The sequence below is a fragment of the Pseudomonas sp. RIT-562 genome (genome assembly GCF_026241895.1).
Classification (GTDB): domain Bacteria; phylum Pseudomonadota; class Gammaproteobacteria; order Pseudomonadales; family Pseudomonadaceae; genus Aquipseudomonas; species Aquipseudomonas mandelii_F.
This window is the reverse complement of sequence record NZ_JAPJIV010000018.1, coordinates 1-114202: the sequence shown is the minus strand read 5'-3', so window position 1 is coordinate 114202 and position 114202 is coordinate 1. Positions and strand designations below refer to the sequence as shown.

The 114202-nt window shown below is 59.0% G+C and carries 103 protein-coding genes and 5 pseudogenes (1 of these 108 cut by a window edge); 31 read left to right on the top strand and 77 right to left on the bottom strand.

What is annotated here, in order from left to right:
• From ORL50_RS20715 to ORL50_RS20635, 17 genes are all read right to left on the bottom strand, one after another.
• On the bottom strand, positions 1-83 hold the 5' end (the start) of the coding sequence (locus ORL50_RS20715) for an MFS transporter (protein WP_057005065.1). 1120 nt of this gene lie to the left of the window's left edge; 83 of the gene's 1203 nt are visible here — the first part of the coding sequence; it begins with the start codon at positions 81-83; the stop codon falls past the left edge of the window.
• A complete protein-coding gene (locus ORL50_RS20710) occupies positions 83-823 on the bottom strand; it encodes an alpha/beta fold hydrolase (protein WP_057005064.1) in 741 nt (246 codons plus the stop codon). Before ORL50_RS20710 ends, ORL50_RS20715 begins: the two co-directional genes overlap by 1 nt.
• 42 nt (positions 824-865) lie before the next feature.
• A complete protein-coding gene (locus tag ORL50_RS20705) occupies positions 866-1723 on the bottom strand; it encodes a cache domain-containing protein (RefSeq protein ID WP_126588880.1) in 858 nt (285 codons plus the stop codon).
• Entirely contained in the window at positions 1720-2604 is an 885-nt protein-coding gene (gene panC, locus ORL50_RS20700) for a pantoate--beta-alanine ligase (protein WP_126588901.1), read from the bottom strand. The genes ORL50_RS20705 and panC overlap by 4 nt, the downstream gene beginning before the upstream one ends.
• A gap of 4 nt (positions 2605-2608) precedes the next feature.
• Positions 2609-3160 carry a glutathione peroxidase gene (locus tag ORL50_RS20695; RefSeq protein WP_057005061.1) on the bottom strand — a complete coding sequence of 184 codons (552 nt, stop codon included), beginning with the start codon at positions 3158-3160 and terminating at the stop codon, positions 2609-2611.
• 24 nt (positions 3161-3184) lie between these two features.
• Positions 3185-4309: an acyl-CoA dehydrogenase family protein gene (locus tag ORL50_RS20690; protein ID WP_057005060.1), complete on the bottom strand. Its 1125-nt coding sequence runs from the start codon at positions 4307-4309 to the stop codon at positions 3185-3187.
• 42 nt (positions 4310-4351) lie between these two features.
• A complete protein-coding gene (locus tag ORL50_RS20685; RefSeq protein WP_057005059.1) occupies positions 4352-5152 on the bottom strand; it encodes a crotonase/enoyl-CoA hydratase family protein in 801 nt (266 codons plus the stop codon).
• Complete coding sequence (locus ORL50_RS20680; RefSeq protein ID WP_057005058.1) at positions 5149-6222, bottom strand: acyl-CoA dehydrogenase family protein; 1074 nt, start codon at positions 6220-6222, stop codon at positions 5149-5151. The genes ORL50_RS20685 and ORL50_RS20680 overlap by 4 nt, the downstream gene beginning before the upstream one ends.
• Positions 6222-7370: an acyl-CoA dehydrogenase family protein gene (locus ORL50_RS20675; protein WP_057005057.1), complete on the bottom strand. Its 1149-nt coding sequence runs from the start codon at positions 7368-7370 to the stop codon at positions 6222-6224. Before ORL50_RS20675 ends, ORL50_RS20680 begins: the two co-directional genes overlap by 1 nt.
• 110 nt (positions 7371-7480) lie before the next feature.
• Positions 7481-8788, bottom strand: coding sequence for an amidohydrolase family protein (locus ORL50_RS20670; protein ID WP_057005056.1), 1308 nt, complete (start codon positions 8786-8788; stop codon positions 7481-7483).
• Positions 8789-8901: 113 nt separating this feature from the next.
• Positions 8902-10179: a cytochrome P450 gene (locus ORL50_RS20665; RefSeq protein WP_057005055.1), complete on the bottom strand. Its 1278-nt coding sequence runs from the start codon at positions 10177-10179 to the stop codon at positions 8902-8904.
• 139 nt (positions 10180-10318) lie between these two features.
• Complete coding sequence (locus tag ORL50_RS20660; protein ID WP_169850674.1) at positions 10319-10822, bottom strand: carboxymuconolactone decarboxylase family protein; 504 nt, start codon at positions 10820-10822, stop codon at positions 10319-10321.
• Between the two features lies 1 nt (position 10823).
• Positions 10824-11999, bottom strand: coding sequence for a thiolase family protein (locus ORL50_RS20655; protein ID WP_057005054.1), 1176 nt, complete (start codon positions 11997-11999; stop codon positions 10824-10826).
• The gene (locus tag ORL50_RS20650; RefSeq protein ID WP_057005053.1) at positions 11996-12898 is read right to left on the bottom strand and encodes a 3-hydroxyacyl-CoA dehydrogenase; all 903 of its coding nucleotides are present in this window, start codon (positions 12896-12898) and stop codon (positions 11996-11998) included. The genes ORL50_RS20655 and ORL50_RS20650 overlap by 4 nt, the downstream gene beginning before the upstream one ends.
• A gap of 13 nt (positions 12899-12911) precedes the next feature.
• A complete protein-coding gene (locus ORL50_RS20645; protein ID WP_057005052.1) occupies positions 12912-13763 on the bottom strand; it encodes a fumarylacetoacetate hydrolase family protein in 852 nt (283 codons plus the stop codon).
• Positions 13763-14827: an amidohydrolase family protein gene (locus ORL50_RS20640; RefSeq protein WP_020300781.1), complete on the bottom strand. Its 1065-nt coding sequence runs from the start codon at positions 14825-14827 to the stop codon at positions 13763-13765. Before ORL50_RS20640 ends, ORL50_RS20645 begins: the two co-directional genes overlap by 1 nt.
• Positions 14828-15173: 346 nt before the next feature.
• A complete protein-coding gene (locus tag ORL50_RS20635) occupies positions 15174-15905 on the bottom strand; it encodes a TetR/AcrR family transcriptional regulator (protein WP_194690346.1) in 732 nt (243 codons plus the stop codon).
• A 183-nt stretch (positions 15906-16088) separates the two neighbouring features.
• On the opposite strand from ORL50_RS20635, the gene ORL50_RS20630 reads away from it, so the two are divergent.
• Complete coding sequence (locus ORL50_RS20630; RefSeq protein WP_057005050.1) at positions 16089-17720, top strand: ATP-dependent acyl-CoA ligase; 1632 nt, start codon at positions 16089-16091, stop codon at positions 17718-17720.
• Positions 17721-17848: 128 nt separating this feature from the next.
• Here the strand turns inward: ORL50_RS20630 and ORL50_RS20625 are convergent, their stop codons facing one another.
• On the bottom strand, positions 17849-18649 hold the full coding sequence (locus tag ORL50_RS20625; RefSeq protein ID WP_126588877.1) for an SDR family NAD(P)-dependent oxidoreductase: 801 nt from the start codon (positions 18647-18649) through the stop codon (positions 17849-17851).
• 101 nt (positions 18650-18750) lie between these two features.
• On the opposite strand from ORL50_RS20625, the gene ORL50_RS20620 reads away from it, so the two are divergent.
• Entirely contained in the window at positions 18751-19491 is a 741-nt protein-coding gene (locus ORL50_RS20620) for a DUF2889 domain-containing protein (RefSeq protein WP_057005048.1), read from the top strand.
• Between the two features lie 84 nt (positions 19492-19575).
• Here the strand turns inward: ORL50_RS20620 and ORL50_RS20615 are convergent, their stop codons facing one another.
• From ORL50_RS20615 to ORL50_RS20600, 4 genes are all read right to left on the bottom strand, one after another.
• On the bottom strand, positions 19576-20151 hold the full coding sequence (locus ORL50_RS20615; protein ID WP_057005047.1) for an aromatic-ring-hydroxylating dioxygenase subunit beta: 576 nt from the start codon (positions 20149-20151) through the stop codon (positions 19576-19578).
• Positions 20152-20241: 90 nt separating this feature from the next.
• Positions 20242-21642 (bottom strand): aromatic ring-hydroxylating dioxygenase subunit alpha, encoded by a 1401-nt coding sequence (locus ORL50_RS20610; RefSeq protein WP_057005046.1) that lies wholly within the window; start codon positions 21640-21642, stop codon positions 20242-20244.
• A gap of 123 nt (positions 21643-21765) precedes the next feature.
• Positions 21766-22764 carry a fumarylacetoacetate hydrolase family protein gene (locus tag ORL50_RS20605; RefSeq protein ID WP_020300788.1) on the bottom strand — a complete coding sequence of 333 codons (999 nt, stop codon included), beginning with the start codon at positions 22762-22764 and terminating at the stop codon, positions 21766-21768.
• A complete protein-coding gene (locus ORL50_RS20600; RefSeq protein WP_020300789.1) occupies positions 22761-23462 on the bottom strand; it encodes an SDR family NAD(P)-dependent oxidoreductase in 702 nt (233 codons plus the stop codon). Before ORL50_RS20600 ends, ORL50_RS20605 begins: the two co-directional genes overlap by 4 nt.
• A 139-nt stretch (positions 23463-23601) precedes the next feature.
• Here ORL50_RS20600 and ORL50_RS20595 point away from each other — a divergent pair, with 139 nt between their 5' ends.
• Together ORL50_RS20595 and ORL50_RS20590 are read left to right on the top strand one after the other, a co-directional pair.
• Positions 23602-24000, top strand: a complete 399-nt coding sequence (locus ORL50_RS20595; RefSeq protein ID WP_266017609.1) for a Zn-ribbon domain-containing OB-fold protein — start codon at positions 23602-23604, stop codon at positions 23998-24000.
• Positions 24000-25190 carry a thiolase family protein gene (locus tag ORL50_RS20590; RefSeq protein WP_020300791.1) on the top strand — a complete coding sequence of 397 codons (1191 nt, stop codon included), beginning with the start codon at positions 24000-24002 and terminating at the stop codon, positions 25188-25190. The genes ORL50_RS20595 and ORL50_RS20590 overlap by 1 nt, the downstream gene beginning before the upstream one ends.
• Positions 25191-25199: 9 nt before the next feature.
• On the opposite strand, the gene ORL50_RS20585 is transcribed toward ORL50_RS20590, so the two are convergent.
• The 6 genes from ORL50_RS20585 to ORL50_RS20560 all read right to left on the bottom strand — a co-directional run bounded on the left by ORL50_RS20585 (position 25200) and on the right by ORL50_RS20560 (position 30649).
• On the bottom strand, positions 25200-25985 hold the full coding sequence (locus tag ORL50_RS20585; protein WP_020300792.1) for an IclR family transcriptional regulator: 786 nt from the start codon (positions 25983-25985) through the stop codon (positions 25200-25202).
• Positions 25986-26073: 88 nt separating this feature from the next.
• Positions 26074-27660 carry an MFS transporter gene (locus ORL50_RS20580; RefSeq protein WP_020300793.1) on the bottom strand — a complete coding sequence of 529 codons (1587 nt, stop codon included), beginning with the start codon at positions 27658-27660 and terminating at the stop codon, positions 26074-26076.
• Between the two features lie 38 nt (positions 27661-27698).
• Complete coding sequence (locus tag ORL50_RS20575) at positions 27699-28583, bottom strand: fumarylacetoacetate hydrolase family protein (RefSeq protein WP_020300794.1); 885 nt, start codon at positions 28581-28583, stop codon at positions 27699-27701.
• A 1-nt stretch (position 28584) separates the two neighbouring features.
• Entirely contained in the window at positions 28585-29535 is a 951-nt protein-coding gene (locus tag ORL50_RS20570; RefSeq protein ID WP_032904513.1) for a VOC family protein, read from the bottom strand.
• Positions 29536-29601: 66 nt separating this feature from the next.
• Positions 29602-30360 (bottom strand): SDR family NAD(P)-dependent oxidoreductase, encoded by a 759-nt coding sequence (locus tag ORL50_RS20565; protein WP_020300796.1) that lies wholly within the window; start codon positions 30358-30360, stop codon positions 29602-29604.
• 52 nt (positions 30361-30412) lie between these two features.
• On the bottom strand, positions 30413-30649 hold the full coding sequence (locus tag ORL50_RS20560; RefSeq protein WP_020300797.1) for a ferredoxin: 237 nt from the start codon (positions 30647-30649) through the stop codon (positions 30413-30415).
• 361 nt (positions 30650-31010) lie between these two features.
• Between ORL50_RS20560 and ORL50_RS20555 the strand changes: the two genes are divergently transcribed.
• The 4 genes from ORL50_RS20555 (at position 31011) to ORL50_RS20540 (ending at position 34796) form a co-directional block, all read left to right on the top strand.
• Positions 31011-32273, top strand: coding sequence for an MFS transporter (locus ORL50_RS20555; RefSeq protein WP_020300798.1), 1263 nt, complete (start codon positions 31011-31013; stop codon positions 32271-32273).
• Positions 32274-32300: 27 nt separating this feature from the next.
• Entirely contained in the window at positions 32301-32621 is a 321-nt protein-coding gene (locus ORL50_RS20550; protein ID WP_020300799.1) for a 2Fe-2S iron-sulfur cluster-binding protein, read from the top strand.
• A gap of 20 nt (positions 32622-32641) precedes the next feature.
• On the top strand, positions 32642-33877 hold the full coding sequence (locus ORL50_RS20545) for an NAD(P)/FAD-dependent oxidoreductase (protein ID WP_020300800.1): 1236 nt from the start codon (positions 32642-32644) through the stop codon (positions 33875-33877).
• 85 nt (positions 33878-33962) lie between these two features.
• Complete coding sequence (locus ORL50_RS20540) at positions 33963-34796, top strand: oxidoreductase (protein ID WP_020300801.1); 834 nt, start codon at positions 33963-33965, stop codon at positions 34794-34796.
• A gap of 43 nt (positions 34797-34839) precedes the next feature.
• On the opposite strand, the gene ORL50_RS20535 is transcribed toward ORL50_RS20540, so the two are convergent.
• The 5 genes from ORL50_RS20535 to ORL50_RS20515 all read right to left on the bottom strand — a co-directional run bounded on the left by ORL50_RS20535 (position 34840) and on the right by ORL50_RS20515 (position 39863).
• On the bottom strand, positions 34840-35190 hold the full coding sequence (locus ORL50_RS20535; RefSeq protein WP_020300802.1) for a nuclear transport factor 2 family protein: 351 nt from the start codon (positions 35188-35190) through the stop codon (positions 34840-34842).
• Positions 35191-35213: 23 nt separating this feature from the next.
• Positions 35214-36515 carry an MFS transporter gene (locus tag ORL50_RS20530; protein ID WP_126588876.1) on the bottom strand — a complete coding sequence of 434 codons (1302 nt, stop codon included), beginning with the start codon at positions 36513-36515 and terminating at the stop codon, positions 35214-35216.
• 32 nt (positions 36516-36547) lie between these two features.
• Complete coding sequence (locus ORL50_RS20525) at positions 36548-37336, bottom strand: SDR family NAD(P)-dependent oxidoreductase (RefSeq protein ID WP_020300804.1); 789 nt, start codon at positions 37334-37336, stop codon at positions 36548-36550.
• Between the two features lie 166 nt (positions 37337-37502).
• Positions 37503-38534, bottom strand: coding sequence for a hypothetical protein (locus ORL50_RS20520; RefSeq protein ID WP_020300805.1), 1032 nt, complete (start codon positions 38532-38534; stop codon positions 37503-37505).
• A gap of 51 nt (positions 38535-38585) precedes the next feature.
• Positions 38586-39863: a cytochrome P450 gene (locus ORL50_RS20515; RefSeq protein ID WP_194690347.1), complete on the bottom strand. Its 1278-nt coding sequence runs from the start codon at positions 39861-39863 to the stop codon at positions 38586-38588.
• A gap of 182 nt (positions 39864-40045) precedes the next feature.
• Between ORL50_RS20515 and ORL50_RS20510 the strand changes: the two genes are divergently transcribed.
• Complete coding sequence (locus ORL50_RS20510) at positions 40046-40711, top strand: TetR/AcrR family transcriptional regulator (RefSeq protein WP_020300807.1); 666 nt, start codon at positions 40046-40048, stop codon at positions 40709-40711.
• A 99-nt stretch (positions 40712-40810) separates the two neighbouring features.
• On the opposite strand, the gene ORL50_RS20505 is transcribed toward ORL50_RS20510, so the two are convergent.
• The 8 genes from ORL50_RS20505 to ORL50_RS20470 all read right to left on the bottom strand — a co-directional run bounded on the left by ORL50_RS20505 (position 40811) and on the right by ORL50_RS20470 (position 52050).
• Positions 40811-42415, bottom strand: a complete 1605-nt coding sequence (locus ORL50_RS20505; protein ID WP_020300808.1) for a phytoene desaturase family protein — start codon at positions 42413-42415, stop codon at positions 40811-40813.
• Positions 42416-42512: 97 nt separating this feature from the next.
• On the bottom strand, positions 42513-43334 hold the full coding sequence (locus tag ORL50_RS20500) for an SDR family NAD(P)-dependent oxidoreductase (RefSeq protein WP_032904481.1): 822 nt from the start codon (positions 43332-43334) through the stop codon (positions 42513-42515).
• 30 nt (positions 43335-43364) lie between these two features.
• On the bottom strand, positions 43365-44183 hold the full coding sequence (locus tag ORL50_RS20495) for an enoyl-CoA hydratase/isomerase family protein (RefSeq protein ID WP_057005042.1): 819 nt from the start codon (positions 44181-44183) through the stop codon (positions 43365-43367).
• A complete protein-coding gene (locus ORL50_RS20490; RefSeq protein ID WP_020300811.1) occupies positions 44180-45151 on the bottom strand; it encodes a VOC family protein in 972 nt (323 codons plus the stop codon). Before ORL50_RS20490 ends, ORL50_RS20495 begins: the two co-directional genes overlap by 4 nt.
• Before the next feature lie 46 nt (positions 45152-45197).
• The gene (locus ORL50_RS20485; RefSeq protein WP_020300812.1) at positions 45198-47729 is read right to left on the bottom strand and encodes an efflux RND transporter permease subunit; all 2532 of its coding nucleotides are present in this window, start codon (positions 47727-47729) and stop codon (positions 45198-45200) included.
• 35 nt (positions 47730-47764) lie between these two features.
• Positions 47765-48895 carry a WD40/YVTN/BNR-like repeat-containing protein gene (locus ORL50_RS20480; RefSeq protein WP_020300813.1) on the bottom strand — a complete coding sequence of 377 codons (1131 nt, stop codon included), beginning with the start codon at positions 48893-48895 and terminating at the stop codon, positions 47765-47767.
• A gap of 95 nt (positions 48896-48990) precedes the next feature.
• Positions 48991-50358, bottom strand: coding sequence for a DUF1329 domain-containing protein (locus ORL50_RS20475; RefSeq protein WP_020300814.1), 1368 nt, complete (start codon positions 50356-50358; stop codon positions 48991-48993).
• Positions 50359-50388: 30 nt separating this feature from the next.
• Positions 50389-52050 carry a DUF1302 domain-containing protein gene (locus ORL50_RS20470; protein ID WP_126588874.1) on the bottom strand — a complete coding sequence of 554 codons (1662 nt, stop codon included), beginning with the start codon at positions 52048-52050 and terminating at the stop codon, positions 50389-50391.
• A 419-nt stretch (positions 52051-52469) separates the two neighbouring features.
• Here ORL50_RS20470 and ORL50_RS20465 point away from each other — a divergent pair, with 419 nt between their 5' ends.
• Positions 52470-53315 carry an SDR family oxidoreductase gene (locus ORL50_RS20465; protein ID WP_020300816.1) on the top strand — a complete coding sequence of 282 codons (846 nt, stop codon included), beginning with the start codon at positions 52470-52472 and terminating at the stop codon, positions 53313-53315.
• Positions 53316-53379: 64 nt separating this feature from the next.
• Entirely contained in the window at positions 53380-54264 is an 885-nt protein-coding gene (locus tag ORL50_RS20460; RefSeq protein WP_020300817.1) for a DMT family transporter, read from the top strand.
• Here ORL50_RS20460 and ORL50_RS20455 read toward each other — a convergent pair.
• From ORL50_RS20455 to ORL50_RS20420, 8 genes are all read right to left on the bottom strand, one after another.
• Positions 54261-55046 (bottom strand): tyrosine-protein phosphatase, encoded by a 786-nt coding sequence (locus tag ORL50_RS20455; protein WP_020300818.1) that lies wholly within the window; start codon positions 55044-55046, stop codon positions 54261-54263. The two genes, ORL50_RS20460 and ORL50_RS20455, sit on opposite strands and share 4 nt — an antisense overlap.
• A 2-nt stretch (positions 55047-55048) precedes the next feature.
• Positions 55049-56236, bottom strand: coding sequence for a phosphotransferase (locus tag ORL50_RS20450; protein ID WP_082643858.1), 1188 nt, complete (start codon positions 56234-56236; stop codon positions 55049-55051).
• Positions 56233-57270 (bottom strand): amidohydrolase family protein, encoded by a 1038-nt coding sequence (locus ORL50_RS20445; RefSeq protein WP_020300820.1) that lies wholly within the window; start codon positions 57268-57270, stop codon positions 56233-56235. The genes ORL50_RS20450 and ORL50_RS20445 overlap by 4 nt, the downstream gene beginning before the upstream one ends.
• A gap of 209 nt (positions 57271-57479) precedes the next feature.
• The gene (locus ORL50_RS20440) at positions 57480-58841 is read right to left on the bottom strand and encodes a DUF1329 domain-containing protein (protein ID WP_020300821.1); all 1362 of its coding nucleotides are present in this window, start codon (positions 58839-58841) and stop codon (positions 57480-57482) included.
• Between the two features lie 27 nt (positions 58842-58868).
• On the bottom strand, positions 58869-60536 hold the full coding sequence (locus ORL50_RS20435) for a DUF1302 domain-containing protein (protein WP_020300822.1): 1668 nt from the start codon (positions 60534-60536) through the stop codon (positions 58869-58871).
• Positions 60537-60600: 64 nt separating this feature from the next.
• On the bottom strand, positions 60601-62091 hold the full coding sequence (locus tag ORL50_RS20430) for an aldehyde dehydrogenase family protein (protein ID WP_020300823.1): 1491 nt from the start codon (positions 62089-62091) through the stop codon (positions 60601-60603).
• The gene (locus ORL50_RS20425; protein ID WP_126588873.1) at positions 62088-63707 is read right to left on the bottom strand and encodes a GMC family oxidoreductase; all 1620 of its coding nucleotides are present in this window, start codon (positions 63705-63707) and stop codon (positions 62088-62090) included. Before ORL50_RS20425 ends, ORL50_RS20430 begins: the two co-directional genes overlap by 4 nt.
• 52 nt (positions 63708-63759) lie before the next feature.
• On the bottom strand, positions 63760-64011 hold the full coding sequence (locus ORL50_RS20420) for a ferredoxin (RefSeq protein ID WP_154220403.1): 252 nt from the start codon (positions 64009-64011) through the stop codon (positions 63760-63762).
• A gap of 294 nt (positions 64012-64305) precedes the next feature.
• Here ORL50_RS20420 and ORL50_RS20415 point away from each other — a divergent pair, with 294 nt between their 5' ends.
• Positions 64306-64929, top strand: coding sequence for a TetR/AcrR family transcriptional regulator (locus ORL50_RS20415; RefSeq protein WP_032904483.1), 624 nt, complete (start codon positions 64306-64308; stop codon positions 64927-64929).
• Between the two features lie 5 nt (positions 64930-64934).
• Here ORL50_RS20415 and ORL50_RS20410 read toward each other — a convergent pair whose 3' ends face one another.
• A complete protein-coding gene (locus ORL50_RS20410) occupies positions 64935-65846 on the bottom strand; it encodes a LysR family transcriptional regulator (protein ID WP_020300825.1) in 912 nt (303 codons plus the stop codon).
• A gap of 142 nt (positions 65847-65988) precedes the next feature.
• On the opposite strand from ORL50_RS20410, the gene ORL50_RS20405 reads away from it, so the two are divergent.
• A complete protein-coding gene (locus ORL50_RS20405; RefSeq protein ID WP_020300826.1) occupies positions 65989-66894 on the top strand; it encodes a helix-turn-helix domain-containing protein in 906 nt (301 codons plus the stop codon).
• Positions 66895-66933: 39 nt separating this feature from the next.
• Here the strand turns inward: ORL50_RS20405 and ORL50_RS20400 are convergent, their stop codons facing one another.
• The 8 genes from ORL50_RS20400 to ORL50_RS20365 all read right to left on the bottom strand — a co-directional run bounded on the left by ORL50_RS20400 (position 66934) and on the right by ORL50_RS20365 (position 75952).
• Positions 66934-67860 (bottom strand): quinone oxidoreductase family protein, encoded by a 927-nt coding sequence (locus tag ORL50_RS20400; protein ID WP_020300827.1) that lies wholly within the window; start codon positions 67858-67860, stop codon positions 66934-66936.
• Between the two features lie 94 nt (positions 67861-67954).
• The gene (locus ORL50_RS20395; protein ID WP_020300828.1) at positions 67955-69202 is read right to left on the bottom strand and encodes an MFS transporter; all 1248 of its coding nucleotides are present in this window, start codon (positions 69200-69202) and stop codon (positions 67955-67957) included.
• An 11-nt stretch (positions 69203-69213) separates the two neighbouring features.
• Entirely contained in the window at positions 69214-70035 is an 822-nt protein-coding gene (locus ORL50_RS20390; RefSeq protein ID WP_020300829.1) for an SDR family NAD(P)-dependent oxidoreductase, read from the bottom strand.
• Between the two features lie 59 nt (positions 70036-70094).
• Complete coding sequence (locus ORL50_RS20385) at positions 70095-71459, bottom strand: phosphotransferase family protein (RefSeq protein ID WP_194690349.1); 1365 nt, start codon at positions 71457-71459, stop codon at positions 70095-70097.
• Positions 71460-71497: 38 nt separating this feature from the next.
• Positions 71498-71947 carry a nuclear transport factor 2 family protein gene (locus ORL50_RS20380; RefSeq protein ID WP_020300831.1) on the bottom strand — a complete coding sequence of 150 codons (450 nt, stop codon included), beginning with the start codon at positions 71945-71947 and terminating at the stop codon, positions 71498-71500.
• A 32-nt stretch (positions 71948-71979) separates the two neighbouring features.
• On the bottom strand, positions 71980-72798 hold the full coding sequence (locus tag ORL50_RS20375; protein WP_020300832.1) for an SDR family NAD(P)-dependent oxidoreductase: 819 nt from the start codon (positions 72796-72798) through the stop codon (positions 71980-71982).
• A gap of 64 nt (positions 72799-72862) precedes the next feature.
• Positions 72863-74215 (bottom strand): DUF1329 domain-containing protein, encoded by a 1353-nt coding sequence (locus ORL50_RS20370; RefSeq protein WP_057005036.1) that lies wholly within the window; start codon positions 74213-74215, stop codon positions 72863-72865.
• 66 nt (positions 74216-74281) lie between these two features.
• Entirely contained in the window at positions 74282-75952 is a 1671-nt protein-coding gene (locus ORL50_RS20365; protein WP_090234955.1) for a DUF1302 domain-containing protein, read from the bottom strand.
• Between the two features lie 229 nt (positions 75953-76181).
• On the opposite strand from ORL50_RS20365, the gene ORL50_RS20360 reads away from it, so the two are divergent.
• The 3 genes from ORL50_RS20360 to folE all read left to right on the top strand — a co-directional run bounded on the left by ORL50_RS20360 (position 76182) and on the right by folE (position 81032).
• Positions 76182-76631 carry a hypothetical protein gene (locus ORL50_RS20360; RefSeq protein WP_194690350.1) on the top strand — a complete coding sequence of 150 codons (450 nt, stop codon included), beginning with the start codon at positions 76182-76184 and terminating at the stop codon, positions 76629-76631.
• 195 nt (positions 76632-76826) lie between these two features.
• Positions 76827-80390 (top strand): indolepyruvate ferredoxin oxidoreductase family protein, encoded by a 3564-nt coding sequence (locus tag ORL50_RS20355; protein ID WP_126588870.1) that lies wholly within the window; start codon positions 76827-76829, stop codon positions 80388-80390.
• 84 nt (positions 80391-80474) lie between these two features.
• A complete protein-coding gene (gene folE / locus ORL50_RS20350; protein ID WP_057005034.1) occupies positions 80475-81032 on the top strand; it encodes a GTP cyclohydrolase I FolE in 558 nt (185 codons plus the stop codon).
• Between the two features lie 28 nt (positions 81033-81060).
• On the opposite strand, the gene ORL50_RS20345 is transcribed toward folE, so the two are convergent.
• Genes ORL50_RS20345 through ORL50_RS20325 form a run of 5 tightly spaced genes read right to left on the bottom strand, consistent with a single transcriptional unit; the run spans position 81061 to position 87229 of the window.
• Complete coding sequence (locus ORL50_RS20345) at positions 81061-81816, bottom strand: SDR family NAD(P)-dependent oxidoreductase (RefSeq protein ID WP_126588869.1); 756 nt, start codon at positions 81814-81816, stop codon at positions 81061-81063.
• 18 nt (positions 81817-81834) lie between these two features.
• Complete coding sequence (locus ORL50_RS20340) at positions 81835-82887, bottom strand: phosphotransferase family protein (RefSeq protein ID WP_126588868.1); 1053 nt, start codon at positions 82885-82887, stop codon at positions 81835-81837.
• A complete protein-coding gene (locus ORL50_RS20335) occupies positions 82884-84179 on the bottom strand; it encodes an acyl-CoA dehydrogenase family protein (RefSeq protein ID WP_057005031.1) in 1296 nt (431 codons plus the stop codon). The genes ORL50_RS20340 and ORL50_RS20335 overlap by 4 nt, the downstream gene beginning before the upstream one ends.
• 24 nt (positions 84180-84203) lie before the next feature.
• Entirely contained in the window at positions 84204-84941 is a 738-nt protein-coding gene (locus ORL50_RS20330; RefSeq protein WP_126588867.1) for an SDR family NAD(P)-dependent oxidoreductase, read from the bottom strand.
• 50 nt (positions 84942-84991) lie between these two features.
• Positions 84992-87229 (bottom strand): CoA transferase, encoded by a 2238-nt coding sequence (locus ORL50_RS20325; protein ID WP_057005029.1) that lies wholly within the window; start codon positions 87227-87229, stop codon positions 84992-84994.
• Positions 87230-87421: 192 nt separating this feature from the next.
• Between ORL50_RS20325 and ORL50_RS20320 the strand changes: the two genes are divergently transcribed.
• Positions 87422-87829, top strand: a complete 408-nt coding sequence (locus tag ORL50_RS20320) for a VOC family protein (protein ID WP_057005028.1) — start codon at positions 87422-87424, stop codon at positions 87827-87829.
• Here ORL50_RS20320 and ORL50_RS20315 read toward each other — a convergent pair.
• From ORL50_RS20315 to ORL50_RS20305, 3 genes are read right to left on the bottom strand one after another with little or no spacing between them, the layout of a single operon-like run.
• On the bottom strand, positions 87826-88605 hold the full coding sequence (locus ORL50_RS20315) for an SDR family oxidoreductase (RefSeq protein WP_057005027.1): 780 nt from the start codon (positions 88603-88605) through the stop codon (positions 87826-87828). The two genes, ORL50_RS20320 and ORL50_RS20315, sit on opposite strands and share 4 nt — an antisense overlap.
• Positions 88606-88629: 24 nt before the next feature.
• Positions 88630-89658, bottom strand: coding sequence for an aromatic ring-hydroxylating oxygenase subunit alpha (locus ORL50_RS20310; RefSeq protein ID WP_194690352.1), 1029 nt, complete (start codon positions 89656-89658; stop codon positions 88630-88632).
• Positions 89659-89675: 17 nt separating this feature from the next.
• Positions 89676-90617: a Rieske 2Fe-2S domain-containing protein gene (locus ORL50_RS20305; protein WP_126588865.1), complete on the bottom strand. Its 942-nt coding sequence runs from the start codon at positions 90615-90617 to the stop codon at positions 89676-89678.
• A 376-nt stretch (positions 90618-90993) separates the two neighbouring features.
• On the opposite strand from ORL50_RS20305, the gene ORL50_RS20300 reads away from it, so the two are divergent.
• The gene (locus ORL50_RS20300) at positions 90994-92175 is read left to right on the top strand and encodes an HlyD family secretion protein (protein ID WP_057005024.1); all 1182 of its coding nucleotides are present in this window, start codon (positions 90994-90996) and stop codon (positions 92173-92175) included.
• Positions 92168-93694, top strand: coding sequence for a DHA2 family efflux MFS transporter permease subunit (locus tag ORL50_RS20295; RefSeq protein ID WP_194690353.1), 1527 nt, complete (start codon positions 92168-92170; stop codon positions 93692-93694). Before ORL50_RS20300 ends, ORL50_RS20295 begins: the two co-directional genes overlap by 8 nt.
• Here ORL50_RS20295 and ORL50_RS20290 read toward each other — a convergent pair.
• Positions 93682-95334 carry a methyl-accepting chemotaxis protein gene (locus tag ORL50_RS20290; protein ID WP_149417029.1) on the bottom strand — a complete coding sequence of 551 codons (1653 nt, stop codon included), beginning with the start codon at positions 95332-95334 and terminating at the stop codon, positions 93682-93684. The two genes, ORL50_RS20295 and ORL50_RS20290, sit on opposite strands and share 13 nt — an antisense overlap.
• A gap of 974 nt (positions 95335-96308) precedes the next feature.
• On the opposite strand from ORL50_RS20290, the gene ORL50_RS20285 reads away from it, so the two are divergent.
• Entirely contained in the window at positions 96309-97763 is a 1455-nt protein-coding gene (locus ORL50_RS20285; RefSeq protein WP_150578560.1) for a tyrosine-type recombinase/integrase, read from the top strand.
• 8 nt (positions 97764-97771) lie between these two features.
• Here ORL50_RS20285 and ORL50_RS20280 read toward each other — a convergent pair whose 3' ends face one another.
• Positions 97772-98167 (bottom strand): cupin domain-containing protein, encoded by a 396-nt coding sequence (locus tag ORL50_RS20280; RefSeq protein ID WP_050587208.1) that lies wholly within the window; start codon positions 98165-98167, stop codon positions 97772-97774.
• A 105-nt stretch (positions 98168-98272) separates the two neighbouring features.
• Between ORL50_RS20280 and ORL50_RS20275 the strand changes: the two genes are divergently transcribed.
• Positions 98273-98884, top strand: coding sequence for a TetR/AcrR family transcriptional regulator (locus ORL50_RS20275; RefSeq protein ID WP_032902047.1), 612 nt, complete (start codon positions 98273-98275; stop codon positions 98882-98884).
• Here the strand turns inward: ORL50_RS20275 and ORL50_RS20270 are convergent.
• Positions 98881-99456 carry a TetR/AcrR family transcriptional regulator gene (locus tag ORL50_RS20270; RefSeq protein WP_032902049.1) on the bottom strand — a complete coding sequence of 192 codons (576 nt, stop codon included), beginning with the start codon at positions 99454-99456 and terminating at the stop codon, positions 98881-98883. The genes ORL50_RS20275 and ORL50_RS20270 overlap by 4 nt on opposite strands.
• Before the next feature lie 168 nt (positions 99457-99624).
• Between ORL50_RS20270 and ORL50_RS20265 the strand changes: the two genes are divergently transcribed.
• Genes ORL50_RS20265 through ORL50_RS20235 form a run of 7 tightly spaced genes read left to right on the top strand, consistent with a single transcriptional unit; the run spans position 99625 to position 106893 of the window.
• The gene (locus ORL50_RS20265; protein ID WP_032902051.1) at positions 99625-100422 is read left to right on the top strand and encodes a crotonase/enoyl-CoA hydratase family protein; all 798 of its coding nucleotides are present in this window, start codon (positions 99625-99627) and stop codon (positions 100420-100422) included.
• Positions 100423-100443: 21 nt separating this feature from the next.
• Positions 100444-102219, top strand: coding sequence for an acyl-CoA dehydrogenase family protein (locus ORL50_RS20260; RefSeq protein WP_050587209.1), 1776 nt, complete (start codon positions 100444-100446; stop codon positions 102217-102219).
• Between the two features lie 12 nt (positions 102220-102231).
• Positions 102232-103923 (top strand): AMP-binding protein, encoded by a 1692-nt coding sequence (locus ORL50_RS20255; protein WP_032902052.1) that lies wholly within the window; start codon positions 102232-102234, stop codon positions 103921-103923.
• Positions 103920-104840 (top strand): alpha/beta hydrolase family protein, encoded by a 921-nt coding sequence (locus ORL50_RS20250; protein ID WP_032902053.1) that lies wholly within the window; start codon positions 103920-103922, stop codon positions 104838-104840. The genes ORL50_RS20255 and ORL50_RS20250 overlap by 4 nt, the downstream gene beginning before the upstream one ends.
• On the top strand, positions 104840-105574 hold the full coding sequence (locus ORL50_RS20245) for a nitroreductase family protein (protein ID WP_032902085.1): 735 nt from the start codon (positions 104840-104842) through the stop codon (positions 105572-105574). The genes ORL50_RS20250 and ORL50_RS20245 overlap by 1 nt, the downstream gene beginning before the upstream one ends.
• A 37-nt stretch (positions 105575-105611) precedes the next feature.
• Complete coding sequence (locus ORL50_RS20240) at positions 105612-106445, top strand: enoyl-CoA hydratase/isomerase family protein (protein ID WP_150578559.1); 834 nt, start codon at positions 105612-105614, stop codon at positions 106443-106445.
• 10 nt (positions 106446-106455) lie between these two features.
• Positions 106456-106893, top strand: a complete 438-nt coding sequence (locus tag ORL50_RS20235) for a hypothetical protein (protein WP_032902057.1) — start codon at positions 106456-106458, stop codon at positions 106891-106893.
• Positions 106894-107240: 347 nt separating this feature from the next.
• On the opposite strand, the pseudogene ORL50_RS20230 reads toward ORL50_RS20235, so the two are convergent.
• The 6 genes and pseudogenes from ORL50_RS20230 to ORL50_RS20205 all read right to left on the bottom strand — a co-directional run.
• A pseudogene (locus tag ORL50_RS20230) lies at positions 107241-107405 on the bottom strand (PfkB family carbohydrate kinase); the annotation flags it as partial.
• Positions 107406-107513: 108 nt separating this feature from the next.
• Positions 107514-108482 (bottom strand): LLM class oxidoreductase, encoded by a 969-nt coding sequence (locus ORL50_RS20225; protein ID WP_044275553.1) that lies wholly within the window; start codon positions 108480-108482, stop codon positions 107514-107516.
• 64 nt (positions 108483-108546) lie between these two features.
• Positions 108547-108852, bottom strand: coding sequence for an ArsR/SmtB family transcription factor (locus ORL50_RS20220; protein WP_017735055.1), 306 nt, complete (start codon positions 108850-108852; stop codon positions 108547-108549).
• Between the two features lie 106 nt (positions 108853-108958).
• The gene (locus ORL50_RS20215) at positions 108959-110083 is read right to left on the bottom strand and encodes an alkene reductase (protein WP_032902060.1); all 1125 of its coding nucleotides are present in this window, start codon (positions 110081-110083) and stop codon (positions 108959-108961) included.
• Positions 110084-110249: 166 nt separating this feature from the next.
• The gene (locus tag ORL50_RS20210; protein WP_150578558.1) at positions 110250-110552 is read right to left on the bottom strand and encodes a putative quinol monooxygenase; all 303 of its coding nucleotides are present in this window, start codon (positions 110550-110552) and stop codon (positions 110250-110252) included.
• A 181-nt stretch (positions 110553-110733) separates the two neighbouring features.
• Entirely contained in the window at positions 110734-111729 is a 996-nt protein-coding gene (locus tag ORL50_RS20205; RefSeq protein ID WP_032902064.1) for a zinc-dependent alcohol dehydrogenase family protein, read from the bottom strand.
• A gap of 289 nt (positions 111730-112018) precedes the next feature.
• Between ORL50_RS20205 and ORL50_RS20200 the strand changes: the two are divergent.
• The 3 pseudogenes from ORL50_RS20200 to ORL50_RS20190 form a co-directional block, all read left to right on the top strand.
• Positions 112019-112147: pseudogene (locus ORL50_RS20200) on the top strand (Na+/H+ antiporter NhaA); the annotation flags it as partial.
• A gap of 97 nt (positions 112148-112244) precedes the next feature.
• Positions 112245-112460 (top strand): annotated as a pseudogene (locus ORL50_RS20195) (chromate transporter); the annotation flags it as partial.
• Positions 112454-112672 (top strand): annotated as a pseudogene (locus ORL50_RS20190) (site-specific integrase); the annotation flags it as partial. The pseudogenes ORL50_RS20195 and ORL50_RS20190, both read left to right, overlap by 7 nt.
• Before the next feature lie 46 nt (positions 112673-112718).
• On the opposite strand, the pseudogene ORL50_RS20185 reads toward ORL50_RS20190, so the two are convergent.
• Together ORL50_RS20185 and ORL50_RS20180 are read right to left on the bottom strand one after the other, a co-directional pair.
• Positions 112719-112953 (bottom strand): annotated as a pseudogene (locus ORL50_RS20185) (transposase); the annotation flags it as partial.
• 358 nt (positions 112954-113311) lie between these two features.
• Positions 113312-114202 (bottom strand): OprD family outer membrane porin (locus tag ORL50_RS20180; RefSeq protein WP_266017552.1); only part of this gene is annotated, 891 nt, incomplete at its 5' end.

Sequence of the window (114202 nt, the reverse complement as noted above, 5' to 3'; positions counted from 1 at the left end):
TTGAAGCTGATAATGGACAGGATCAACCAATCGCTGCGGATTGCCTTGCCGTTGCTACGGATTGAAACACCGATATCGCTCATCACTCATGCCGCTCTATACCTCGTATGACATCCGCCAGTAGCTGCGGGTGTGATACGAACGGCTCGTGCGCCGTATCTATCTCGATAACCACGCCCGCGCCAGCACGTTGCGCAAAACGGCGTTGCCAGTCGACGGGCAGGATGTTGTCGCGCAGTGTGATGATGTAACTCGCCGGAATCATTCCCAGGTATCCCGCACGACTGATGGAGTCTGTCGCCACACAGAGTGGCGTCGTGTCCTGGCTCGCTTCGCTTAACAACCAACTCATGGTTTGCTCACTCAAGTCCTGACCGAACATGGCCACCGCCAGCGCTTGAGGGGTTGTGTGCGCGGGGTCCAGCGGCCAGCCGACATGTTCCGGGCTTTCGCCATGCAGCGTTGTGCCAAGTAACTCCAGAATCGATTGGCCTTCACTGGGCAATGCGCAGGCCAGGTAAACCAGCTGCGAATATAGTTGCGGAGCAGCCAACACCATCATTGGCAGCACGACCCCCGCAATGGAATGCCCAAGCAACACGGCCTGGTTCACACCGAGTGCATGCAGGTCGTCATTAAGCTCCTTGACCACATCGTCGAGCCGCAGGGACGCAACATCTCGACCGCGCTTCTTGCCGCACCCAGGCATATCCAGAGTGATCACTCGTTTGAAACATCCGGGTTGTTGGTTTAACGCCTCCACAAAAGGCTTCCAACACCACGAGCCATGGTTGCCGCCATGCAGCAATACTAAATCAGTCATGCGCACACTCCTTGCTGCGGGCGCCGGTGGTCCCTGTTTTGATCACTTGATTGCATAGCAGCCCACGGCGACGACGTATCCATTAACCCGCTGCAGAAAAGTCCTCTTGTATTCATTCTGCCCCGTCATAGGGTTACGCCATTGATAAGTGATCTCCCCTGCTTCATGCGTGTTCATCTGCTTGAGTATGTCCTCGCCAATCGGCTTGCCGTCGGTAGAGCGCAATGACTTGAAGTCGGTGCCGATCAGCCGGGGCGAAAAGCCGTGAGCGATGAACCGCCTGGTTTTCAGGTCCACCACAAAGGCATAGAGATCATCCTGGGTGAGCTGCTTATCGTGCTGATTAATGCGCCCGACAGTGGCTTTTGCGTCGCTGGCAACTTGCGCCGAAATCTGGCGCAGCAGCTGTTGTGCCTGTTCAGGGCTGGACCGTGGCATGTAGTAACCCACGGAGATCACCCGATCTTTCACACGTTGATAGAACACGCGCTTACGCTCGACCTTACCGTGTTGCCAGTTCCACCAGCGGTATTCGGCGCTACGCACGATGCCGTCGTCTGGCTGCGAAATCGCTTGCTGGAATGCAGCCTTGAGGTCGTCGTCCAGAACGTTGACCACCGGTTTTCCGACCAGTGAAACCGAAGGCCCTCCGCTGGCAAGCATCACGCCGGAGGTATCGACAACGTAGATGTACAGCTCTCCATCGACATAGGCTCCCTGGCGACTGAACTCAGCCAGGGCGGTGTCGCCCTTGGCTTTGTATTCGGCGACAGCTTTTAACAGCAAGGCGTTGGCACGCTGGGTGTCGGCACCATAGGCATCCACTGGCGCTTGTTGAGCCATGCCGACAAGAGAGACAAGGCACAGGCCAAGAACAGTGAACGCTCGATAGAGGCTCATGGGTGTTGTTCCTCTGGTGATCTTTTTGATGGCCGAAGGTCCACCGTCAGATTGTCAATGAGCCGCGTTTTGCCGATGCGCGCCGCCACAAGAATCACAAAGTGAGTATCGGAGCTGGTCAGAGGTTTTAAATCCTGAGCATTCCTGACTTCAAAGTATTCCGGCTGAAAACCGGCGTCGCTTATACGTTGATGACATTCAATCAACAGGTGCTCAGTCACCCGCCCCTCAACCTGGATACTCGCCTCCATTTGCTTCAAACAAGCGTAAAGGACGGGGGCCACCGAACGCTCATGGTCACTCAGATAGCCGTTGCGCGACGATAATGCCAAGCCGTCCGCGGCCCGGATCGTCGGTGCACCGACAACGTCAGTCACCATATTCAGATCCCTGACCATGGAGCGGACGACTGCCAGCTGCTGATAGTCCTTTTCCCCGAAAACAGCCACGTCTGGCTGAACAATGTTCAGCAGCTTGACGACGACAGTGGCCATGCCATCAAAGTGACCAGGACGTGCCGCAGCGCAAAGACCTTCAGACACGTTCGGCACACTGACGATGGCCTGATTGAGCATTCCATCTGGATAGATCTGTTCGACAGCAGGGGCAAACAGCGCATCACACCCGGCGTTGACCAGTCTTTCGCGATCGGCGTCGGGGGTCCGAGGATAGTTGGCCAGATCCTCATTCGCCCCGAACTGGAGTGGATTGACGAAGATGCTGGCGACCACAAAATCGGCTCGCTGCTTTGCGCAATGAATCAGGGCGATATGACCGTCATGCAGGTTGCCCATTGTCGGCACCAGCGCGACTTTCTTGTTTTCACCTCGTGCACGGGCCACGAGCGCACGAAGCGCGCTAACCGTATCGACTGTCAGCACCGCTTCACGCCTCTTGGACCAATTGAGCTTCGATTGCTTCAAGCAAACGAGGATCATCAGCCGCGATGTCTGGAGCGAAACGGGCAACGACCGTGCCCTGCCGATCAATCAGAAACTTTTCGAAATTCCAGAGTACGTCCGTTGTGTTGTCTGACTTGATGCCATAACCCGTCAAGCGCTCTCGGAAAGGACCTTCACCCGTGGACTCGGGCTGTGCAGCAGTCAGCTCGGCGTAGAGAGGATGCTGGTCCGCGCCGACAACCGAGATTTTCGAGAACAACGGAAAGTGAATGTCATAGTTCACTGAACAGAACTCAACGATTTCCACATCGCTACCCGGTTCTTGCTCCTTGAAGTTGTTGGCGGGGAAACCCAGTATTTCCAGGCCTTGGGATTTTTTGTCTTGGTACAGTTTTTCCAAGCCCTCGTATTGCGGGGTCAGCCCGCATTTTGAAGCGACATTGACCACCAACAGGACCTTGCCCCGATAGTCGCCAAGGGTGCGGACGCTTCCATCGATCTGCTTCAGCGAAATGTCGTAAAGGGAATTACTCATCTGTTTGCCTCATGCAAATGTGCTTCAAAGGGTACGGCCGATAATTTCTTTCATGATTTCAGAGGTGCCGCCATAGATGCGCGCGACCCGGGCGTCAACCCAGGCGCGGCTGATCTTGTATTCGCTCATGAAGCCGTAGCCGCCATGTAATTGCAGAAACTCATCAAGCAGCTTGCCTTGCATCTCCGAGCCCAGCAGCTTGGCCATTGCCGCGATTTCCGGCGTCAGTTCACCGCGCATCACTTTGGCCAGACAGTCGTCGACGAACACCCGCAGCATGGTGGCCTGGGCCTTGGCTTCAGCGAGTTTGAAGCGGGTGTTCTGGAAGTCGAGCACCGGTTTTCCGAAGACCTTGCGCTCCCGGGTGTAGCCGATGGTTTCTTCCAGCAGCGTGTCGATGGATTGCGCGGCACGGATCGCGATGATCAGGCGTTCCCAGGCCAATTGATGAGTCAGGTATTTGAATCCCATGCCCTCCTCACCCAATCGATTGCCGACGGGCACCCGGACTTCATCAAAAAACAATTCGGCAGTGTCTTGCCCTTTCAGGCCAATCTTTTCCAGCAGACGCCCCTTGGCGAAGCCGGCTCGGTCTTCCTCAACGCAGATCAGTGTGAGTTCCTTGGCCGCCGGATCAATCTTGGTGGCGGTGACCACCAGTCCGGCATTGCCGCCGTTGGTGATAAAGGTCTTCTGGCCGTTGACGATGTAGTCATCACCGTCACGCCGCGCCGAAGTGCGCATGGCACGCAGGTCGCTGCCGATACCCGGCTCGCTCATGGCGATGACGCCGATCAACTCACCACTGACCATACGTGGCAGCCATTGCTGCTTCTGCTCTTCGCTGCCATAGGCAACGATGTAAGGCGTGACGATTTCCGAGTGGGTGGTGAAACCCACGGCGGTAGCGTTGGCCCGCGCCAGCTCTTCGATCATCACCGCCGAGTGACCGAAGTCGCCTCCGGGGCCACCGTATTCTTCAGGCACCGTGGAGCATAACAAGCCGTTCTCACCGGCCTTGAGCCAGACTTCCTTGGGAACGATGCCGTTTTTTTCCCACTCATGCAGGTAGGGCACGATTTCGCGGTCGACGAAACGGCGGGCCTGATCACGGAACATGTTGTGGTCTTCTCGAAATACGCCACGCATTTTGCTTACTCCAGATCGATTCTTGTATTAGGCGATGGGTAATCAGCGGTCCTGGTAATTGGGATCGCGCTTGTCGACAAAAGCCGCCACCGCTTCATGATGGTCTTCGGTGTGATGCGCCAACGCCTGATACGCCGCCGACAATTCCAGCAGCGAATCGAGGCGCATATGTTGGCCTTCGCGCAGCAGACGCTTGCACAGGCGTAACGCATGACCCGGGTTGCTGGCGATTCGGCGCGCGAGCGCCTGCGCTTCCGATTGCAGCGTTTCGTGGGTGCAGACTTGCTCGACAAGCCCCCATTCCAGCGCCTTGGCTGCATCGATAGCGTCACCGGTAAACGCCATCAGACTGGCTTTAGGGATACCAATGATGCGCGGCAACAGCCAGGCGCCGCCGTCACCCGGAACGATGCCCAGACGCACGAAACTCTCGGCAAAGATCGCCTTGGGCGCCGCCAGCCGGATATCGCACATACAGGCAAGATCGAGGCCCGCACCGATCGCCGGGCCGTTAACCGCGGCGATCACCGGGATATCCAGCTCATAAATCGCCAGGGGAATACGCTGAATGCCGTCCCGGTAGGTATTGCGCAGTTCATACGGCGAGCCGGCGAAAATGCCGCCGCGCTCGTGCATGTCCTTGACGTTGCCACCGGCACAGAAAGCGCTGCCATTGCCGGTAAGCACCATTACCCGTACCGACATGTCACGGCGCAGTTCAGCGCAGAGATCGACAAACTCCTGGATCTGCTCGCGCGTCGTCAGGGCATTGCGCGTGTCGGGATGGTTCATGCGCACGGTGACGATGCCGCCCTCACGCTCAATCTGTAGAAACGGGCTCATACCGGATTACTCGCGAGACGGGTTAAGGGTTGTTGGCCATGGCTGGTGAGCAAGGGCCAGTATCCATCGCTGCCGCCTTGGCATATCTGAGTACCCAGGCGTTGACTCCAAAGGCTGGCCGAGCCGAATTCACTGCGCCACGCCCACAACCGACGGGTGAGCAGATGCAGCGGATATTCCTCGGTAAAGCCAATGGCGCCATGCACTGAATGGGCGATGCTTGCGCCGACGCTTGCGGCTTCTGCGGTGCTGATTTTTGCCGCGGCAATGGTCAGCGCCGCGAGCCCCGCACTGGATTCCGTGAAGGCCGCCTCGGCCGCGATGCCGGCGGCGGCAGCCTGCTCAGCGAACACTGCAAGCTGTTGTTGAATGGCCTGGAAAGAACCAATTGCCTTGCCGAACTGCTTGCGTTCACCGGCATAGTTGGCGGTCATGTCCAGTAGGGCGTGCAAAGCCCCGGCGGTCTGCGCCGCGCGCAGCATCGCGCCGCCCAGTTCCAGGACGTTGGCGTCGAGCCCGCCGGGCAACGGTGCTTGTGCCAGTACCTGGGCACTGGTGAAACCCAAATCATCGCGCGGTTCGCCTGCCACATTCAGACTCAACGTCAGTTCACTCGCCGCGATTCGCGACAGCAGCACCACATGCGCCACGCCGGTTGGGCTATTGGCGATGGCGACGACCGCTTCAACGTTGCGCCCCCAAGGGACCGAGTAGACGGTGCCGTAAACGCGCTCGCCCTCAAGTACCAGATCGGCGTTGGCGGCCACGCTGATGGCACCTGCCCTGCCCTCCAGGCCAGCCCTGCTCAGCAGCCAATTGCCGAGCAGGGCTTCACCCAAAGGTGCAGGTACTGAAAAGCGCCCAGCGGCACGGATCAGCACATACATATCGGCCCAACTGGCCTCAGCGCCGCCCAGCGCTTCGGTGACACCCGCCAGGGTGAAGCCCGACTCGTCCAGCGCAGCCCATAACTCGGCCGGCCATTCGCCGCCTTCACAGCTCATCACATAAGCCGGCGTCGCCAGATCGGCAAACAGGCGTTCAATCGTCGCTTCGAATATCTCGCGCATTATCGCAACCCCAGGCCGCGGGCAATGATGCCGCGCAGAATTTCGCGAGTGCCCCCGCGCAGTGAGAATGAGGGCGCCATCTGTGTCAGGTAGGCCAGCACGCGTGCGTGCTCGCTGCCGCCGTCCTGCCGTGGCTCGGTTTCCAGCAACAGCTGGGCTACTTCGGGAATTTCCTGCTCAAAAGCATTGCCAAGGTCTTTCACACAGGAGGCCGCCCAGGCTGGATGTTCACCCGCTGCCAACTGTGCCGTGACCGACAACGACATATTGCGCAGCGTCAGCAGCTTGGCTGACAGTCGCCCGATCTCCCGCGCTTGTAGTGCGTCAGGGGACTTGCCCACCGCGTCGATCAGTGTTTTCAACAACGCCATACAACTGAGGAAGCGTTCAGGGCCGCTGCGTTCGAAGGCCAGTTCGGCGGTCACCTGGTCCCATCCCTTCCCTTCAGTGCCGATCAAAGCGTCGGCGGGTAGCCTTACATTGTCGAAGAACACTTCGTTGAAGTGCTCGCCACCGGCCAGGTCGCGAATCGGGCGAATGGTGATGCCGGGCAGGCTCAGGTCGACGATGAATTGCGACATGCCCTCATGCCGGGCCGCTTGTTTCTCACCGGTACGCACCAGGGCAATCATGTACTGCGAATGGTGCGCGTTGGTGGTCCAGACCTTCTGGCCATTGACGAGCCAGCTATCGCCATCACGCACAGCAGTGCTTTTGATCGAAGCCAGGTCCGAGCCGGAATTGGGCTCGCTCATGCCAATGCAGAAGTAACTTTCACCCCGGCAAATGGCTGGAAGAAAGTGCTGTTTTTGTTGCTCGGTACCGAAGCGATTGATCAGCGGCCCACTTTGCCGGTCGGCGATCCAGTGAGCCGATACCGGCGCACCGGCGGCCAGCAATTCTTCAATGATCACGTAGCGTGCAAAAGGACCCGCCTCGCCACCGCCGTAGGCTTTGGGCAAGGCCATGCCCACCCAGCCCCGCGCGCCGAGCTTCTTGCTGAATTCAGCGTCGAAGCCCATCCAGGACTGTGCACTCAAGGTCGGTGGGTAATCGGCCAGTGTGTCGAGAATGAACGCCCGCACTTCGGTGCGAAGCGCTTCCGCCTCGGGAGGAATATTACTGTAGGAAAATTGACTGATGGCCATATGCGCTCTCTAACGCTGAACACAGGCGCAATCGCTTCGAACGAAGCGACCACAGATCGGCAACCGCTCCACAGTCGCCGTTGGCCGGCGACTGTAGGAACAGCGGCAACTTACAACGCGGTTTGCGCGTCAGCCTCGGCAAACATCGCATTGATGTCGCCGGAGGTGACCGGCTTGTTGTCGTGACGACCATGATCGGCACCACCCAAGCCCAGTGCTGGCTCGGTGCTGACGTGCGTGGCCTGAGCCCGCAGCGCGCCGACCGTGCAGTTTTCCCGACCGTGGATAGCGAACGGATCGAAGGAAAACTCACGCATTGCGTTCAAGTGAGTGACTTTGTCGATCATCTCTTTAGGCAGGTGCTGCAACCCTTCCCAAGCGGTTTCCGGCGAGTTCGGCCAGGTGCAGTCGGAGTGCGGGTAATCGCTTTCCCACGTAACCATCTCGGCGTTCAGATAATCGAGGTTCTTCAGGCCGAAATTATCTTCAATGAAGCAGGTGATGAAGTGCTTGTTGAAGATGTCGCTGGGCATCTTCCCGTCGAAGTTGGAATTGGTCCACGCGTTATGGTGACGGTGGGTGAAGTCAGCACGCTCCAGCAAATAAGGAATCCAGCCGATGCCGCCTTCGGAAAGCGCCATGCGCAGGTCCGGGAATTTCTTCCACATCGGCGCCCAGATCCAGTCTGCGGCGGAGTTGGCGATGGAAATCGGCATGGAGGTGATCCAAGCGTCGATAGGCGACAAATCCGAAGCGTGTTGAGCTTTCACGCCGGTACCGATATGGCAGCAGATCACCACCTTGTTATCGCTGCAGGCTTTCCACAGCGGGTCCCAGTAATCGCTATGGATCGACGGGTAGCCATGAATAGCCGGGTTGTCCGACAGCGAAAGCGCGTGCACACCTTGTCTGGCCAGACGTTCGACTTCGGCAGCCGCGGCTTTCATGTCCCACCACGGCACGATCATCAGCGGAATGAAACGGCCTGGCGCAGCGTTGCACCAATCGTGCAAATGCCAGTCGTTGTAGGCCTGGATGGCCGCCATCGCCACGTCTCGGTCAGCGTGTACCTGGAAACGCTGTCCGGCAAAACCCGGAAAGGTGGGGAAGCACAATGAACCGAGTACGCCGTTGGCGTTCATGTCGTCGACGCGGTCCTTGATGTTCCAGGTGCCACGGCGCATTTGCTCGTAGCCCAGCGGCTCCATGCCGTATTCCTCTTTTGGTCGACCGACCACGGAATTGAGGCCCATGTAGCCAGTGGCCTGTTCCTCGAAGACCCACACATCACGATCACCCTTTTTGACCACATGCGGCTCACGACCCTTGAAGCGGGCGGGCATGTGGCGAGCAAAAGCATTCGGCGGCTCGATCGCGTGGTCATCGACGCTGACAAGAATCAGATCTTCAACTTTCATTGTTTTCCCCTTCGCATTCGGGCTTGTTGTTGTGCCTGAATCATAGTGCACATCTCTATTTAATTAAACACATTTTTTGAATCTGTTCATATTAAATCGAGTGCGCATCTCCATCAGTCCCACAGCACGTGCAAATAGTGCGGACCGCGCAGCTGTGCGCCGACGATCTGCGGCCCGGGTTTGTCAGGGTCGAGACGGATGTTGGGCATCAGGTCGAGGATCGCATTCAGTGCGCAGTTGATCTCGGTTTTGGCCACGAATTGACCGATACACATGTGTGGGCCAAAGCCGAAGCCAAACGAAGGTTTGGGCTTGCGGTCGATGTCGAATTTATCGGCGTTTTCGAATGCATCTTCGTCGCGATTGGCCGAGGTCACGATGCATTGCACCATTGCCCCTTTGGGGATGGCTACACCGCGGATCTCCAGGTCCTTGGCGGCCTGACGCACCTTGAAGGTGGCCACAGGCTCGAAGCGCACCGCCTCGTCGATGGCCTTGTTTACAAGGCTACGGTCATTACGCACCCGCTCCAGCACCTCCGGATTTTGCAGCAGCAACGACATCAAGGTACCGAAGGTGCGAGTCGTGGTTTCGCTGGCAGCCGGGAGCAGTGAGCGTACAAAGGTGGCGATTTCATGATCGTCCAGCGACCGTCCTTGATACTCCGCGTTGATCAGCCGGCTGATCAGGTCATCGCCCGATGCGCCCTCGGCGCGACGCTCGGACACCACCACTTTCACCACATCGTACAGAGCCTGAGCGGCCTGCATGGCCGCGCCGCGGGCCGCGGCGGCTTTTTCCGGATCGACTTGCGGGCCCGCCAGGATGGCCAGCGCCCAGGCCGCGTACTGCTCGATCTGCTCGGGACGATCCTCGGGAAAGCCGATCAACGCGTAAATCACCCGGATCGGAAAATACAGGGCAAAGTCCATCAGATCGGCACCCTTGGCCGGGACCATCGGCTTGAGATACTCCTCGCGAATCACCCGATCGATCTTAGTTTCTTTCCAGCGATTCACCGTCTCGGGCATGAATACCGGTTGCAGCAGATTACGGATGTTCTTGTGAGCATCCCCGTCCATTGCAGTGAGGATCAAGCCATCGAAAAACGCACCCAGCCCCTCGGCGATAAAACCGCTGGTAAAGGTGCCGGCGTCACGCATGACCGCCATGACATCGTCGTATTTGAACAGTGTGAAGGTTGGCCGGCTGGCATCCAGGCCGGCAATCGACGGCACGCCCAGACTTGCCATGAAGTTGCCTTGCAGCACGGGCGAATTGGCGCGCATATCGCGGTAAGTCGCGTGCAGGTCGATATCGCTGGTACCGCGATAATTACTGGCTACGTCGGTGAAAGCCTTCGTCAGATCGTTCTGCACCGGTGTGGACATGATCGTCTCCGCTATTTTTGTCATTATTTTTTGTCAGGTAGCTGCTTAAGGCCATACCTTCTGGCTGATAATAGGCCTGACTAGATCGGTATTGGACACTTATTAATAATTCGATCAACTATTTGTGCTGCGAGACGTGTCAATAGGCCTGCTGCACCAGTGTCATGCGGCCACCCGCCAACATCAGGGCGCAGTACAGCCCCAGCTCTGCCACCTGGGCGTCAGAGAAAAACTCCCCGAGTCGCAAGAAATGCGTGTCGTCGATCTCCAGGTAATCGCTGGCAAACAACTCGGCATAACGCAACGCGGCACGTTCGGCTGGCGTGAAGGACTCGCTGTCCGTCGCCATGCACGCAATATCCTCTTCAGTAACTGAGTCGGACTTGCGCGCCAGTTGGCAGGCCTGGCAAGTGGTGATGCTGGCGATTTTCAGCCGCACCAACTCGCGTAAACGCTCATCGAGCAGGCTGTCGCTGTGCAGGCTCTCCATCAAACCCAGCCAGGCCAGGGCTACCTTGGGTCGGTGAGCCCAGACCTGCACCGGCGTCGTTGAACTGAGCATGCGACTGCGCCGGCCCCGCTCCACCGCGTCTTGCAACGCAGCCGGCATGGCATCCAGTGGGATCAGCGGTAGGCGCGCCATCTCAATCGAGCCGTTCGATAATGGTCGCCGTGCCCATGCCGCCGGCGCAGCAAATGGCTTGCAGGCCAAAACGCCCGCCGCGGCGCTCAAGCTCGTTCAACAAGGTGGTCATCAAGCGTGCACCACTGGCGCCCAATGGATGACCGAGGGCAATAGCGCCACCGTTGACGTTCAACTTGTCGTGCGACACACCGGTCTCCTGCATCCAGGCTAGCGGCACCGAGGCAAACGCTTCATTGACCTCGAACAAGTCGATGTCGTTGATGTTCAGCCCGGCCTGGCTCAACACCTTTTGGGTGGCAGCAATCGGCCCGGTGAGCATTAACGTCGGATCGGACCCGACGGTTGTGAACGCCACAATCCGCGCTCGAGCCCTGAGCCCGAGTTTTTTCGCGGTTTCGGCACTCATCAACAGCAATGCCGCTGCTCCGTCGGAGATCTGTGACGAGTTGCCAGCGGTGATTCGACCGGTGTCCGGACGAAAACTGGTTTTTAGCGTCGACAGTTTTTCCCGCGATGTATCACGGCGAATGGTTTCGTCCTCGCGCAACACAGCAACTGGCTCCGTCAGCACTTGCTCTCGTAGCTCCTCGACCGCAACCGGCACTATTTCATTATCGAAATAACCAGCATCGGACGCCGCGGCAGCACGCTGATGGCTGGCAAAAGCGAAATCATCCAGCGCATCGCGACTGAGCGCCCATTTGTCGGCGATACGTTCAGCAGCCTCGCCCTGACTGGTCAGTTCATAGCGTTGCACTGCCATCCAGCCAAACGCTTCGCCGTGAATTTCACGGTTACTGCCCATGGGCACGCGGCTCATGTTTTCCGCACCACCTGCCACCACGATATCAGCGGATCCAGCCGCGATGGCGCCAACGGCCAAATGCACGGCCACTTCGCCCGACCCACATTTACGGTCGATGGTCAGGCCCGGCACGGTGACCGGCCAACCGGCACCGAGCAAGGCTGTACGGGCGATGTTGGCGGACTGCTCGCCAATTTGCGTGACATTGCCAAATATCACATCGTCGACCAACGTCGGCGACACATCGACCCGTTCCAGCAACCGGCTGAGCACCAGCGACCCGAGGTGATCGGCGCGCACGCCGGCCAGGCTGCCGCGGAACTTGCCGATTGGCGTGCGTACCGCATCAACTATGACGATGTCTTTCATAACGCACTCGCCTTGAGCCCTGAACCTGGTACTTGTTTACCGTCTTCGTAGCGGTAAACCCCCTGCCCTGACTTTCGCCCCAGTCGCCCGGCAGCGACCATTTTGATGATCAGCGGGCACGGCCTGAATTTCTCACCCAGGGTCTGATGCAGATAACGCAGAACAGACAGCCGCGTATCCCAACCAGTCAGGTCACCCAGCTCCAATGGGCCCATCGGATGGTTAAAGCCCAGGCGCAGAGCCGTGTCGATGTCTTCAGCGGTCGCGGTGCCTTCCTGCAGCATCCACATTGCCTCGTTGCCCAACAGCGCAGACATGCGACTGGTGGTCAATCCTGGTGACTCATTGACGATGATCGAGGTTTTGCCAATCTGCTCGCACAAGGTACGCGTGCGCGCCACGACCTCATCACTGGTAGCCAGCCCCCGCACGAGCTCCACCAGTTTCATTTTGTGCACCGGATTGAAGAAGTGCATGCCGATCACGCGATCTGCACACTCCACTGACGCCGCAATTTCGGTCACGCTCAGGGCCGACGTATTGGTCGCTATAATCGCGTCCGGTGCCAGCAGTGGCGCCGCTTGCGCGAGCACCGCCTTCTTCACTGCCAACTGCTCTGAGACTGTTTCAACCAGCCAATTGGCGCCACTCGCCGCTTCAGTCAAGTCGCTGCAGGTCAGTAGATTGGCCAACGATTGCCGGGCTTTTTCTTCGCTGACTTTGCCCAGGCGCACGCCATCGGCGAGGATTTTTTCGATGCTCGCCCTGGCGTTTGTCAGGGAGGCGGCATTGGTATCGACCAACAAGGTACTGAAACCGGAGCTGGCGAACGCATGCGCAATACCGGTGCCCATCAGACCCGCACCGACGACGACTACTTTTTCTTTATTGGCGTTCATGTTTGGCTCTCGATTAGGCGCGGTTCTTTTTACTGACCACATTGCGCAACGTGCCAATGCCTTCGACGCTGGCTTCGACCACATCGCCTTCCTTGAGGAACAGACCGGTGCCCATCCCCACTCCCGCCGGCGATCCCGTGAACAACACATCGCCACAGGCAAAACTCGAGCGCTGCTGGACAAAGCGGATCAGATGATCAACACCCCAGGTCATTTCGCCGGTGGAGCCGTCCTGGCGCGTCTCACCATTTACTTTCAAGGTCAGGCGCAGCGTTGGTGACCCTTGCGCAAATTCATCCTTCGTGACGATCCAGGGACCAAGTCCAGTAGTCCGATCCTGGCTTTTGGCCGCGAACAGATCCATGCCGATGCCCGCCGGCCCACTACGCTGCAGATCGCGCGCGCTGACGTCATTGCCGACGGTGTAACCGAGCACGCAGGCAAGCGGGTTTTCCAGGTCAATCTCGTCAGTACCGATGACCGCCACCAATTCAACTTCGTGATCGAGCTCCTCAGTCAACGGTGGAAAGCGGATCGGGTCATTGGCGCCAATCAGCGCGCCATAAGCCTTGAGAAAGGCGACTGGCTGGGACGGCGCACTCAATCCAAACTCCACCAGATGCTTGGCGTAATTAGCGCCAGCCACGACCACCCGGTTGACGGGTTCTATCGGCGGCAACAGGCGCACTTTGGAAAGGGGGAGCGCTGGCCCGGCGAATCGCAACGAACTGATGCCGCGTCCGGCAGTCACGCCGGGCGCCCAATCTTTGAAATTGCCGGAAATTGGCGTCACCTGGTCCTGGGCCTCATCCACGACAGCCCAAAAAACGCCGGTAGCAAAATACTCACATCGTGCCAGCTTCATCAGGCACCTACCTTGCCCAACTTGGCAGGATCGATGTGCAGCAAGCGGCATGCGTTTTCATAGCGAATCTTGCGCAAGTCGGCGTCGGACAACTTCAGGCCATGGGTCAGGTCGTGACGCACGGCATCGCTACCGCCGAAGTTGCTGCCGTACAGCACATGGTCTGCACCGATGATATCGACCAACGCCTGGCGCATCGGTACTTCATGCAGCTCAACGTCGAAGTAGAAGTTTTTCATGTACTCGAGCAGCGGCTTTTTGTTGTATTTGACGTCGAGGTTCTCGTTGGTCTTGGCCAGACGACCGAGCTGGTACGGGACATAGCCGCCGCCATGGGTGATGTACACCTTAAGGTCAGGGAAGCGATCCAGTACGCCGCCGCAAATCAGGTTCCAGAAACAACGGCTTTCGTCGTACTGCATGCCAACGATGGCGGTGGTTTCGTAACGGTCGTCGTTGGCGTTCTTGCCCCAGGTGACCGACTGGTTGTAGCCGTGAATAAACATCGGCAGATCCAGATCACAGAGGGTTTTCCACACCACGTCGAGTTCCGGCGAATCGAACTCCAGGCCGCCGAAGTTGGCGCCGCCAGCGACCAGACCTTTAGCGCCCAGTACGGTGCAGGCGTAGCGCAATTCAGCCGCCGCCGCTTCTGGCGCATTCAAAGGCACGTGAGCCCAGAACATCAAGCGATCAGGAGCTGCGGAGCAGTATTCAGCCAATGTCTCGTTGACGGTACGGGCGAAAGGCACGGCGAATTCGGCTTCGGTCCAGTACATGTAGCAGTGGGACGGTACGGACACGACCTGCAGGTTTTGTCCCGCCGCATCCATGCCAGCCAAGCGCACTTTCGGATCAGCCCAGCGCGCAAAATACTCTTCAAGCTTGGGCCCCTTGCCGGAGCGCACGGCAGCCTTACGCTCTGGCGACCCAAGACCGAGAATCCAGTCACCGACACGCAGCTTGATATCGCCATCGGCGTGCTGCTCAAAGAACGGCCCCCAGTGAGGGTGCTGGTTGTAATAGCCAGGGTGCGGTGCGTGGGCGTGAAGATCGATAAGCATGTCTAGGTACCTCGAAGTTGGCACTTTTTGTTGGTTATTTGTGCGGTGCCTTCACGTGGCCTGGATCAAATTGCCGCGAAAAGGGGAAGCCGACGGCTCACTGCCAAGACCAGAGCTTAAGATTAAATTGAGCAGAAATCAAAATACTGTTCAATTTATTTTATTTGCGCGCGGAGAGGCCTGACCCAGAGCCCTCAACTCGCGTCGAAAAATGCTTAGAGGGGTCCAAAACTTCGAGTCAGCCTCGAAAAAGAGTGGAATGCAGGAGGGGAAAAATTAGCGTACGGAAACGCAAAGCCCCCGATAAACGGGGGCTTTTGTTTGCGCGATGGGTAGTTCTTTAAGGTCAGCGGCGGGTGCGCGAGGTAGAACCCATGATCAGCGCGCCCAGGAGTTTTTTCACCCGGACCGGGAACAATCGACGCCCCGCGGCTTCTGGCACGAGGATTTCGCTCAACACGTAACGAATGATCATTTCGCAGATCAGCTCACGGTCAAGACGCACCCCGAGGCGTTCGTCCCAGTCGTCGAAAACGATGCCCAGGCCATCCTGAAAGCGCACGATCGAATCGTGGAAAATCCGTCGGAAGAAGCCCAGCGCGTAGTCGGGTGCAACCACCAGAAGACGCCGAGCCCGACTTTGCTCCAGGTAGTTGTCGAGATAGGTAAACAGCGCATTCAAGCGCGCTTCAGGATCACTGATGTGACCGAGTTCCTGGGACAGCGAGCTGTGAAAGCTTTCGCGCTTGTGGCGTGAAAAGGTGTCCAGCAAGTCCTCTTGCGAAGCGAAATAGCGATAAAAGGTGCCACGGGAAACGCCCGCTACCTGGCACACATCCAGGATCGAAATACGATCCGCGCCAGACATCAGCACGACTTCCTCAGTGGCTTTAAGGATGTTGGCAATGGTTTCTTCCGAACGGCGATTCGGCTTGACTTTGGTTCCTGCCACTGAGTTGGCAGCAGCACGTCGCTCGACGGGTTTAGCCGGGCTCGCCCCTGCTTCAGGTGGCGCATTTTTTTTGGGTTTGCTAGCCGGCGCTGGCGCCTCTGCTTTCTTGGGTGCGGCTTTTGGCATGGCGTGACAGGCTCATGAAGAGTAAAGATTGTGCAACGTTAGCACAGGATCTGTGCATAAATAACACTATATGTTCAACTTATTGCTAAAGACATTTAAGACGTTTGTATTTAGAATCAGATTCTCTCTTCAAAATAAAATCAGGCAACCCGACCGCTTACGGATGCCTAAAGGAGAAAACTGATGGGTAGCAGTGGAAATCCAGACACCTGGGCAGTGGGAGAACGAGACACTGTCATTGACGCGTTAGATCGCGCGGTAGCAAGGCATCCAGACAAAATATTGCTGGATTTCAGCGGTGAGTTATACACATATGCTCAGGTTGACTCACTTTCCACCAAGATGGCCAACGCACTTGCCACCCTGGGCGTCAAGGCCGGTGAAACCGTGCTGACGATGCTGGATAACAATATCGATGCCGTCACCACCTGGCTGGCCATCAACAAGCTCTGCGCCGTGAGTGTGCCGATCAACACCGCGCTCAAGGGCGAGTTCCTCCGCCATCAGATCGCCGATACCGGCACCTCGGTGGTAATTTGCGAAGCAGCCTACCTGCCACGCATCACCCCGCTCGCCTCACAACTGCAGGACGTCCACCACATTCTTCACCGTGGCACCCTCGAAGCAGTTCCTGATTGCCCGATTCGTATTGCGCCACTGGATGAATGGCGTGGCCATGACGCCACCCCACTCGTCAATAAACCGCAACCTTCAGACCTCGCCTGCCTGATTTACACCTCGGGTACAACGGGCCCTTCCAAGGGCTGCATGATCAGCTACAACTTCATGTGCAATCTGGCGCGCCTGCAACTACGTGCCGGTCCGGCCAGTGCCGACGACGTCACCATCACGCCGCTGCCGCTGTTTCACATGAATGCGCTGTGTGTATCCATCATTGCCAGCATTCTGGTGGGCGCGCGCGCCGCCATTCTTGCGCGGTTCTCGGTCTCGAATTTCTGGCCGGAAGTGGAGCGCTCGGGCGCGACCATTGCCTCGATCCTGGGTGGCATGGGCGGCCTCCTCGCCCAGGCGCCAGATAACGAAGCGATGTTGCGCTGCGTCGGGCAGATCCATACCGCCCGTGGCAACCCTTATACCGAAGAAACCAAAAAGATCTGGCGCGAGCGCTTCGGCACCAAGCTGGTAGGCGGCAACGGCTATGGCCTGACCGAAGCCTGCGTTATCACTTCGCTGGCTGCCGGGGAATACGCCGCGCCCGGCTCGTCGGGTAAACGTATTGCAGATTTTGACGTTAGGATCGTCGACGACCTCGATCAGGAAGTACCGCCCAACTCCCCTGGCGAAATCGTGGTGCGCCCGCTCCGTCCCGACATCATGTTCCAGGGCTACTGGCGTCGTCCGGAGGATACCCAGAAGCTGATGCGCAACATGTGGTTCCACACCGGCGACGTTGGCAAATTCGATGATGATGGCTTCTTCTACTTTGTCGACCGCAAGAAGGACTACATGCGTCGCAGGGGGGAGAACATTTCCAGCTTTGAAATGGAAGCAGCCTTTGCTTCTCACCCGGCACTGGCCGAAGTGGCGGTGCATGCCGTGCCTTCTGATAAAGGCGAGGATGATGTGAAGGTGACTGCCGTACTGCATGAAGGCGTGACGCTAGACCCGGAGCAGCTGTTCCATTGGGCCACCGACTCGGTGCCCTACTATGCCTTGCCGCGCTACATCGAGTTTCGCAGCAGCTTGCCGAAAAACCCGCAGGGTCGGGTGTTGAAGTATCTGCTGCGCGATGAAGGTAAAACCGCCGCCACCTGGGATCTGGAAACCACATCGATCGTGGTGTCCAAAAAGTAACGGTCCTGCCCGGTATGTCTCGTCGATCCAACGTCGAAAGCCCGCTTTGAAGCGGGCTTTCGCGTCTCTTGGGCCTGGAGCCTTCTTTGCAGGAGCGAGCTTGCTCGCTCCTGCATCAACCGGGGTAATCAATACTCGCGCACGGGAATGCCTTTGGGGCGGGAGTTGTAACCGGGTAAGTGCAGGCCACCATCGACGTGAATGGTCTCGCCAGTGATAAAGCGCGACATCTCCGAAGCGAGGAATACCACCACCGGCCCGATATCAGCTTCAGGCTCGCCACAGCGCCCCAACGGACGCATCGAAGCGGACATTTCGGCAAACCCCGGGTTCTCTGCAGCGAGTTTGTGAAAGGTCGCACCCATCGCAGTCGGTGCGATGGCATTGGTTCGAATGTTGAACCGCCCCCATTCAGAAGCCGCGCTACGAGTCAGCCCCACGATCGCTGCCTTTGCCGTGTTGTAGTCGCCGTGCAACCAGGCGCCGATCTCGATATCGATGGAATAGAAGTTGATAATCTTGCCGCCGCCTCTCGCTTTCATGTGGGGCAGTGCGGCTTTCATCGCCCACCAGGCCGCCCACACTGTAGAACCGAGGGTTTTCTCCAGCATCGCGTCGGTTTTTTCTTCCAGAAGGACATTGGGTGTTGGCGCAAAGGCGTTGTTAACCAATATGTCCAGACCACCGAACTGATCAACGGCCAATTGCACGGCAGCTTCGATATCGGCCTTGCTGCACACGTCGGTCTTGATGAACACCGCTTGGGCACCCAGCGCTTTGAGTTCGGCGACTATGGCCTCGCCACTGGTGACATCCAGCTCGGCGACCACCACAGCAGCGCCCTCTTTGGCAAAGTTCAGCGCGATACCGCGGCCTATTCCGCCACCTGCACCGGTAATCAACGCGACCTGTTCGTTTAGCAGTGCCATAGCCACTCCATTTCTTGTTTTTTAGTGAACATTTTTGGTTATAGTGTTCAAATATAGCTGATTTCGTCAGCCTGAACAGCATTGAAGCAAGGATATTGAGGATGAGTGTATTTCGTCGCCGCGTAGACATCATTGCTCATCCCGGCAATGGCACGGGCGAAGTCCGAGCCGCGCTGGAAGACGACTTCCACCACTTCCGTGTCTGGGTCTGCCACCATCAAGGTGAAGTCACCGCCATTGGCGGCGAAGCGCTTCGCTACCCTTATTCCTTGTGCCCTCAGGCTTGCGATCAATTACAGCACCTGGTGGGCATGAAACTGGACCGGATAGCCCACTCGGTCACCCGTCAGACCGATGCCAGTCATCAATGCACCCATCTGCTGGACCTCGCGGGCCTCGCTGTCGCGGCGGCCGCTCGAGGCCCCCACCAGCGCCGTTATGACATCAACGTCGGCCAGCGTATTGCCAATCACACTCGCGCTACGTTGCTGTGCGACGGCGTTGAAAAGCTGAGCTGGGAAGTCGATGGCACCCTGATCGAAAGACCAGCCCCCTACTGCGGCATCAACCTTCGCGAAGGTATGGCACGCTGGGCACTGAGCACCCTCAATGAAGAAGCCGCCGAAGCGGCTCTTTTGCTTCGCCGCTGCACCCTGATTTCGATGGGGCGTGCGTACAACCTCGACGCCCAGATTCACGCCGCTACCAGCGCCCTCTGCTACAGCCAGCAACCCGAACGTGCGGAGCAGGCACTGCGCATGAAAGGCTCGACTCTGGATTTCAGCCACGAGCAGCTCAAGTTGTGCGCAGAGGATCAGCAATGGCTGAGACAACAGCAATAGCCGCTTCGCTCTTGCGTCAAGAACAGAGCGGCCAATGCCTTCAAGGTACGGCGATCCGGGTTCAAACCAGACCGCCGGTACGAACTAGAGGAAGACGGCCAGATTGGGTGTTCCAAGCACCGCCTGGTCAATGATGACTTCGCGCCGCGCCAACTTGAATCCCACTTCACTCAGGCGCAGCACATCACGCCGTTCGCCACTGATAATGTCGACGTGGTGGTCCTTGAACCGGCTACGGGTCAGCAGCAGGTAACTGGTCACCACAAACTCATCGCTCTTGTCGGTTTCTTCGACAAACACGTTGGTCACCAGACGTCGGGTACGCGAAGGAGGATCTTCCGCCCAGGCACTTTTGCCGGACAGGCGCAGGATTCGGCCCATGATCGAGCGGTAGTCATCGTGGTAATGCTGAACGCTGCGCACGATGGTGGTTTTCAACTCGGCGGCCAAGCGCGTCTGGCGTAGCGGCACTGTGTACACCAGGTCGGTGTCCAGGCGTTCGGCCCACTCCTGCAGGCGAATCTGGTCCAGCAGCGTGGCTTCCTCGTAGAGAAAGGTCACCACATCGTTGTAAATCGGCGAGCCTACCGGTACTCGCTTGGTACCGACTGGGGAACCCGGCTGGATATCCTCCACACCGCGTTGTTGAACCTGAGCCATGAGTCATTCCCTCACTTTTATTCTTGTTAATGCGGTTTCCAGCAACTGCGGCCCCTCAGGACCGCAGTCATACCAGGCGTAACAGACGCTTTACTTGTCGTCCGATGCAGTCATCAGCTCATGCCAGTACAACCACCAGTGCCACTGGGTATCGTCCTTGGTGAAACCTTCGTTGACGATGCCCGGGCCAGGCCAGCCTTCCGGCGCCCCCGTTTCAAAGACTGCCTGGTACTTCATCGTGCTCTTGCGGCCCATCGCCCCCTTGGCAGCCAGCGTCATGTGCGGCCAGGTATCGGAGTCATCCTGCTCGACCATGCCGGACGTGCCGAACAGCTGGATGGTTTGCTTGAGCATCTTGTCGCGCAATTCCGGGGAAGCGTCTTTCTCGGCAAATACCCAGTTGACGAACTCGAGCTTGTCCGGACCTTGCGGCACGTAGGCGTGCAGGGTCATCGAGCCGACGACAGTGCCATCCGGCTGCGGAATGTAGACAAAACCGAAAAGAATGTTCGGGAACATTCCACCGACTTGCGGCGGCATGCTGGTGAGCACTTTCAACTGATCTTCGGTCAAGTTGCGTGCCAGCTGTTCGACCATGTCGGCGGTCATGCCGGCAGGCGGCAATGCTTCGAGCTTCTGCTGCACACTCAACTCTGCCGGATCGAGGCCGGTCAGGCGCTTGATCTTGCGCGCCAGGTCGATGCAGCGCAGGGCATGGCCATGGGGCGAGCTGATTTCAACTCCGATCATTTCCGGGCTGAGGTCGGCTGTTTCACCCTCGCCTTTCTTGGCGTAATTGCCCACTTCGCCCAGCCAACGGTGCAAGGTCAGTGTGTGGAAACCGTCAGCCGCCGATTGCTCGCCAGCCGTTTTCCAGTTGGCGTTAACGATAAAGCGCTGCGGTGGGCCGAGTACTTCCATGCCCTTGTCGGAGCGGCAGAACAGCATGTCGTAATACCACTTGGCATCGCCGAGGAATTCGTCAAACGACGGCCCATCGATATTCCAGGTCGCAAAGACCAGACCGCCGTACAGCGTGACCCGTGCCTTTTTCAGGCCCAGTTCTTCTTTTGGCAGCATCTTGCCGTGCATGCACTCACGCTCGACGGGTGAGCCGACAAAGTCGCCATTCGGGCGGAAGGCCCAGCCGTGGTAGATGCATTTATGAATTTGCGTGTTGCCACAATCGGCGGTGCTGATGCGCATGCCGCGGTGCGGGCACACATTGAGGTTTACAAACACCTCGCCCTCTTTACCACGGGCAACAATGACCGAGTCGGAGCCCAGGTCGCGGACCATGAAGTCCCCGGAATTGGGGATCTCCGACTCGTGACCCAGGAGTACCCAGATCTTGCCGAAGATTTTTTCCATCTCCAGCTCGTAGATTTCGCGGTCAGACAACACGCGCATTTGTACTTCACGGCTAGAGGGATAGATGAGGTCAGAGACCTTGGTTCCATCAGACAATACGGGGCTTGTTCTTGTTAGCATGATTGCCTCCTGATCAGAGCGTCACGACAGTAGTCGCAGCGAAATATAAGACACTTTCTCTATTTATGTACATAGAATTCACTTTGTACTTGTAAGTGAATTCTTCCGTCATTCACGTACGCGTCAATCCTTGTTCGATGCCTTGCCCGCTTGAGTGCGCAGCACACCAATGCCGTCGATCTCCAGTTCAACCACATCGCCAGGCTTCAAATAACGCAATTGCTCCAGGCCGCAGCCGTTGCCGACCGTGCCGGAGCCCAGAAACTCGCCGGGGTACAGGGTTTCCGAGCGGGACACGTGGGCAATCACGTCTTCGAAACTCCAGCGCATATCGCGGGTATTGCCGCGCCCCCACTCCTCGCCATTGACCCGGGCGACCATGTTCAGGTCATAGGGATCACCCAGCTCATCGGCTGTCACCAGACAGGGGCCCATGATATTGGCGGTATCAAAATCCTTGCTCTTGGCCGGGCCGAGCATGCCGGGCATTTCCAGGGCCTGGGCGTCGCGGGCACTCATGTCGTTGAAGATGGTGTAGCCGACGATATGCGCCCGGGCGGCTTCACGGCTGATGTCCTTGCCGCGCTTACCGATGTAGCAACCGAACTCCAGTTCGAAATCCATCGCCCGGCTGTAGCTCGGCCATTGAAATTCATCGTCGATGCCAATCACCGCGAAACGGTTGCCCTTGTAGTAAATAGGCTGCTTGTTGAAAGTCTCGATGACCCGATCGTCAGCGCGGGTGTTCATCGCTTTCAGCGTGGCTTCCGGGTCTTCGGTACGCAGCGCACGGGCACGACGGGCCGCCGCGAAGCTCTGGCGCAGATGCAATTCGAAGCAGGAACAGTCGCGCATTTGTGGAGGCGGCTGGATCGGTGCACGCAGCTTCACGCTGGCACGCTCCAGCACCGCCGCCGAGGGTGCCTTAGCGACCAGTGAGCGGGCCAATTCCAGCGCCGGTTCGCCGGCCTCTACCAAAGCCAGAATGCTGCTCAACGCCACACTGTCACGACCTTCCAGCAAGCGGTAAGCGTGTTGCAGGTCGAGTACCTGCTGATCCCGATTGAGCAATGCACCCGCGCGCTCAAACCCTTCGGCGTCGGTATACGTCACCAGTCTCATACGCGACCACTCACGGGGAGCAGCGCACCGGTTACTGCTGCGGCTTCGTCGGATAAAAGAAACGCCACTACCGCCGCCAACGCCTGCGGAGTGACCCAGCGGCTGCTGTCAGCATCAGGCATGTCGGCGCGGTTGGCGGGGGTGTCAATGATGCTCGGCAGCACAGCGTTGACCGTTACACCACGATCCTTCAGTTCCTCGGCCAACGCCTCGGTCAACCGGGCCACACCGGCCTTGGAGGCGGCATAAGCCCCCATACCTGTTGCGGCTTTGACAGAGGCCAGCGCGCCAATGTTGACGATGCGCCCGGCCTTGGAATCCAGCAGGTGTGTCAACGCGGATTGAGAACTGACCACTGCGGTACGTACGTTCATCTGATAGAGGCGATCCCAGGTCAGCAGGCTGCCACCTTCGACGGTCTCCCAGGCAAACCCGCCCGCGACATTGACCAAACCGTCGATGCCACCCAAATGCCCCGCGACCTGCTCGAACGCAGCGCTGGCCGACTCGCTCGAAGTCAGGTCGACACCACCCAGGCACAGCAGGTTTTCCGTATCCAGCAAGGCAGCTGGGGCCTCGCTACGATCCAGCAACGCCACCCGGGCGCCTCGCGCCAGCAGAAATTTGCCAAGTGCGCTGCCGAGGGCACCAAACCCGCCGGTGACGACTACCCTCTTGTCCAATAGTGATTGGGACATCGCGAAATCCTCTTGTTGTTGTTTTACGGCGCGAACGGTCGATTCGCGCCTTTGTCCGGATGAATATATGACACTTTTAGAAAATATGTACAAATGATACCGTATGACTTCAAGTCAAACACTCACCTGCGGACCGCTGATGCCTAGAAAACTGCCTGCACTCAACGCCGACAACCGCGCCTTCTGGCAAGGCGGTCAACAGGGCGAACTGCTCGTTCATCTCTGCGCAGCCTGTAGCCGGTATTTCCACCCGCCCGCCCCGCTCTGCCCGCATTGCGCAAGCTTCGACGTGGCGCCGCAAGCGGTGTCCGGCAAGGGCACCGTACTTAGCTTCACCATCAACTATCAACCCTGGACCCCCGACCTGGAGGTGCCCTATGTGGTGGCGATCATCGAGCTCGTTGAGCAACCCGGCTTGCAGTTCGTGAGTAACGTGGTGGGCATGCCGGTCACGGATGTACATATCGACATGCCGGTACGGGTCAGCTTCCTCAATGTCGAGGATGTGTGGTTGCCTCTGTTCGAGAAGGATCAGTGATGTTCGATCATCGTTATGAAAAAGACGTAGCCATTACCGGTATCGGGCAATCAGAGATCGGCCGACCGTCTACCAAGTCAGCGATGCGCCTGACCCTGGACGCCTGCCTGGAAGCCATTGCGGACGCCGGCCTGCAACGTAGCGACATCGACGGCGTGGCCTGCTGGCCGGGTGATAACAACAATGGCGACCCGTTCTCACCGGTCGGTCCCAGTGCGCTGAAGAGCGCCCTTGGGCTCAACGTCAACTGGTTCGGTGGCGGTTATGAAGGGCCCGGCCCGCTTACCGGGGTCATTAACGGGGCCATGGCGATTGCGGCGGGCCTGTGCAAGCACGTACTGGTGTTTCGCACCATCACCGAAGCGTCAGCCCGTATGCTCAACAAACAGGCCGGCGCACTGACCAACAAAACCCAGGGTCGCGACAGCAGCTACGCCTGGCAGTGGTTTACCCCGTTCAATGTGCAATCGGGCATCAATCTGATGGCGTTGTATGCCCAGCGTCACTTCCATGAATACGGCACCCGACCGGAGCAGCTGGCGCAGATAGCCCTGACGTGTCGCCAGAACGCCATGCGCAACCCCAAGGCGCTGTACCGCACGCCGATGAGCATGGACGACTACATGGCATCGCGAATGATTTCAACGCCTCTGCGCATGTTCGACTGCGACGTGCATTGTGATGCGTCCACCGCCATCATCCTGTCCCGTCGTGATATCGCCCAGGACCAGCCAAATAAACCAATTCGCATCGAGGCCATGGGCGCAGCGTTGAACCAGCCCTGGTCGTGGGATCAGATCTCCCTGACCAAAATGGCCGCCTTCGATGTTGGCGAGATGATGTGGGCACGCACCGACTACACCCCGCAGGATGTTGAATCTGCGCAGTTGTATGACGGATTTTCGATCTTGACCCTGATCTGGCTTGAAGCCCTGGGCCTGTGCCCCATTGGGGAAAGTGGCGCGTTCGTCGAGGGTGGCACGCGCATCGCACTGGAGGGCAGCTTGCCCATCAATACCAATGGCGGGCAGCTGTCTGGCGGACGCACCCACGGCCTGGGTTACGTGCATGAAGCCTGCCTGCAACTGTGGGGTCGTGCCGAAGGCCGGCAAACCCGCGAACACCGCGTCAGTACGGTGGCAGCCGGAGGCGGCCCGCTGGGGGGTAGCCTGCTACTGGTTCGCGAGTAACGGCGCGCCTCAGTAGAGTACGCCGGCCACTTCGCTGCAGAACTCGATCAGCGCCTTGCCCAGTTCGGCAAGGCCCTCTTCATCCCGTTGGCCACGGAACATCACCGCTGACACGGTGAAATCGATGCTGTTGGTTGGTGAGAAGACCGGCGCCGCAATGGCAAGAATCCCCCCCGAAAAATGCCCATCGTCCATTGCCCAACCGCGCTCGGCGGCCTCTCTCACTTCTTCGCGATAGACCTCGAGCGACAGCGGCTGGGCCCAGCGAATCGTCTCGAAACTGCTCTGTACTTCCGGATCGTCGAGGTCGATCTGCGTAGCGAACAACCGGCCGCTGGCGCCCATCAGAATTGGCAGACGCTGACCTTCAGCCATGTCGATACGCACATCGGTCGGGCTCGCGGCGGAACTGACAATGACGATGCGGTCAGGGCTCATTTTGCGCCACAGGGTGATGGTCACCCGCTGGCGTGCAGCCAGGTTCTGCAACAGGGGTTTGGCCATTTGCACGCGGTGACCCTGAGTCACCAATTGTTCAACCAGGCGCGCCAGGCCCAGGCCCACGGTGTAACGCTTGGAAAGGGCACTGAAATCGACCACCTCCTCTTGCACCAGGGTGCGCAGGATGTTGAAGCAGGTACTTGGATTGATTTTCAGTTGCCGGGCGATGTCCACTGAACGTTCCGGCGTGCCCACCTGACTGAGATAGCGCAAGATGCGTATGGCGTTGGATACAGGCTTGACGAGGGTTGCGCCGGCCGATTTGCTGCTGTCGTTGACGTCAGTGAGTTCCATGCCCAATCCAGTAACTTTAGAGTGGCGCCATTCTAACCTGAGAATGATTGGCGCCGTAAAAGTTTTATCTGGGAATTACTCGAACACTTCAATCGGTTAATTTCACTGGCGGCTGATAGATCAAACGACGGGTTTGCAGATCTTCGCGACGAAAACGCTCGATGAGACGCTCTTGGGCCTGGTCGGCCTGGGTCACCCGAACCTGTTGGCGCAAGTATTCCAGCCATGACTCGACAATAAAGCGCTCGCTGTAGAGTTGCGGGTCCGCCATGTCGCGGTACAAACGCCAGTTTTGCGCACCGTTGCGCCGTCGCGCCTTGCCTACCGCGTATACGGCAGCCAGAAATTCATCGCGGTCCGGCGCCGCCACCTGGTACACAATCTCCACCGATACCGGTCCTTCGGAATGGGACACCGGACTGGCCAGCTGGAGTGTGTCGGTCAACTGCACCTCGGCAAAGTCTGCTTCCTGGCCCAGTTCCACATGGCCATTTCGGGTCAGCGCGATGCCGACCAGCAACAACAGTGTCGAGAGCAGCAAGCTCTGGCTCAATCCCAGATACTCGGCCAATGCCCCCCATATCGCACCGCCGGCCGCCATCGCGCCCATCAGGATCAACACATAGACCGATGCGACCCGTGCGCGCACCCAATTGGCGGCATAGGTTTGCACCACCGTTGAAATGGTCGCGTTGACCGCCATCCAGCCGAACCCTGCCAGCAGCAGCATTGCGCAGACCGCGTAGCGGTTGTTGGATAGCGCGGCAGTGAGGGTGGCGAGGGCAAAGGAAATGGCGCCGCAAACCAGCAGATGACGCATGCCCAATACGCGATACAACCGCGGCAAGCTCAGCGCAGCCAATACTGCACCGGCACCAAGAAACGCCATGAGCAAGCCATAACCACCAGCGTCCATACCCAATTCCTGCTTGGCCACCAGTGGCAGCAAGGCCCATAAAGCACTGGCACTCATGGTGAACACAAGAACCTGCTTCATGGCGCTGAACAGGACCGCTGAATGCCGGATATAGCGCAGGCCACTGCGCATGCCACCGGTCAGGGTTTCCGGTGGCAAGCCCACGGCAGGCGGGTTGGGCGCGATACGAAAGAGGAAGAGGAGCACCGCGAACATACACAGCGCGATCACCAGAAATACCGAGGTCGTGTTCCAGTATGCAATCAGTGCACCCGCCAACGCGGGGCCCAAAGCCCGGGTGGCATTGATGGAAATTCCGTTCAAGGACACTGCAGCCGGCACCTGGTCGCGAGGCAGTACGCCGACCATGGTCACCATCCACGCCGACATGCCCAGCGCACTGCCAGTACCGAGCACAAAGGTAAACGCCAACAAGCCCCAGGTTTCCATGTGCGCGCTGTACGCCAGCACACACAACACCAGTGCGGCGAACAGCATCATGCACTGGGTAATGATCAGCCAACTGCGACGGTCTACCCGATCGGCAATCACCCCACCGGGAAAGGCAAACAGAAATACCGGTAGGGTCACGGCGGTTTGCACCAGAGAGACCATGGCTGCCGACGTCGTCAATGTGGTCATGATCCACGCCGCGGCGACCGTCTGCATCCAGATAGCCATGTTGACCACTGCGGCTGCCAGCCATAAACCGCGGAACGCTTTGTTGCGAAACGGCGCCCACGCCGAACCCTCGCTCATCATCACTCCTCAGCGGCTACGCCAGTCAGTTTCAGGGATTACTTGTCCAGCGGCTGACCCAGTCGCCCCGCCGCACGGGCGGGGATGAGTTGGCGTGGCGCAGCGATGGTATTGCTCTGTCGACCGATACCTGCAATCTCAGCCTCGACCCGATCACCCGGCCGTAAAAAACGCCCGCTTTCCAGTCCTACGCCGTGGGTGGATCCGGTAAACACCAGGTCGCCAGGACGCAGACTGATGCGTGCATCCAGATAATTGAGCAACTCATCCAGGGGAAAAATCATCTGCCGGGTATTGTCCTGCTGGCGCAGTTCATAGTTAACGCTCAGGCGCATATCTAAAGCCGGTTGCCCCGTTACACCCAGCTCGTCCGCGGTCACGATCCATGGACCTACCGGTGTGGTGCGGTCCATGGCTTTCTGGGTCAACAGGTCCAGACGACCAATCTGCTTGCCGGCATCGCGCGCACTTATGTCATTGCCCACCGTATACCCCAGCAGGCAGTCGCTGGCATGCGGTTCATCCAGCAACGGGCGGCCCACTACGGCGACCAGTTCCACCTCGTAATCAAGCTGGGTGGTCAGCGGCGAATAATCGATCTCGTCATAGGCACCAACCAGCGCTGACTCCGGTTTCATGTACGCCAACGGGTGCGCCGGAGAATCACTGCCAAGGCGCTTGAGGTGGCTGAGGTAATTGAGGCCCACACCAAAAACCCGGCTACCGGGTTCCAATGGCGCAAGCAGGCGCGCAGCCGACAACGGCAACCATTCGCCACTCGGGTCGAGGGCGTCTGGCGCAAGATCCGCCCCTAGCCCGGCCCAGTGGGCGAAAGGAGCATTAATTCGCCGAAAGCAATCAGCTTGCGCATTCAGCAACGCCCAGAACGCTTGCCCGGCAACTTCGACCCGCGCCAGACGCATGTCAGCGCTTGGCCAAGTAGGTCGGCAGGTACTCGGCGTCGAGCACTTCTTCCGGCGTCTTGACGCTGGCGCCGAGAATTGGCCCGACCATTTCGTGGCCCCACAGGCTGAGTTTTTCTGGATTCAGCTCATAGGGATCGCCTTGCCATGGCTCGATTTCAGCAATGGTCTCGAAGGCGAACCCGGACGGATTGAAATGGTAGAACGACAGATGGGGGTCCTGGGCATGTTGGCCGAGGGTCATCATCATCGGCAGTTCACGCTGACGCACGATGTCGTAGGTCTCACCGACATCACGCACGTTGCGTACAAACAGCCCGACATGCTGCACGCCCATGCGACCCGGTCCGTGACCATAAGCGATGTCATGGCTGGTGTGATGGTTGAGTTTGGAGCGGAAGAAACCGGTTCGTCCCTTGCCCGCACCAGCGCCATACCAGCTGAAACCCATGACATTAAGCAGGAAGTCTTCCAGTTCCGGAGTGTAGTCCGGGGTGATCAGCACCACATGACCCGCACCCCGTTCGTCGGCAAGGAAACCACTGTGCGGGCGGCCCGGCTGGAACGAGCGCGGCAGCCATTTTTGCCCGTAAAACAATTCGTGCTGATACCCCACCGGGTCACGAAAACGCACTAATTCACGCACGCCACGCTTTTCGCACAGCTCAGCATCACCGCGAGTGAAGTCGACATTGGCGGCTGCCAGCTTCTTGATGCCGTCCTCGAACGCCATGCGCCCCACCGCTTCCCAACCGATGTAGACAATGCGGTCTACCTTGCCAGGATGAAAAGCGAAGCGATGCCGACGATCATCGATCTTGAAGTACAGCGAATCGGGATCACTCTCGGGGTTCTTGCCTATGCCAAAACCCATCACCTGAGGGCCGTACTCACGCCACGCTTGGAGATTGGGGGTCTCAAAGCCCATGTAACCGATACCGATGATGTCCACGTTATTCACCTTGTTATTGTTCGAGATGAAAGGGTGCCGGTAGCCCATGCCAGGGCGCCGCGCGTGCTAGATCGCGAGTAACCCGCCATCGATGACGAAGTCCGAACCGGTAATGAATGAAGCCTCATCCGAGGCGACAAAGACCGCCATTGCCACCACTTCCTCGGGTTCGCCGGGGCGATCCATCAATACGCCATCCAGCAGCATGGCGCGCATTTTGGGGTCTTCCAGAAAAGGCCGGGTGCCAGGCGTCGCGACAAATCCCGGGCTCAAACTGACCGCACGTATACCGAACGGCGCCCCTTCTACCGCCAACTGGCGAGTGAAGGACACCACAGCGCCCTTTGCAGCCGAATGCGCGGAAATGCCGGCCACTTTCGAGCCACCCCATGCAGCGGTGGACGATACATTGATGATCACTCCGCGCTGTTCGGCCAAGTGGTGCCATGCATATTTGGTGGTATAGAACAGCAGGTCGATTTCGTTGCGCATGGTGTACTGCCAATCTTCGATCGACAGCTCGCTGACCAGCCCGAAGCGTGCGGCGGAAGCGTTGTTGTACAGGATGTCGATGCGCCCGTGTTCAGCCACGGCGGCATCGATCCAGGCCTTGGCCTGTTCATGATCACCCAGGTCCACGGGTGCCGAGCCGTACAGGGTAAAACCCTCGGCCTGCATCAACGCTGCAGTCTCCTCGTGACCTTCGGCATTGAAATCGCAACCGACCACAATCGCCCCTTCACGGGCAAAACGTAGCGCCGCAGCCCTGCCCTGGCCGCCGCCTGTACCGGTTATCAGCGCGACCTTGTTTGGTAATCGACCCATTAGCACATCCTCACCTCAGTGGTTATCACGTTTGCGGCAGGCGCTCACGCCATCAAACGGCTTCGTCATCCGGGGTGATGGGCTCAAGCCAGATGGCCTCCGCGGGGCAAGCGGCTGCACCCTCACGAGCCTCCTCCTCCAACTCCGGCGGCACGCGGGCATCGTCGAGGTACACCATGCCATCGGCATCAAGCTTGTACAGGCTGGGGCAAATCGCAGCACACAAACCATAACCACAGCAGCGGCTTCGGTCGGCCACCGCTTTGAACTGCGCTTTTTCTGAACTCATTTTTTTCTCCTTTATCAGGTTCAGCTTTTGCAAATTATGAACACTTATTTATTTTATGTGCAATTAATTTTTAACGCGGATATGCTGAGGCTCATCCGCTGTCCCTGATCATTGCCTTGGCTTAAAAAAAGGGAATCGCAGCAGGATGTTGAACACGGCTGGCTTCAGAGTGATTCAACCGTGGGTGCAACGCATGAAATTCGTTTGTCCGTTAGTCAGATAGCTGCGCTGGACAAAGCCGAATTTCTGATTTTATTCTGATTAAAAAACCAGATTCTGTTCAAAGAATCTGCTGGCGGTGATTCACATCACCACTTGTAGCAGTGCTTGGCTCAACAAAACCTATAAGGAAGCCAACTCCATGCACCCGTCTAGAAACGAAGCGGCAATCGATCTGCGCGAATTCCGCCAAAGCTGGAAAATCCTGATTTTGTCGGTCGCCGGAGTGGCCATCAGCATCAACGCCGCCCTGCTCTATGGTTTCGGCACACTGGTCGTGCCGCTCGGCGATGCCTTTGGCTGGAGCAAAAGTGAGCTGCAAGCCTGCATCACCTTTCTGTTTGGCGGCGCGGTGGTGTCATTGCAGTTGGTGGGTTGGTTCAACCTGCGCTACGGCATGAAGCGCGTTACCGTTATTTCCCTGCTGTTGTTGTCACTCGGTTACCTGGCAACCACGCAGCTGACCCAATCGATCTGGTCGATGTACATCGCCTTTGCACTGCTGCCCATCGTCGGCATGGGCGCGCTGGCCGTAACCTGGACCCAGCTGATCAGTCTTTGGTTCGACAGCAATCGCGGCCTGGCGCTCGCCATTGGTCTGTCCGGGACTGGTGTCACTGCCGCCATCATTCCCCGGCTGATGGCCTGGGGCATCGAGCAATGGGACTGGCGCGCGGCCTTCGTGATTCTCGCGCTGCTCAATCTGTTGGTGCTGCTGCCGCTGATTCTGCTGTGGTTCAAACTACCCTCTGTTGCCGGTCACCGTGACGGCGGGCGTGCGCTGGAGCAATTGCCCGGCATGTCTTTTCGTGAAGGCATGGGCTCGCTGAAATTCTGGACCTGTAACCTGGCGCTCAGCCTGGTGATTTCTTCGATTGTCGGCATGGTCACCAGCACCGTGCCCATGCTGCAAGCCCGAGGCCTATCCGCGGGGGACGCGGCCACCATTTTCAGCTGCTTTGGTATTTCGCTGATCTTCGGCCGCATGCTTATCGGCTATCTGCTCGATCGTCTGTGGCCGCCGATTGTGTCTGCGATCAGCCTGGTGCTGCCCGCTATCGGTTGTTTCATCTACCTGAGCCCGACCACCGAATTTGCCCCGCTCATGCTGGCGGCGGTGCTGGTTGGTTTTGGCGCCGGGGCGGAGTTCGATATTGCCGCGTTCCTGATTGCCCGCTACTTCGGCTTGCGCGAATACGGCCGCCTGTTCGGCGTGCATCAGGGCCTCAATACCGTGGCTTCGGCGCTGGCGCCGTTGCTCTTTGCGTACATGCTGGCGCGCACCGGATCGTATAACGCCATGCTGGTTTATAGCGCCGCCTGCTGCCTGATCGGTCCGCTGTTGCTACTGACCCTTGGGCGAGTGCCGCACTTCAACGTGCAAACCATTCCCAGCCAATCCTGAGCCCCCTAACAAGAATCGGAGCAGAACATGCCCACATTGACATTTATTGAACACAACGGCACCGCCCATCAAGTCAAAGGCGACATCGGCCAGTCGGTGATGCAAGCCGCGACCTTCGCCTCGGTGCCGGGTATTTCTGCCGACTGCGGTGGTGCCTGCAGTTGCGCCACCTGTCACACCTATGTCGACGAGGCCTGGCTGGGCAAGGTGCAAGCGGCGGAAGGCATGGAGAACGACATGCTCGAGTACGCTTTCGAACGTCGCGACAGCAGCCGCTTGAGCTGTCAAATGATCATCAGCGAAGACATGGACGGCATGGTTTTGCACCTGCCGTCGTCGCAATTCTGAATGCGCGTGAAGGAGTTCCCATGACCCTCGCCTCAGTCGTTATCGTCGGTGCTGGCCAGGCCGGATTTCAGGTCGCTGCCTCCCTGCGCCAGGAAGGCTTTGACGGGCGCATCACCCTGATCGGCGATGAGCCAGGCCTGCCCTACCAGCGCCCGCCATTGTCCAAAGCCTATCTGCTCGGCAAGATCCAGGCGACCAATCTGCTGTTTCGTCCTGCTGATTTCTACACCACCCAGCGCATTGAACTGCTGCATGACCAGGCGACCGCGATCGACCGCCTGAACCGACGCGTGGTGTTAGCCTCGGGTGCTGCTGTCAGTTACGACCATCTGGTACTGGCGACCGGAGCCCACAACCGCCCCCTGCCGGTTCCCGGCGCAGAGTTGCCGCAAGTGTTCGGTATCAAAACCAAAGCCGATGCCGACGCCCTGGCGCCGCTGGCGAAAGAAGCGCGCAACGTGGTGGTGATTGGAGCCGGGTTTATCGGCCTCGAGTTTGCGGCGGTGGCCGCTGCCCTAGGGGCTAATGTGCACGTACTGGAGCTGGGCGAGCGTCCCATGGCTCGTGCCGTGTCGCGGGAAATGTCGGAATTGTTTCGCCAGGCCCATGAAGCGTGGGGCGTCCATTTTGACTTCCGCCAGGGTTTAAGCCGCATCGACGGCGATAACGGCAAGGTGTGCGCGGTACAAACCGGTGACGGACGTGCACTCCCTGCTGACCTGGTGGTGTTTGGTATCGGTGTGATTCCCAATGCGCAGCTGGCGACTGAAGCCGGTCTGGACATCGAGAACGGCATCAAGGTGGACGCCAGCCTGCTGACCTCTGACCCGCAAATTTCCGCGGTAGGCGATGTCGCCAGCTTCCCGTGCCTGCAAAACAATGAGTTACACACCCGCCTCGAGTCGGTGCAGAACGCCATCGACCAGGCCCGCACAGTGGCTGCACGCTTGATGGGTAAACCGGCACCTTATAGCGCCCTGCCCTGGTTCTGGACCGATCAAGGCAACTTGAAACTGCAGATCGCCGGACTCTCGCATGGCTATGACAGTACCGTCGTGCTCGGTTCAGTCGAAGAACATCAAGCGTCTGTGCTGTGTTTCCGCAATGACCGTCTGGTGGCCGTGGAGTCCTGCAATCGCATGGGCGATCACATGGCGGCGCGCAAGATTCTTGCTCGCGCGCCCAAGCTGACGGCAGTTGAGGCCGCCACTGACGGGTTCGATCTGAAAGCTTGGGAAGCGGCCAACCGCGACTGAACGTCGTACTGATCTTTCACACCCGCTGCCGCGCCCGCCTTAAAGCTGACGCGGCATTTTTTTGCACAACGACTGGAGCGATGCAATGAACAAAGTCTGGTTTATTACCGGTGCGGCCCGAGGCTTGGGTGCTGCCATTGCCAAAGCCGCATTGGCTGATGGTGACAGCGTGGTGGTCAGCGCCCGGCGTATCGAACCGCTGGAAATTGTCTTTGCCGAGTACGGCGAACGCGTGCTGGCAGTGGCCCTGGATGTGACCGACGAAGCCCAGGCACTGGCTGCCGTAGAAACTGCCGTGGCGCGTTTTGGCCGAATCGATGTGCTGGTCAACAACGCCGGTTATGGACAACTGGCGCCGTTTGAAGACAATTTCGCCAGCGACGCCGACCAGCAGTTCGCGACCAATGTGTTCGGTGTGTTCAACGTCTGCCGCGCCGTGCTGCCTGTCATGCGTCAGCAACGCAGTGGCCGGGTGTTCAACGTGTCTTCAATGGGTGGCATGGTCGGGATGGGTGGTGCGGCGCTGTACTGCGCGTCTAAATTTGCTGTGGAAGGTTTTTCCGAATCCCTGGCCCAGGAAGTGGCGCAGTTCGGGATCAAGGTCACGCTGGTGGAGCCCGGGGTTTTCCGTACCGACTTTCTCGACCCCAGCTCCGCGGTCTTCGGTACACGCGGGTTGGAGGATTACGCTGCATTCACCGCCAAGGTCAAAGGCGCTTCGGCCGCCTACAACCATCAGCAAACCGGCAACCCGGCTAAACTGGGCGATGCGCTGGTGCTCCTGGCCAACAGCGAACATCCACCGTTGCGTTACCTGGCGGGTTCAGACGCTTATCAGCAGGTCAGCGACAAGCTCAACAGGATGCTCGCGGAAATCGAGCAATGGCAGCAGCTGTCCCATTCCACCGATGGCGTCTAGGCGACGACGCGCACAGCCTTTCTGACAAGGCTGTGCGCAACGATTACTGGTTGATGAAGTAACGTACGGACAACTTTCCTTCTTCAAACCGATACAACTCGATCGTCTCGATACCGCCTTCCTGCTCGCGAAAGGCGTTCAGGTGATGGCACGCCGCTTCATTGCCATTGACGATGCACTGGCGCACTTCAACGCGAATCTTCGGTTGCTGCTGCGCCCACATGCCTTCCAGTACCTGCCAGGCATCGGCCTGGGGCTTGCCGACGTATTCGATACTCAAGCCGTTGGCCGAGACGCTGCGGTAGTGAGCGAAAAAGCCGTCTTTGTCGCCCCGGTTCCAGCAGTCGATCTGCCCGTGCAGAAAGTGCTCGATGGTGTGTTTGTCCATGCTCATTTCACGTTCATCCTCAAGTGGGTTCAGGCATGTGGTCGTAGCTGGAGGTTTTGCTGACGGGCGAGGAATTTTGGCTCCATTCTCAACCACAGCAGAATGGTCGGGCCGACAATGGCGCAGCAGAAACAGCACACCAGCACAGCGGAATAGCTGCCGTACAGGTCATAGAGATGGCCGAACAGCATGGGTACCAGACCGGAGACAATGGTGATCAGGCACAGGTGCAGACCAAATATCCGCGCGTAGTCTTTCAAGCCGAAATAGCGCGCCATCAGGAATGCCGCCAGATCGAACTCAGCTCCGGCACTGGCGCCGATGCACAGGGTCGCCAGCACCAGCAACGGTGTGTTTTGCGCCCCGCCAAAGAGAAAGATCGCGCAGCCCAATGCGGGTAGCGCCAGGCTCACGGCGGCCACTACTGAAGGTGAATAGCGGTCCAGCAGATAACCCACCAACAAGCGCCCGCCGATGATGGAAATACCAAAGGTACTGAAGATCTGACTGGCTTGCTGCGCACTCAGGCCCTTGCTTTGCAGCATCGGCACCATGTTGGTGACCATGCCGACGGTCAACGACACCGACAATATCAATGCAACGTTAAAGCCCCAGTACATCCCTGAGCGCACTGCTTGTTTGAAGGACATGCCGGACAGCTCCGGAAGTTCCTTCTGCGTTGTCGCGTCAGGACTGGTGAGCAGCGCCGGCATGCGCAGCCACATCAATGACAAGGGCAACGTAAACAACAAAGGCATCGCCCCCAGCGCAATAAACCCGGCTTGCCAACCGTAGGCGGCAATCAGCCGCGACAACAGCGGTGGCAGAATCATCGCCATCAGCCCGGTGCCACACAGAATCACGGCCAGCGCCAAACCACGGTTACGCTCGAACCAGAGGTTGACCAGTTGCGTCCAGGTGATCGCAATGGTTCCGGCACAAATGATCGGCATGCTGAAAAACGCCAGGTACAACCAGCCGATCGAACCCTCAATCCGCGTGATCGCAAAGTAACCGACGATCTGCAGCACGATCGAAACAATCGCTACCCGGCGCAGCCCGAACCGACGGTACAGCCAGCCGACCAGTTGCGTGGAAATCGCCACACCGGCGAACAGAAAGGTGATGGAGGCCTGCAAGTCGCCCCGGCTCCAGCCGAACGCCTGTTCCAGCGGAATCACCAGGGTGCCGAAGGCGTACAGCAACGCAGCGGTAATACTGGTGCAGATGCCAAACAGGCCCAGGACAACCACGCGCCAGCCGCGCTTGAACTCGGAAAAATCATTGCCGGCGTGGGCCGTGGTGTTGCTACTGCGTGTATCCGATGTCATGACCTGACTCCCATCGCGGACGTGCGGGTTGATTAATGGCCCTTGAGGATTTCTTCGACCTTGGGCAGCGCGATCATGGTGGCGCCGCCATCCACCAGCAGCGAAGTGCCAGTGATATAGGAAGCCTCGTTGGAGGTCAGAAACAGCACGGCGTTGGCAATGTCGGCGGACTCGCCCAGACGCCCTACCGGGAAATGTGCAGCGAGTTTATGCGGCAGTTCATTGCCCAGGGTTTCGAGCATGTGATCAGTGCCGATCAGTCCGGGCTCGACGACGTTGACCAGAATATTCATGGCACCGAATTCCACCGCCAGGCCGCGGGCGAAGGCATTCATGAAGGCTTTGCTGGAACCATAGGCAATCAGGCGAGGGGTGTATTTGCGGTTGGCTTCGCCGGACGAGATGAAAATCAGCCGGCCTTTGTCGGCTGCTTTCGACAGATAAGGTGCGCAGTCCTTGGCCAACCAGAACAACGATTGAATATTGCTGCGAACGATGTGATCAAACGTATCATCGGCCATTTCGGCGATCAGCCCGTGACTGGTATCGGCAGCGCAATGCACCACGATGTCCAGGCCACCAAAGTGCTCTACACCATCTTGCACCATTGACTTGATCGCCTCGCGGTCGGCGATGTCGCCACCGACCAGGCAGGCTTGCGCGCCCAGGGCCTTGATCTGTGCGATCGTTTCTTCACCGTATCGAGCGGTGCGTGCCGACACCACCACCTTGGCGCCTTCTCGGGCATAGGCCAGGGCAATGGCGCGACCCATGCCTCGACCTGCACCGGTGACCAGCACGACTTTGTCGCGGAATTTCATCGTGATTCCTCATTGTTGTTATTGGTGGAGGCTACTGATACAACGCGTACGCTCCCCTGTAGGAGCTGCCGAAGGCTGCGATCTTTTGATCTTGCCTTCAAAAGTCAAAGTCAAAAGATCGCAGCCTTCGGCAGCTCCTACAGGGGTAAAGGTTTCGGTCAACTGTTTACAGGTCTTTGCCTGGCACATTGCGGGCCGAGCCATTACGCCGGTCCGATTCACCCCAGCCCAGCCAGTGTGAAGGCTCACGGGTATCGCCAACCCGACGCCAACGGCCTTCCTGCTGCGCAGTGATCGGGAAGCCACCGACGAAGTCGATCATCTCGCCCTTCTCATCAGGCAAAAACTCCCACTCTTCCTTGCCTTCCAGCACGATTTTCGCGGATTTGAGGAAGTAGCTTCCGTCCTTGTGTTCGGTGTTTCCTTCGATATCGGTGGTGACCCGAACCTCGCCTTTTTCATTGTTGAAAATGGCGTAGCCCAAGTGGTCGTGACCGACCATGAAAGAGCCGGTATCCCAGGTGCCATCTTTATAAACGGTGACGAAGGACCACCAGATCACATGCTTGTTGTTGTTCACCACCAAGTCTTTCTTGAAGTGAATGGCGCCGCCTTCGGCCATGTAGAACTGGTCCAGCGCCATGGCGCCTTTCACCGGACGCCCCTCGCAGACACCGGCGATATCCCACAACTGCGAAACATAAAAGGTGCCCCATTCCACGCCTGGCAGGTACCACTGCAAACCTGGGCCAAGCAGTCGGCCTTCGAGGTGAAACAGGCCTTCTTCCTTCCAGGTCAGGCGTTCGCTGCTGGCGGTGATCTCCCAAGAGTTGCCGGGTTCGCCCGGGTGGCTGGCCCAACGTGCGACATCGCCTTCCAGGCTGTGTACCGGCAGTGGTGTCAGCGCCTGGCGGGCCATTTTTTCGTGGTCCATGCGCAGGTTGACGTTATCGACGTGATTGTTCAGGTAGAAGAACTTGGTTGGGTTGGGGGTGCCATTGGGCGCCATCAGCGACCGTACGAATGAGTAAATGTTGCCTTGCTCATCGCGCACAGAACCGAACGGCGAACTTTTGCTCAGGTGCAGGCCGAAGAAGCCGCGTTCGGCTGACATCGAAGCGCCGGTGACCTTGTGCGGCCCAACCAGTTGTTGAAAGCCGAAATCACCGCGTTCTGGAATGGTTTTAAACGTTCTCATGATGCCCTCTGTTGTTTTTGTTGAGGCAGGGAAACGGGATTACAGCGTGATTCAGTCCCAGATCACCGGGAGCGTGGACACGCCTCGCAATTGCGCTCCGCCGATCTGCGGGACGGGTTGGCTCGGGTCGAGTCGCAAGTTGGGAAAGAGGTCGAGGATGGCGTTGACAGCGCAGCTGATTTCCACTTTGGCGACGAACTGACCGATACACATGTGCGGGCCGAAGCCAAAACCAAAGGAGGGTTTTGGCTTGCGATCAATGTCGAATACCTCAGGGTTTTCAAACGCATCTTCGTCGCGGTTGGCGGACACCACCATGCACTGGACGAACGAACCCTTGGGGATTTTCACGCCGTGAAATTCCACTTCCCGGGCGGTTTCGCGCACCTTGAAAGTGGCCACGGGTTCAAAGCGCGTGGTTTCGTCCATCAGCTTGCCGATCAATGAGCGGTCGGCCTTGACGCGTTCCAGCAAGCCGGGCGTGGTCAAGAGCAAAGTCATTACCGAGCCAAACATGCGCGTGGTGGTTTCGCCCGCGGCTGGCAAAAGCGAGCGAGTGAAGGTGATCACCTCGTGGTCATCCAGCGTGCGCCCTTCGTACTCCGCGCGCAGCAAACGCCCGACCACATCATCGCCCTGGCTGCCCTCGGCACGACGTTGCACCACCACCTCGGCAAGCGCGTCGTACAGACCTTTGACAGCGATGCCGGCCTGACGTCGCGCTTCAACCATTTTGCTCGGGTCAATCTGGTTGCCGCCGACAATGGCCAAGGCCCACGCGGCGTATTGCTTGTACTTGGAGGGCTCATCCGAGGGGAAGCCCATCAAAGCGTACATGACGCGAATCGGCAGCTCGAGGCCGAACTTCATCAAGTCGGCCTTCTTTGCCGGCAACATCGGCTGGATGTACTCCTCGCGAATCACTTGATCGATCTGCGGGCGCCACTTGTTCACGGTCTCCGGCATAAAGGCCGGTTGCAGCAAGGCGCGCACCTTACGGTGCTCGTCACCGTCCATGGCAAGAATGATCAAACCATCGAAAAACGCGCCAAGACCTTCGGCAATAAAACCGCTGGTATAGGTCGCACCATCGCGCAGGACAGTCATTACATCCTGGTATTTGAACAAGGCGAAGGTCGGGCGAGTGCCCTGCTGGGTGCCGGCATTCGTCGGCACGCCAAACTGGGTGATGAAGTCGCCTTCATAGATGGGCGATTTCAGCCGTTGCTCGCGGCACACCGCGTGAATATCCAGGTCGGTGCCCCGATACATGTCCGACACAGCGGAGTATGCGGTTGCCAGGTCCAGTGCTGCGCTTTCGTTGCTCATCAGGAGCTCCTGTCTTGTTTTTATTCTTCTTGCACACCAAGATTGTCCGGCTGCCGACCCATGGTATGTGGTTGTGTCTGCGCCGGTAGTCCGCTTCGTTTGACTTGGGGTCAAACGAAGGCCCCCGGGGAAATGCTTCAAGGTGTGAATAACCTGGCCAAAACTGGCATGAGGAGGACGAGGTGGCGGTAAAGGCAGGAGAAGGTGGCGAACAGGGCAAACGCAATACGATGAATCGCCTGCTCGCGGCAGCGCGCGTGGAGTTCGCCAGAAAAGGCCTGGCCGGTGCGCGCGTGGAAGAAATTGCCCGGGAAGCCGGCGTTACCAAACAGCTGGTCTACCACTACTACAACTCCAAGGAAGGCCTGTTTGTAGCGGTACTGGATGAGTCTTCGGACAACATCATGTCCGAGCTGGTCAACCTCAATGTCGAAGAGCTTTCACCGCCAGTGGCGATGCGCGCCGTGCTCAACCATTTTTTTGACCAGTACCGTCTGGACCCCTTCCTCGGCAGCCTGGCGCTGGAAGGCATTCGCTACCATGACACCCACGAAACACCTCGCAACCATTTTCTGGAAATGGCACCGAAGCTGATCGCCAAGCTCGACGCGATTTTGTTGCGGGGTGCGGCCAGTGGTGATTTTCGCGCAGACATCAACCCGCGCCTGTTGTTGGCCAGCGCTTCGCTGGTGACTACTGGCTGGTTCACCAACCGCTATTCGATGTCGGCACTTGCCGGGCTGGATACGGACTCGGAGCAAGGCATGGCCACCTGGCGTCAGTACTCGGCGGATTTTGTGCTGGCGAGTATTTCGCTGGGCGCAGAAAAAAACGTCGACGGCGTTTAAGCACCGTTCACACACTCTCGCCCAATGAGCTTTCCCTGTGGAAGCAGGCTTGTTCCCACAGGGGGGGGTTGCTTAGGGGCTTGGAATCAGCGACCCGCTTCAGTCAGCCTTTTTACGCAAATACTTGCTCACCCGCTTGGCCGCCAACCGCCCGGCCATGCCGTTTACCCCACCGCCCGGATGAATGCCGGCACTCCCTAAATACAGTCCCGCCACCGGCAAGGTATCGCCTCCCAAACCGTACGCCGGGCGCATGGTGCTCGAGCGCATCGAGGTGGTGTCGATATGCACCACGCAGCCATTCACCGTGTTCAAGCGCGCAGTAAAATCCGGAGCAGCCTCGATATGTCGGCCAATCACCTGCCCCTCGATCCCATCGATGTAGTCATACAGCTGTTCCTGCACCTGGTCGGCCACCCGCTCACGCAGCGCGTCCCAACCTTCATTGGGATTCACCGGCATCACCGGCGGATAGATGTACAACACATCCTGCCCGGTTGGCGCTTGTGAAGGGTCGGCCGCACTGGGTGCGGCCACGGTGATATAGGGCAACTTCGGTACTTCACCACGGGCGCAGGCGGCGAAGTTTTCCAGCACGGCTTCTTCGGTGCCGATCAGCATGACGGTTTTACGCAAATCCACGCCATCGCCGCGAATGGCAGCAAAACGCGGCAAAGAAATCTGCCCACGCAGGGCAACATCCACCTTCAATGGTCCCGACCCTCTGCCGTTAGCAGGTGCCATGGCGATACGGGTCAGCAGGTGTTGAGGGATTTCACCACGGGTAACCATGTCCAACGCCGGCTTGGGGTGGCAGCCGGCAATGACCGCACGTGCGGTGAACTGACGACCATCAGCCAGTTTCACGCCTTTGATCAGACCGTCCCTGGCAACGATTTCACTGACGCTGGCCGACACCAGCACTTGCCCGCCCAGCTCTTCCAGTCGAGTCTGCATGGCATTGCTCAACTGCTGCATGCCACCCAATACCCGGCCCACGCCAAAACGATGAAGGAAACCGAGCAAGGCGTAATAGATGCCACCGCCATCGGCGCTGATATCCCCTGCCAGCCCAGTGAGTGCACACATCGCGGAAATGGTCACCGGATGCTCGAAGCGCTCACGTGCCGCCTGCAACGCGGAGCCTGTCATCAGCGCCATCAGCTCGGGTTTCAGCGCTTTGTGTTTGATGGCGGTGCCAAGCATTTTCAGCTTCACGCCGAGGTTTGTTTTGGCCGGGTCGACACGCATCATCGGCAGCGCGATATCGAGGAACATGTCGATGACTTTCATGAACTGCAGAAACGCCTCGGCATCCTTGCTGCTGAACCGGCGGATCTCGGCGGCGGTTTTCTCGCGATCGCGCCAGAAGATCAGAGATTGGCCATCCGGATGCAAGTACACATACCCCGGCGCAAGCTCTATCGATTTGAAACCGTGTCGATCAAGTCCCAGCTCCGCTGGCACATGGGAATGCACGCGCATCGACATCATGTCCAGGGCACAGGGATGAACCAGATGCTGCGGCGCTTCGGGTATCAGGTAACCCGAGGAGGCCATCCCGCCGACCTTGTCCAATGCCTCCAGAACCAGCACCTTCTTGCCTTCCAGGCCCAGGTAGCAGCCAGCCGAAAGGCCATTGGTGCCACCGCCGACGATGATCACATCAAAATCCGTAGTGCTCGCATTTTGGTTCTGGTTCATCAATTAATTCCAAGTCGAGTTCAACCACAGCGGCGCGCGGCGGCTATGGCGGCAAAGATCAGCCGCGGCGCACCGCACGGGATGCGCCGGGCAAGGGTTACATGCCGGTGCGGCCCATCTGCGCAAACAGCGCGCGCATCGCCACCAGGGAGGGGGTGTGGCTGCTGAAACCACCATCAGCGACCAGCGTGGTGCCCGTGACAAATGAGGATTCGTCACTGGCCAGGAACGCCACCACATCGGCAATCTGCCGAGGCGTGCCCAGCTCGGCAGTGCAGTGGTTGTCGCGCAGGATGTCGAGCAAGGGTTCAGGCATGGCGTGTTCCGAAGGCGCCAGGCCGATCTGCACGGCGTTGCCGCGAATGCCTTGTTTGCCGTATTGCGAGGCGACCATGCGCGGCAGCATCATCAGCCCCGCCTTGGAGGTGGCGTAGCCGGTCAGGGACATATCGCCCTGCATGCCCAGACCCGAGGTGGCGAAGATAATCGAGCCCTTGCCGTTCTCCAGCATGACCGGAATCACATGCTTGGTGCACAGCACCGCGCCACGCAGGTTGACGGCGATGGCGCGGTCCCAGGCCTGCATGTCGAGGTTGACGAAATCGCGGTCTAGCTGACGTTGCTCGGCGTTCAGGATCGCCGCGTTGTTGTGCAGAATGTCGATACGGCCGAAATGCTGTTTAACCTGAGCAACCATCGCGCGCACGGCGTCTTCCGAGGAGACGTCGGTGGCGATCGCCAAGGCTTGATGCCCCTCGGCGAGGAGTGACTGGGCCACAGCTGTGGCCCCCTCGAAATTGATATCGACCACCGCAATACTTGCACCATGCGACGCCAGCACCCGTGCGCACTCAGCGCCCAGGCCGCCACCGGAGCCGGTAATAATGGCCACTCGTCCTGCCAGTTTTCCTGTGCTCATGCTCTGTTCCTTATTGTTTTGAGTGGCGCTTTACTCGCCGGTAAATCGCGGTTCGCGCCGTTCACTGAACGCCTGGGCCGCCTCGCGGGCATCCTTGGTCGGGGCCAGCAAGGCGAACAGATCAAGCTCCAGGTCCAGGCCACGTTTGAGGTCCATGTCCAGCGCCGCCCGTGCTGCCTGTTTGACAAACGCCGACGCGGTGGGTGGTTTGACGGCGATGCGCTGAGCAAAGGCCCGTACTTCGTCCAGCAGGCTGGCGTTGTCGCTGGCCAGGCGGCTGACCAGACCAATGCGCTGCGCTTGTTCGGCGCCCACCCGGTCACCGGTGAGCAACATGTCCAATGCCTGACCCGGCGCCACCACTCGGGACAGTCGTTGCGTACCGCCGCCGCCGGGAATCAGCCCCAGGCCGGTTTCCGGCAGGGCGAACACGGCATCGGGCGCGGCGAAGCGGATGTCACACGCCAGCACCAGTTCCAACCCACCGCCCATGCAATAACCATGAATGGCAGCGATCACCGGTTTGCTGATGCCATCCAGCGCTTCGATCCAGCGCACCTGTTCCATGCGCTGCCGCACTTGCAGGCTCGATTCCGGGCCACGACGCTCCTTGATATCAGCACCCGCACAAAAGCCTCGCTCACCTTCCCCGCGAATCACGATCACGCGAATGTCCGGGTCTTGCTGCAACAGCGCCAGTGCTTGCGGCACGCCCTGACGAATATCGTCGTTGATGGCGTTGATCTGCCGGGGCCGGGTCAGTACCACCCAACCCACCATGGCATCACGCTCAAGGCGCACCGCATCGTTGATCAAAACGGGAGACTGCGGTTCTTGCGCTGTGCTCATACAGGGCACTCCTCGAACTCGAAGACCTGGCCATTGAGTTCTTGTGGGTCTATCTTGATCAACGCACGGCCGCCGACGGCCTCGGAGGATTCGATCCACTGGAACCGCGTGCCGCGTGACCGCAGATCCTCGGCCTTGGCAGCCAGATCGTTGACACCGATGCGGATGTAGTACGGACCCGGCCCCCAGTTATTGACGTAGTGGCCGGCGTCGGTGTTCCAGTAGGTCGCCTCGAGGACATCGAGGGTGGCACTGTTCGGCACGGTGAAACCCATACGCGCACGGCGGTAACCTTCGCTGCCGATGCTCTCGACCGGCCCGCTCGGTTCCCAATCGAGGTTGGTCGAGACCTTACGCAGGGTTTCATCGAGGTCGCGTACCAGGAAGCCACGGGCGGTGACGCGGACCATGTCGCCGGGCTTGAGATCACGCGGCTGCATCGGTGGCAACTGATACGTTTCCGGCGGCATCTGCAAAGGCTCGGTCGGCATGATCTCAATGCACAAACCGCCATCCACCGTGGGCTGGTAATACGGTTGCTCGGGAGTGGCACCCAGCCATAAGCGGTCGAAGGGCATTTCCGGGGTGCGCTGCGCCATGCGGAAAGGCAAGCGACGACGCATCAGTTTGTCTACCAGCGCGTCGAACTTGTCCCCGTGCAGGGCCAGCACGATGGAGTGCGTGATCATCGGCCGATGATGCCCCTGGAAATCCTTCAGGCTTTCCAGAAAGTCATGGAACAACGGATCACCGGGGTTCGGCCGATCCAGGTGCCACTGCGGTTCGATGCGCGTAGGCGACACCGCGAGGGATTTGTGTACCCGCAGGAAATGCGCAATATACGGGTGATTATCGAACGCCTGGCGCCAGCGTTCGTGTTTGTAGATGCCGAGCTTGTCGACCAACATTTCCGTCATGCCGTCCGGGTCCGGAACCATCATGTCGGCACTCATCAATAACTCGAACATTGTTCTCTCCTTGCAGTTGCCAGCCAGGTCTGTGCCCGGCTATTAGTCAGCGGACACGCCGGGGTAAGGCGAGCTCGGTCAATTGGGGTGCAGGTGCGCTGGCCGCGGGTTTGCGCGGTTCCTGTTGGGCGCGCGCGTCCTCCAGATCGAGGGTCACGCCGGCCTTGGAGTTGCCTTTCGGGTTGAGCAGGTAATGCGAGAGGGCCGGGATCAGCACCAGCGCACCGAGCATGTTCCACAGGAACATGAAGGTCAGCAGAATGCCCATGTCCGCCTGGAACTTGATCGGCGACCAGGCCCAGGTAATCACCCCGGCGGCCATGGTCAGGCCAACGAGCGCCACGACCCGACCGGTGAAATCCAGCGAGCGGCGATACGCAACCGCCAGGCTTCCACCGCGTTCCTGCACCGCCAGTTGCACACTGAGCAGATACAGCGCGTAGTCCACGCCGACACCGACACCCACGGCGATTACCGGCAAGGTGGCTACTTTCAGGCCGATCCCCAACCAGACCATCAGCGCCTTGCAGATGATCGTAGTCATCAGCAAAGGAATCAGCGCCACCAGGGTTGCGCGCCAACTGCGGAAGGTCAGCAGGCAGAGCAAGGCCGTAGCGCCATACACGGCCAGGTACATGGTGATGATGCCCTTCTCTACCTCAATGTTAGTGGCGGCCTCGATCCCGGCATTACCCGCAGCCAGGAGGAATTCCACAGGCTGCTCGGCGCCAGCGGGTGTGTTGTTTTCCTTGGCGAACTCTTCAGAAACTTTCAACACCCGGCTCAGTGTGTCGGCTTTGTGATCAGCCAGGTAGGCGATCAATGGAGTGACCGAGCACTGCTGGTTGGTGATGCCCGGTGCAGAAATCATCGCGGCATCCACCGCCGAGTTGGTGATCGCCTGGTCGCGGCTGATGCTCAACCATTTCGGGCTGCCTTCAGCCATGCCGGAGCTGATCATGCGCACGGTTTCGGCCAGCGACTGGGTGGTTTGTACACCAGGCGTCTGGCGCAGGCGCCAGGCCAGTTTGTCCATGCTTTGCAGCGACTGGTACAGACGGCAGCTGTCTTCGTTGGTCTTCATGATGACCACGAACTGGTCACTGGAAAGTCCGTAGTGGCTGGTGATGTAGGCGTTATCGCGGTTATAGCGCGAATCCGCACGCAACTCCGGTGCACCGGGATCCAGATCACCGACCTTGAGGTGCATCATCACCACGCTGCCAATCAGCGTCACCACCAGCGATACGGCAATCACCGCCGTGGCCATCGGCCGTTCGGTGAAGCGATCCAGGCCGCTCCACAGACGCCCGAGAAAACCGCGGTTTTCTGCGCCGGCCTGATCTTTGGCGATGGCGATACGCGCGGCTTTCTTACTGACGCCCAGGTACGACAACGCCACCGGAATCAGCAGCAACTTGGTGAAAATCAGCACGGCGACACCAATGCTGGTGGTCAGTGCCAGGTCGCGAATCACCGGAATATCAATGATCACCAGCACGGCAAAACCAACGATATTGGTCAGGAGCGCAGTCAAGCCAGTGAGAAACAAGCGGCGGAAGGTATAGCGCGCAGCAATGTATTTATGGGTGCCACGGCCAATGTCCTGAAGAATGCCGTTCATTTTTTGCGTGCCGTGGGAGATCCCGATGGCAAAAATCAGGAACGGCACCAGGATGGAGTAAGGGTCCAGTTCGTAGCCGAGGAGTTGCATCAAACCCAGCAACCACACCACCCCCGCCACTGCCACGCTCACCAGCAGCAAGGTACTGCGCAGGCAGCGTGTATAGAAATAGACGAACAACCCGGCGATCAGTACCGATGCGCCAAAGAACAGCATGACCGAATACAGGCCGTCGATCAGGTCGCCCACCAGCTTGCTGAAACCCACAATGTGGATGCCCACTTTGTCACTTTCCAGCGAGCGAATCTGCGCTTCCAGTTGCTTGGAAAAATCACCGTAATCCAGGGGTTGTCCGGTCTGCGGATTGGTATCGAGCAGCGGCGCGACAATCATGCTCGACCGGCCGTCGTTCGCCACCAGGTTGCCAATGATCCCGGAACGCATAATGTTGCGGCGCAAGGCCGTGATCGATTTGTCACTGCCGTCGTAATCCGATGGCATGACCGCACCGCCATCAATGCCCTCCTCCGTCACTTCTTTCCAGCGAACGATGGGCATCCACAGCGATTTCATCCAGGAGCGGTCGATGCCTGGAATCAGGTACAGGGTGTCGTTGACCTTTTGCAGCGCCAGCAGATAGTCGGCGTCGTAGATATCACCGGATTTGTTTTCCACCACGACGCGAATGCTGTTGCCCAGGCCTGGCAACTGGTTTTTATACGCCAGGTAATTCTTGATGTAAGGGCTGGAGCTGGGAATCATTTTTTCGAAGCTGGCATTGACTTGCAGCCGTGTAGCGAAGAAGCCCAGCACCACAGTGGCGAGCAAGCAGGCAACGACGACCACCATGCGATGACGGAATATGACCCGTTCAAACCAGCCACCGGAGTTTTTGTCAAAGTCCTCCAGGTTGGCAATCACTGGCATCCCGCTGTTGAATTTTTGCTCGACCATTTTTTCTTTCTCGTAGGGGAATCGTGCCGGGGGCTTTAGTTGGCCTGGGCGATATCGATGACCTTGGCGCCGCTGAAGCGCGTGACAAGCAGGCTCCCAGCCTGTTTGGTGGCACTGGCTGCATACACCTCGCCTACCCGCGCATCTGCCAGCGGGGTGACCTGCAAACTCTGCCGGTCAACGCTGACCAGTTGCCCACCCTGGCTCACGACGATCAAGGCATCACCCTGCTCGACAATGCTGACCAGGCTGCTATTGAGATTGGTTGCCACAGGCTGCCATTGCTGGCCGTCATCACGGCTGGCAAACAGGTTGCCGCGCAGCCCGTACGCCAGCAGCAGACCGTCGAAGGCGCGGACGCCGAAGTAAGTGCCGGTGTAGGGCGTATCGATTTTCACGAAACGTTGTTGCGGACCATCCAGACGCAGCAGCAAACCCTGCTCCCCGCCGATGTAAAAAGTGCCCGCTTGTTCCGCCAGTCCATACAGGTGCATGCGCCGATCGTTATCACTGCGCTCGGTCCACGGCTGCCAGTTCTGGCCGTCATCCGTGCTGTGCAACAACATGCCGAAGGCACCCACGGCAAATCCGTTGCCGTGCTCATCGAACATCACATCGAGAAAGGGTGCGGCCAACACGTCCGGCGTCGCCGAGGTACTGGCGGCCATAGCCACTTCCTTAAGCATCTGGGCTGCGGCTTCATCACCTTGTTCGGCCCGTGGGCCGTAGTAAGCGTTGAGCAAGGTCAACAAGCGGCGCCCGTCGAGCTGCACTTGCCAGCTTTGACCGCCATCGGTGGTGTGCATGACCACCGCATCGTGACCGACGATCCAGCCATGACGCTCGTCGCGAAACCGCACTTGCACAAGATCGCTGGACACCGGGCTATCGACCTGTTGCCAGGTGCGGCCCTCATCGATGGAGCGCTGGATCAACCCGTGCAGGCCGACGCCAATCATCGCGTCGCCCGCTGTGGCGACCGACAGCAAGGGTGCGGGCAGGTGTTCATCGATCCGCTGCGCCGGCACGTCGAGCGAATCGGCCGACAACGCGACGGCGCTGTAGGCAGGCGTCGTCAGCAATGAGCTCGCGCCGACCGCAAACGCGACTGCCAGGAGCAGACGCGAAGTGCAGAGAAGAAAAGAAGCAGGGCAAGGGCTAGTCATTATTTTTATTCCTTAACCATCCCGCGTGGCAAACACACCTGTTCTGCCTGCCCGGCTTGATGCGCAAACCGGCAGGCAGGACAGGCGAAATCACATCAGCGCTGGGTGACCCGAGCCACAATGGCTTCAGGATTCATGTCACGCTCGGAGAGTGGTTTGTCGATGAACTTGTAGCCGCCCTTCAAACCATCGTTGAGCAACGCGTACATGCCTTTGTTGAAGTCATACACGACGTTTTTCACGTTATAGGGAATGTTTTTGTCGTAGAGCTGGACGCCGCTGAGGAAGATCGAGCGATACAACGCGCCGCTCTTGTCCCAGGCGTCATACAGGCCGACGCCGAAAGTATCTTCATCCAGGTAGTAGGTGCGTTTGCTGTAGACGTGGCGCATACCCGGCTTCAACGTGGCTTCCACGACCCACACCCGATGCAGCTCCCAACGCTCGTTCGCCGGGTTGGCGTGGTGCGGCATGAACTGGTCTTCCTGCTTGCCGACGCCGAAGTAGAATTTGTAGGCGTTGTACGGGATGTACATTTCCTTGCGACCGACCAGCTTGTAGTCAAAGCGGTCCTGGCTCCCGGAAAACATTTGCAGTTCGTCGAACAGCGTCACGCCACCCTGGCTGGCAACGGGTGTATCAAAGGCAAATTCCGGTGCGAGTTTTACCCGGCGCTGGCCTGGGGAATAACTGAACGAACGACGGGCCTTCGCCAATGGATCGAGGAAGTCAGTGAGCACCACCACTTCACCGGAGCGCCGCGCCGGATAGTCGTTGCGCGAGAACACTCGTGCGTACATCAGTGGATCGCGATCCGCCTGAGTCACCTGGTAGTACGGGGTTTCTTCGAATGTCGCCTGTTCAGCGGTCTTGGTGATCGAGCCGTTGGCGTCGACTACCCAGCTGTTGGACGAAGTCGTGGTCGAGTAGCCGGTGCCGATTTTGTAGCGCACCTGCTGGTTCCACATCACTTCATTGCCGGTCTTCGGAATCGGGAACGGCAGGCCGCCACGGCAAGATGGATCAACGGCCAGGCCATCTTTCTGGATCGCGCAGCTGCTGGCGTTTCGCACGGTGGCATCGAGTACCGCTTTGGGATAGGCAGTCGTGCGATGGCTTGGGTAAATGTCGATGTAGTAAGTCGGGTATTTCTTGATCAGGGTTTTCTGCCCCTCACTGAGCTTGTCCGCATACTTGTCGACGTTTTTGGCGTCAATGCGAAACAGTGGCTTTTCATCTTTGAACGGATCAACCCAAAACCCGCTGTCGGGCTTGAAACCCGCCGGAGCGGTGGTAAGGCCGCCCTCGTAAGCGGGGATCGTGCCATCGGCGTTACCGGCCTGAATCGCTCCGAACTGCGTCAGGCTCTTACCCAGGTCCGAGGCGTCGCCAGCAGCGGCGGCTGTGAGGCTACAGGTCGCAAAACTCATCAGGACGGCAGTTAATGCAAGTGGACGTTTCATGAACACGTTCTCCGATTCTTGTTTGATTTATCAGAAGGAGGTCTTGAAGGTAAAAGCCAGCCAGCCGCGGTCTTCACCGCCTACGTTGCCGTTACCGGCGACGGTGCCATTGGCCAGGTTCTTCGGTTGGGCCGCTGTGTCGGCATAACGCAGGCCGAACTCATACAGCTGGGCATAAGTGAGTTTGACGCCGACGGAGTAAGCCAGCGCGCCTTCGCTGCCGCCACCGGCTGTTGGTGCGTTGCCATGCAGGCCGTAGTTGACGGTGAGAGGTACATCCATGTCCCAGGAGGGGAAGATCGAGATGTATTGCGGAGTGTAGTTGACCGCGACCGCATAATAATCTTTCGAGGAGCAGCCATCCGACTCGCTGCCGGACCCGGCGATACCTGGCGTTCTGGCATTGGTACAAGCGGCTTTTCCGACACCTTTATAGAGCTCTTCGTGTTCAGTCACGCGATCCAGGTGGCTGTAGGCGAACTCACCCACTAGGGTCGCGTTGTTCGAAATGAAGTTACGCGGCACGCCGTAAACGGCGTTGGCAATAAAGTGAATGGTGTCGCCGCGCGGGCCTTCGTCGTCCAGCGCGCTGACGCCAGTGGCATTCAAGGCACCGTTCATGCGGTAGGACAGTTCAGAGCCGACCGCAACCGTGTTGAAAACCCGAGCAAAACTGACGCCTGCCAGCTTCACGCCACGCGGGTAAACAACCCGGTACGAACCCAGCGCTGCCTTGACCTGTGGGGCCAGCCAAGGCTGGTAGTCGTCGAACTGGCGATAGTAGGCGCCGAACGTCGATTCGACTTCTTCAACGTTGAGTTTGGCCATCACGCCCCAGTTTTTGCCATCGCGACCGAAGCGCGAATCCTGACGCTGCAACGTCGCTCCGTTAGGCGCTACCGGCAGTTGGTCCGGACCTTCGAACAAAGGGTCGGCCGCGCCGAAATAGGTACCCCCATAAGGAATGCGCGTGGGCTCCCATTCGTAGAAGTATTGACCGGCAACCGAAAGGTGATCAGTGACCTGGGCCTTGGCCGAGATCTGCCCCACCGGCAGAAACACTTCCTTGGTTTCGATACCCGGGCTGGTCGAGGCTTTCACGCCATCGCTGGGGGCCTGGGAGTAGGACACGGCGTGAGCGCCGAACAACAGGCTTTCACCCCAATAGTTGGTGTGACGACCGACTTTCACGTTGACCGGTGTGTCGCCGATGTTGAAGTTGCGCCAGACAAAGGCATCGAGAATCTCTCCCGACGGGCCGTTCATGTAGCGCTTCACTTCGTCGCTGTAACGATTGTTGTGATAGCTGGTGGCGTAGCCGGGAACGTTACTTTTCACATCGTGATCGTTATAGGCCTGGTCAAACCAGCCGGCACCACTGAGGCGTCCACCCCACTCGTTGAGGTAGGAAAAGTCGAGTTCGCTCAACACATCGAGACGATTTGTAACAATGTCGCCTTTATCGAACTTGCCGTCGGACTCGTCGAAGTTCGGCGTGTTCATGATGCGACTGTCCTGACTGTCAGTCCGCATGCCCAGGTTGTAGCGGACCGTGTTGTCCCAACGCAGGCGATAATCAGGGTTCGGCAGATCGAAAGAGAGCGCCATGACGCCTTGAGAGCCGCCAACCATCATCAGCGTAAGCGCACCTTGAGCCAGTACCAGCCGACTCTGCTTGGTCTTATGATTCATACACACTACCTTTTATTGTTATTTTCAGTCGCTATGTGCGTTCAAACGGTCGCTCCAGCGATATGCGCTACCCCACAATATCGTTGAATGTCTCGCCTGGACAGTCCGCTGAAGAGGTCTGGCACGCATCCAGACCCACTTTCCTCCTCAGTTGAAAGTCACCGTAACGGATCACAAAATAAAATTCCACATAAAGATTTGCATTCTCCATATAGAATTTCACACCCGTCAAGGTGAAGAATCGTTCCAGCAAAGGCGTTTCGCCGGTAAATACTGCACACAAAACAGATAAACGTTCAAATAAACTTTGACGCTTTTGTGCTTTGGGCTTTCAATAGCCCCTGCCATCCCACAGAACGCCTGGCGTTGCGCGGGTAAAACGGCAGTGAACCGCCAGAAGAAAAACAAGAGGAGCCACCATGAATATTGATTTGAGTGCCAAACGCGTGATCATCACGGGCGCTTCGCGGGGCATTGGTCTGGCCATCGCCCGGGCATTCGCAGCTGAAGGGGCGCGGGTAGCGATATGCGCCCGTAGTGCGTCAGACGTCCGGGAAGTCGGCGCGCAACTTGCGGAACACGCCCAGGCGGTGATTGCCCGGGCTGTCGACGTGACGGACAGTGAGGGGGTCAAGGCGTTTGTTGCTGAAGTTGCACACGCGTGGGGCGGGGTCGATGTGTTGGTGAACAACGCCGGTCAAGGCCGTGGCGGCAACCTCGACACCCTCACTCCGGAAGTCATCCTCGAACATGCCAACATTCTGCAGATGGGGCATTTCCGATTCGTGCAGGCGGTGGTGCCGTTCATGCGTGAACAGCGCTGGGGACGGATCATCGAAATCAACGCCTTGGCCGGGGTGATTCCGACGCCCGACGGAATTCCCTCAGTAATCAATCGCGCATCGTGCATCGCCCTCTCCCGCTCATTGGGCATGTCACTGCCCAAAGACAATATCCTGGTCAACAGCCTGAACATGGGTTGGATCGATACCGGTCAATGGGATCGTCACTACAAGGAAATGGGACCTGGCGTCAGTCGCGAGGAGTTCGACGCCATGGTGATGAAGGTGGTACCGCTCGGGCGTTATGGCAAACCTGAAGACGTTGCCGGTATGGCGCTGTTCCTGGCCAGTGAATATGCCAGCTTCATCAGCGCCGCCTCGATTGACATTGCCGGCGGCATGGGTGGGCAGATTGCCTACTTTCCAACCCTCAAACGCGATTTTGCCGCGACGATTGCGGCACGTAACGCTGCCAGCGAATAACACCAAAACATATCGACAAACTCTCCGGTGCGTAGTGCGCACCCTCAACGTTGGCGCCCCCGTGATGAACTTGCTGTTCCCTGTTCTTGCCACGCTGATCTGGGCCGCCAGTACCGTGGTCAATCGCCTTTCGGTTGGGGTGATTGACCCCGCAGCCATTTCCTTTTACCGCTGGCTGGTCGCGTTGCTGGTGTTGTCACCGGTGATGTTGCCCAAGGTCTGGCGGTTGCGGCAGCAGATTCGGCCGCACCTGCCCAAGTTGTGGCTGCTGGGCTTGCTCGGCATGTCGCTGTACCAGTCGCTGGCCTATTTCGCCGCGCACACTGTCAGCGCCACTTCCATGGGCCTGATCCTGGCGACCATGCCCCTGCTCACCGTGCTGCTCGCCTTTCCCCTGCTCAATACCCAACCGACCGCGACGTTATTGGTCGGTGCTCTGGTGTCGTTTGCCGGGCTGACGTGGTTGCTGGCCGCAGGCGACCTGCCCTCGCTCTGGGCACACGGGGTTGGCCAAGGGGAATTGATGATGTTGCTGGCCTCGCTGTCGTACGCGTTGTACTGCGTGCTGGTCAAGCGCTGGCAGATTCCCCTGCCGACCTGGGAAAGCCTTTACGTGCAAATAATCTGCGGCACCCTGCTGTTGGTGCCGCCCTTTGTGCTGGCCCCTTCGATAGCCCTGACAACCGCAAATGTCCCGCTGGTGTTGTTCGCGGGTCTGTTTGCCTCAGCGCTGGCGCCCGGCTTGTGGATGCGTGGTTTGCAAACCCTGGGGCCAGAAAAAACCGCCGTGCTGATGAACCTGGTCCCGTTATTTACCGCGGTGTTGGCGATTGTGTTGCTGGGGGAAACATTGCACCTGTACCACGCGGTCGGAGGCGGATTGATTTTACTGGGAATTGGATTGGCGCAATGGAAACCCGCGCGGGTAGTGACCGAAGTCGTGACCTAGGCGACCAGCAAGGTATCGCGCAATGTCTGCAAGCCTTTCTGGCTCAAACCACTGAAGCGCTGCAGGTAAAGATCCAGTCCACCGTACTCGGCGTCGATCACTGCATACGCAGCATTCAAGTACTCGGGACGGGCATCCAGCACTGCATCAATGGCCGCCTCGCTGACCGCTTGGCCGACCAGGTGGCTCACCGTGGTGCTCATGGCCTGCTGACGCGCCACCTCCAGCTGACTGAAGCGACGTGCCGAGAGCACATAGTCGGCCATGATGTGCTCCGGTGCGACGCCCAGTGCGTGCAGCAGCAACATCACCGCGACCCCGGTGCGGTCCTTACCCGCCGTGCAATGAATGAGCACCGATGCATTGCGGGTAGAGAACAGCTCGAACAGCGCTGGCAACAACGGCGCCAACAGGTGCGGAAGTTGCCGGTAGACCTCCAACATCATGTTTCGCGCGCCCTGAGTCTCTGGATTATCAGCGAGCATGGCGGCAATCCGTGGGTCGGCACGAACATCACCAAGCACCTCCAGGTGGAGTTGCGCGATAGCCGAATCGGGTACGCCGCTCGGGTAACGCTCACGCTCTGCGGCGCTGCGTAAATCGCAGACGGTTGTCAGGCCGATCCGCCGCAAGGTCTGCCAGTCTTCAGCGGTCAGTCGATCCAGCTGTTCTGCCCGTAACAGGTAATGGTCGCCGATACGACGACCACAACCGGTGGGAATACCTTTGAGGCTGCGAAAGTTATCCGCACCCTGCAAGCGCAACTCTTCCTGCCCGACCATTCTCAATCCTCCAGTAGATGTTGATAGGCCTGCGTTAACGGACGCGCGCCCTGCCCCAGTGTCGGCGTACGGCGAGGCTTACGCCCATGTGTGAGCAAACGCACGGTATCAAAATCTTCTGCAGCGGCGAAGAAACGTTCCACCATCGGCAAACCGTCCTGCCCCCAGTCATCCATATTCGACATCCAGGTCTGCATCCCCCAAACCGGCCAACGGCGAAACTGTTCCCAGGCAGCGTCCTGGTCAAGCACGCCTTCGGCACCGAGGCTGATCAGTTTTTCGCGGTACACCCGCAGCAGGCGTTGCGCATCGGCGCGCCGTTCCTCGACGGTTAAGGCCCCCAGCATAAAATAGGCGATATCGCGCCATGGCCGGCCACGCCTCGACAGTTGCCAATCCAGCCAGATACGTTGGCCGTCGCTGCGTAAAAAACTGTTGCCCTGATGCGAATCACCATGGATCAGGCAGCTGGGTGACGACTGTTCGCGCTCGAAAGCTGCCAATTCATCAAACGCATGGCTGAACAACTCCGGTGTCTCATACATCCATTTCGGCAACAGGCGTTGGTACTCCGGTTTGCGCAGATTGACCTTGATGTAGTTGTACATACGCAGCAGGCCGTCGCAGTCCACCGGGTTGGCCATCGACACCGGCAGCCAGCCCTGGCCCCGTAGCTGCGGACTGTTCCAGGTGGCAGCATGCAACGTCGCCAGTGACTCCAGCCCCCGAGCGACGCCATCCACGCCCAGGTGATCGGTGCTATGGCCAAATTTCCCGGCGGCCAGACCAAGGTCTTCCATCATCACCACGCCTCGACCGCCGCCATCGGCGTCCCAGTCGGTGAGATAGGTGTCTGGCAGTGGCGCATCGGACCAGCCGTGCGCCAAATGATAAAAGCGCGCTTCCAGCTCACAGATATCGCCGCTCTCGAAACCCTCGGACCAATTCGACTTCAGGCACACGTGCGCAGGAATACCCGCGTGCTGACCGACCTCATTCAACTCAAGCCTGACGCGGAATTTGGTGGTGTGACCGTTTCGAACTTCCACTGCCGTTAACGCCAGCACCTCGACGCCCGGATAACGCGGCTGCAATAGCTGAGTTAGCCAGGCTGCGGTAATTTCGCTCAGGTGCCGTGGCAACCGTCCGCTGCGCTGCGGGTAGGGCCGCCCCAGCGAGCTATCCGTCACGGCGTCAGCACCCGACCAGCGTTGGCCGGCACCTTCAGCTTGAGCAGTTCGATCGCGTTACCGCTGCGAATCCGCTCGCGGTCTTCAGCGGACAAGCCGATGCCTTCGGTCAGATCGCCATGGTCGTAGGCCCCGCCAAAGTTAGTGCCGTACAACAGGCGCTCCGCCCCCACCACCTCGGCAACGCCACGACGCAAGCCCGGCGCATGAACGTCAAGGTCGAAGTAAAAGTTCTGCAGGTAATCCATCAACGGACGCTGATTGCGCGAGTCCGGTGCCATGGCCCGGTTCAGTTCGCTCAGGCGCCCCAACTGGAAAACCGCCATGCCACCGGCATGGGTGATGTAGGTTTTCAAGGTCGGGAAAACATCCAGCGCGCCACCGCAGATCAGGTACCAGAAGAACAGTGTTTCATCGACGCAGTCACCGACGATGGAGGTGGTTTCAAACTTGTCGTCCGTGTGTTTTTCGCCCCAGTAAATCGACTGATTGAAGCCATGCACCATGATCGGTACATCCAGCTGGGTGAGTTTTTCCCAGACGGGGAACAGGCGTTCGTCGTGAGCCTCCAGGCCATTGAAGTTGGCCCCGCCGACGCACACACCCTTGGCGCCCAACTGAGTCACTGCGCGTTCAATTTCCTTGGCCGCATTCAGCGGATCCGCGAGGTTGGCGTGGCACCAGAAATCGAAGTGGTCGGGATCAGCCCGACAAAATGCCGACAACTCGTCATTGCAGATGCGCGCGTATTCGTTAGCGAAATCTCCCGCCCAATACATAAAGCAATGAGACGGCGTGGACATCACCAGTTTGTCGACACCCCGCTCGGCCATCAGCTGGCGACGGCTGGCGTGGCTCATGCGCGCGAGGATATTGGCCTGCGCTTCGGCATCCGTCGCGGCTTTGACCGGTTGCTTGGTGCCGAGGGAAAAATGCCCCACGGTCAGCCCCTGCACTTTCATGAATGGCCCCCAGAACTCGTGACGGTTCAGCATGCCCTCAGTCAGCAAGTGGGCGTGGACATCAATCAGCATGGCGTTCTCCTTGTTGTAATTAGCCAGCAGACCGAACGACCCGCTCGCAGGGCATCCGGATCAATTTAAGGGATAACTGCACCCTCAATAATATAAACACATTTCTAATATGTGTTCATTTAAATATGAGTCGCAGGGCTACCTTTTATAAAATCCGTACAAAAAAAAGCGGCCCTCTCAGGCCGCAAATGCGTGTTCAACCGATGAAATCAGCGTTGGGTCTCCTGGGAAACAATCGACTCAGGCTTCATGTCACGCTCCGATAACGGCGTGTCGTGCACCCGATATCCGCCCTTGAGGCCATCGTTGAGCAAAGACCACATGCCTTTGTTGAAGTCATAGCTGACGTTTTTTACCGTGTACGGCAGGTTTTTGTCGTACAGCTGCACGCCACTCTGGAACAGCGCGCGATACAGCACCCCGCCCTGGTCCCAGGCGTCATACAGGCCGGCACCAAACGTGTCTTCGTCGAGGTAGTAGGTGCGCTTGCTGTAGACGTGGCGTTTGCCCGGTTTCAGAGTCGCTTCCACCACCCACACCCGGTGCAGTTCCCAGCGCTCGCAAGCCGGGTTGGCATGATGCGGCTTGAACTGTTCTTCCTGGCCGCAACTGAAGTAGAACTTGTAGGCGTTGTACGGGATATACATCTCCTTGCGGCCCACCAGTTTGTAGTCGAAACGGTCCTGGCTACCGGAGAACATCTGCAATTCGTCGAACAGGTTCACACCGCCCTGGTTGGGCACCGGCGTGTCGTAGGCGAACTCCGGCGCCAACTTGATGCGGCGCATGCCTGGGGTGTAGCTCCAGGCACGCCGTGGCTGGCTTTGCGGGTCGAGGTAGTCAGCGAGGATGATCAGTTGCCCGGCGCTGCGGGCCGGATAACTGTCCAGTGCCCAGGCGCGGTAGTACAACTGCGGATCGCGATCGGTCTGTTGAGTCTGGTAGTACGGCGCCTCCTCCATGGTCGCGGACTCGGCGGTCTTGGTCACCGAACCCTGAGAATCCACTACCCAACTGTTGGACGAAGCCGTGGTGGTGTAACCCGTTCCCTTGTAGCGCAGTTGTTGATTCCAGATGACTTCATTGCCGTTCTGCGGAAGCGGGAACGGCAGCCCGCCTCGGCATGCCGGATCGACTGCGAGGTTGTCCTTGGTCGTGCGGCAGTTACTGGCGTTGCGCACAGAGGCATCGAGCAACGCTTGCGGGTACGCCGCGGTCCGGTGGGTCGGGTAAATATCCAGGTAGTAGTCGGGAAATTTACTCAGCAGCATTTTTTGCCCGCCGCTCAAGCGGTCGGCGTATTGCTCCATGTTTTTCGAGTTGATCCGCAGCAGCGGTTTTTCATCCTCGAAGGGGTCGGCCCAGAAGCCGCTGTCGGGCTTGAAGCCTGGCGGGCTCTGCGTCAGGCCGCCGGTATAGGGAGGAATGCTGCCATCGGCATTGCCCGCGATAATTGCGCCGAACGGCGTCAGGGTTTTTCCGATCTGTGCAACCTGGTCGGCCGGTGCCGCAGCCAGGCTGGCGGTGGCGATGCTCAACAGCGCCACCGCCCATGCAAATTGTCCTTTCATAAACAGATACTCCGCTTCTTGGCTTTTTTAGATGGAGGTTTTGAAGGTGAAGGCCAGCCAGCCACGGTCGGTTCCGCCCACGGCGCCGTTGCCCCCGACGGTGTCCCCGGGAATGTTCTTCGTTTGAGCGTCTGTATCGGAATAGCGCAAACCAAATTCATAACGCTGGGCATACGTCATCTGCACGCCGGCAGACCAGGTCAGCGCGCCTTCGTTACCACCGCCGGCACTGGCTGCGTTGCCCGACAGGCCATAATTGACGGTCAACGGTACGGTCATGTCCCAGGACGGGAGTACCGACAGGTATTGCGGTGTGTAATTGACGGCGATGGCCGCGTAATCCCGGGTCGAACAACCGTCGCGCTTGTCCCCTGAACCGGGTGTGCCGACGCGGGGGTCAACGCAGTTATTGTTGTTTTCACCCAGATAAAGCTCTTCGTGCTCGGTCACTTTGCGCAGGTGGCTGTAGGCGAACTCGCCGATCAGCGTGGCGTTGTTGGCGATAAAGTTACGCGGCACGCCATACACAGCGTTGGCGACGAAGTGGTACGTATCGCCACGCGGTCCTTCGTTGTCGGAAGGATCAACGCCGACCGCGTTCAACGCACCGCCCTTGCGATAGGAGATCTCGCTGCCGATCGACACCGTGTCGAGCACGGTCGAAAGACTCAGGCCGACCAGTTTGACGCTGCGCGGGTACACCAGGCGGTAGCTGCCGGTAGCGGCCGAAACTTCTGGCGCCAACCAGGGTTGGTAGTCATCGAACTGGCGGTAGTAAGCGCCCACCGTCGATTGAATCGCCTCGACGTCGTATTTGGCCATTACGCCCCAGTTGGCGGAGTCACGACCGTATTTGGACTTCTCCCGGTTAAAGGAAAAACCAGGTGCTACAGGCAAACGGTCCGGGCCTTCGAAGAACGGGTCCGCTGCGCCGAAGTAGGTGCCGCCGTACGGAATGCGCGTGTAGTCCCATTCGTAGAAATATTGAGCGGCCAGTGTCAGGTTGTCGGTGGCCTGAGCTTTGACGGATATCTGCCCGATGGGCAAGAACACTTCCTTGGTTTCAATGCCAGGACTGGTCACTGCCTTGGCACCATCCAGAGGCGCTTGCGAGTAGGAAATCGCATGGGCACCGAACAGTAGCCCCTCGCCCCAGTAATTGGTATGCCGGCCGATCTTGACGTTCACCGAAGCATCGCCCAGGCGCAGGTTTTTCCAGACGAAGGCATCGAGGATTTCCCCTGAAGGGCCTTCGACGTAACGCTTCACTTCAGAGCTGTAGTGGTCGTTGTCGTAGCTGGTCTGGTACCCGGCAACATGACTGCGCACCGTGTCATTGTGGTACGCCTGGTCGTACCAGCCGGCGGCGCTGAGGCGTGCCCCCCAGTCTTTACGGTAGGCAAAATCGAGTTCAGTGAGCAAGTCGATGCGGTTGGTGACGATGTCACCCTTGTCGAACTTGCCGTCCGATTCATCGTAGTTAGGGTTGTTCATGATGCGCCGGTCTTGCCCCTCCGTTCGCATCCCCAGGTTGTAGCGCAGGGTGTTATCCCAACGCAGATGAAAGTCTGGATTAGCCAGTTCGATCGGCGCAGCCATCACCGCTCCACCGTAACCAAACGCCATTTTCCCTACCGCCAGCAGTACCATGGCCCGCTGGGCTCGCATGCGTCCCTGTTTGCTCATCTTTTTCATGCAAACCACCTTTTGTTTTTATTGTCAGTCGTTTTGTCTGCTCCCCGCTCGCGGGGTGTCATGGCTAGCGGCCGATGGGGTAGATGATGGATTTCTCCTGGGTGAATTCTTTAAGCCAGTTCGGCCCGAACTCACGGCCCAGTCCTGAACGTTTGAAGCCGCCGATGGGCGCATAAGGCAAGCTGCCGCTACCCCCATTGAGGTACACACTGCCGGCACGAATTCGTCGAGCCATGGCATAGGCGGTGGCGGCATCTGCAGAGGAAACAGCGGCGTTGAGGCCAAACCGCGAATCGTTGGCAATGGCAACCGCCTCGTCATCACTGTCGAAACCGATCACCACCCCCACCGGCCCGAAGATTTCCTCCTGGGCGATGAGCATGTCGTTGCTTACGTCATCGAACAGGGTGATGTCGCTGAAGAAGCCCTGGCGCAGATGCGCAGGTCGTCCACCACCGCAGACCAGCGTGGCCCCGGCGTCGCGGCCGCTGGCGATGAAATGCTCGACCTTGGCGCGCTGCGACTCGCGGATCAGCGGGCCCATCATCACGCTCGGGTCCGCCGGGTCACCGACCTTCCACTGCCCGGCAATGGCTTTGGCGCACTGCACGAATTGCTCGCGTACCGAGTGATGCACAACGAAGCGGGTGAGCAATGCACAGCCCTGCCCCGCGTTGACCGCCAGCCCGGCGACAGCTCCCAGCGCGGTGGCCTGAATGTCGGCATCGGCGCGCACGATCAACGCCGATTTGCCGCCCAGTTCCAGATGCACGCGCTTCAGGGTCGGCGCCGCCTGACTCATGATGCTCATGCCGACCGTTTCCGAACCGGTGAACGAGACCATGTCCACCCGCGGGTCGCTGCTCAACAAGCCGCCCACTTCAATACCGCCGGTGACAATGTTGAGTACGCCCTGGGGCAGGCCGATTTCTTCAGCGATCTGACCGAACAACAGCGCCGAGTACGGGGTAAATGGCGAAGGCTTGAGCACCAGGGTGTTGCCGGCCAGCAAGGCCGGAAACACCTTGGCCAGGTTAAGAAGAAACGGAAAGTTATAGCCGGTGATGCCGGCCACCACGCCGATGGCCTCACGCTCCACCGTGCCGCTGCCGAGAATCATCGGCCCTGCCGGGTTGAACGGATTGGGATTGGCCTGCACCGGAATCTGCAAGCTGTCGCTGTGCACAGACTGCTCGATCGCGGTCAGCACATGGCCCAGCGGCATGTCCACCTGCATGGCATAAGTCACGCCTTGGGAACAGCCGACCTCAGCGATAATCAGCGCGGCAATTTCCTCCCTTTTTGCCACCAAAGCTGCGTGCATCCGCCGCATGTACCCGGCCCGTTCGGCCATGCTCAACCAGGGCCAAGGGCCGTTATCAAAGGCGTTGCGTGCGGCGGCGATGGCTGCGTCGGCGCTCTGCAGATCACCATTCGGTGCATGACCGATGACCGCTTCGGTGGCCGGGTTGAGCACTGCTTCGCGCGGACCGTCAACATCCACCCACGCGCCATCGATGTACAGCTTGTCCAGCTGGGTAAAGGGAACACTCATGGTGTTGGATCTCCTGAGACTTTGCCGGTGATAATTTCTGCAGCGCGCATGGCAATGGCCATGGCCGGGGCATTGGTGTTACCGGAAACCAGGCACGGCATCACCGAAGTGTCGACCACACGCAGGCCCTCGACGCCGCGCACACGCAGTTGCGGATCGAGCACCGACGCGCTGTCGGCACCCATGCGACAGGTCCCGGAAACGTGATAGGCGGTCTGGCCGAAGCGGCGGAACGCAGCAAGAATTTGCGCGTCGCTTTCTACCTCCGGTCCCGGTGTCAGCTCGCCGACAATGAATGGCTTGAGCACCGGCTGTGCAGCCAGACGGCGGAACCAGCGAAACAAGGCAATTGCGGAAGTGCGATCGATCTCGGCGCTCAAATAATTGGCGTTGATCCGGGGTGGAACCGTGGCGTCCGCCGATTGAATGCGCACCTCACCCTGGCTCTGCGGACGCAGGAAATAGCCACCGATGGTCAGGCCGGGCTCCTTGTCGATTTCGACCTTGTTACCGTCGCCATCCATGGAATAGAGGCTGACGCCGATTTGCGCGTCCGGACGATCCAGCTCCGGGCGCGTCTTGATGAAACCACCGGCCTCGTGAGCGGCGTGGGTCATCGGTCCTTTCTTGCGCAAAAAGTATTGGGCCACTGCACCGAGTAACCCAATCCCATGGAAGCAGTGATTGAAGCTGCCACGGGTGACCCGATACTGCATGGCCATGTACACGTGCTCACGCAGGTTACGCCCGACCTCGGGGGCGTCGTGCAGCACACTGATACCCAGCGAGTTCAACAGTGCGGCCGGGCCGATGCCAGACAGTTGCAACAGCTTCGGCGATTCAATGGCACCGGCGCACAACAACACCTCGCGGCGCACTTCGAAGCGTTCCTTGCCGGCGCTGTTGTTGACCTGCACGTCACAGGCACGGTGATTGCTGAACTCGATGCGTTGAACATCCGTGCCGGTCATTAACGTCAAATTCGGACGTGCGCGCACCGGATCGAGAAAGGCCTTGGCGGCACTGAATCGCTGGCCTTTCCAGGTGGTTTGCGGCTGATAGCCGAAGCCACCCTGAGTGACCGAGTCGATATGATTGGTGTCTTCAGTGCGCGCCACACCCAGCTCACCGGCCGCGCTGATGACGGCATCGCACAGGGCGTGGCCCGATGGGTGCACCGTGACTTTGAGCGGGCCACCGACTCCGCGCCATTGGCTCTTGCCCAACTGGTGGTCTTCGAGGGCGACAAACTGCCGGCCCATGTCTTTCCAGCCCCAGCCCGCGCAGCCTTGCGCTTCCCAATGATCATAATCAGCGGGTGCTCCCCGTACATAGACCATGCCGTTGACCGAACTGGAGCCGCCAATCGTTTTGCCTTTGAGCCATTGCTCATCGCTCATACCCTCACCGCGTGCAGCCTTGTAGCTCCACACATGCGGATTGCCGGGGCTGAGCAGTTTGCCAATGCCACGGGGCATGGCAATCAACGGACTGGTGTGATCCGGTCCGCTCTCGATCAGCAGCACCGAAACGTTCGTGTCGGCAGACAAGCGATTGGCCAGGACGCAGCCGGATGACCCCGCACCGATGATGATGTAGTCGTAGGTTTTGCTCATTGTTGTTCTTCTTTTGCGGGTTGCTGAAAGTCTTCCATTACCAAGGCGGCACTCACCGGTGTTCGTCGGATGTATCGCGAACCTCGATGACCCGTTCCGGGCAGGCACGGGCACCGCGGGTTGCCAGCCGCTCTTGCCCAATCGGCACACTTAAGCCGTTGCTGGCGATGTAGCCGTTGTTATCGAGTGGATAGAGCGCGGGCGCGACGTTGTTGCAGCGGGCATGACCTACGCAGCCGGATTGGTTGATAGGCGTTTTCGCCGTGGGCGGTGAGCTCTGCCCATAGATCGAAATCGCGGGCAAGGTGCTTGGGAATGTGCGCAGGAACAGGTGCAGGCGTTTCAGGAGCGTTATTCATTATTGTTCTCCAGGTCTCTATCGGACTGGAGAAACGGTAAGGCCGCAGACGCAAAGCCACAACGAACAGAAGCGCAAATCTGTACGGCATAGACGGAATTAATTAACACTTTCGCCGAATATGTTCTAAAAATAATCCTGCTGGTGCAAAAAATCCTCTGTCATTGTGTTCTGATCACCGCCGGGAAGCTCTTGTACCCGCCGTCATGAAACCAATAAAAAGCGCTGCCGAGGTTAAGAATGTCTCACCTAGCTTCCGTGCAAACAGCCGATAAAAATCACGCCAGTCAACGCCACGCCTTGCGTTCCCAACGCACCCGGGAATTGTTGCTGGACCACATGTATCGCCTGGCGCTGGAAAAGGGCTACGAAGGAATTACGGTCCAGCAATTACTGGACAGTACAGGGGTCGCGCGCTCCACCTTCTACGCGCACTTTCGCGACAAGGAGGACCTGATCGTCGCCGGGTACGAAGCCATTGGCGTTCCCTCGACCAAGGTCACCGAAGTTGATGGCGACCGCCGTGTCCTGCTGGATGTTTCGGCCTGGCTGTTCAGCGCCACCGAACGTCATGCGGCACTGACAACGGCGTTCTTCAGCGGCCCGGGACAGAACGTGATTCTCGCGCACCTGGAAAATATCCTGATCATCCAGGTCCGGGAACACTACCGGAAACAGGGCCTGTACCAAATCGATCAACTGCGTGGCGAGGCCGCCGTGCGCTGTTTCGTCGGTGCCCTGGTGGGGCTGTGGTTGTGGTGGGTGCGCCACGACTATCCGAACCCGGCGCGGGAAATGACCGAAACCTTCGACAGCCTGATGAACAACGGCACCTGGCCGCCTGACAACAACGTGCGCCAGTAGCGGGATCAAGAGGCGCAGGCCATGATCAGAAACTGTCGGAATGCCTGGGTCGGTGCCGACAAACAGTTATCCGGCAGCCAGATCAGCCCCAGTTCCATGGGTGGAATCACATCCACCAGCGGCCGGATTTCAATCTTCTTGCCTTCCAGAGACCAGGCCCGGTACAGCATGTCCGAGAGAATGGTCACACCGAAACCATGCCCCACCAGCCCGCGCAATGCCTCCATGGATGAGGTACGAAAAGCCACCTTGGGTGCCAGTCCGCGGGATTCCCAATAGCGCATGGTCGAGGTCTCCCCCTCATCGACCGTGGCCAGGATATAGGCATGCTCGGCGACGTCTTCGAGATTGATCGAGGTGGCAGACATCAATGGGTGCTGACTTGCCAGCCAGAGTTGGCGGCGCGAACGAATTAGCACATGGTGAGCGAAACCGTGCAAGTTCGGCGTATTGGAGACAATTGCCAGGCCCAAGTCGAGGTCGCCATTGCTCAGGGCAGCTTCAATGCTCTGGCGGTCCATGTCGATCAGGTCGATCTCTACCTGAGGGTAGCTACGTTTGAAGCGTGCCAGCAGCGCTGGCAGAAAGTAACCGAGCACCGTGTAGGAGGCACCCACACGCACGGTTCCTTGCATCGCATGGCCGAGAAACAGCGGTTCACTGAGAGCGTCCTGCAGCGTGTCGAGAATGTGCCGCGCATGCTGGGAAAACTTGTTGCCTTCAGCGGTCAGCGCCACGCCATGGGGCAAGCGGTCGAACAAGCTGACGCCCAAGGACTGTTCCAGATGCAACACCGCCGCAGTAATCGCCGACTGCGATACATGCGCCTTCAGCGCCGCCTGGGAAAACTGGCCGGCGTCGGCGGCGGCAACGAAATAGCGCAGTTGGCGCATGGAAATATCTTTGCCTTTCGTCATCTGATTTTCTGATACCTGCCGCCTGAATATATGAAACAGCTCGGTCCACGGGCTGGTTACACTCGAGACCGGGTAGCTGCCCTGACGTATCGTTATCCTTCGAATTTCAGCGCCAATAATAAAAATGGCTGAAGGTTGAAAAATGAACGCGATCCACTACAGCGAGTACGACTGTGAAGCGTCAGGTAATTTCCTGACCGAAGCTTCATTGGCCAGGCAAGGCTTCGACATCCGGGTTGAACACGCGCAATGGTCCAACACTGGCACTGCCTTGATAGAAACCGGCGACAGTTGCCTGTTGCGCTTGATGCTGCCGGCCAGCTCGCAGATCAAGCCTAACTGCGGCGGTTTTTCCAGCCACGGTGCGCCTCAATTCCAACCCCTGGGCAAGCTGTTGTTCATTCCCCATGGCACCGAGTTCCACCTGCGTCACGATGCCGGAGAGCAAAAGGCCCTTGTGTGTCTATTCGACCCCTCCTCACTCGGCGTCCTGGGCAGCTATCGCTGGAACTGGCAGGACAACGTCAGCGCAGCCATGCTCAACCTGCAAAGCGGCTACTTGCACGCCTCGTTGCAACGGCTGGCCGAAGAAGTCGCCAACCCCGGCTTCGCCAGCGAGCTGCACACCGAGTGCCTGCTCACCAGCATTGCCCTGGACCTGCGCCGCGAATTTATCGACGCGCCCGACGATGCCACTTGTTCCTCACACTGCGCTGAAAAACTCAGCCATCGTCAACTCAACATCCTGCGTGAATTGCTCGACAGCGCCAGTGACGAAGGCCGCTCACTGGGCCACTTGGCGCGGGCCTGCGAACTGCCGTTGCGGACCCTGTCCAGTCGCTGCAAAAACACCACCGGCATGACCTTGCGCCAGTACGCCGCGCAAACCCGTTTGCAAAAAGCCGTGGCGCTGTTGGCTGACCCACGGTTGCTGATCAAACAAGTGGCCTATCAGGCCGGCTTCAACAACGCCGCCGCTTTCAGCGCGGCCTTCCGTAAAGAGCTCGGTGTCACACCCGAGGAATTTCGCCACCAGCGCCAGCGCTGAAAGGCACCCGGACAAGGGCGCCTTCCAGCAATACGGGCTTTAACGACGAATCGTGGCGGTGATTTTGGCGTGTGGCCCATTGACCTGCGCGGCCCAGGCTTCAGCCGCCTGATCGAGGGTAAAATCCAGGTAATCCACCTGAATCTGCTGCTCTTTGGCGATCTTCAGCAGACGCAGCCAGATCTGTTCACGGTCTGCGGGCGGGCGCTGGCCAGTGCCGATGCACGACAGATTGCGAAACAACAGATCGGCAATATCCAGATTGAGCTGGCGGCCGGCTCCCGTGCCAATGGTCATGATCCGTGCGCCCCAGTTGGTGGCCTTCAGCGACGTCAACATCGGTTGACCGCACACGAGGTCGAGCACCACATCAAATCCGCCATCGGCCGCATCCTTGAGCGCCGCGACGTCATCGCTGCCACCCAGGGTCACCACTTCATCGGCAAGGCCTCGCGACTTCAACCGCCCCAGTGCTTCAGCGGACCGGGCAGCACCGACCACTTTGCCTGCACCCAGACCGCGCGCCAGTTGCAGGGCGATCTGGCCGAGCGTGCCGGTGGCGCCCAGGATCAGCACCTTCTCACCCTTCTGAATCGCGGCTTTTTCCAGGGGCACGATGGCGCCGGTCGCAGCGATGCCCATGCTGATCGCGGTTTTATCGTCCACGTCGTCCGGCACATTCCATACTTCGGCTTGCGGCACCAGGGTGCGCTCTGCCCAGGCACCAAACGGCAACACCGAGCGCTCGCCGAAATACACCCGGCGGCCATCCGGCGCACGGCCAACGCCTTCTCCGCGAATGACACAGGGATATTCAACACCCAGACGGTAGGCGCCGAGTACATCCCAGCCACCAAGGCCAGCGGTATCGACATCGATCAGCACCGAGCCGTCTAGCGGCTGCGGATCACGAAACTCGCCCACTACCGGCGGCGCATTGCGCTCGGAAATGATTGCTGCACGCATGGCATTCTCCTTGTCTGTTTTATTGTCAGGCTGCACTCGAGGCAATAATTGAACATTATTCTGTTATTTGTCTATATTTACTTCGGCAGCTTCTCTAACTGGCAACTAATGGCTCGGACTGATATCGCGGATACCCACCCAATGTCAGCAGCAGCAATGGGCCGACGACAAAGCAGATAAAACTGAACAGCAGCATGGCCGAGTAGCCACCGGTGAGCTTGAACAACCCGGCGAACAGTAACGGCGAGATCGCCGCACCTGCGGTAATCAAGCCCAGGTGCGCGCCAAACAAGCGGCCGTAGTCGCGCATGCCGAAGTAACGGGCGATCAGGAAAGCAGCGATATCGAACTCGGCACCGGCACCCACGCCGACCAGCAACGTGGCGAGGGTGTACATCGCAATACTGGAATCCCCATAGGCAAAAATGCCGCAGGCAAATGCCGGCATCAGCAGCGCGACAGAGGCAACACCGGGCGCCCACAACCGGTCAATCAGGTAGCCCACCAATAGTCGGCCAAGGATCAGCGACACGCCGAAGCTGGCGAAAATCTGACTGGCCTGCAGGGCGCTCAGGCCACGGTCCTGCAGCAACGGCACAATGTTGGTGACCATGCCCACCACGCACGACACCACCAACGTCATCGACAGGTTGCACACCCAGAAACGCCAGGAGCGCATCGCCTCGCGCAGCAGTAGACCGCCGGTTTGTTCGCTGGTGGCGGGGAGTTGCGTCGAGTTGTGGCTGACATTGGTGGTCGGCAACAACCAGCGTAAGGCCAAGGGCAACGCCAGCAGCACCGGCAATACACCCAGCGCGAGGAATCCCGCCTGCCAATTCCACCGGCTGATCGCCCAGGCGGTGATCAGCGGAAGCATGATGGCCGCCAGTCCGGAGCCACTGAGGATGATCGCCAGCGCCAGACCACGGTTTTCCTCGAACCACAAGTTCACCAGGTGCGACCAGGTCACCTGCAACGTACCCAGCCCGGCTAGCGGCACCAGGAAAAAGCCAAGGTAGAGGGTCCAGATCGAGCCATTGATACAGGTCAGGGTGAAGACACTCAGGGACAACGCGAGCAGCGACAGCAACGTGACCCGGCGCAAGCCGTAGCGCGAGTTGAGCCAGCCGGCCAATTGCGACGCGACGATGGTGCCCAGCGATAACGCGGTGATCGCCGCCTGCAACTCCGCCCTGCCCCAGCCCATGGCCTGTTCCAGCGGAATCACCATGGAGCTGAAGCTGTACAGCAGCAACGAACTGGAACTGGTGGCAACGCCCACCAGCGCCAGAATCAGCACCCGCCAGCCGCGTTTGAATTCTGCGTTATCAAAGCCTTTCATGGTGTGTGACCTCAGTCGTTGCCAATAAACACAGCCGCTTGCGCGCTCTTGCTCAGTACCTGGGCACGACGTGCCGGGCCAGGTGCGGTCTCGACCTGAACAAGGGTGTCTTCGGGGTGAATCAGCGTCGGGCCATTACCCAGTTGCTCAAGCGCCAGAAGCGCCAAGTCATCTGCTTTGGGCAAGGTCATGGTCAGGGCGTCGGCAATGTTCAGTTTGACCATGGCATCGCGCATGGTGGGTGTGTCGACAGTGCCGATGACCAAATTGAGCACGTCGACGCCACGGTCTTTCCACTCCGCCCATAACGATTCGCCGAGGTTCAGCGCAAACCCTTTGGTGGCGGTGTACATCGCCAGTTTGCGAATACCCCCCAATGCAGCCTGGGAACCCACCAACAGCAAGCCGCCCTGCCCGCGCTCCAGCATCGCGGCACCAAAGGCATGGCTGCATTGCATCACGGTCAAGCAATTGAGGCGCAGCAACGCGCCCCAGTCCTCGGTCGAGGTATCGAGGAAGCGCGTGATGTAGGGATCGCCACCCGCGTTGTAGATAAACAGACCAACTTGACGTTCACCGACAGCCGCGAGCAATCGCTCACAGGCATCGGGCTGAGAAAGGTCCTGGATTACCACCAGCACTTCGATGGCGTAACGTTGCTCCAATTCGCCTTTCAATTGCGCCAGGGCGTCGCCACGGCGCGCCACCAGGACGCAGTTGAGGCTACGCTCGGCGAGGGCACGGGCAAACGCCGCGCCCACACCATGGGAGGCACCGGCAATCACCGCCCACGGACCATACCGATGCAGGAAGGCATTATCAGGAACAGACATAAACACTCCGAATACGAAGGCCCGGCGACCAGCCACCGGGCGAGAAAGGTTTCACCCTGTCAGGCCACGGGTGGCAGGTCGATGTGGCGGGCGGAGGCGCCAATGGCGGTGCTGCCGTAGACCAGGACGCGCCGCTCGATGTGCGCCATGAACAGGCGCAGCAAAGGCCCGTCGTATTCAGGCCCGGCGCTTTTGACAAAGGCTTCCAGCGCTGCATCAATCTCGCTGTAGTCACTGAAGGTGCGGTCCAGCAGGACTTGCGCCTCCTGTTGTTCCAGCTCGCGCAAGTGCAATTCCATGGCATCGCCACGGCCCAGGTACTCCACCAGTTTGCTCACGGCGCGCAGCTTGGTTTTCTGGAAGTCACTGCCGACTTCCACCTGCGCCAGGGCATCGGCGAGCATGGTCAGCAACTGGGCATTCGGGCCGCTGCTGACCATGTCCAGTTTCGGCGTTTGCAGAGGCACACCCATGGCTTCGGCCAGCGCATGCACCACCACCCGGCGCAGGGCGATGTCAAACTCGGTGTAGGTGTCATGTGGGTCGCCCGGTTGTGGCGTGGCCACCGACGCCGAGAACTGCATCGTGCTGACGGTGGCAAACAGTGCCGTGTGGTAACGCACCACATCGGGCTCCGCCGGTTCGCCGGTTACTTGCTGGTAGTAGCGATACAGGGCGGCGAAGCTGTCCCCGAGCGGCTCGTAATTGTCACGCATGCGCGCCGACGCCAGGTCGGCCAAGGGATCGCCGATCATGGCAAATTCGAAATCGTAGAGACCCTGTACCTGTCCGCTCTCGAACAGATATTGCCCTGAATCGTACTGCACGAAAGCAGGCCGGATACGGTGCTGCGGCACATTGCGGCGCAACCAGCCGAGGGCGAATTCAACCAGCGGCTGAGGCCTGGTTTTATTGCGTGCATACAGCGGGTAGTAAGCTTCCAGACCTGCGAGGGTAATGTCCTCGGCACTGGTCGGCCGGTGAATGCCCTGCTCAATGAAGGGTTGCAACGGCAATTGGTGCATGCGCGCCATGGCGTCGACCCACTGGCGTGCGACAGCATGGCGCTCGGCATCACTGATCGCCGTGCTGATATCACGACTGCCCGGCACTAACTCCATCACGATGGCTTGCGGGTCTTCGCAGAAGCCGTAGATACGCGGCACCGGCACACCTTGCTGGCCGAGCAAGGTGAGAATATCCGCCTCCCGGCGCAGATCCGGGAATGGGCTGACATCACCACCTCGCTCGCCACGAATATGCAATTGAAGGGTTTCGCCATCGCGTTGCAGTTCAAGGTTCCACGCCGGACGCCAGCGCAGCAGGCGTTGCATGGCCGTGATGTTTCCGCCCAGCAGCCCTTCGACAAAGGTGCGCAGCTTTTCTTCGACCGGATCAACAGTCGTATTTATTGTTGTTGGCATACGGGGTCTTCCTCAGGCGCTGATGTCCAGCGCCGCTCTCAATGGGTGCTGGTGCTACCAGCGTTCGGCCCGCCTACCTGCTCCAGCGGCACGCCCTTTTTCTTCGCCAGGTCGGCGGTGTCCAGGTACTCGCGCCAGGCACAGATCAGTCCGTGTTCGTCCAGCTCATACACCGCCACCATCGAGTGCGGCATGGGGACGCCGTTGCTGACGCAGTAATCGTCGCGTTCGGTCATCACCACGCGCTCCGAAGAGACGATGTGGCGCGTGGTGCAACGGTTATGCGTGACATAACTCATCTGTCGCTCTATCTCCCGGCGTAACGCATCGCGCCCCCGGATCACGGGACCACCGGGCACCCACAGTTGCCAGACGGCGTCGTCGGCGAAGGTGGCCATGATGCGTTCGATATCGGGGCGGCTGCCGTCGCTGCCATCGCCCCAGGCGGCCAGCATGTCGAGGATGAAGCGTTCCTGTTCGAGTGCCATGAAACGGGCTCCAGTGCAGTGATGGATCGGGATCAGACCGAGGTTTGAGGCAGCAGGAAGTTGCGCACCACCGGCACCATCGGTGTGCCGCAACTCATACCGCCGTCCACGCGCATCAGCGTCCCGTTGACATAGGCGGCGTCGTCGCTGGCGAGGAAAGCGGCCATGGCGGCGATGTCTTCCGGCTCGCCCAGTTGCGGTACGTTTTGCAGGTCGAGAAAGGCCGACTTCATCGCCTCGTTGGCCCAACTTTCCATGGCTGGCGTGCGAATCACTCCCGGCAGGATGCCGTTGCAACGAATGCCGCGTTTGCCAAAGGTGGCGGCAATGCTTTGCACGTACCAGTTGAGCGCGGCCTTGGAGGCGCCGTAGCTGAACTGAGAAATTTCGCCGGCAATCGAGCTGGTGGACGAGGTGAACAGAATCGAACCGCTGCCCTGGGCGAGCATGTGCGGCAAGGCGTATTTGCACGCCAACACGCCACCCAACACGTTGACCCGCATGCAGTTGTGGAACAGCTCGGTGTTGAAGTTGATGAAGTCGATATCGCGGGTGGTGGCCGGGTTTCTGTACACGGCGTTATTGAACAACACGTCGATACGACCGAAGGTCTCGACAGTCTGCTCGACCATCTCCCGCAAGGCGCCTTCCTCACCAACATCCACTTGCATGGCCATTGCCTTGGCACCTATTTCAGCTGCCACGGCCTGCGCCGATTCGGCGAAAAGGTCGGTGACCACTACCGTGGCGCCCTCCCGGGCAAAACGCAGTGCCGAGGCGCGGCCGATGCCACTGCCGGCGCCTGTGATGACGCAGACCTTGCCGTCTAAACGTTGCACAATCTCGCTCATAAAAGGGTCTCGGGACGGATAAAAAAATCGGCGCCTGTGACAAGCGCCGAAAAGGAGCATGAGGTCAGCGGGTCTGGCCACCGGCAATGGTCTGCGGATTGGCTTCACGCTCGGCGACCGGTTCCTGGCGGTAGCGCGTCGGGCCGTTGCCGAACATGCCGTACTGGTCACGGGTGAAGTCGTACAACGAGTAGGAATCCTGTTGCGGGTTATTGGGAATGCCATACGCCTCGATGTTGTATTGCGAGCCGGTACGGAACAGCGCGCCGCTGTCGTCCCAGGCGTCGTAGACCGCAGCACCAAAGGTGTCCTCGTCGATGTAGTAGCGGCGTTTTTTCTGCGCGTGGCGGACGCCGTCCTTGCGGGTCGCTTCCACCACCCAGACACGGTGCAGTTCCCAGCGTTCACACGCGGGATTGATGTGTTTGGGCATGAGTTTCTTGTCCATGTCGCAACCCCATTTCAGCGTGTAGTTGCTGTAGGGGATGAACATTTCCTTTTTACCCACCAGCTTCCAGTCGAAACGGTCCATCTTTCCGGAGAACAGGAAGATTTCGTCGTAGAACGCCACCCCGCCGAACGCCGAGTTGGGGGTGTCGTAGTTGAATTCCGGAGCCTTGCGCACGCGGCGCTGGCCGGTGCTGTAGCTCCAGGCGTAGCGGGAGTCGGCGACCGGGTCGAGATAATCCCAATACCCGGATGCCTGGCCGGCCGTACGGGCCGGCGCGACGATGCGCGACCAGATACGCTGGGCGATTTTCGGATCACGCCCGGGAACATCCATCTGGTAGAAGGGTTTTTCGCCGGTGGACCGATTGGTGTTGGTTAGCGTCGCGTGGCCTTCATTAACCACGTAGGCACTGTGGTTCCAGTCCCAGCCATTCACGCCCTGATAGTTGAGGATGTAGTTCCACATCAATTCCCGGCCATCTCGCGGCAGCGGGAATGGCAGGCCGCCCCGGCACCCTTCGCTGATCGACAGCCCGTCGTTCTCGGTTTTGCAGTCCTTGCGGCTGGCGTTGCGCTGGGTGGCTGCCAGGAAATTCGCCGGAAAGGTTGCCGTCCTGTGGGTGGGGTACACCTCAAGATAATAAGTGTCGGGGTTCTGCTTGAGCAGTTGCAGCTGCCCGGCCGCCAATTGGTCGGCGTACTGGTCGGCGTTAGCCGCCGTAATGCGCAAGCGGGGTTTTTCATTGGCAAACGGGTTGGGCCAGTTGCCGTCGCCGGGCACCAGCCCTGCGGGCACTTTCAGGCCACCGTCGTAGGGCGGAATAGTGCCTGCCGCGTTACCCGCCACAATCGCGCCAAAGCTCGTGAGCTTACCGCCCAGGTCGGCGGTGGTAGCGCCCTCATCGGCCACAGCCGCCCCCGCCAAAGCAATGGCCACAAGGCCCATCGCATATGCATTAACCGTCATAACGTTCTCCATTCAGATGGGTGATCGCCGAGTCCGGTGATCACTGCATTGCAGTTCAGGCGCGGCTCAGAACGCAGTGCTGAGGGTCAGCGAGACCCAGTTGCGGTCGGTCAGGCCGACGTCGCCGGTGCCCCCGACGACGGTTTTTCCGACGCCGGCAACGTCTGCATATTTGCGTTCGCTGCCGTAGCCGATGTACGACAGAGTCACGTCGACGCGCTCGTCGTAGGTGCCCTTCACACCTGCTTTCCAGGTGTATTTGCCTTCGTTGCCACCGCCCGTGGCGGCATTGCCGTTGACGCCGTAATCCACACTCATGGGCGTGGAAATATTCCAGCCAGGGAACACCCCAAGCCATTGCGGCGCAAAGCTAACGGCCAGGCCGACATAGTTCTTGGTAGCGCAGCCGTAATGCTTGTCCTGCCCCGCCGGGCAGCCGCCATAGCCTTCTCCTTTGAACAGTTCCTCGTGCTTGGTCACCCGTTGCACATGACTGAACGCCATTTCGGTGATCAGGCTGCCGGTGTCGAAGTAATCGGTGCGCGGCAGCAACCACAGGCCGTTGACCACCATGTGCCACGTGTCACCGCGAGCGCCCTGATTGTCGGCAGTGCTGATGTTGCTGGAGACCAGCGAGGTGTTCTGGCGATACGACAGGTCGACGCCGAGGGAACCTCCGCCCAATACCGGACCTGCGGAGTAACCCAGGCCATAGAGCTTGACGTTCTCGGCGTACACGTAACGGGCGAAGGTCGGCGCTACTTGCAGGCCCCACGGGTTGTAGTCATCGAACTCGCGATAGAACGCGCTGACCTCCGAATGCAGGAAGTCGAAGCTGTAGGTGCCCATCACGCCCCAGTTGCCCCTGTCCTTGGGTTTGACCGGATCAATCAACGGCCGCGAAACACCGCTGAACAATGGCAAACGGTCCGGCCCTTCCAGGGCGACGTCGGCGGAGGCCAGATAGGTACCGCCTTCAGGCGCGCGCGTGGTGTCCCATTCGAAGAAGTATTGCGCTGCCAGCGACAACTTGTCGGTGACCTGAGCCTGGGTTGAAATCTGCGTCAGCGGCAGGAAGATTTCACGGGTCTCGGTACCAGGGTTGCTCACCGCCTTGCGCCCATCCAACGGTGCTTGCGAGTAGGACACCGCATGCCCGGCAATCAGCAGGCCGTTGCCCCAGTACACGGTATGCCGGCCGGCACGCACGCTGACCGGAATCTCACCCAGGTCGAAGCGGGTAAACGCAAAGGCGTCCAGCAACTCGCCGCTAGGGCCACGGTGATAGCGTTTGGTGAAGCTGGAGTATTTACCGTTGTTGTAGCTCGGCGTGCTGGTACCGGGGAACGCACCTGGGTAGTAAACATTGCCGGGGCTGGTTTCGACATCAGTGTTTTCATATGCCTGGTCGTACCAGCCAGCGCCGCTGATGCGAAAGCCGTTGTACTGCTTGTACGCGACCTCCATTTCGCTCATCAAATCGACACGATTGGTCACCACATCGCCCCGATCAAACTTGGCGTCGGACTCGTCGTAGCTGGCGTTATTGGCCAACGCGGAGTCGCGCCCCTCGGCCCGTATGCCCAGGTTGTAACGTACGGTGTTGTCCCAGCGCGCGGTCCAGTCCGGATTGCCGGTATCAAACTCGGCGGCCTGCACAGCGCCAACAGTCAAGGCACACCCGGTCACGCTGAACCAGACAGCCAGGCTTAACGGCTTTAGCTTTGCGTCGATCATCAACACTCCCATTACTTTTTATTGTTGTTGGCAGCCGAAGCGTTGGGCCGTCTGGACCGCGCCAATGAGCGCTCGTCTGTGGGCTTTCGGTATGGACTGAAGTAGACGGGACGGGGAGGTTCGAGACAACGATTGGGAGTATTGCTGAAATGCATTTTGGTATTGGTCAAATACTCCCGACCTATACTCAAAGGTCCTGGATCGTACTTTTTGAGTACAGGAGGTGACCATGAAATCGGGAACCCGGACAGCGACACTCCTAGCCGCTGCGATGATCGTCGGCTGTACGACTTCATCAAGCCAGACAGTGACTGTTCCCTTGAACGCTACACCACGCAACGGCGGTCAGATCGCCAATGCAACGCTGGCCGTTCAGGGCAATGAGACAGCGTTTTCCTTTGTCGTCAGTGGAGTTCCAAGCGGCACCCTTCGGCCCTTGAATCTCTACACCTTTATCAACAAAGGCAGCTGCGAGCGCCCCGGGACTGTCGCCTATGCAATGAATGACCGGATCAACACCAATCGCATTTCTGCAACGCGCGGCTGGACCTATTCACGAAGTGCGCCAGTGACGCTGGCAGAGCTGCTTTCTGGTGGATATTACTTAGTAATAAGGACCACTCCGGCCGATGGCAACGTGGATATTTTCTGTGGGGATATCAAGCCCGAAACAAAGTGAAATGACACCAGACCGATAACCGGCTTTATCTACAACAGCGTGAAGAACAGTGTGCGTTGCGGTATTTGAATATCCGATACCGCCCCATTGTTTTTGTGATTTTACGATGGCAAAACTGCTCCCTAGACTCCAGCCAATAACTAGGCAACGCCGCTCTCCTGGCGCCGCCATGACAATAAAGCCTGGAGGATGAACATGAGTGCGCCCCCGTCTCTGGATGACAAGTACGTCCAGCACACTGGAAAAGTTTTGCTCACCGGGATTCAGGCGCTGGTGCGTCTGCCGCTGATGCAGCGCCAACGCGATCTGGCCAATGGCTTGAATACCGCCGGTTTTATTTCCGGGTACCGTGGCTCGCCGCTGGGTGGTTTCGACCAGGCATTGTGGAAGGCGCGCGACTACCTCAAGGAACACCACACGGTGTTCCACCCAGGCATGAACGAAGACCTCGCTGCTACCTCAATCTGGGGTACGCAACAGGTCAATCTCTTCGAAGGCGCCACCTACGATGGCGTGTTTGGCATGTGGTACGGCAAGGGTCCGGGCGTCGATCGCTGCGGCGATGTGTTCCGCCACGCCAACGCCGCCGGCACCTCGAAATTTGGCGGCGTGCTGGCCATTGCCGGCGACGACCATGGCGCACGCTCCTCCTCGCTACCGCACCAGACCGAACACATTTTCAAAGCGGTGATGATGCCGGTGCTGGCGCCATCGGGGGTGCAGGAATACCTCGACTACGGCATGCATGGCTGGGCCATGTCGCGCTATTCCGGCTGCTGGGTCGCCCTCAAAGCGGTGGCCGATACCGTAGAGAGCGCGGCCGTCGTCGACATCGACATTCATCGCGTACAACCGATCATTCCCGATATCCCGCTGCCCGAAGGTGGCTTGAATATCCGTTGGCCGGACCCGCCCCTGGCACAGGAACAGCGCCTGCTGGAACACAAGCTATATGCTGCCCTCGCCTATGCACGGGCCAACCGCCTCGACCGTGTCGTGATGGACTCAGCGAAAGCGCGCATCGGCATCATCACGTCAGGCAAATCGTACCTCGACGTTTGCCAGGCACTGAAAATCCTCGGCATCGACGAAACACTCGCCCAGCAGATTGGCCTGCGGGTCTACAAGGTCGGCATGGTTTGGCCGCTGGAGGCTGAAGGCGTCCGGCAGTTCGCCGAGGGCCTGGAAGAAATCGTGGTGGTGGAAGAAAAACGCCACATGATCGAGTACCAGTTGAAGGAAGAACTCTACAACTGGCGCGAGGATGTGCGCCCGCGCATCGTCGGCAAGTTTGACGACAAGGGTGAGTGGAGCCTGCCGCACACGGGTTGGTTGCTACCCGCCATCAACGACCTGACCCCGGCTATGATCGCCCGGGCGCTGGCCAAACGCATTTTGCGCCTGCATCAAAGTGGCCCGCTGCAAGTGCGCCTGGCGGTGCTGGATGCGCAATTGGCGAGCAAAGACCAGTTCAGTAACCTGATGGAACGCGTGCCCCACTACTGTTCCGGTTGCCCGCACAACACCTCGACCAAAGTCCCGCAGGGCAGTCGCGCATTGGCCGGCATCGGCTGCCATTACATGGCCGCCTGGATCTACCCGCAGACCCAGACGTTCAGTCAGATGGGGGGCGAAGGCGTGGCGTGGATCGGCCAGGCACCGTTTACCACTACTCAACATGTGTTCGCCAACCTCGGTGACGGAACCTATTTCCACTCCGGCATTCTCGCGATTCGGGCTGCCATCGCGGCCAAGGTGCAGATCACCTACAAGATTCTCTACAACGACGCCGTGGCCATGACCGGCGGCCAACCAGTGGACGGCAGCCTCAGCGTGGCGCAAATCAGCCGGCAACTCGTTGCAGAAGGCGTGCAGCGTGTGGTGGTGGTCAGCGAAGATGTCGAGAAGTATCAGCACATCCATGATCTGGCAGACGGCGTGCCGGTGCTGCGTCGCGACCAGATGGACGAAGTGCAGGAACAGCTGCGCCAGTTCCAGGGCGTATCCGCAATCATCTATGACCAGACCTGCGCTGCGGAAAAGCGTCGGCGTCGCAAGCGCGGCAAGTTTCCGGATCCGGCACGCCGTGTCGTAATCAATGAAGCAGTGTGTGAAGGCTGTGGCGATTGCAGCAGCAAATCCAACTGTATGTCGGTGGTGGCGGTGGAAACCGAGTTCGGCCGCAAGCGTGAAATCGACCAGTCCTCTTGCAACAAAGACTTCACGTGTCTCAACGGTTTTTGCCCGAGTTTTGTCACGGTCGAAGGTGGCACCTTGCGCAAACCCAAGGCCTTGGCGGCCGCGAAGGATGACGTGTGGGATTTGCCGACGCCCGCGACCGTCGCGCTGGATGAGCCTTACAGCATCCTGATCACTGGCGTGGGCGGTACGGGCGTGGTGACCATCGGTGCCCTGCTGGGGATGGCGGCGTTCATCGAAGGTAAAGGCACGCTCAATCTGGACATGGCCGGCATGGCGCAAAAAGGCGGCGCGGTGTGGTCGCACATCCGCATCGCCGCGCACCAGGAACAATTGTTTGCACCGCGGATTGCCGAGGGTGAAGCGGGCTTGCTGCTGGGTTGCGACCTGGTGGTCAGTGCCAACACCGAAACCTTGTCCAAGCTGCGTCACGGCGTCACCCATGCCGTGGTCAACAGCGAGGAAAGCATTACCAGCGCTTTTGTGCGCACCTTCGCCCAGCAAGCGGAAAGTGGTGATTTGCTCAAACACCCGGACCCGAAATTCCAGACCCAGAGCATGTCGGCACAAATTGTCGAAGCAGTGGGCTCCGACCAGGCGGACTTTGTCGACGCCAGCAAAATTGCCACGGCGTTGTTGGGTGATTCGATAGCCACGAACACCTTCATGCTCGGCTATGCCTACCAGAAAGGCTGGTTGCCGGTGGGTAAAGCGGCGCTGCTACAGGCCATCGAACTGAACGGCACCGCGGTGCCCTTCAACCTCTCGGCCTTTGACTGGGGCCGGTGCAGCGCCCATGACTTGCCACGGGTTTTACGCAAACTGGAAGCCGGCAAGGTGCAAAGCCCGGACCGCTTACTGTCGCAAAGCCTGGAAGAAACGCTGGCACGGCGCATGGAGTTTCTCACTGCGTACCAGAACTACGCCTATGCCCAACGCTACCGGTTTCGTGTCGAGCAATTCATCAAGGCGGAAACCGCACTGTTCGGACAACCCGGCAAGCTGTCGGCGAGTGTCGCCCGATATTACTTCAAAGTGCTGGCGATCAAGGATGAATACGAAGTGGCGCGCCTGTTTACCGATGGACAATTCCTGGAAAAAATCCAGGCCGGCTTCGAGGGCGACTACCGCCTGCGCTTCCACCTGGCACCACCGCTGCTGAACGATAACGGCTCCGGTCGCGAACCGAAAAAACGCAGCTTCGGCCCGTGGATGCTGCAAGGCTTCAAGCTGCTGGCCAGGCTCAAGTTCCTGCGTAATACCTGGCTTGATCCGTTCGGTCGTACCCATGAACGCAAGGTGGAACGCAACTGGCTGGCCAGTTACGAACGCGTCCTCGATGAATTACTCACTGGCTTGACGGCCGACAAGCTGAGCCTTGCTCAGGAGTTGGCGGAGTTGCCAGACAGCGTTCGCGGTTATGGTCCGGTGAAAGAGCGTTTCCTCGGCCACGCCGAAAAGCGCCAGGCGCAATTGCTTGAGCAATGGCGTAATGGTCCGAGTGTCACGTTTCACGATGCCAGCCAGGTCACCGGCAAAATCGCCATCACTCAACTGTAAATATCCCGGCCCTGGGCCAGGTGCCAGGACCCGGGTTGCATGCGATGCCGCCCGGGAAGTTGGCTAAAACAATAAGGTCGACCCATGAACGAAGAGCTGGCCAGAAACTACCGGGAGATTCTTCACGGAGTGGGCGAAGATCCAGAGCGAGAAGGCTTGCTGGACACGCCAAAACGCGCGGCGAAAGCCATGCAGTACCTGTGTCATGGCTATCAGCAAAGCCTCGAACAGATCGTCAACGGCGCGTTGTTTGAATCGGACAACGATGAGATGGTCATCGTCCGTGACATCGAACTGTACTCACTCTGCGAACACCACCTCCTGCCGTTTATTGGCAAGGCCCATGTCGCCTATATTCCCACTGGTAAGGTGCTGGGGCTGTCGAAAGTGGCCCGCATTGTCGATATGTTCGCTCGCCGTTTGCAGATTCAGGAAAACCTGACACGGCAGATTGCCGACGCGATTTCCCTAGTGACCGATGCCGCCGGAGTGGCGGTAGTGATCGAGGCAAAACACATGTGCATGATGATGCGCGGTGTGGAGAAGCAGAACTCGGTGATGAGCACCTCGGTAATGCTCGGCGCGTTCCGCGAGTCGTACAACACCCGCCAGGAGTTTTTGCAGTTGATCCGCGGTCGCTAGGAGAGGCGCCAGGCGCCCCACCTTCAACTCAACTGAGCATCAGCATGCCGCCATCAATCATCAACGTTTGCCCGGTGACAAATCGCGAACCGTCTCCGGCAAGAAATACCAGCACAGGCGCCAGATCCCGGGCCGGTTCACCCAGCTGTCCGCCGATGGGCACTTGCCTTGTCATGTAGGCATCGTGCTGCTGCAATTGCTCGGTGCTCATGCTCGCGCGAGTCGCCTCGTACATCGGCGTCCACATCGCCGGGGCGATAGCGTTGACGGTAATGCCCAAGGGGCCCCATTCCCGCGCCACCGTGCGCGTCCACGCCAGCACCGCCCCCTTGCTGGCCGCGTAATGGGCTTTGCCGGGCTGTCCGATGACGCCTGCCGCAGAGGCGAAGTTGATGATCCGCCCACCGCTGCCCTTCAGCAGCTCATAGGCCGCGCGGTTGGTCAGGAATGTGCCACGGGTATTCACCGCAAAGACTTTTTCCCACTCGTCCAGCGTGATGCTGTCGGCACTGGCATTCGGCGCGATACCCGCAGCATGTACCAGCACATCCAGACCATTGAGCCGTTCGTTGGCCCAGGCGAAAGCGGCATCCACGGATTGGCTGTCAGCGATATCGCAGACTCGTGTATGCGCCCACCCGCCACCGTCCCCCGTCATCAAGGCGGCTTCGCCCAGGTCGAGGCTGACGACATAGGCTCCCTCCTCCACAAATGCTTTGACCACTGCCGCGCCGATACCCCTGGCGCCTCCCGTGACGATGATTCGTTTACCGGCCAGTTGCATGGGCTTTCCCTCTGGTTATCAGGCGGTTTGATCGATGCGCTGCAACGCCGTAGCGAATAGATGCAACGCTGAGGCGTGGTGTTTTTCACCCGTGACCATCGAGGCTTTACCCGCACACGCACGGGCGTAACTGACTTCGAGAAAGATGCCGAGTTTGAAACCCGCCAACACCAGGTACCAGGTGAAGTCCGCCAACGAGCGCGAGCTGCCGGCGTGGTAATGGGCGACCAGTTCGTCGCTGCTGCAAAAGCCGTCCCAGGGATGCACTTCGATGGTGCCGGCACCACGACCGTCGGCACAGGGCCAGGTGACCACCAGCCAGGCAAGGTCGAGCAACGGATCACCGATGGTCGCCAGCTCCCAATCGACGACCGCGGCCAACTCCCCGCAGTCATGCCGGAACATGACGTTGGACAGGTGAAAGTCGCCATGTTGAATACCGGCCTCAAACTGCTGCGGGCAATGATCGCTCAGCCAATTGGCCAAACGTGCAAGTCCCGGCAGGCTGCTCGCCCCCGGCCAACCGGGGTAGTCTTTGACGCTGTCCAAGTGTGCCAGCCAGCGTGAGACCTGACGCTGATGAAAACCGTCCGGGCGGCCAAAGTCCGCCAGCCCCACCGCCTGGTAGTCAATGTCGCCCAGACGCAATAGCGCATCCACCATGGCAAAGCCCATGCGCCTGCGCAGCGCCGGCCGTTCAGCATGGGGTGCTGGCAATCCTGCGGCGCTATTGGGGTTGAAGCCCTGCACTGGTTCCATTAAATAAAAACTGGAGCCCAGAACGGCCTGGTCAGTACAGTCGGCGATCAAACCGGCATGGGGCACTTGCGATCCGGCCAATACCTTGAGCAGGCGCGCTTCACGGACGATGGTTTTACCGCCGACTTCGCGCAGTTCCAGGGAAGGCCGGCGCAACACGAATTCACGCACGCCTCGCCGAAAGCGCAGCAGCAGATTCTGCGTGCCGCCGGCTAAACGTACCGCAGCCTTGATCGGGCCACTTTCCAGGTCTTGGGTGTCCATCCAGTCGGCCAGGCGCTCGAGGTCGACCAGATCCTGCCAATCGTTCATACGTCGCGCTCGCCGAGACTGGCCAGCACGCCGGCGTATTTTTCCCGGGCGCGGGCCGCGGCGGTGGGCCGATGGTAATCGGGGAACAACTCGTCGCAGGGCTGATAGTCGCGCAGCAGCTGTTTGGCCACCGTGACTTTGTGCACTTCGGTGGGCCCGTCGGCCAGCCCCATCTGGAAGGAGCGGACGATGTACCCGGTAAACGGCATTTCTTCGCATACCCCTAACGAGCCATGTACATGCAGGGCGCGCGCGGCGATGTCATGCAACACCTTGGGCATGGCGGCTTTCACCGCAGCGATGTCCTTGCGCACCCGCTTGTAGTCCTGATACTGATCGATGCGCCACGCCGTACGCATCACCAGCAAGCGAAACTGCTCCAGTTCGATCCACGAATCGGCAATTTTTTCCTGGACCATCTGCTTGTCCGCCAGGCGGCTGCCCTGGGTACTACGCGACAGGGATCGTTCACAGAGTGCATCAAGGGCTTTTTGCGCCTGGCCGATCACCCGCATGGCATGGTGCACGCGGCCACCACCGAGCCGCACCTGAGCCACGACAAATGCCTGGCCGGGCGCACCGAGCATGTCGCCCGCAGGCACTCGCACCTTGTCGAATGACAGGTAAGCATGGGTGGCGGCGGGGTCATCGGCGATACCGACGTTACGGATAATGCTCACCCCGGGCGCGTCAGCGGCGACGATGAACATCGACATGCCTTCATACACCGATACGCTTTTATCAGTGACCGCCATCACGATATAGAACGCTGCGTAGCGGGCATTGGAGGCGAACCATTTTTCGCCGTTCAGCAGCCAGTCATCGCCATCGCGCACCGCTTCGGTGGTGAACACGGCAGGATCCGCGCCACCTTGCGGCTCGGTCATGGCGAAGCAGGACACGATATCGCCATCGAGCAACGGTTGCAGGTAGCGCTGCTTCTGCGCCGGGGTGCCGTAATGGGCGAGGATTTCCCCGTTGCCTGAATCGGGGGCCTGGCAGCCAAACACAATCGGGCCGAACAGCGAGCGGCCGAGAATTTCATTGATCAATGCCAGGCGCACCTGGCCATACCCTGCCCCGCCCAGTTCCGGGCCCAGGTGACACGCCCACAACTTGCGAGCCTTCACCTGCGCTTGCAGCGGTTTGACCAGTTGCTTGAACAACGGATCGTGGATATTCCACGGGCTGCCCAGCACATGATCGAGGGGCTCGACTTCCTCCCGTACAAACTGCTCGATCCAATCCAGTTCCGCCTGTATCTCGGGGTCGGTCTGAAAGTCCCAGGCCATGGTGTGTCTCCTAGCAAATAGCGATCAGGCCAGCAGCATGCCGCCGTCGACCAACAGGGTTTGGCCGAGCACATAGCTGGCCAGCGGCGAGGCAAGGAACAGGGCCACGTTGGCCATGTCCTGGGGCGTGCCCAAGCGCCCTTGAGGAATGGCGCGCAATGCGCCTTCGAGGCGCTTGGGGTTGCTGGTGGTCACCCGCGTCAGCTTGGTTTCCACCAAACCGGGGGCAATGCCATTCACCCGGATGCCGTCACGTGCCCAGGCTTCGGCCAGGGTGCGAGTCAGTCCGAAAGCACCGGTTTTCGAGGCGTTGTAGGCCGGGTTGCCACGCGTGGAGTGGAAGGCGGCAGCGGAGCTGACAGTGATCATCGAACCCTTGGCCTGCATCAGCAGTGGGTGAAATTTCTGCGCGCACACCATCAGGCTGGTGAGGTTGACGTCGAGTACTCGCTTGAAACCCTCGGTGAGAAATTCCTGACGGTCGTAGAGCACCGTGCCTTGTGCCTGCACCAACACATCCAGGCGGGTGAATGGCACACAGACCCCTTCGATCAATGCCGCATCCGCGACGTCTACCTGGGCGTAATGCAGGCCTTCAAGATTAGAGTCAGGTGAGTCGTTATAGGCCGCCGCCGAGGCACGCGTACCCCAGACATGCACCTCGGCACCGCGCTGGCGAAAGTTCTGCGCAATGCCATTGCCGATGCCACTGGACCCGCCAACTACCAGCACGGTTTTACCGCTGAAATCCAACTCGTACATGGGTATTCCTTGTGCTTGTCGAAAAATCCTGTCGGGCAATAGGCCCACCGTTACAGCGCCACCAGGCCAACCGAGGCCAATCGTTCGAGCTCGCTGCCGGTAAAGCCGAGGCCTTCCAGAACTTGCCGGGTATGTTGGCCGAGGGCGGGTGGCGGACGCTGCAGCGATAACGGCAAGTTGCCGAAGTCCCAGAACGCGCCGATCTGTTGCAGGTCACCGTAAACAGCATGTGAGTAATGAGCGTGCAGACCCGCTTCGGCGTGTTCGGGGCTGTCGAGAAAGGCATCCATCTGCGCTTCCAGCACTGCCTGTGCAGGAACCTGCGCTGCGACCAATGAGGCGAGCGCCGCTTGCCGGGTCTGATCGGCAAACCAGGTTTCGGGCTGATCATCCACCAGCCTCTCGAAACGTTGCACCTCATCCGGTTGCAGCGCTGCCACCACCAGCCAGGAATCGCTACACCGATACAAACGATGGGCATCACTCAGACCGGTCTGTTGCGCGTCCAAATGATCGATTGGTGTGAGGCTGCCGTCTTCCAGCACCACCGCTTCGCTCATCGACAGCATCGTGGCGCCCAGCAATGACGAGCTGACCATTTGTCCGACGCCACTGCGGTTGCGCTCATACAACCCCAGGAGCAAGGCGTAGAGCGAGGACAGACCGGCAAAAAAATCACCCACGCCGAAGCGCAGCCACATGGGCGCCTGGCCCTCACCGCCCTGCTCGACTTCCCAGCCGCAAGAGGCCTGCATCAGTTGGTCAAAGCCCGGCCAATCCGTGCGCGGTCCGGTCGGTCCGTAGGCACTGACATGGCAATACACCAGCTGCGGGTTGAGCGCTTTGAGGCTCTCGTAGTCGACCTTGAGCTTGCGTGCGGCGGGAAGCCGCATGTTGTGGTGTACCACATCGGCCCAACGTGCCAACGCCTCTACGGCGGGCTCGGTCTGCCGATCGCCCAACTGCAACGCGACGCCCAATTTGCCACGCTGGGTACCGCTGAAAATCCGCTCCAGGCGGCGCATGGCATCGCCCTTGGGCGCCTCGATTTTAATGACTTCTGCCCCCAGGTCCGCCAGCAACATGCAGGCAAACGGCCCGGCCAGATAGGCGCCCAGATCCAGTACTTTCAGACCGTGCAGCGGAGGCAAGGGCGCCGGACTCGACCTGGGCAGTTGCGAAGGGATCACAGCATCGGCGCCAGACAGTCCGGCGTTCCCCTCACCTGCCAGAGGTGCGCTACCGCCAACTCGTGCGGGTGGCTGCACCTGCCAGGCAGGGCCTGGTTGCAGTGTTTTGCCCAACTGCACATCGTCGACTTCAACCACATAGCCATTCAGGCGTGCTTGTTCGTCGAAGTAGATATCGCCAAATGGAGCGGCAATTTGCGCAGCAACGTCGTGCTGCCAGAAATGCTCGACCCATTCCTGTGCCGACCGTGTGGCAATGATCGCCTTGTTGGCGCCGAAGTTTGGCGCCACATGGCTCGATGGCCACAGCGCGTTCAAGCGAGCCACTTCGGTTTCGCCGAACTCACTGAGTGCCGCGGCCATCCAAGGGGATTTGTCCGGCGAATAATGCACATGCAACCAGCGGCCATCAGCGCACTGGTGCAATGGAATTGGAATGTGTTTATCCAGACCTTTGGCAAAGGCCGGGGTCGGTGTTTGTGCGCGGTTCCAATGCATGGTCATTGGCACCAAGGCTGCCTGAGCCAAACTCGTATGAGCGATGCCGCCGCAGCCGTCACGGTCGCGCGCCAGTAACCGCGCCATCACCCCGACCACACACAGCCAGCTGGCCAGCCAATTGGCAAATGGCATGCGTACGAACACCGGGCCGGGGCGATGCGCCGGCTGTTCGTCCAACAGGCCCAGGCGCGCCAGGATAAGCGTTTCCCGGGGAATGGAATTCGCCAGTGCATGCCGATGGGGCCAGCCGCTGATCGCTGAGATAACCAATCGAGGGAAGTCTGCAGTGAGCTGCGCGTCTGCCAGACCATGGGCCTGCGCTACCGCGGGGGTGAAGTCATGCAGCAGCACATCGGCGCTGGCTAGCAACGAGTTCAGTTGCTGGCGATCTGCGGCATTTTCCAGGCAGAGGATGACACTTCGTTTGCCACGGTTAAGCACAGCAAACAGCGCCTGTTTCTCTCTGGCACGGTTGGCGGGTGGCTCGATCATCACCACTTCGGCACCCGCTTCGCAAAGATGCATGCCAGCGGCAGATCCGGCAATGCCGGAACACAGACTGATGACGCGAATTCCTTCGAGGATTGCCTGGCTCATTCAGCACCTGTCTTCTTCTGCGCTTAGCGTTTTGCAGCAGAGCTGCAGAACGAATCCATGGCGTTACCCTAAGCGATCGGCGATAAATTCCATAGATAGATTAGTATTCCGAATATAGAATCATAAGCATGAATATGAACAATAAATAACAATTCGTCTAAATATCACTAAAAGCCGATTAAGGGCGTTGCGATGATCCTGCGCATGGACCACTTCACCATCGTCTCCGACCAACTGGAGGCGACACGAAATTTCTATGTTGGAGTACTCGGGTTGGTGGAGGGGCCACGCCCGCCCTTCCCGGTTCCCGGATTCTGGCTGTACACCCAGGAACAACCAGTTCTGCATGTGGTGGGCGTATCACAAATGCCGGAGCCGCGACGTGGCGTGCTTGACCATATGGCGTTTCATGCCCAGGGCTTGCAGAGGATGTGGAAACACCTGAGTGAGCACGGCGTGCGATTCAAAGTGATCCGTGCGCCCGGCGCCGAGCGCACGTGGCAGCTGTTCATCCAGGACCCCAATGGGGTTGAAGTGGAGTTGGATTTCGACGCCAGCGAAGTGCCGCCCGCCGACTGGAAAGAACGCCGGGGTGGCTAAATCAATCCGGCATAGCTGCCGCCGTCGATCTGCAAATTTTGCCCGGTGATATAGCCGGCTTGCGCCGAACAGAGAAATGCGCAGGCCGCTGCCAGTTCGCTCGGCTGGCCAAATCGTCGTGCGGCTATCGGCTTGAGCATTTCCACCCGTGCTTGCTCAAAACTGAGCTGGCGAAGTTCCGCCAGTTGCTCGGTCATAAAGCGCAGACGGTCCGTCTCAATGCGCTCCGGCAGCAGATTGTTGATCGTCACATTGTCCCGCACCACCTCGACCGACAGAGCTTTGCAAAAAGCGGTCAGCCCCGCACGCGCCGCCGTGGACAAACCCAATGGCAACCGGGGCGACTTAACCATCGCCGAGGTGATATTGACGATACGGCCGAAACCTCGCGCACGCATACCAACGACCACCGCCTGAATCAGCAGGATACCCGAGAGCATGTTGGCCTCAATGGCCGCCAGCCAGGCAGCATGATCCCAATCCTCCGGACGACCCGGCTCTGGCCCGCCGTTGTTGGTCACCAGAATATCCATCACCGGACAGGCAGCCAGCAGCGCCTGTCGCCCGGCGGCGGTGGACAGGTCGGCCACCACGGTGCGCGGCAGCCGGCCGGTGCTGCGCAAGATGTCCTGCGCAGTGTGTTCCAGGCTCTCGGCATCGCGGCCGTTGATCAGCACCTCACAGCCCTCCTGCGCCAATGCCAGCGCACAGGCTTTGCCAAGTCCCCGAGAGGATGCGCACACCAGAGCAATACGTCCGCCAATACCCAGATCCATTGCAGCACTCCTCGTACATTGGTGTCAGTCGTTCATGCCGAGCAAGGCCGTGATGTCGCGCCCGGGTTCAGCATCGCCGCCGTAGGTGAATTGGCCAGCGCGCTGGCGTTCGGCCAACTGCTCCATCTGGTAGCGATAACGGGTACCCGGCGTATCGAAGCGCGAGTGCAGGTCGCGACGTGGGTCGACCTCGAAATAACGTTGGTTCTGCGGGCGCACCACCGAGTTGTCCTGGGGCTGGATGATGTAGTTGATGCGCGGCATCACATAACGAAAAGGTGCGGGTGCAGCGGTGGTGTTGAAGGTGACGTCACACCGCGAGCGATGCTTGCCCACCGGCAGGAAGGGTTGCAGGTTGGGCACGTCGTAACCGGGGCGAAAGCGCGGATAGGAGATGCATACGTTGCTGCGTAGATGAATGTGCAGCACGGCGCGAAAATCCTGATACCTGGCGCGCACGCCGCCGACCCAGCGCATGATCGGCGCCACTGACTTTTGCGCCACGGTACGGGTGCGAGTCACGGTCTCGGAGGTCCATTGCACTTCCACCACGTCCGACTCGCTTACACCGTCGCCAATGGTATTGGCATGCAGGAAATCGGCATGGGTCAGATCAATCAGGTTTTCCACCGACAGCGCCGAGGTCGCATCAAACCGCACGGTTCGCTGGGTGTAACCGGGAAGACTGCCATCCTGGGGAAGAAACGGAATATGCGGGAGCAACTGCATGTCGGCAGCGTCCGGATTACCGTACCAGACCCAGATGTACCCGTAGCGCTCAACCAGCGGATAAAAGCCCCGTCCCCCGGTAAACGCTGTGAGTGTCAGCTCTTTATGGGGGAAATGCGGGTGAAACTCGGCCGCCACCGCACGCCCGTTGTCGCGCCACAGGTAATAGGGCTGAGCATGAATGATCCGGCGAATGGGCCGGTTACCCAGGTCGCGGCTATGGGACACCGGGAACCAGGTGTCACGCAGGTCGTAGTTGATTGGCGTCCAGTCACCCCGAACTTTGCCAGGGATCGTATCGGTGGAGGAAGGCACGGCATGCATGGTGGGAGCTCCTGTGCTCAGACGACTGCGCTGACGGGAATCAGGGTCGGTTGGCGCAACTCACGCAGTTCGCGGGATGAGGTTTGCAACAAGGCCGCGACGGCTGTGCCGTCGATCCGGCTGTTCACCTGGAACGGCGCCTGTTTGCGCAGGCGGGCCAGACGCCAACGCAGGGGTGCCCTGAGGTGTACGTGCTCATGCACAAAACCACGCCAGCACAAACTGGTTGTGCCACGACGGTTGGCACCGGTGGCGATCATCAGCGTCACCAGCGGCAATTCATCTTCGCTCAGCAAATCCACTCGAACAGTACCGCCGTTAAAGGGGACCGCGGTGCGCACGATCAAGGGGTAATCCACCACAAACTGCGAAGGCAGGATCTGTGTGGTCCATACCGCACCTCGCTCCAGAACCACCCGCCCCTGCTCGCTGCGCAGATCGCCAAGGAAAAAATCGGTGAGGCGCACATGGGCAAACCCGAGCAAGCATTCCGGGCCGTCGAGCATCGCGTCCAGGTACTGGTCGTGACTCATGTTGACGATGGTGGAACCGGTAAATTCGCGTCCGCCCGGTTGGTAGTCGCTGCTGGGCAATTGCCCTTGCGGTGCCCCTTCACCCAACCACACATGGACAAAACCATTCGCCTCGCTGACCGCAAAGGCACGCGCGGCATAACGTGCAGGCACACGCTCATCGGTATGCAGGTTGGGGATCTGCGTACAGCCACCACTGGCGCCATCAAAGGTCCAGCCGTGATAACCGCACTGCAGACCGGACTCGACGACTCGCCCCAAAGCCAGCGGCACCCGCCGATGTGGGCAACGGTCTTCCAGGGCAAAGGCCTGGCCGGCTGCGTTTCGGAACAGGACCAGTTCCTCGCCGGCAAAGGCCACGGCCAATGGCACTTGATCTTTCACGGCCTCGCAAAGCGCCATGGCCCACCAGCCAGGGGTCATCATCGGGCTGCCTCTTTGTTATTGGTCTTGGGCAAATGCGTTGAACGCAGTCAGCGCTAACGGTAGTGCTTCGCGGCAGAGAGAGCAAACACAAATAAACAGTATTTTGTTTTCTGTTGAAATTATTTACAGCCAACGAAAACCGCAAGATGTGGCCACAACCCTCTACGAACCTTGGTTCAATAGACACATTGCCGCTCTTTAGGCCACCTACAAATGGACATTTCTTCTATTAGTGATCATGTTCTAATGGAAAATAGCTAGCGAGCAATCCATAAGCCTGATTACCATTAGCTTGCTCATTAACTCCAAGGTGCGCTGACGATGACCCAATCCACCCTCGGCTTTGTCCTCCATGACGTTGCGCGCGAGGTGAAACATGGCTGAGCCGACATTGCAGCGCCCTGCCGTGCACGCCGAAGCCCGACCGCTCGAGCCCGTGGAAAAACCCCGGATGCAGGCGCCCGAGGCTTCCGCCCTTGATGGCGATGCTCAAGAACCGAATGACACGGCGCGCCAACGCTGGCGCATCGGTCTGTTTTTGCTGGCACCGATCAGTGTCGTGGCCTGCGCCGCCTGGTATGTGTTGGGTGGCCAGGTCGTGAGTACCGACAACGCTTATATCCAGGCCGAGCGGGTGGGAGTTTCAACCGATGTCGCCGGGATCGTCGCGGCCATTGAAGTCAGTGACAACCAGACCGTGAGCAAAGGCCAGGTCTTGTTCCGCCTCAAGCCCGAGCCGTTTGAAATCGCCGTGGCCAGCGCCAGGGCGCAGCTGGAGAACGCGCGCAACCAGATCCTCTACCTCAAGGCGAGCTACAACCAATCTCTGGCCGAAATCGCCCAGGCTGAAGCCAAATTGCCATTTTACCAGACCAATCTGCAACGGCTGGAAAAGCTGGTCAGCGTTGCCGCCGTCTCAAGGACTATCTACGACGACGCCCACCAGGACCTCGACAATACCCGTCAGCAAGTATCGGTCGCCAAGGCCCAGGCTGCCGCGGCGTTGGCCCAACTGGGTGGGCGCCTGGACAGACCACTTGAGCAGCATCCTTCCTACTTGCAGGCGCTGGCGGCCCTGAATGAAGCCGAACGCAACCTGCGAAACTCCGTGGTCATCGCCCCGTTCGACGGCGTCGTCACCAACGTTGACTCGCTGCAAGTGGGCGCGTATCTGCAACCACCCCAATCGGGCTTCAGCCTGGTCTCCAGCGAGCGACTGTGGGTCGCGGCGTCCCCGAAAGAAACCGAGCTGACCAACGCCCGGATTGGCCAGGGCGTCACCATCGAGGTAGACACTTATCCGGGTATCACCTGGCATGGCACCGTGGAAAGCATCAGCCCGGCCTCCAGTTCGAGCTTCTCCCTGCTGCCGGCCCAGAACACCACGGGCAACTGGGTGAAAGTCGTGCAGCGCATTCCGGTACGCATCCATATCGACGATGCTGTCGGCAAACCGGCGCTGCGCCATGGCATGAGCGCCGTGGTAGATATCGACACCGGCACCGCACGAGGCCTGCCCAAGCCACTGGCAAACCTGCTCGCACGCCATCATGAATGACGTGTCCGGACCGCTGCCGCCCTCGCCGCTGCGGGTACTGATCACACTGTGCGTGGTGCTGGCGGTGGTCATGCAGGCGCTGGACACCACCATCGCCAACGTCGCACTGCCCTTTATGCAGGGCAGCGTATCGGCCAGCGCCGATCAGATTAACTGGGTGCTGACTTCCTACATCGTCGCCACAGCCATCATGACGCCGCCCTCGGCATTCCTTGCCCGACGCTTCGGTCGCAAGCGCGTATTGCTGTGGTCGATCTTCGGTTTTGTATTGGCCTCGGTGCTCTGTGGCATCGCCCGCTCCCTGGAAGAAATCATCCTGTTCCGCCTGCTGCAAGGGGTGGCCGGGGCGGCATTGGTGCCCTTATCGCAAGGCATTCTGCTGGATATTTACCCGCAGAAAGACCGAGGGTCGGCAGTGGCCCTGTTCGGGGTATCGGTCATGGTCGGCCCGGTATTAGGTCCGATGCTCGGCGGCTGGCTGACAGAACACCTCAGCTGGCGCTGGGTGTTCTTCATCAACCTGCCTATCGGGTTGCTGGCCTTTATCGGCATGACCCGCTTCATACGGGAAACCCCGGCCGACAAGACTGCACGCCTGGACTGGCTGGGCTTTGGCTCGCTCAGCGTGGCGATCATGTCGATTCAATTGTTCCTCGACCGCGGCGAACAACTGGGCTGGTTCGACTCCGGGGAAATCATCCTGGAAGCGCTGGTGGCCGCCGTCGCTTCGTACATCTTCATTGTCCACACCTTCACTCATGACAAGCCCTTTATCAGCCTGAAGCTGTTCAAAGATCGCAATTACTCGGTGGCGGTGGTGTTTATCTTTATCATTGGCATCACCTACCTGGCCTCGCTGGCACTGATGACACCCTACCTGCAAACCCTGATGGGGTACCCGGTGCTCACCGCCGGCATGGTCATGGGGCCACGCGGACTGGGGACGATGCTCAGCATGTTCCTTGCCGGGAAGATCATCGGCAAAGTGGATATTCGCTGGATACTGTTTTGCGGTTTGTTGCTGTCCGCCTGGTCGATGTACATGATGACCGGCTGGACGCCGGCCGTGTCCATCGACACCATCATCTACGTCGGCTTTATTCAGGGCGCGAGCCTGGGTCTGTTGTTCGTCCCGCTGACCACCATCGCCTTTACCACCCTGCCCCCGCATTTGCGAGGCGAAACCACGGGCCTGTACAACCTGTCACGCAACGTCGGTTCGAGCGTTGGCATCTCGATCGTTACGGTGCTGCTGGCGCAAAACACCCAGATAAACCATGCCGAAATCGGTGCATACGTGACGCCGTTCAACCGCCTGTTCGATGCCTGGCCTGTCAACCATCAGCTCAATCCATTGACCGCCAGCGGGCGTGCAGCACTGGATGGCTTGATCACTGTGCAGGCCAGCTGGGTGGCTTACCTGGATGACTTCAAGCTGCTGATGTGGTTATCCATCGGCGTCATACCGCTGCTGCTGATATTCAGGACGGCGAAGTCTCAAGCGAATCAGGCCTCGTAGCGAAAACGTCCCACCGCCACATTCAGCTCATCGGACAGCTCGCGCAAAGACACCACGGCTCCGGATACCTGATGGGTGATCGCATCACCCTCGCCGGCCATGCGTGCGATGTGCTCGACGTTGGCCACGATGCCTCGCCCACCCTCGCTCTGCACGCTTACCGCATCGGCGATCCGGTCAACCCCGCGCGTAGAGTCACCCACCAGTTCCGTTGCCTGCTGCAGGGTGCTTTCCAACTCACTCAGCAGCCGGCCGCTTTCTTCCAATGCCACAGTGCCCGCGCTCAATGCCTGGTCGACGATCCCGGACTGGCTCTCCAGCTTCAACGTCAGCTGGTTGATCGAGTTGGCCGCCAGCGCAGAGCGTTGTGCCAGGTTACGCACTTCGTCGGCCACCACGCTGAAGCCGCGCCCCCTCTCTCCGGCACGCGCCGCTTCGATGGCCGCATTGAGCGCCAGCATGCCCGTCTGCGCGGAGAGGTCCTTGACCTGACCGATGCTGGCGGTAATCGCTGTCGTACTTTCGACAAAATCGCCCACCGAGCCGCGGATCGCGGAGAAGGCATGGCGCACGCTGTCGATTTTCTCAAGCAGTCGCGATAAGGCCAAGTGTCCATCCTGCGCACCGCGCAAACTGGCTTCGGCGCAGCTGCGCAGGCTTTCAGCATGACTGGAGATTGCCGCAATACCGTCGCTCATCTGCTCGATGGTCATCGACACCGCGCCCACCGCACCGGCCTGCGCCGTAGAGCTTTGCGCCACCCGCGCCGAAGCGCCCACCAGCTCCTCTGCCGAGGCGCCGACCGATGCCGCGACTCCGGCAACCTGGCGCATGGCCTGCTGGAAGCTATCGATGAGTTCGTTGAATGCTTGAGCCGTATGGGCAATCTCGTCTCGACCCATGACCCGCACGCGTCGGGTCAGGTCGCCATCGCGCAACTCGATCGACGCCCTCTCGATTTCCCGGATGGGCCGGATGATTTGCGCACGCAACAAAAGACTGACTAACACAGCCATTAAGCTGCCACCCAGCAGCACCGCCACGAGCATCCGTGAGACCTGCTGTTGTGTTGCGCCCGCCTCAGCGAAGGCGCCAGAGGTCAGCTCGGCTTGTAGACCCAACAGCCGGTTGAATTGACCTTGCAAGCCATTGTTGTCGGCACGCACCCGACCCAGCAGCGAGGCAGCCTGTATCTGGTCGCTCAAAGCAGTGCGCTTGAATTCGGCAAGCCCCTCGCCGACCACTGCGGCCTGCTCCTGCACCGCTTGATAGAGCGCTCTCTCCTCTTTGCCCAAGCGAGTTTCACGGGCCACTTTGTCCAGCCCGGCACGCATGTCGTCGACACTGGCCTGCATATCCTCAAGATATGACTCAAGGTCCTCCGCAGAAGCTTGACCACTGGATTCAAGGATGCGCGCGCCTGTGGCATAGGCGCCGACCATCGCCGCCTGCGAGGCGGCCGAGGTTTCTAACACTTGCCGATACTGCTGGAAACGCAACTGGTCGATTTCCTCGATTACCGCTTGTTGCTTGGCCAGCCCGCGATAGGCCAGACCCGAGACAACCAGAAGAGCGAGCACAAATAACCCGGGCAGCACGAGGAGCTTGGCGCCGATTGAGAAGCCTTTCAGAAATGGCATGTTGGTTACCGTTTTTGTTTTTATAGAGCATGACTAGGCAGGCAGTTTATCCTGCATTATTCTTTATACAGTATTTAATTCTATTATCAGAACGATATTGAAGGTTTGATGTCCCGCCATAGCGCCTTGCCTCCGCCCTGCAACTAACGCCTGGCGTAACCAAAGCCAGCCAACCAGCACTGGAACGAACAGCCCAGGTAAGCAGCGGCATTGCAAAGACCAAGGTCAGGTTCGATACCGCCCCCCACAGAATCGCCAGCGCCTTGATTAATTCCGCCGCCAGTACCGATGAATGCCGCAGCCCTGCGGCCTCATCGAGCCCGCGGCGACCTGCTCAGCCGTAAGCGAACGTCCATGTGAGGCTTTCAGCAAGTACTTACCTATTCAGGCGAGGGGAAGTTTTTCAATGAAGGCCGTGAATTCCGTTAAATGCGGAGTCACCGGGCAAGCAGGGAGGAACCCGCACCCTTCACGTAACGAAAAAATCGACGCTGACTGGTGTCCCCAATTGCAGACAAGTTTTTGAATGGCGCGGCCGAGGTACTGTGCTCAACAGGTGAGCCAACATCGAAGGATCGAAGTCGAAGGTCAGAAACCGAGATGAGCGAGGCAGTAAGGTTAGGACCGGATGTGAATACTTAATATGCAGTGGTCCATGCCCACTTCAGAGGAACAACTGCAAGTAATTTTGTGGGGGTAAAAAGAACAAAAATAAAAAAGGGTCGCGAGATAAAATCTCGCAACCCCTTGAATTATATGGTCGGGACGGAGTGATTCGAACACTCGACCCCTAGCACCCCATTCAGTTATGCATTATGCATCCCTGGTTCGCGCTGCGCCCCTATAGAATCCTCAAACCCAGTAAAACAAGGCCTTTGAGCGCTTCACTCTTCCAACGACCTCTATCCTGATCTACCCTTAGCTGACGAATTAGTGGGAGTAAATGTGGGAGTAAACTTATCAGGAGGTTGATTATGGCCAAGCTCACTGCCAAGGAATTGGAAGCACTGACCGAGCAGGATGTCGGCATCATCATACGCGACGAAGGCAGCCTCGCGGGCAGGGTTTCACTCCGCAAAAAAGGTATCGCCATCCCCTTTTACTTCCAGTTTCGCTGGGAAAGGATTTACACCCGCTTCTCGTGTGGTACCTGGCCAAACAAGTCGTTGACCGAAATCCGCAAGGAGCGCAACGAAGCACGAGACCTTTTAGCAAAAGGGATCAATCCTAATGAGAACAAGCGCGCAGGGAAGGTCAGACTGAAAGCGGAGCTGGCTGCACAACTCGCAGAAGCCGATCAGCAAAAATCTATGGAGCTAACGCTGCTAGACCTAGCGGGAGAATGGCTTCGCGATGGTGTGGCACGAAAGGATGGTAATGCCGAGCTACGGAGAAAATTCGCGAAAGATCTTTACCCCGCCGTTGGCTCAAAAGTCATCAGTACAGTCAGTGAGCATGACCTGCGGGGTCTGGTGCGTTCCGTCATGGCTCGCGGCGCTACTCGCCAAGCCATTAGTCTTTTTTCGGATATCGTTCAGATGTTTGGATGGGCCCAGAAACGACAGCCATGGCGAACACTGCTGATCGACGGAAATCCAGCAGACTTGGTCGAAATCGATAAGCTTGTACCCAGTGACTACCAAGAGGAACGTACTCGGACCCTCTCCTCCACCGAACTTCAAGAATTACACCAACGCTTTCAGAAAATGACTACCGACTATGCAGCGCTACCTGCCGGCGAGAAGTACGGTGGAATTCGCCCCCTGAAACCAGAGTCCCAACTTGCGCTTTGGATCTGTTTGGGAACGTTATGCCGGATCGGTGAACTGCTTCAGGCCGAATGGAAGAATGTCGATCTGGAGAACCATACCTGGTTCATCCCGAGCGGGAACGTCAAAGGCAGCCGGCGCAAAAAACAAGACCATTATGTTTTCCTCTCACCCTTTGCCCTGCACTTCTTTCAGGAACTCAAGACCATGACGGGCGATACTCAATGGTGCTTTCCGAACAAGCAGGATGATGGGCATGTGGACGTGAAAGTGGTGAGTAAGCAGGTGGGTGACCGCCAGGCCCGATTCAAAAACCGCAAAGCCCTCTCCAGACGTCGCCATGACGATACACTGGTGCTTGCCGACGGCCAGAATGGCGACTGGACACCGCATGACCTACGCCGCACAGGCGCGACCATGATGCAGGCCTTGGGGGTCAGCCTGGACGTCATTGATCGATGTCAGAACCATGTGCTTGCCGGCTCCCGGGTGAGGCGACACTATCTGCATCACGATTATGCCGAAGAGAAGAAACGCGCCTGGAATCTGTTGGGTGATCGACTCGGTGCCGTGTTGTCCTCAACCTACGAACACCCACCGACCGAGTCGATGATGTCTTTTCCAGCGTACGCGGCTACAGAGACATGGTCACCTTCATAGGTCTACCGTTAATCAGCGATTCCACTGGTAACCACGGTGAATTTCCGGCTGAACTCGAAGACCTCGCAGACCCCCGTGTGCCCAGCCGGAATCGATACGGCATCCCCCGCAACCATTTCGAACCTCTCACCAGTGTCCATAGTGATTGCGATACGACCTTCGATCAGCACAAAAGCCTCATCGTTTTCGAAGCGCCAATGAAACTTCGCAGGACGAGAGGTGAAGAACGCCACGGACTTGTGCGGGGTTTTCACGCCAACGGTTCGCAAGAGCTTCATCCGAGTGTCCGGATTGCCCTCGATCACATCATTGCCCAGCGGGTACTCAAGCCATCCATCGGGAGTGTCCAACGATGCCAGAACTACAGAATCGATCGGATTGGGGAGCTTAGGACGAGCAGTCATCTTTTCGGTGCCTCGTAGCGGAATAGGTGGATGTACGACTATGACAAGTGGCATAGTCGAGCCTGAGGCTACACCATAATATGACAGATGGCATAATTTATTAAGATGACTACTTCCACTCGTGACCGAATGATCGTCGGCGCTGCGGATCTACTGCGCCGCAAGGGGATGACTGCAACCAGCATGCGCGAGGTCGTGCGCCACTCGAACACGCCACGCGGCTCCATCACCCACCACTTCCCTGGCGGTAAGCGCCAACTGCTCGAAGCAGCCGTGGAGCACGCCGGCCGGGAAGTCAGCGAGCCGCTGGCACAGCTGCTGAGCAAACATGGCCCTGTGAAAGGCATGGAGCTCTTCGTTGCCTTGTGGCGAAAAACGCTTGAAGAGACAGCCTTCCAAGCCGGCTGTGCAGTGCTGGCCGTGGCGGTTGAGCAGTACTCTTCCGACCAGCGCGGCGAGCCTGAACCGGAGCTCGAAGCTCAGATCCAGCTGCAGTTACTGGATCAAGCCAACGCTATCTTTGGTGAGTGGCAGGAGATTGTCGGCCGGTCGCTGCAGGAGGCCGGAGTGACCGACGTTCGCTCACGCAGCCTGGCGCTGCTGGCCATTGCCTCTATCGAGGGCTCTGTTGCCCTGTGCCGAGCCGCGCGCAGCGCGGCACCGCTCGACCTTATCTGGCAGGAAGTGAAACGGAGTTTTGCACGGGAACTGGCCTAGCCACCAGCACCCGCGGGCTCCAGCTGCCGCAGTCCACGCTCAGTGACCGCATCTATGTATCTCGGATCGCCATAGATACGAGCCAGCAGAATAGCCCCTTCGAAATCAGCCACCAGCTGTCGCGCCAGATTCTGCGCGTCCTCCTGGCTGTGCCCGACGCTGTAGAGCTTGAAGAATGCGGCGGCCCAGTCATCCATGAAGTGCCGAATCGGCTTCATGAGATCGACCTTCCCATAAGCGGCATCGACTGCCACAACACCCATCAAGCATCCAATCGAGTCGTCCTGGAAGAGTTTCTTTGCCTTGCGCCCCATGCTTGTGAGTCGCTCCTGAGGAGTCAGGCTTTCATCGAAAGCGATGGAGAACAGCGATTGCTTCAAGCGCCCATGGGTCCACTCCAGCACATCCCTCAGAAGCGACTCCTTGTTGGGATAGTGATGGTAGAAGGACGCCTTGGTCAGCCCGCAAGCAACCGACAAGGCATCCATGGTGGTGCCGTGGTAGCCGAGACGCTTAAAAGTGTTGGCGCAGCGCTGCAGCAGTTCATCGCGGGATACTTTCAATGGGCGCACGGGGTAAACCTGCTCTCGATAATCCTCGCTGATTCTACGTCATAAGCCTTGCTGCAACAATTTGACGGTTACCGAATGTTTGTTTAGTTTCAGCTAACCGAACATTCGGTAAGTATCTTCAGCTTGGAAAAAACCAGGCAGCCCCTCATAAAGTCAGGAGAAGCTCTCATGAGCGAAGCAAACAGCGGTCCGGGTCGCGTCACTCGAGAGCAGCGTGGTCATCTGTTCCTTATCGGCCTCGACCGGGCCGGCAAACGCAATGCTTTCGACAGCGCCATGCTCAATGACTTGGCCCTGGCCATGGGTGAATTCGAGCGCAACGATGAAATGCGCTGCGCCGTCGTGTTCGCCCACGGCGACCATTTCACGGCAGGCCTTGATCTAATGGAGCTGACGCCGAAGCTGGCTTCGGGCGGCTTCAAGTACCCGGACGAGGGTATCGACCCGTGGGGTGTCTCGAAGCCGCGCCGCACCAAACCAGTGGTCCTCGCCGTGCAAGGCACCTGCTGGACCGCGGGCATCGAGCTGGTGCTCAACGCCGACATCGCAATCGCCGCCAGCAACACCCGCTTCGCTCACCTGGAAGTACTGCGCGGCATTCCGCCATCTGGCGGTTCCACCGTGCGCTTTACCCAAGCTGCCGGCTGGACCGATGCCATGCGCTACATGCTGACCGGTGAAGAGTTCGGTGCTGACGATGCTCTGCGTATGCGTCTGCTGACAGAGGTCGTTGAGTCCGGCCAAGAGCTGGTGCGCGCCATCGAGTACGCCGAGCGCATCGCCAAAGCCGCACCGCTGGCCATCAAGGCCACCCTGCAGTCTGCCTTCCAGGCGCGCGACGAGGGTGACGATGCTGCGCTCTCCAAGCTCAACGAACTGCTGTTCACGCTGATCAAGAGCGAAGACGTGCGTGAAGGCGTCATGGCGATGATGCAGAAGCGCGAACCGGTGTTCAAAGGTCGTTAAGCAATAAGGCAGGGGCAAGAGATGCTGCAGTACCAAGCACCACTGGAGGAGTTCAACTTCCTCGCTCACAAGGTTCTTCGACTTTCAGAGCTGTTGCCTCTGCTGCCAGAGCACCACCATATCGACGCCGACCTGTTCAGGGCCACTCTGGAGGTCGGTGCCGAGCTCACCCAAGAGCAACTGCTGCCCTTGAACGGCAGCGGCGATGCCGAGGGTTGCAGGCTTGAACAGGGTGGGGTCAAAACCCCACAGGGCTTCAAGTCAGCTTACCGCCTGTTTCAGGAGAACGGCTGGCCTGCTCTGACGGTCCCACTGTCCATTGGGGGGCAAGGTTTCCCAGGAACGGCAGGTGTCTTTTTTGACGAGATGCTCGCCTCCACCAACCTGTCTTTCAGCATTTTCGCCAACGTGCGCGAAGGTGTTCTCCGTTGTGTCGACCGATTCGGCGATGAGCGGGTTCGATCCCTGTTTTCCGACAAGCTAGCCAGTGGCGAATGGCTTGGCACCATGTGCCTTACCGAGCCTCAGGCTGGCAGCGATCTTGGTTTGATTCGCACGACTGCAGTCACACAGTCGGACGGCTCCTACCTCCTGAGTGGAACCAAGATATTCATCTCGAACGGCGATCACGACCTGACCGAGAACATCGTTCACCTGGTGCTCGCCAGAACGGAAGGGGCCCCGGCAGGTACTGGCGGCCTCAGCCTATTCGTCGTGCCGAAATACCAATTGGAGGTTCCTGCCTCAGCCAACGGGGTGTCGGTCATCGCGCTTGAGCACAAGCATGGCATTCGTGCCAACGCCACATGCGCCCTGGCATTCGAGAATGCCAGGGGCTACCGCGTCGGCGAATTGAACCGTGGCCTTGCCTGCATGTTCCTGCTGATGAACAGCGCACGGCTCGCCGTCGGTGTCCAAACCGTAGGTTTGACCGAGGTCGCTTACCAGAACGCGCTGCGCTACACCCAGGAGCGCTTGCAAGGCCGCGCGCTGAATGGTGCCACGCACCCCGATCAACCCGCTGACCCTCTGTTAAGTCATATTGGCGTCAAGTCGAGCCTTGTTCAGCAGCGGCTGTTTATTGAGCCAGCACGCTTGCTCTGCGCCTGGGTCGGCACCCTGCTTGATGAAGCGCGTTGCCACCCGGATGACGCGCGACGTAAGCAGGCCTCACAGCTGGCAGAGTTGTTGACCCCCATCGTCAAGGGCTACCTGTCTCAGCACGCGGGTACACATATCTCGTCCGCTCTCCAGCTGTTCGGTGGGCACGGTTACATCGTCGAAACCGGCATGGAGCAGCTGCTGCGCGATGCGGCCATCTGTCCGATCTATGAAGGCACAAACTACATCCAGTCTCTGGACTTGCTGGGGCGCAAGACCCTGAGCGATCAGGGACAGCGCTTGGGGATCTTCCTCAGCCACATCCCCGCGCTAGCCGAGCGTCTGCGCCAGCGTCCAGGACTGGAAGGGGTCGTCACGACCTTGGCGTCATGGGGGGCCGAGTTCGAACCATTGGTTCAGCAACTATCGGTCGATACGGTTTTCAACCGGGACGTTGTGGGTTTGGTTGCGCCGGACTTCCTTGAACTGCTGGGTACCGTTGTTTTTGGCTATTTGTGGGCATGGATCGCGGATGCCGCCGCGCCGTCAACTTCTGATGAAAAATTCCTCAGAAGCAAACCTGCCCTGGCCCGTCTGTATTTTTCCGAAGCCGAAGTACGTGTTCCTTCACTTATCGAAAAGCTGAAGCGCAATGCATCGCGTCTTGGGCTGCTCGAACAGATCCAACTCTGCTAGGGCGGACCACAGATGAATCGTTCAAATAAAAAAGATAATGAGAAACTGAAGTTAGTCAGTACCCGGCAGAGTGGCAGCGAGCTTGCTGACCTTGGGGTTTGCACCATAGAAGAGCTGCTGCAGCGTAGCGCTATGAAAACGCCTAAAGCCCCGGCCGTGTCGGCAATGGGTGCCAACATAAGCTACGAGCGATTACAGAATCTGAGTGCTGCGGTAGCGACCTGGTTGATCAACCAGGGGCTGCAACCGGGAGCTCGGGTTGCAGTCGCTTTGCCGAACATGCTCGCCCATCCGGTGGCGTGCCTGGGAATAATCCGGGCGGGTTTGATCGCCGTCTGTGTGAACCCTTTGTATACGCCGCAGGAGCTGGCGCAGGTTTTCAAGGACAGTGAAGTCAAAGCTGTATTTCTCTTCGAACCCATGGGCCAGGGTGTCCAGCAGGCCATGCTCAAGGCCGGTGTAAGTATTGCTGTGCAAGTCGCCCCAGGTGATCAACTAGGCTGGCGACGGACATTGGTTAATTGGGTAGCTCATCGACGCTTGGGTAGTAAGTTCACCCGCATAGAAGGAGCCGTCGACTGGCGCAAGGTCGTAGCGACTCGTGCGACCAAACTAAGTCAACGCGCGCCCATTACAGCCGAGCAGACGGCCTTCATAATCTATAGCGGTGGCACTACAGGGCAGCCCAAAGGAGTGCCCATCAGTCATCGGGCTTTGCTGTTCAACGTTGGCCAACAGCATTCGGCTCTGCGTCCGCATCTTTTAGGCAGGGCCGAGCCGGATTACGTGTTGCTGCTCGCGGTGCCGCTCTACCACATTCTCGGCCTGGGCAATCTGCTCTTCACCCTGACCAAAGGCGGTAAAGCGGTATTGGTGATGAATCCACGCGATACCACGGCGTTTGTCAAAGAGTGGTCCCGGCACCGCATAAGCAGTTTCCCCGGCGTCAACACCCTCTACAACTCGCTCCTGGAGAACGAAGAATTTCACTCGCAGGACTTCACGGACCTCGCTCTCTGCCTCGGTGCGGGCATGCCGGTCAGCGAGTCCACGGCCAAGTTCTGGCACCGGATCACTGGCTGCCATATCACCGAAGCCTACGGTATGACTGAAACCGGACTGATTTCCTGCAACCCGGCCGGACGCTCCCGCCCCGGCTCGGTAGGTTTGCCAGTAGCGGGAATTGAAATTTCCCTACGAAGCGAGAATGACGACGAGGTCACCGTCGGTGCCGGCGAGATATGTGTGCGCAGCCCCGCCATCATGGCCGGTTACTGGCGACGGCCCGAAGAAAACGCGTCTGCATTCACCAGCGATGGCTTCTTCCGCACGGGGGACATCGGTCTCTTCGACCCGGACGGCTATCTGCGCCTGGTCGACCGCAAAAAGGAAATGATCATTTCCTCGGGATTCAAAGTCTTCCCTTCGGAGATCGAGCGAGTTCTGAATGCTCACCCCGGGGTGATGGAGTCGGCGGTCGTGCCGGCTCCTGACGAGAAGGCCGGAGAAATACCCATCGCCTACGTCGTTCGTCGCCAACCCTATCTGGATGAGGCCCACGTGATCGCACACTGCGAAAAGTATCTAGTCAGCTACAAGCGTCCCCGCCGCATCATCTTCCGAGACGACTTGCCCAAGAGCAATGTGGGCAAGATTCTCCGAAAAGAACTGGTTGGCGCAGAACAGCAGGAGTGCTCTGAATGACTCTGCCTAATTCAGCCGCCACCTTCTCGGTGATTGATCAACTGACGCTAGTGGCCGACGACGGCTACCGCCTCGCCGCCACCCGCTATTCAGCACAGGGCAATCTGAAGGGCAACCTGATCATGGCCGGTGCGACCGGTGTGCAACAGCGTTTCTACCGCCGCTTCGCCGAGCATGCCAGTAAACAAGGCTTCAACGTCCTGACTGTCGATTACCGAGGTATCGGAGAGTCCAGGCCCACATCCCTGAAAGGTTTCGAGATGTCCTACCTGGACTGGGGCTTTCGCGATCTGGCAGCAGCCGTTGAGCACATGGACGATGGCAGGACTCCGCTGTTCTGGGTCGGCCACTCCTTTGGTGGGCATGCTCTGGGCTTGCTGCCCAATCATCACAAGATCACTTCTGCCTATTGCTTCGGTACTGGCGCCGGATGGGCCGGGTGGATGCCCAGGCTTGAAGCCTTCAAGGTTCGCCTGCTGTGGTCTTGTGTTCTGCCGCTGATCGTCGCGTACAAGGGCTACATGGCCTGGAGCATGCTGGGGATGGGCGATGACCTGCCGCTGGGTGTCTACAAAGACTGGCGGCGCTGGTGTGCCCACCCCCATTACTTCTTCGACGATCCCTCAATGGCTCCGGTCGCCAGCCTTTATGCAGAAGTCCGCATGCCCTGCGTCTTCGCCAATGCGGTGGATGACCCATGGGCGCCTCCTGCCTCGCGAGACGCCTTCCTCAAGGGTTATCGCAATGCTCCGTTGCTGACGCGTGATCTCCATCCCGAGACGAAAAAGCACCCCATCGGTCACATGGGGTATTTCCGGGCTTCAGCTACGGATGCCTGGGACGAGGTGCTCAACTGGTTTGCGGCGCAGAGCAACAGTACAACGACGCAAAGTCGCGCTGGCACGGGATGCCGCTGATGAGCACCACCGCGCCACGCACAGAGTTTTCTGCATCCGCCAAGGTATTCCGCTCACTGGTCGAAAGTCGGCGCGCAGTGCGACGTTTCACGGCCGAAGCGGTGCCCAAGGCGGTTATCCAGGAGTGCCTGGAGCTGGCAATGCTGGCACCTAGCTCATGCAATCTGCAGCCTTGGTCTTTTCATGTCGTACGCAATCCCGATCTCCTGCAACAACTGCAGCCTGTGTGTTTGGGCCAGAGCGCTGCGAAAGCACCGCTGATCATTGCCGTGTTCGCACATTCGAACACCTGGGAACAGGCATGTGCCGATGTACTCAGGCTTTGGCCAGAACCCGCTGTGCCCAAGGCGATTGAGCATTTCTACAAGAACAGCGCCCCATTCCAGTACAACCAGGGCTGGTTGGGTTGGCGCGGTTTGCTCAAACGACAGATGGTCAGGCTGATGGGCTTCAGGCGCCCCGTCATGCGCACGCCCAATAGCCTGGAACAGATGCGACTCTGGGCCGTGAAGTCGACAGCGCTGGCGGCGCAGAACCTGATGCTGGCGTTCCAGAGCCACGGCTACAGCACCTGCCCCATGGAGGGCTTCGATGAGAAGCGTCTGAAGCAGGTGCTGCCCGTTCCGAAAGGCGCAATCCCAGTCATGCTGCTGGCGGTCGGGATGCCGGGAGAACGCGCGGTCTACAACCCACGGTTGCGCTTCCCGCTCAATCAGCGCGTGGCGTGGCATTGATCATCCGCACAGAACAATAACAAGAGGGCTAGCTGCTATGGCTTTTACCCAAATCGACTACGAGACACACGGCCCTATCAGGGTCATCCGTTTCAATCGCCCAGACAAGCGCAACTGCATTGGGCCAACCACCCACTTGGAGCTGGTGGAGGCCTGGACACGTTTCCGGGATGACCAGAGTGCTCTGGTTGCGATCATCACTGGTGCCGGCGACAAAGCTTTCTGTACCGGTGGAGACCTTGAGGCAGGATTTGACCTGGTGCCTTCCACCGCGGACGAGATTGCTGCGCACGACCGCGGCGAGCGCCCGGGTATTCTCGGACCCAGCCGTTGGACGGACATCTACAAGCCCGTGATCGCTGCTGTGAATGGCGCTGCCTACGCCGGCGGCCTGGAATGGGCCTGCTTCGCAGACATGCGCATCGCCGAGGAGCACGCCTCCTTCGGTGTGACCTGTCGCCGCTGGAACATTGGCCTGGCCGATGGCGGCAGCCAACGCCTGCCGCGCATCGTGGGGTTGGGCAGGGCAATGGAGCTGATCCTGACAGGCAAGGTCATCTCGGCCTCTGAAGCCCTCACCATCGGCTTGGCCAATGAAGTGGTCCCCAAAGGGCGCTCACTGGAGCGTGCGATGGAACTGGCCAAATTCCTCTGTGCCCTCCCTCAACCCGCCATGTGCGCGGACAAGGAGGCCGCGATCCGCGGCTATGGTCAACCCCTGGCTGAGGGCTTGCGCATCGAGGCGGAGTGCTTCAACCGTTCCATCCATCAACCCGAGACCCGCGAGGGGCTGCGTCGCTTTCTTGAGCGCGATCATCCCGACAGACGCTCCGATGCACCAACTAAGACGCCAGGTTTGATCAGGGACTGAGGAGAACACCATGCGATTTAACCTTTTGCTTCAACTACATCTTTTCGCCGTGGCCTTCTGGCTGGGCGTCGTAGCGGTCGAGTACCTGCTTGAACGCACCCGAGCACAGAGTCGGAGTCAGGGCTTCACAGTCGCCAGGCTGCACAGCCAGATCGATCTGTTCTTCGAGATGCCCGCCTTCAGCGTGGTGCTGGTGACCGGATTGCTGCTCATCGAGCCTGCGCGCTTCGACGGCATTTATGCCCTAAAAGTTGTGGCAGGAGGCATCGCTGTTCTCGGCAATGCACTGTGCCTTGTGCCCGTACTGAAGCGACGTGCATCCGCAGAGACAGACGACCTCGCCGATGTCATTTATCAGTCCAAGCTGATCGACCGGATCTCCTTGCTGGCCATCCCGGCTGGGCTAATGGCACTCGCCTGCGGTGTCTATTTGATGGTACTTCGCTGACCCTTTGATAGGTCACGTGGGCTGCGGAGGGTTGGTCACCGACCTCTGATAGACGAGTGACATCTGCACCAGCAGAGCCATGATGGGCTATTCGCGCGTCGGTTCCCAATTGCTATTACGTACTTTACGCACCTGGTCATTCGAGGGTTTTGCCGACGCCGGTTCGACCGGTTTACTATTGTTCGGGTTGCTTCGCAATCGCGGTATGAGGGTGCTTCTTTCGGGATGAATGGGTCAGGCAGTTGCCCGATCCGGTTGATTATCAGTGCCGTTGCGTAGCATCGCCTACCAGCTTCACCGCGACGTTACCTGAGCCATTCCGGCCGGAGTCAAACGGCTACATGTTGTCAATCCGGCATCACCTCCCTTGCAATCAATGCCCCCGGATACTGAATCACCCGCCCGGCCAGCCTATGGCCTTCGGCAGCTGCATGTTGTGGAGTGCCGCCGTCCAGCCTGCTGGCGAGATAACCCGCGTTGAACGAATCGCCAGCGGCCGTGGTATCAACCAAGCTCAGTCACACGAGCAGAGAACCCCTGCTGGTCCTTGTTAAGCAATACTGCCTTGAAACTCATGAGCAATCCCCACGGATAATGATTTGATGCCTCACCACGCCGGCTTATGCTGACATGACGAAGTCAGGTAGAACGAACTGACCGAGTTCCTCAATGACCTCACCTGCGGGGCGTTGGCCGTATTTCAAATTGATGATCACATGGTTAACGCCGATCTCCTGCAAGCTGTGCAGCAGCGGGATCAGGTGATGTCGCCCCAGTTGATAGCCCAGGTGGATCGGCCGAGGTGGTGTCTGCGGGTTATCTGTCAGGTCGATGTATAGCGACTGGGTGAAGGGTTTGAACAGTTCACCACATTCGGCACGAACCGCCTTGCGCCAGTCCTCGACAATCAGCTGCTGAGTCTTCGGTGCACGCGGATAGCTGATCCAGCCATGACTGCAGCGGGCGATCCACTCCAGCGTCTGGCGGCTATGGCCGGTGACGAAGAAAGGAATTTCCGCCGTCGTCGGCTTGGGAATCAGATCGGCCCCCTCAAGCGTGCCGCCGGACCAGGTCAAAGGCACGAAACTGCTGCGCTGAACCTCGCGAAATACCTTGAGGTATTCGCGGAACAGGCTGTCGCGTTGCTCCGGGTCGACACCGAATGCCGGAAACTCTACTGGACGGTCACCGGAAGCCACGCCGAGTAACAGGCGGCCACCGCTGAGCTGATCGACACTAGTTGCGGCCTTGGCGGTGTGTAGGGGATTGCGGATTGGCAGGATGACCGACGCGGTGCCCAGCGCAATCGAGCGAGTGTGTGCCGCCATAAAACCCAGGTAGACCCAGGGATCGAAGACCTGGCCCGAATCACCGAAGCTGGGGTCGCGTAACGGCACGTCGCGAAACCAGAGGGCAGAGAAACCCAGCTTCTCGGCGCGTTGGGCCAGGTTCACTTGGTCGAGCATACTCGGCGTATCGCCGGTAAAGGCTTCGAGGGGGAAGAAAAGACCTAGGCTCAGGCGGCCTTGGCGGTAGGTGTGCTGAAAGCCAGGTTGTTGCTGATAGGGAATGGAATTCGGAGTTAACATCTTCTCTCCTACATATTTCAAAATATAGATTTTGAAGGGCTGAAAAAACGCCTGCGAGCAGGCATCAAATCAGCGCTTTCAAGGCCACCTGGAACGCCGCGATGTTCTGCTCATGGCGTTTGTAATAAGTCCAGGGACCGATGCGTTGTGAGGTCACCAGTTGCGCCCGCTGCAAGGCAGCGAGATACAGCGAGACGGTCGACTGCGACAGGCCTACCCGATCCTGGATGATGCTCACGCAGACACCGACCTGCTCAGGATCCACCTCCTGCTCGGGGAAATGATGACGCGGATCCTTCAGCCAACTGAGGATGTTCAGGCGTGTTGGGTTGTCTAGCGCCTTCAGCGCTTCGCTTACGTCGATACTCATAGGTCACGCACGATAACTATTTTTTGCTATATTACGATATGCCCGCTCAACCGACAATGCGCCGGCCCCCGAACCGTATCGCTCGGGGGCCGGCACCTCGAGCGGACTATCCGCCATAGGTCGGATAGTCGGTGTAGCCGACAGCGGTTCCGCCGTACATGCTGGCCGGATCGACCGGGTTCAGCGGCCAGCCATTGGCAATCCGCTTGGGCAGGTCCGGGTTGGCGATGAACGGACGGCCGAAGGCGACCAGATCGCCCCAGCCCGCCTCGAGCACACGCTTGCCTCGCTCGGCGGTGTATTTGCCGGCATAGAGGATGCGCCCGCTGAAGACCTCGCGCACCGCGCTGCGGAAGCTTTCCGGCAGCTCCGGTGCGTTTTCCCAATCCGCCTCGGCCAGCGACAGGTAAGCGATGCCGACTTCTTCCAGCACCTTGACCGCTTCGACATAGGTCTCGTGTGGGTTTTCTTCGACCAGGCCGAGATATACGCGGGCCTCGTCGGTGCTGGCGAACAACGGGGCGAAACGCACGCCGAGCCGGTCTTTACCGACCACCGCGGCCACCGCCTGGGTCACCTCACGGAGGAAGCGCAGGCGATTTTGCAACGAGCTGCCGTACTCGTCGTCGCGCTGATTGCTGTGCGCGGAAATGAACTGGTTGATCAGATAACCGTTGGCGGAGTGGATTTCCACGCCGTCGAAACCGGCGTCGAGGGCGTTGCGAGCGGCCTGTGCATAGAGCTGTACCAGCTCCTTGACCTCGGCGGTGGTCAGTGCACGTGGCATCGAAGGCGGCGCCAGGGCGCCGGTGCCGGGACCTGTCTCGATGAATACGCTGACGCCCTCGGCCGGGATCGCCGATGGCGCCACCGGGGCTTCGCCATTGGGTTGCAACGAGGTGTGCGAGACCCGGCCGACATGCCAGAGCTGAGCGAAGATGGTGCCGCCCTCGGCGTGTACCGCATCGGTCACTTTGCGCCAGCCGAGGATCTGTTCGGCACTGTGGATGCCCGGGGTCCAGGCGTAGCCCTGGCCGCGCGGCTCGATCTGGGTGCCCTCGGTGACCATGAAGCCGGCACCGGTACGCTGGCGGTAGTAGGTCGCCATCAGGTCATTGGGAATGTTGCCTGGCTGCGAGCTACGCGAACGGGTCAGCGGCGGCAGGACGATGCGGTTTTTCAGGCTGTAGGGGCCCAGCGTGGTGCTTTCGAAAAGAATGGAATCTTTCATGTGTAACTACCTATATATTTGCGTTTGTAGATAAATAGATGCTAGTGCCTGGACAGGCACCTCTCGAGCGCTCCGTTTAGAACAGGCCGGTGGACGTCCAAGCCCAGTCGCGTCCCTGCCGCCGCAAAGCGGCAGGGACGCGACTGGAGCGCCTTGTTGGGTTTGCTTAGCCGGGTAGCTTGGCCGCCAGGACGTCAACCTTCTCGATTGACGGCGGTTTGGCAAACAGCTCGGCAGCCTTTGCCATAAGCGCCGCTGCGACCTTGCCCGAAAGATGAGCCTGCCGACCTGCTTCATCCGGGAAGGCGTCAAAGATGCCAAAGGTGGACGGCCCCAAGCGGATTCCGAACCACGCCGTAGTGGCTGGCTCTTCCTCCACTATTGGAAGGCCATTCAAGAGAAAGTTCTCTACCTCTTTCTCTTTCCCAGGCTTTGCTTCCAGACGAACGAACAACGCTACTTTGACCATGACGTACCTCCTGTTGTTACGACGACATCACCATGCGTGACGTATTCCAGTAAGCCCAACGCGATATTCGCCGATTTGCCGCCCAGCTCCAGCGTGGCGGGGATGAAGGGGCAGCGTCGAGTCATTTCCGCAGTCGCGGGAAAGGCGACTCTGCCCTCTCCTGGTCTTTCACGAACTGCCTCTACCGAGATACCGTGACGACGATCTTGCCGAACTGCTGGTTCGATTCCATGTAACGGTGCGCTTCGACGATCTGCTCGAAGGGGAAGGTCTTGGCAATGATCGGCTTCAGCTGTCCGGCCTCGAGGCCGCGCGTGATAAAGGCTTGCGCAGGCGCCAAGCGTTGCGGATCACCGGTCAGTTCGAACAGCGTGTAGCCGCGCACGCTCAGGGCCTTGTTCATCGCTACCAAGGCCGGGAACGGCGTCTCCTGACCGCTGAGATTGCCATAGATGAAAAGCAGGCCCTGCTGACTCATCGCTTGCGCCAGTGTTTCGACTTGCGGCCCCGCGACCGGGTCGAAGGCGATGCGCGCGCCGCGGCCGTCGGTGATCCGCATTACCTCCGCGACCAGGTCCTGCTCCTCGGTGGCGATCACATGCGCCGCCCCCGCCTCGCGTAGCGCCGCCTCCTTCGCGCGCGTCCGGGTCGTCGCGATCGGAATGGCGCCGACGCTGTTGGCGATCTGGATCGCGGCCAAGCCGACGCTGCTCGAAGCCGCCGTGATGATCACCGCATCACCGCGCTTGAGTTGGGCAATCTCGATCAGTGCGCCATAGGCGGTCAGATACTGCATCCAGATCGCCGCCCCCTTCACCGCGCCGACGCCCGCCGGCCGCTTCAGAACCCCCGTGGCCGGCACGATCGCCTGCTCGGCATAGACGCCAAACTTGTTCATGGAAAAAGCCGGAATCACGCTGACCGCTTCGCCAACCTCGAAGCCGTGAACGCCGCTGCCCAGCGCCTCGACGATGCCGGAAGCTTCGTAGCCGAGCCGGGCCGGCAGATGCGTCGGCTCCAGGTACACACCCGAGCGGAACATGGCTTCCGCGCGATTCAGGCCGATCGCCTCGACGCGGATGCGCAGCTCGCCGGAGCCCGGAGCGCCAACTTCGAGCTCTTCGATCTGCAAGACTTCGGGGCCGCCGATCTGATGAAAACGGACAACACGGGTCATTTTGGGTCTCCTTCTATTGAGGGATGGGAGCAGCGAGCCAGCCCTTGGCTGGCGCAGGTTAGCCGCCCCGCGCGTTACAACGTCGCTTCGGTCTGTGTGTCCGGTGCGTGGCTACTTCACGGACATGCAAATGCTATTCGCCATATATAGATTTGTAAATATGTAATTTTAATAATTTTATGCCCGTCCCTGCTCCCCCTATCTACGCTGCCTATGAACTCTCCCTGTCGAAAAAAATGCTGCCATCCGCTAAGTGCGCCACGGCGTGGTTCGCTCTTCGCCGGTCATCTGGGTCGCCTATGTAATCATGCCGTTATTTGCGCTCGCCAATGCCGGCGTAAGCCTTGATGGCGTCAATCTGGCCAATGAAGGCTCTTTGACGGTCATGCTCGGTGTGTCGTTGGCACTGCTCCTGGGCGCAAGAGCGCCAGCTATTCAGCCCAGCAGGTTTGCCTCACTCGGACGGCCGGGTACCTGGCAAACCTTCGGCTACTTTCATGCACGAAGGCAAACGCATGACAAACACCCACACTGACCACCACAGCCCGTGGTCTGTCTTTCTCATCTTTCTGCGCCTTGGACTGAGCTCCTTCGGCGGCCCCATCGTGCACTTAGGCTATTTCCGTGACGAGTTCGTCACACGACGGCGCTGGTTGTCCGAACGCAGTTATGCAGACTTGTTGGCACTGTGCCAATTCCTGCCAGGGCCTGCAAGCAGTCAGATCTGGATGTTATCGATCGGTGCCAAAACCATGTACTGGCCGGATCTCGGGTGAGACGTCACTACCTGTATCATGATTACGCCGAAGAAAAGAAGCGCGCTTGGAACCTGCTGGGTGATCGACCCAGTGCAGTTTTGTCCTCCACTTACGATCATCAACCGACCGAATCAATGATGTCTTTTCCAGCGTACGCCGCCACTGGATCACTACCACTTTCATAAGCCGGCATCATTAGTGCTGAGTTCTCATAGATTCGTAGATTACGTCCATGCAGCGACCCAGCACTTCATTAAACAACCAGCGAAAGAGATCGCTGTCGCGAAAACGGCCGTGTGGATTTTTAAAACGTCGAATGATTGGGTATTTCATCTTCAAGGCTCAACCGGCAGAACCAGCGATACGCCATATTCAATGGGCCTTCGCACAATCGCGGCTCTGAGCGAATGCCGTAGCAATAGCCCACGTCCAGCATGCAGATCATCAGTTCAAGATCAATCGACGGACAGACGGCCTATCTAGCTATAGAAATCCGCGAGAAGCGGACATCTAGCGTGAAATCCACGACTGCCATTCTTGGGTCGTGTTTCCCCCGGAACTCGTACCAGAGCCAGTCAAAACTTTGTGGGATAACACATCCAGACAGTGCTCACAGTTTCCTTGGGTGTCCCAGGATCGCGCGTGGATATCGACTGTACTGACCGTGCTAACAAGCAAGGTCAAGCTCCTGCAAAACCTTCCCCCCACTAAGTAGTGGGGTGCAGCCGCGAGGGGGGGGGGCTGAGCAGAAGACCCACAGTGACCGCGCACGGGTCCTGGGGTTAAGCCTGATGTTGGCACGCAGGGCTGGGGCGAACGCAACGCTATAGGAGCTTCCAGGTATAACTGAGGACGACGCGATACTCGTCAATATCAGTTCTGTAATTAGACCGCGCTACCGCGTCGCGAAGCCTGATGCCGAATCCCTTGACAGGCCCGCTCTGGAAAACATAAGACATATCGATATCGCGTTCGCTGTCTTTACCTTCATAGCCGCGCCCTGTCTCAACGTTGTTCCCCACGACGTATCTAGTCGAAAACAGCAGGCCCGGTACCCCCACCGCCGCAAAGTCATAGTCGTAACGCACCTGATAAGACACCTCGTCTTGTGATGAAAAGTCATAAGTGGGCAGTTCATTGGCCAAGGGCGCAATATTGGCGAACACCCGGGGGAACGCGGTGTCACCGTACATTCTTTGGTACCCTACGGTCACAGCATGCCCGGACCTTGCCACCCCGAGTGTGCCATACAGAGCGCGGTTATCGACCTTCCCGATTAGGTGATCACCATCTTCAACAGCATCATACTGTGCCAACGTACCGCTTAGTGACCAACGCCCCACTAACTGCTTATGCTTAATGCCAACATAACTCTGCCGGTAAATGTCCTCCAGTTGGGCGTACCAACCACTGACGGTGGTACGTGACTCATTAAAACTATAGTCACCCCCCATATAATTAAAGGCATCACTGGGCGACGCGCGTTGCGGGATATAGCCCAACATGGCGATCAATTTTTCGTCCCCGGCTTCATTTCGAAGGCTAGTCGATTTGATACGCCCGCCTTGAAGGGTCAGTCCAGCAAGTTCGCTACTGGAAAAGGAGACACCCTGATAGGATGGTGGAAGCAACCGAATGTCGCTGAAGGGCAACACGGGAATGTCGGGTTGAAGTTCACCCAGTCTCAGCTCGGTTTTAGAAAACCTGGCTTTTAA

What these genes read in the sequence shown, in the direction of transcription:
- ORL50_RS20470 (WP_126588874.1), bottom strand. Translation starts at nt 52,050, where the DNA reads ATGAATCATAAGACCAAGCAGAGTCGGCTGGTACTGGCTCAAGGTGCG.
- ORL50_RS20475 (WP_020300814.1), bottom strand. Translation starts at nt 50,358, where the DNA reads ATGAAACGTCCACTTGCATTAACTGCCGTCCTGATGAGTTTTGCGACC.
- ORL50_RS20325 (WP_057005029.1), bottom strand. Translation starts at nt 87,229, where the DNA reads ATGAGCCAGGCAATCCTCGAAGGAATTCGCGTCATCAGTCTGTGTTCC.
- ORL50_RS20345 (WP_126588869.1), bottom strand. Translation starts at nt 81,816, where the DNA reads ATGCAACTGGCCGGTAAACGAATCATCGTCACGGGAGGCGCCAGGGGT.
- ORL50_RS20645 (WP_057005052.1), bottom strand. Translation starts at nt 13,763, where the DNA reads ATGAAGCTGGCACGATGTGAGTATTTTGCTACCGGCGTTTTTTGGGCT.
- ORL50_RS20215 (WP_032902060.1), bottom strand. Translation starts at nt 110,083, where the DNA reads ATGAAAGATTCCATTCTTTTCGAAAGCACCACGCTGGGCCCCTACAGC.
- ORL50_RS20320 (WP_057005028.1), top strand. Translation starts at nt 87,422, where the DNA reads ATGATCCTGCGCATGGACCACTTCACCATCGTCTCCGACCAACTGGAG.
- ORL50_RS20305 (WP_126588865.1), bottom strand. Translation starts at nt 90,617, where the DNA reads ATGATGACCCCTGGCTGGTGGGCCATGGCGCTTTGCGAGGCCGTGAAA.
- ORL50_RS20445 (WP_020300820.1), bottom strand. Translation starts at nt 57,270, where the DNA reads ATGCTGATTGATGTCCACGCCCACTTGCTGACTGAGGGCATGCTGAAC.
- ORL50_RS20640 (WP_020300781.1), bottom strand. Translation starts at nt 14,827, where the DNA reads ATGCTTATCGATCTTCACGCCCACGCACCGCACCCTGGCTATTACAAC.
- ORL50_RS20565 (WP_020300796.1), bottom strand. Translation starts at nt 30,360, where the DNA reads ATGGGTCGATTACCAAACAAGGTCGCGCTGATAACCGGTACAGGCGGC.
- ORL50_RS20575 (WP_020300794.1), bottom strand. Translation starts at nt 28,583, where the DNA reads ATGCGTCTGGCGCGGGTCGAAGTTGCCGGGCAAGCGTTCTGGGCGTTG.
- ORL50_RS20605 (WP_020300788.1), bottom strand. Translation starts at nt 22,764, where the DNA reads ATGAGACTGGTGACGTATACCGACGCCGAAGGGTTTGAGCGCGCGGGT.
- ORL50_RS20460 (WP_020300817.1), top strand. Translation starts at nt 53,380, where the DNA reads ATGAACTTGCTGTTCCCTGTTCTTGCCACGCTGATCTGGGCCGCCAGT.
- ORL50_RS20490 (WP_020300811.1), bottom strand. Translation starts at nt 45,151, where the DNA reads ATGTTCGAGTTATTGATGAGTGCCGACATGATGGTTCCGGACCCGGAC.
- ORL50_RS20275 (WP_032902047.1), top strand. Translation starts at nt 98,273, where the DNA reads ATGACTACTTCCACTCGTGACCGAATGATCGTCGGCGCTGCGGATCTA.
- ORL50_RS20265 (WP_032902051.1), top strand. Translation starts at nt 99,625, where the DNA reads ATGAGCGAAGCAAACAGCGGTCCGGGTCGCGTCACTCGAGAGCAGCGT.
- ORL50_RS20495 (WP_057005042.1), bottom strand. Translation starts at nt 44,183, where the DNA reads ATGAGCACAGCGCAAGAACCGCAGTCTCCCGTTTTGATCAACGATGCG.
- ORL50_RS20225 (WP_044275553.1), bottom strand. Translation starts at nt 108,482, where the DNA reads ATGTTAACTCCGAATTCCATTCCCTATCAGCAACAACCTGGCTTTCAG.
- ORL50_RS20415 (WP_032904483.1), top strand. Translation starts at nt 64,306, where the DNA reads ATGTCTCACCTAGCTTCCGTGCAAACAGCCGATAAAAATCACGCCAGT.
- ORL50_RS20685 (WP_057005059.1), bottom strand. Translation starts at nt 5,152, where the DNA reads ATGAGCCCGTTTCTACAGATTGAGCGTGAGGGCGGCATCGTCACCGTG.
- ORL50_RS20455 (WP_020300818.1), bottom strand. Translation starts at nt 55,046, where the DNA reads ATGGTCGGGCAGGAAGAGTTGCGCTTGCAGGGTGCGGATAACTTTCGC.
- ORL50_RS20240 (WP_150578559.1), top strand. Translation starts at nt 105,612, where the DNA reads ATGGCTTTTACCCAAATCGACTACGAGACACACGGCCCTATCAGGGTC.
- ORL50_RS20555 (WP_020300798.1), top strand. Translation starts at nt 31,011, where the DNA reads ATGCACCCGTCTAGAAACGAAGCGGCAATCGATCTGCGCGAATTCCGC.
- ORL50_RS20430 (WP_020300823.1), bottom strand. Translation starts at nt 62,091, where the DNA reads ATGAGTGTTCCCTTTACCCAGCTGGACAAGCTGTACATCGATGGCGCG.
- ORL50_RS20690 (WP_057005060.1), bottom strand. Translation starts at nt 4,309, where the DNA reads ATGCGTGGCGTATTTCGAGAAGACCACAACATGTTCCGTGATCAGGCC.
- ORL50_RS20530 (WP_126588876.1), bottom strand. Translation starts at nt 36,515, where the DNA reads ATGACATCGGATACACGCAGTAGCAACACCACGGCCCACGCCGGCAAT.
- ORL50_RS20280 (WP_050587208.1), bottom strand. Translation starts at nt 98,167, where the DNA reads ATGACTGCTCGTCCTAAGCTCCCCAATCCGATCGATTCTGTAGTTCTG.
- ORL50_RS20285 (WP_150578560.1), top strand. Translation starts at nt 96,309, where the DNA reads ATGGCCAAGCTCACTGCCAAGGAATTGGAAGCACTGACCGAGCAGGAT.
- ORL50_RS20505 (WP_020300808.1), bottom strand. Translation starts at nt 42,415, where the DNA reads ATGAACCAGAACCAAAATGCGAGCACTACGGATTTTGATGTGATCATC.
- ORL50_RS20615 (WP_057005047.1), bottom strand. Translation starts at nt 20,151, where the DNA reads ATGGCTCAGGTTCAACAACGCGGTGTGGAGGATATCCAGCCGGGTTCC.
- ORL50_RS20710 (WP_057005064.1), bottom strand. Translation starts at nt 823, where the DNA reads ATGACTGATTTAGTATTGCTGCATGGCGGCAACCATGGCTCGTGGTGT.
- ORL50_RS20340 (WP_126588868.1), bottom strand. Translation starts at nt 82,887, where the DNA reads ATGAACGATTGGCAGGATCTGGTCGACCTCGAGCGCCTGGCCGACTGG.
- ORL50_RS20335 (WP_057005031.1), bottom strand. Translation starts at nt 84,179, where the DNA reads ATGGCCTGGGACTTTCAGACCGACCCCGAGATACAGGCGGAACTGGAT.
- ORL50_RS20660 (WP_169850674.1), bottom strand. Translation starts at nt 10,822, where the DNA reads ATGGCGCGCCTACCGCTGATCCCACTGGATGCCATGCCGGCTGCGTTG.
- ORL50_RS20680 (WP_057005058.1), bottom strand. Translation starts at nt 6,222, where the DNA reads ATGCGCGAGATATTCGAAGCGACGATTGAACGCCTGTTTGCCGATCTG.
- ORL50_RS20675 (WP_057005057.1), bottom strand. Translation starts at nt 7,370, where the DNA reads ATGGCCATCAGTCAATTTTCCTACAGTAATATTCCTCCCGAGGCGGAA.
- ORL50_RS20520 (WP_020300805.1), bottom strand. Translation starts at nt 38,534, where the DNA reads ATGAGAACGTTTAAAACCATTCCAGAACGCGGTGATTTCGGCTTTCAA.
- ORL50_RS20355 (WP_126588870.1), top strand. Translation starts at nt 76,827, where the DNA reads ATGAGTGCGCCCCCGTCTCTGGATGACAAGTACGTCCAGCACACTGGA.
- ORL50_RS20525 (WP_020300804.1), bottom strand. Translation starts at nt 37,336, where the DNA reads ATGAAATTCCGCGACAAAGTCGTGCTGGTCACCGGTGCAGGTCGAGGC.
- ORL50_RS20440 (WP_020300821.1), bottom strand. Translation starts at nt 58,841, where the DNA reads ATGAAAGGACAATTTGCATGGGCGGTGGCGCTGTTGAGCATCGCCACC.
- ORL50_RS20630 (WP_057005050.1), top strand. Translation starts at nt 16,089, where the DNA reads ATGGGTAGCAGTGGAAATCCAGACACCTGGGCAGTGGGAGAACGAGAC.
- ORL50_RS20625 (WP_126588877.1), bottom strand. Translation starts at nt 18,649, where the DNA reads ATGGCACTGCTAAACGAACAGGTCGCGTTGATTACCGGTGCAGGTGGC.
- ORL50_RS20480 (WP_020300813.1), bottom strand. Translation starts at nt 48,895, where the DNA reads ATGACTAGCCCTTGCCCTGCTTCTTTTCTTCTCTGCACTTCGCGTCTG.
- ORL50_RS20580 (WP_020300793.1), bottom strand. Translation starts at nt 27,660, where the DNA reads ATGAGCGAGGGTTCGGCGTGGGCGCCGTTTCGCAACAAAGCGTTCCGC.
- ORL50_RS20550 (WP_020300799.1), top strand. Translation starts at nt 32,301, where the DNA reads ATGCCCACATTGACATTTATTGAACACAACGGCACCGCCCATCAAGTC.
- ORL50_RS20290 (WP_149417029.1), bottom strand. Translation starts at nt 95,334, where the DNA reads ATGCCATTTCTGAAAGGCTTCTCAATCGGCGCCAAGCTCCTCGTGCTG.
- ORL50_RS20235 (WP_032902057.1), top strand. Translation starts at nt 106,456, where the DNA reads ATGCGATTTAACCTTTTGCTTCAACTACATCTTTTCGCCGTGGCCTTC.
- ORL50_RS20670 (WP_057005056.1), bottom strand. Translation starts at nt 8,788, where the DNA reads ATGAAAGTTGAAGATCTGATTCTTGTCAGCGTCGATGACCACGCGATC.
- ORL50_RS20400 (WP_020300827.1), bottom strand. Translation starts at nt 67,860, where the DNA reads ATGCGTGCAGCAATCATTTCCGAGCGCAATGCGCCGCCGGTAGTGGGC.
- ORL50_RS20535 (WP_020300802.1), bottom strand. Translation starts at nt 35,190, where the DNA reads ATGAGCATGGACAAACACACCATCGAGCACTTTCTGCACGGGCAGATC.
- ORL50_RS20250 (WP_032902053.1), top strand. Translation starts at nt 103,920, where the DNA reads ATGACTCTGCCTAATTCAGCCGCCACCTTCTCGGTGATTGATCAACTG.
- ORL50_RS20405 (WP_020300826.1), top strand. Translation starts at nt 65,989, where the DNA reads ATGAACGCGATCCACTACAGCGAGTACGACTGTGAAGCGTCAGGTAAT.
- ORL50_RS20260 (WP_050587209.1), top strand. Translation starts at nt 100,444, where the DNA reads ATGCTGCAGTACCAAGCACCACTGGAGGAGTTCAACTTCCTCGCTCAC.
- ORL50_RS20245 (WP_032902085.1), top strand. Translation starts at nt 104,840, where the DNA reads ATGAGCACCACCGCGCCACGCACAGAGTTTTCTGCATCCGCCAAGGTA.
- ORL50_RS20545 (WP_020300800.1), top strand. Translation starts at nt 32,642, where the DNA reads ATGACCCTCGCCTCAGTCGTTATCGTCGGTGCTGGCCAGGCCGGATTT.
- ORL50_RS20220 (WP_017735055.1), bottom strand. Translation starts at nt 108,852, where the DNA reads ATGAGTATCGACGTAAGCGAAGCGCTGAAGGCGCTAGACAACCCAACA.
- ORL50_RS20600 (WP_020300789.1), bottom strand. Translation starts at nt 23,462, where the DNA reads ATGTCCCAATCACTATTGGACAAGAGGGTAGTCGTCACCGGCGGGTTT.
- ORL50_RS20465 (WP_020300816.1), top strand. Translation starts at nt 52,470, where the DNA reads ATGAATATTGATTTGAGTGCCAAACGCGTGATCATCACGGGCGCTTCG.
- ORL50_RS20590 (WP_020300791.1), top strand. Translation starts at nt 24,000, where the DNA reads ATGTTCGATCATCGTTATGAAAAAGACGTAGCCATTACCGGTATCGGG.
- ORL50_RS20560 (WP_020300797.1), bottom strand. Translation starts at nt 30,649, where the DNA reads ATGAGTTCAGAAAAAGCGCAGTTCAAAGCGGTGGCCGACCGAAGCCGC.
- ORL50_RS20375 (WP_020300832.1), bottom strand. Translation starts at nt 72,798, where the DNA reads ATGAGCGAGATTGTGCAACGTTTAGACGGCAAGGTCTGCGTCATCACA.
- ORL50_RS20425 (WP_126588873.1), bottom strand. Translation starts at nt 63,707, where the DNA reads ATGAGCAAAACCTACGACTACATCATCATCGGTGCGGGGTCATCCGGC.
- ORL50_RS20595 (WP_266017609.1), top strand. Translation starts at nt 23,602, where the DNA reads ATGCCTAGAAAACTGCCTGCACTCAACGCCGACAACCGCGCCTTCTGG.
- ORL50_RS20540 (WP_020300801.1), top strand. Translation starts at nt 33,963, where the DNA reads ATGAACAAAGTCTGGTTTATTACCGGTGCGGCCCGAGGCTTGGGTGCT.
- ORL50_RS20515 (WP_194690347.1), bottom strand. Translation starts at nt 39,863, where the DNA reads ATGAGCAACGAAAGCGCAGCACTGGACCTGGCAACCGCATACTCCGCT.
- ORL50_RS20655 (WP_057005054.1), bottom strand. Translation starts at nt 11,999, where the DNA reads ATGAAAGACATCGTCATAGTTGATGCGGTACGCACGCCAATCGGCAAG.
- ORL50_RS20410 (WP_020300825.1), bottom strand. Translation starts at nt 65,846, where the DNA reads ATGACGAAAGGCAAAGATATTTCCATGCGCCAACTGCGCTATTTCGTT.
- ORL50_RS20295 (WP_194690353.1), top strand. Translation starts at nt 92,168, where the DNA reads ATGAATGACGTGTCCGGACCGCTGCCGCCCTCGCCGCTGCGGGTACTG.
- ORL50_RS20585 (WP_020300792.1), bottom strand. Translation starts at nt 25,985, where the DNA reads ATGGAACTCACTGACGTCAACGACAGCAGCAAATCGGCCGGCGCAACC.
- ORL50_RS20210 (WP_150578558.1), bottom strand. Translation starts at nt 110,552, where the DNA reads ATGGTCAAAGTAGCGTTGTTCGTTCGTCTGGAAGCAAAGCCTGGGAAA.
- ORL50_RS20665 (WP_057005055.1), bottom strand. Translation starts at nt 10,179, where the DNA reads ATGTCCACACCGGTGCAGAACGATCTGACGAAGGCTTTCACCGACGTA.
- ORL50_RS20360 (WP_194690350.1), top strand. Translation starts at nt 76,182, where the DNA reads ATGAAATCGGGAACCCGGACAGCGACACTCCTAGCCGCTGCGATGATC.
- ORL50_RS20695 (WP_057005061.1), bottom strand. Translation starts at nt 3,160, where the DNA reads ATGAGTAATTCCCTTTACGACATTTCGCTGAAGCAGATCGATGGAAGC.
- ORL50_RS20435 (WP_020300822.1), bottom strand. Translation starts at nt 60,536, where the DNA reads ATGAAAAAGATGAGCAAACAGGGACGCATGCGAGCCCAGCGGGCCATG.
- ORL50_RS20620 (WP_057005048.1), top strand. Translation starts at nt 18,751, where the DNA reads ATGAGTGTATTTCGTCGCCGCGTAGACATCATTGCTCATCCCGGCAAT.
- ORL50_RS20380 (WP_020300831.1), bottom strand. Translation starts at nt 71,947, where the DNA reads ATGGCACTCGAACAGGAACGCTTCATCCTCGACATGCTGGCCGCCTGG.
- ORL50_RS20315 (WP_057005027.1), bottom strand. Translation starts at nt 88,605, where the DNA reads ATGGATCTGGGTATTGGCGGACGTATTGCTCTGGTGTGCGCATCCTCT.
- ORL50_RS20255 (WP_032902052.1), top strand. Translation starts at nt 102,232, where the DNA reads ATGAATCGTTCAAATAAAAAAGATAATGAGAAACTGAAGTTAGTCAGT.
- ORL50_RS20385 (WP_194690349.1), bottom strand. Translation starts at nt 71,459, where the DNA reads ATGCCAACAACAATAAATACGACTGTTGATCCGGTCGAAGAAAAGCTG.
- ORL50_RS20635 (WP_194690346.1), bottom strand. Translation starts at nt 15,905, where the DNA reads ATGCCAAAAGCCGCACCCAAGAAAGCAGAGGCGCCAGCGCCGGCTAGC.
- ORL50_RS20390 (WP_020300829.1), bottom strand. Translation starts at nt 70,035, where the DNA reads ATGTCTGTTCCTGATAATGCCTTCCTGCATCGGTATGGTCCGTGGGCG.
- ORL50_RS20310 (WP_194690352.1), bottom strand. Translation starts at nt 89,658, where the DNA reads ATGCATGCCGTGCCTTCCTCCACCGATACGATCCCTGGCAAAGTTCGG.
- ORL50_RS20370 (WP_057005036.1), bottom strand. Translation starts at nt 74,215, where the DNA reads ATGACGGTTAATGCATATGCGATGGGCCTTGTGGCCATTGCTTTGGCG.
- ORL50_RS20705 (WP_126588880.1), bottom strand. Translation starts at nt 1,723, where the DNA reads ATGAGCCTCTATCGAGCGTTCACTGTTCTTGGCCTGTGCCTTGTCTCT.
- ORL50_RS20650 (WP_057005053.1), bottom strand. Translation starts at nt 12,898, where the DNA reads ATGAACGCCAATAAAGAAAAAGTAGTCGTCGTCGGTGCGGGTCTGATG.
- ORL50_RS20610 (WP_057005046.1), bottom strand. Translation starts at nt 21,642, where the DNA reads ATGCTAACAAGAACAAGCCCCGTATTGTCTGATGGAACCAAGGTCTCT.
- ORL50_RS20395 (WP_020300828.1), bottom strand. Translation starts at nt 69,202, where the DNA reads ATGAAAGGCTTTGATAACGCAGAATTCAAACGCGGCTGGCGGGTGCTG.
- ORL50_RS20205 (WP_032902064.1), bottom strand. Translation starts at nt 111,729, where the DNA reads ATGACCCGTGTTGTCCGTTTTCATCAGATCGGCGGCCCCGAAGTCTTG.
- ORL50_RS20330 (WP_126588867.1), bottom strand. Translation starts at nt 84,941, where the DNA reads ATGTACGAGTTGGATTTCAGCGGTAAAACCGTGCTGGTAGTTGGCGGG.
- ORL50_RS20300 (WP_057005024.1), top strand. Translation starts at nt 90,994, where the DNA reads ATGGCTGAGCCGACATTGCAGCGCCCTGCCGTGCACGCCGAAGCCCGA.
- ORL50_RS20365 (WP_090234955.1), bottom strand. Translation starts at nt 75,952, where the DNA reads ATGATCGACGCAAAGCTAAAGCCGTTAAGCCTGGCTGTCTGGTTCAGC.
- ORL50_RS20500 (WP_032904481.1), bottom strand. Translation starts at nt 43,334, where the DNA reads ATGAGCACAGGAAAACTGGCAGGACGAGTGGCCATTATTACCGGCTCC.
- folE (WP_057005034.1), top strand. Translation starts at nt 80,475, where the DNA reads ATGAACGAAGAGCTGGCCAGAAACTACCGGGAGATTCTTCACGGAGTG.
- ORL50_RS20485 (WP_020300812.1), bottom strand. Translation starts at nt 47,729, where the DNA reads ATGGTCGAGCAAAAATTCAACAGCGGGATGCCAGTGATTGCCAACCTG.